The sequence below is a fragment of the Teredinibacter waterburyi genome, assembly GCF_001922985.1.
In the GTDB taxonomy this organism is placed as follows: domain Bacteria; phylum Pseudomonadota; class Gammaproteobacteria; order Pseudomonadales; family Cellvibrionaceae; genus Teredinibacter; species Teredinibacter waterburyi.
In genome coordinates this window covers 1-91,458 of sequence record NZ_MRUH01000086.1, presented here as the reverse complement: position 1 = coordinate 91,458, position 91,458 = coordinate 1, and the positions used below count along the sequence as shown (strand labels likewise).

79 protein-coding genes, 1 tRNA gene and 1 pseudogene are annotated in these 91,458 nt (G+C 47.2%); 52 read left to right on the top strand and 29 right to left on the bottom strand.

Annotated features, from left to right (window positions below; translation table 11 throughout):
• Window positions 1-117: 117 nt before the first annotated feature.
• From IDZ20_RS06600 to IDZ20_RS06590, 3 genes are all read left to right on the top strand, one after another.
• Window positions 118-921 (top strand): transposase, encoded by an 804-nt coding sequence (locus IDZ20_RS06600; RefSeq protein ID WP_188150634.1) that lies wholly within the window; start codon window positions 118-120, stop codon window positions 919-921.
• A 255-nt stretch (window positions 922-1,176) separates the two neighbouring features.
• Complete coding sequence (locus IDZ20_RS06595; protein WP_245792163.1) at window positions 1,177-1,971, top strand: SH3 domain-containing protein; 795 nt, start codon at window positions 1,177-1,179, stop codon at window positions 1,969-1,971.
• On the top strand, window positions 1,941-2,585 hold the full coding sequence (locus IDZ20_RS06590) for an outer membrane beta-barrel domain-containing protein (protein ID WP_188150632.1): 645 nt from the start codon (window positions 1,941-1,943) through the stop codon (window positions 2,583-2,585). The genes IDZ20_RS06595 and IDZ20_RS06590 overlap by 31 nt, the downstream gene beginning before the upstream one ends.
• Window positions 2,586-2,627: 42 nt before the next feature.
• Here the strand turns inward: IDZ20_RS06590 and IDZ20_RS06585 are convergent, their stop codons facing one another.
• Window positions 2,628-3,299, bottom strand: a complete 672-nt coding sequence (locus IDZ20_RS06585) for an outer membrane beta-barrel domain-containing protein (RefSeq protein ID WP_188150631.1) — start codon at window positions 3,297-3,299, stop codon at window positions 2,628-2,630.
• A gap of 374 nt (window positions 3,300-3,673) precedes the next feature.
• On the opposite strand from IDZ20_RS06585, the gene IDZ20_RS16340 reads away from it, so the two are divergent.
• The 10 genes from IDZ20_RS16340 to IDZ20_RS06535 all read left to right on the top strand — a co-directional run bounded on the left by IDZ20_RS16340 (window position 3,674) and on the right by IDZ20_RS06535 (window position 17,350).
• On the top strand, window positions 3,674-4,510 hold the full coding sequence (locus IDZ20_RS16340; RefSeq protein WP_245792162.1) for a hypothetical protein: 837 nt from the start codon (window positions 3,674-3,676) through the stop codon (window positions 4,508-4,510).
• A 56-nt stretch (window positions 4,511-4,566) separates the two neighbouring features.
• The gene (locus IDZ20_RS06575) at window positions 4,567-6,348 is read left to right on the top strand and encodes a tetratricopeptide repeat protein (protein ID WP_245792161.1); all 1,782 of its coding nucleotides are present in this window, start codon (window positions 4,567-4,569) and stop codon (window positions 6,346-6,348) included.
• A gap of 2 nt (window positions 6,349-6,350) precedes the next feature.
• Window positions 6,351-9,224 (top strand): tetratricopeptide repeat protein, encoded by a 2,874-nt coding sequence (locus tag IDZ20_RS06570; RefSeq protein WP_188150630.1) that lies wholly within the window; start codon window positions 6,351-6,353, stop codon window positions 9,222-9,224.
• Entirely contained in the window at window positions 9,211-10,008 is a 798-nt protein-coding gene (locus tag IDZ20_RS06565) for a tetratricopeptide repeat protein (protein ID WP_245792160.1), read from the top strand. Before IDZ20_RS06570 ends, IDZ20_RS06565 begins: the two co-directional genes overlap by 14 nt.
• Window positions 10,005-10,403 (top strand): hypothetical protein, encoded by a 399-nt coding sequence (locus IDZ20_RS06560; protein ID WP_188150629.1) that lies wholly within the window; start codon window positions 10,005-10,007, stop codon window positions 10,401-10,403. Before IDZ20_RS06565 ends, IDZ20_RS06560 begins: the two co-directional genes overlap by 4 nt.
• Before the next feature lie 24 nt (window positions 10,404-10,427).
• Window positions 10,428-11,243: a MotA/TolQ/ExbB proton channel family protein gene (locus IDZ20_RS06555; protein WP_188150628.1), complete on the top strand. Its 816-nt coding sequence runs from the start codon at window positions 10,428-10,430 to the stop codon at window positions 11,241-11,243.
• Window positions 11,244-11,267: 24 nt separating this feature from the next.
• Window positions 11,268-11,819 carry an ExbD/TolR family protein gene (locus IDZ20_RS06550; protein WP_188150627.1) on the top strand — a complete coding sequence of 184 codons (552 nt, stop codon included), beginning with the start codon at window positions 11,268-11,270 and terminating at the stop codon, window positions 11,817-11,819.
• Between the two features lie 5 nt (window positions 11,820-11,824).
• A complete protein-coding gene (locus IDZ20_RS06545) occupies window positions 11,825-12,403 on the top strand; it encodes an ExbD/TolR family protein (RefSeq protein WP_188150626.1) in 579 nt (192 codons plus the stop codon).
• A gap of 3 nt (window positions 12,404-12,406) precedes the next feature.
• A complete protein-coding gene (locus IDZ20_RS06540; RefSeq protein WP_188150625.1) occupies window positions 12,407-13,381 on the top strand; it encodes an AgmX/PglI C-terminal domain-containing protein in 975 nt (324 codons plus the stop codon).
• 360 nt (window positions 13,382-13,741) lie between these two features.
• A complete protein-coding gene (locus tag IDZ20_RS06535; RefSeq protein WP_188150624.1) occupies window positions 13,742-17,350 on the top strand; it encodes a fibro-slime domain-containing protein in 3,609 nt (1,202 codons plus the stop codon).
• Between the two features lie 123 nt (window positions 17,351-17,473).
• On the opposite strand, the gene IDZ20_RS06530 is transcribed toward IDZ20_RS06535, so the two are convergent.
• The 7 genes from IDZ20_RS06530 to IDZ20_RS06500 form a co-directional block, all read right to left on the bottom strand.
• The gene (locus IDZ20_RS06530; protein WP_188150623.1) at window positions 17,474-18,676 is read right to left on the bottom strand and encodes a PilT/PilU family type 4a pilus ATPase; all 1,203 of its coding nucleotides are present in this window, start codon (window positions 18,674-18,676) and stop codon (window positions 17,474-17,476) included.
• A gap of 371 nt (window positions 18,677-19,047) precedes the next feature.
• Window positions 19,048-19,626, bottom strand: a complete 579-nt coding sequence (locus tag IDZ20_RS06525; RefSeq protein WP_188150622.1) for a DUF4252 domain-containing protein — start codon at window positions 19,624-19,626, stop codon at window positions 19,048-19,050.
• 97 nt (window positions 19,627-19,723) lie between these two features.
• Window positions 19,724-20,290 (bottom strand): DUF4252 domain-containing protein, encoded by a 567-nt coding sequence (locus IDZ20_RS06520; protein WP_188150621.1) that lies wholly within the window; start codon window positions 20,288-20,290, stop codon window positions 19,724-19,726.
• Window positions 20,291-20,300: 10 nt separating this feature from the next.
• Window positions 20,301-20,825: a hypothetical protein gene (locus IDZ20_RS06515; protein ID WP_188150620.1), complete on the bottom strand. Its 525-nt coding sequence runs from the start codon at window positions 20,823-20,825 to the stop codon at window positions 20,301-20,303.
• Complete coding sequence (locus IDZ20_RS06510; protein WP_188150619.1) at window positions 20,822-21,310, bottom strand: RNA polymerase sigma factor; 489 nt, start codon at window positions 21,308-21,310, stop codon at window positions 20,822-20,824. Before IDZ20_RS06510 ends, IDZ20_RS06515 begins: the two co-directional genes overlap by 4 nt.
• A gap of 69 nt (window positions 21,311-21,379) precedes the next feature.
• Window positions 21,380-22,294, bottom strand: coding sequence for an alpha/beta hydrolase (locus tag IDZ20_RS06505; RefSeq protein ID WP_188150618.1), 915 nt, complete (start codon window positions 22,292-22,294; stop codon window positions 21,380-21,382).
• 153 nt (window positions 22,295-22,447) lie between these two features.
• Window positions 22,448-23,347, bottom strand: a complete 900-nt coding sequence (locus tag IDZ20_RS06500; RefSeq protein ID WP_188150617.1) for a hydrogen peroxide-inducible genes activator — start codon at window positions 23,345-23,347, stop codon at window positions 22,448-22,450.
• 187 nt (window positions 23,348-23,534) lie between these two features.
• Between IDZ20_RS06500 and ahpC the strand changes: the two genes are divergently transcribed.
• The 3 genes from ahpC (at window position 23,535) to IDZ20_RS06485 (ending at window position 28,453) form a co-directional block, all read left to right on the top strand.
• The gene (gene ahpC, locus IDZ20_RS06495; RefSeq protein ID WP_188150616.1) at window positions 23,535-24,098 is read left to right on the top strand and encodes an alkyl hydroperoxide reductase subunit C; all 564 of its coding nucleotides are present in this window, start codon (window positions 23,535-23,537) and stop codon (window positions 24,096-24,098) included.
• A 136-nt stretch (window positions 24,099-24,234) separates the two neighbouring features.
• Entirely contained in the window at window positions 24,235-25,866 is a 1,632-nt protein-coding gene (gene ahpF, locus IDZ20_RS06490; RefSeq protein WP_245792159.1) for an alkyl hydroperoxide reductase subunit F, read from the top strand.
• A 361-nt stretch (window positions 25,867-26,227) separates the two neighbouring features.
• The gene (locus tag IDZ20_RS06485; protein WP_188150615.1) at window positions 26,228-28,453 is read left to right on the top strand and encodes a TonB-dependent receptor plug domain-containing protein; all 2,226 of its coding nucleotides are present in this window, start codon (window positions 26,228-26,230) and stop codon (window positions 28,451-28,453) included.
• Between the two features lie 50 nt (window positions 28,454-28,503).
• Here IDZ20_RS06485 and IDZ20_RS06480 read toward each other — a convergent pair whose 3' ends face one another.
• The 4 genes from IDZ20_RS06480 to IDZ20_RS06465 all read right to left on the bottom strand — a co-directional run bounded on the left by IDZ20_RS06480 (window position 28,504) and on the right by IDZ20_RS06465 (window position 34,224).
• Window positions 28,504-31,272 (bottom strand): valine--tRNA ligase, encoded by a 2,769-nt coding sequence (locus IDZ20_RS06480; protein ID WP_188150614.1) that lies wholly within the window; start codon window positions 31,270-31,272, stop codon window positions 28,504-28,506.
• A gap of 217 nt (window positions 31,273-31,489) precedes the next feature.
• Window positions 31,490-32,146, bottom strand: a complete 657-nt coding sequence (locus IDZ20_RS06475) for a hypothetical protein (RefSeq protein WP_188150613.1) — start codon at window positions 32,144-32,146, stop codon at window positions 31,490-31,492.
• Window positions 32,147-32,205: 59 nt separating this feature from the next.
• A complete protein-coding gene (locus IDZ20_RS06470) occupies window positions 32,206-32,634 on the bottom strand; it encodes a DNA polymerase III subunit chi (protein WP_188150612.1) in 429 nt (142 codons plus the stop codon).
• A gap of 30 nt (window positions 32,635-32,664) precedes the next feature.
• A complete protein-coding gene (locus IDZ20_RS06465; RefSeq protein ID WP_188150611.1) occupies window positions 32,665-34,224 on the bottom strand; it encodes a leucyl aminopeptidase in 1,560 nt (519 codons plus the stop codon).
• Between the two features lie 248 nt (window positions 34,225-34,472).
• On the opposite strand from IDZ20_RS06465, the gene lptF reads away from it, so the two are divergent.
• Together lptF and lptG are read left to right on the top strand one after the other, a co-directional pair.
• Window positions 34,473-35,612: an LPS export ABC transporter permease LptF gene (gene lptF, locus IDZ20_RS06460; RefSeq protein ID WP_188150610.1), complete on the top strand. Its 1,140-nt coding sequence runs from the start codon at window positions 34,473-34,475 to the stop codon at window positions 35,610-35,612.
• A complete protein-coding gene (lptG, locus tag IDZ20_RS06455) occupies window positions 35,609-36,670 on the top strand; it encodes an LPS export ABC transporter permease LptG (protein WP_188150609.1) in 1,062 nt (353 codons plus the stop codon). Before lptF ends, lptG begins: the two co-directional genes overlap by 4 nt.
• A 24-nt stretch (window positions 36,671-36,694) precedes the next feature.
• Here lptG and IDZ20_RS06450 read toward each other — a convergent pair whose 3' ends face one another.
• The 4 genes from IDZ20_RS06450 to IDZ20_RS06435 all read right to left on the bottom strand — a co-directional run bounded on the left by IDZ20_RS06450 (window position 36,695) and on the right by IDZ20_RS06435 (window position 39,829).
• A complete protein-coding gene (locus IDZ20_RS06450) occupies window positions 36,695-37,189 on the bottom strand; it encodes an RDD family protein (protein WP_188150608.1) in 495 nt (164 codons plus the stop codon).
• 256 nt (window positions 37,190-37,445) lie between these two features.
• Entirely contained in the window at window positions 37,446-37,940 is a 495-nt protein-coding gene (locus tag IDZ20_RS06445) for a hypothetical protein (RefSeq protein ID WP_188150607.1), read from the bottom strand.
• 333 nt (window positions 37,941-38,273) lie between these two features.
• Window positions 38,274-39,173 carry an adenylate/guanylate cyclase domain-containing protein gene (locus IDZ20_RS06440; protein WP_188150606.1) on the bottom strand — a complete coding sequence of 300 codons (900 nt, stop codon included), beginning with the start codon at window positions 39,171-39,173 and terminating at the stop codon, window positions 38,274-38,276.
• A 26-nt stretch (window positions 39,174-39,199) separates the two neighbouring features.
• Window positions 39,200-39,829, bottom strand: coding sequence for a DUF3108 domain-containing protein (locus IDZ20_RS06435; protein WP_483887637.1), 630 nt, complete (start codon window positions 39,827-39,829; stop codon window positions 39,200-39,202).
• Between the two features lie 523 nt (window positions 39,830-40,352).
• Here IDZ20_RS06435 and zwf point away from each other — a divergent pair.
• The 3 genes from zwf to gap all read left to right on the top strand — a co-directional run bounded on the left by zwf (window position 40,353) and on the right by gap (window position 44,019).
• Window positions 40,353-41,843, top strand: coding sequence for a glucose-6-phosphate dehydrogenase (zwf, locus tag IDZ20_RS06430; protein WP_188150604.1), 1,491 nt, complete (start codon window positions 40,353-40,355; stop codon window positions 41,841-41,843).
• Window positions 41,844-41,974: 131 nt separating this feature from the next.
• A complete protein-coding gene (gene eda / locus IDZ20_RS06425; RefSeq protein WP_188150603.1) occupies window positions 41,975-42,604 on the top strand; it encodes a bifunctional 4-hydroxy-2-oxoglutarate aldolase/2-dehydro-3-deoxy-phosphogluconate aldolase in 630 nt (209 codons plus the stop codon).
• Between the two features lie 407 nt (window positions 42,605-43,011).
• Entirely contained in the window at window positions 43,012-44,019 is a 1,008-nt protein-coding gene (gap, locus tag IDZ20_RS06420; RefSeq protein ID WP_188150602.1) for a type I glyceraldehyde-3-phosphate dehydrogenase, read from the top strand.
• Between the two features lie 242 nt (window positions 44,020-44,261).
• Here the strand turns inward: gap and IDZ20_RS06415 are convergent, their stop codons facing one another.
• A complete protein-coding gene (locus IDZ20_RS06415) occupies window positions 44,262-45,377 on the bottom strand; it encodes a hypothetical protein (protein WP_188150601.1) in 1,116 nt (371 codons plus the stop codon).
• A gap of 126 nt (window positions 45,378-45,503) precedes the next feature.
• Window positions 45,504-46,001 carry a TIGR00645 family protein gene (locus IDZ20_RS06410; RefSeq protein ID WP_188150600.1) on the bottom strand — a complete coding sequence of 166 codons (498 nt, stop codon included), beginning with the start codon at window positions 45,999-46,001 and terminating at the stop codon, window positions 45,504-45,506.
• A 347-nt stretch (window positions 46,002-46,348) separates the two neighbouring features.
• On the opposite strand from IDZ20_RS06410, the gene IDZ20_RS06405 reads away from it, so the two are divergent.
• From IDZ20_RS06405 to IDZ20_RS06385, 5 genes are all read left to right on the top strand, one after another.
• Window positions 46,349-47,179 carry a HupE/UreJ family protein gene (locus tag IDZ20_RS06405; protein ID WP_188150599.1) on the top strand — a complete coding sequence of 277 codons (831 nt, stop codon included), beginning with the start codon at window positions 46,349-46,351 and terminating at the stop codon, window positions 47,177-47,179.
• Between the two features lie 78 nt (window positions 47,180-47,257).
• The gene (locus IDZ20_RS06400) at window positions 47,258-47,605 is read left to right on the top strand and encodes a DUF6488 family protein (RefSeq protein WP_188150598.1); all 348 of its coding nucleotides are present in this window, start codon (window positions 47,258-47,260) and stop codon (window positions 47,603-47,605) included.
• A gap of 327 nt (window positions 47,606-47,932) precedes the next feature.
• Window positions 47,933-48,490, top strand: a complete 558-nt coding sequence (locus tag IDZ20_RS06395; RefSeq protein ID WP_188150597.1) for a hypothetical protein — start codon at window positions 47,933-47,935, stop codon at window positions 48,488-48,490.
• Window positions 48,490-48,711 carry a hypothetical protein gene (locus IDZ20_RS06390; RefSeq protein ID WP_245792156.1) on the top strand — a complete coding sequence of 74 codons (222 nt, stop codon included), beginning with the start codon at window positions 48,490-48,492 and terminating at the stop codon, window positions 48,709-48,711. Before IDZ20_RS06395 ends, IDZ20_RS06390 begins: the two co-directional genes overlap by 1 nt.
• Window positions 48,689-48,841, top strand: a complete 153-nt coding sequence (locus IDZ20_RS06385; protein WP_188150595.1) for a hypothetical protein — start codon at window positions 48,689-48,691, stop codon at window positions 48,839-48,841. Before IDZ20_RS06390 ends, IDZ20_RS06385 begins: the two co-directional genes overlap by 23 nt.
• A gap of 176 nt (window positions 48,842-49,017) precedes the next feature.
• Here IDZ20_RS06385 and IDZ20_RS16335 read toward each other — a convergent pair.
• The 6 genes and pseudogenes from IDZ20_RS16335 to IDZ20_RS06355 form a co-directional block, all read right to left on the bottom strand.
• A pseudogene (locus tag IDZ20_RS16335) lies at window positions 49,018-49,634 on the bottom strand (helix-turn-helix domain-containing protein); the annotation flags it as partial.
• Between the two features lie 80 nt (window positions 49,635-49,714).
• The gene (locus tag IDZ20_RS06375) at window positions 49,715-51,925 is read right to left on the bottom strand and encodes a DEAD/DEAH box helicase (protein WP_188150594.1); all 2,211 of its coding nucleotides are present in this window, start codon (window positions 51,923-51,925) and stop codon (window positions 49,715-49,717) included.
• Window positions 51,922-53,244, bottom strand: coding sequence for an ATP-binding protein (locus IDZ20_RS06370; protein ID WP_188150593.1), 1,323 nt, complete (start codon window positions 53,242-53,244; stop codon window positions 51,922-51,924). Before IDZ20_RS06370 ends, IDZ20_RS06375 begins: the two co-directional genes overlap by 4 nt.
• A 5-nt stretch (window positions 53,245-53,249) precedes the next feature.
• Window positions 53,250-55,502 carry a tellurite resistance TerB family protein gene (locus IDZ20_RS06365; protein WP_188150592.1) on the bottom strand — a complete coding sequence of 751 codons (2,253 nt, stop codon included), beginning with the start codon at window positions 55,500-55,502 and terminating at the stop codon, window positions 53,250-53,252.
• A gap of 98 nt (window positions 55,503-55,600) precedes the next feature.
• Window positions 55,601-55,729, bottom strand: coding sequence for a MerR family transcriptional regulator (locus IDZ20_RS06360; protein ID WP_245792154.1), 129 nt, complete (start codon window positions 55,727-55,729; stop codon window positions 55,601-55,603).
• Between the two features lie 475 nt (window positions 55,730-56,204).
• Window positions 56,205-56,291 (bottom strand) — tRNA-Leu (locus tag IDZ20_RS06355).
• 205 nt (window positions 56,292-56,496) lie between these two features.
• Here IDZ20_RS06355 and queA point away from each other — a divergent pair.
• The 4 genes from queA (at window position 56,497) to secF (ending at window position 61,717) form a co-directional block, all read left to right on the top strand.
• Window positions 56,497-57,576: a tRNA preQ1(34) S-adenosylmethionine ribosyltransferase-isomerase QueA gene (queA, locus tag IDZ20_RS06350; protein ID WP_188150591.1), complete on the top strand. Its 1,080-nt coding sequence runs from the start codon at window positions 56,497-56,499 to the stop codon at window positions 57,574-57,576.
• Between the two features lie 32 nt (window positions 57,577-57,608).
• The gene (tgt, locus tag IDZ20_RS06345) at window positions 57,609-58,718 is read left to right on the top strand and encodes a tRNA guanosine(34) transglycosylase Tgt (protein WP_188150637.1); all 1,110 of its coding nucleotides are present in this window, start codon (window positions 57,609-57,611) and stop codon (window positions 58,716-58,718) included.
• A 179-nt stretch (window positions 58,719-58,897) separates the two neighbouring features.
• On the top strand, window positions 58,898-60,763 hold the full coding sequence (secD, locus tag IDZ20_RS06340; protein WP_188150590.1) for a protein translocase subunit SecD: 1,866 nt from the start codon (window positions 58,898-58,900) through the stop codon (window positions 60,761-60,763).
• Between the two features lie 27 nt (window positions 60,764-60,790).
• Window positions 60,791-61,717 carry a protein translocase subunit SecF gene (gene secF, locus IDZ20_RS06335; protein WP_188150589.1) on the top strand — a complete coding sequence of 309 codons (927 nt, stop codon included), beginning with the start codon at window positions 60,791-60,793 and terminating at the stop codon, window positions 61,715-61,717.
• A 56-nt stretch (window positions 61,718-61,773) separates the two neighbouring features.
• On the opposite strand, the gene IDZ20_RS06330 is transcribed toward secF, so the two are convergent.
• Window positions 61,774-61,986: a hypothetical protein gene (locus IDZ20_RS06330; protein WP_188150588.1), complete on the bottom strand. Its 213-nt coding sequence runs from the start codon at window positions 61,984-61,986 to the stop codon at window positions 61,774-61,776.
• 127 nt (window positions 61,987-62,113) lie between these two features.
• On the opposite strand from IDZ20_RS06330, the gene IDZ20_RS06325 reads away from it, so the two are divergent.
• Window positions 62,114-64,165 carry a hybrid sensor histidine kinase/response regulator gene (locus tag IDZ20_RS06325; protein WP_188150587.1) on the top strand — a complete coding sequence of 684 codons (2,052 nt, stop codon included), beginning with the start codon at window positions 62,114-62,116 and terminating at the stop codon, window positions 64,163-64,165.
• Between the two features lie 23 nt (window positions 64,166-64,188).
• Here the strand turns inward: IDZ20_RS06325 and IDZ20_RS06320 are convergent, their stop codons facing one another.
• Entirely contained in the window at window positions 64,189-64,995 is an 807-nt protein-coding gene (locus tag IDZ20_RS06320) for an inositol monophosphatase family protein (RefSeq protein WP_188150586.1), read from the bottom strand.
• 242 nt (window positions 64,996-65,237) lie between these two features.
• Here IDZ20_RS06320 and trmJ point away from each other — a divergent pair, with 242 nt between their 5' ends.
• The 10 genes from trmJ (at window position 65,238) to IDZ20_RS06270 (ending at window position 74,539) form a co-directional block, all read left to right on the top strand.
• Window positions 65,238-66,035 carry a tRNA (cytosine(32)/uridine(32)-2'-O)-methyltransferase TrmJ gene (trmJ, locus tag IDZ20_RS06315; protein WP_245792152.1) on the top strand — a complete coding sequence of 266 codons (798 nt, stop codon included), beginning with the start codon at window positions 65,238-65,240 and terminating at the stop codon, window positions 66,033-66,035.
• Window positions 66,036-66,199: 164 nt separating this feature from the next.
• On the top strand, window positions 66,200-66,688 hold the full coding sequence (iscR, locus tag IDZ20_RS06310) for a Fe-S cluster assembly transcriptional regulator IscR (protein ID WP_188150584.1): 489 nt from the start codon (window positions 66,200-66,202) through the stop codon (window positions 66,686-66,688).
• A 111-nt stretch (window positions 66,689-66,799) separates the two neighbouring features.
• Window positions 66,800-67,990 carry an IscS subfamily cysteine desulfurase gene (locus IDZ20_RS06305; RefSeq protein WP_188150583.1) on the top strand — a complete coding sequence of 397 codons (1,191 nt, stop codon included), beginning with the start codon at window positions 66,800-66,802 and terminating at the stop codon, window positions 67,988-67,990.
• Between the two features lie 81 nt (window positions 67,991-68,071).
• Window positions 68,072-69,511: a Fe-S cluster assembly protein SufB gene (gene sufB / locus IDZ20_RS06300; RefSeq protein ID WP_188150582.1), complete on the top strand. Its 1,440-nt coding sequence runs from the start codon at window positions 68,072-68,074 to the stop codon at window positions 69,509-69,511.
• 106 nt (window positions 69,512-69,617) lie between these two features.
• Complete coding sequence (sufC, locus tag IDZ20_RS06295; RefSeq protein ID WP_188150581.1) at window positions 69,618-70,379, top strand: Fe-S cluster assembly ATPase SufC; 762 nt, start codon at window positions 69,618-69,620, stop codon at window positions 70,377-70,379.
• Entirely contained in the window at window positions 70,379-71,719 is a 1,341-nt protein-coding gene (gene sufD / locus IDZ20_RS06290) for a Fe-S cluster assembly protein SufD (protein WP_188150580.1), read from the top strand. The genes sufC and sufD overlap by 1 nt, the downstream gene beginning before the upstream one ends.
• Window positions 71,716-72,996 (top strand): aminotransferase class V-fold PLP-dependent enzyme, encoded by a 1,281-nt coding sequence (locus IDZ20_RS06285; protein ID WP_188150579.1) that lies wholly within the window; start codon window positions 71,716-71,718, stop codon window positions 72,994-72,996. Before sufD ends, IDZ20_RS06285 begins: the two co-directional genes overlap by 4 nt.
• Window positions 72,997-73,041: 45 nt before the next feature.
• Window positions 73,042-73,392: a HesB/IscA family protein gene (locus IDZ20_RS06280; RefSeq protein WP_188150578.1), complete on the top strand. Its 351-nt coding sequence runs from the start codon at window positions 73,042-73,044 to the stop codon at window positions 73,390-73,392.
• A 120-nt stretch (window positions 73,393-73,512) separates the two neighbouring features.
• Window positions 73,513-74,049 (top strand): putative Fe-S cluster assembly protein SufT, encoded by a 537-nt coding sequence (sufT, locus tag IDZ20_RS06275; RefSeq protein ID WP_188150577.1) that lies wholly within the window; start codon window positions 73,513-73,515, stop codon window positions 74,047-74,049.
• A gap of 55 nt (window positions 74,050-74,104) precedes the next feature.
• A complete protein-coding gene (locus tag IDZ20_RS06270) occupies window positions 74,105-74,539 on the top strand; it encodes a SufE family protein (protein WP_188150576.1) in 435 nt (144 codons plus the stop codon).
• An 18-nt stretch (window positions 74,540-74,557) separates the two neighbouring features.
• Here IDZ20_RS06270 and IDZ20_RS06265 read toward each other — a convergent pair whose 3' ends face one another.
• Together IDZ20_RS06265 and IDZ20_RS06260 are read right to left on the bottom strand one after the other, a co-directional pair.
• Window positions 74,558-75,142 (bottom strand): glutathione peroxidase, encoded by a 585-nt coding sequence (locus IDZ20_RS06265; protein WP_188150575.1) that lies wholly within the window; start codon window positions 75,140-75,142, stop codon window positions 74,558-74,560.
• 112 nt (window positions 75,143-75,254) lie between these two features.
• Window positions 75,255-77,555: an AsmA family protein gene (locus IDZ20_RS06260; protein ID WP_188150574.1), complete on the bottom strand. Its 2,301-nt coding sequence runs from the start codon at window positions 77,553-77,555 to the stop codon at window positions 75,255-75,257.
• 326 nt (window positions 77,556-77,881) lie between these two features.
• Here IDZ20_RS06260 and ndk point away from each other — a divergent pair, with 326 nt between their 5' ends.
• The 9 genes from ndk to der all read left to right on the top strand — a co-directional run bounded on the left by ndk (window position 77,882) and on the right by der (window position 87,475).
• On the top strand, window positions 77,882-78,307 hold the full coding sequence (ndk, locus tag IDZ20_RS06255; RefSeq protein ID WP_188150573.1) for a nucleoside-diphosphate kinase: 426 nt from the start codon (window positions 77,882-77,884) through the stop codon (window positions 78,305-78,307).
• Window positions 78,308-78,359: 52 nt separating this feature from the next.
• Window positions 78,360-79,550, top strand: a complete 1,191-nt coding sequence (gene rlmN / locus IDZ20_RS06250; RefSeq protein WP_223144916.1) for a dual-specificity RNA methyltransferase RlmN — start codon at window positions 78,360-78,362, stop codon at window positions 79,548-79,550.
• A 235-nt stretch (window positions 79,551-79,785) separates the two neighbouring features.
• Window positions 79,786-80,574 carry a type IV pilus biogenesis/stability protein PilW gene (gene pilW, locus IDZ20_RS06245; RefSeq protein ID WP_188150572.1) on the top strand — a complete coding sequence of 263 codons (789 nt, stop codon included), beginning with the start codon at window positions 79,786-79,788 and terminating at the stop codon, window positions 80,572-80,574.
• Window positions 80,575-80,668: 94 nt separating this feature from the next.
• The gene (locus tag IDZ20_RS06240) at window positions 80,669-81,628 is read left to right on the top strand and encodes a RodZ domain-containing protein (protein WP_188150571.1); all 960 of its coding nucleotides are present in this window, start codon (window positions 80,669-80,671) and stop codon (window positions 81,626-81,628) included.
• Window positions 81,629-81,707: 79 nt separating this feature from the next.
• On the top strand, window positions 81,708-82,820 hold the full coding sequence (gene ispG, locus IDZ20_RS06235; RefSeq protein WP_188150570.1) for a flavodoxin-dependent (E)-4-hydroxy-3-methylbut-2-enyl-diphosphate synthase: 1,113 nt from the start codon (window positions 81,708-81,710) through the stop codon (window positions 82,818-82,820).
• Between the two features lie 43 nt (window positions 82,821-82,863).
• Complete coding sequence (gene hisS / locus IDZ20_RS06230; RefSeq protein WP_281250547.1) at window positions 82,864-84,147, top strand: histidine--tRNA ligase; 1,284 nt, start codon at window positions 82,864-82,866, stop codon at window positions 84,145-84,147.
• Window positions 84,148-84,170: 23 nt separating this feature from the next.
• Window positions 84,171-84,854 (top strand): YfgM family protein, encoded by a 684-nt coding sequence (locus tag IDZ20_RS06225; protein WP_188150569.1) that lies wholly within the window; start codon window positions 84,171-84,173, stop codon window positions 84,852-84,854.
• Window positions 84,854-86,005 (top strand): outer membrane protein assembly factor BamB, encoded by a 1,152-nt coding sequence (gene bamB, locus IDZ20_RS06220; protein WP_188150568.1) that lies wholly within the window; start codon window positions 84,854-84,856, stop codon window positions 86,003-86,005. Before IDZ20_RS06225 ends, bamB begins: the two co-directional genes overlap by 1 nt.
• 75 nt (window positions 86,006-86,080) lie before the next feature.
• Complete coding sequence (gene der, locus IDZ20_RS06215) at window positions 86,081-87,475, top strand: ribosome biogenesis GTPase Der (RefSeq protein ID WP_188150567.1); 1,395 nt, start codon at window positions 86,081-86,083, stop codon at window positions 87,473-87,475.
• A 26-nt stretch (window positions 87,476-87,501) separates the two neighbouring features.
• Here der and IDZ20_RS06210 read toward each other — a convergent pair whose 3' ends face one another.
• Window positions 87,502-88,485 (bottom strand): acetylating acetaldehyde dehydrogenase, encoded by a 984-nt coding sequence (locus tag IDZ20_RS06210; protein WP_188150566.1) that lies wholly within the window; start codon window positions 88,483-88,485, stop codon window positions 87,502-87,504.
• 640 nt (window positions 88,486-89,125) lie between these two features.
• On the opposite strand from IDZ20_RS06210, the gene IDZ20_RS06205 reads away from it, so the two are divergent.
• Together IDZ20_RS06205 and IDZ20_RS06200 are read left to right on the top strand one after the other, a co-directional pair.
• The gene (locus IDZ20_RS06205) at window positions 89,126-90,367 is read left to right on the top strand and encodes a hypothetical protein (RefSeq protein WP_188150565.1); all 1,242 of its coding nucleotides are present in this window, start codon (window positions 89,126-89,128) and stop codon (window positions 90,365-90,367) included.
• Between the two features lie 77 nt (window positions 90,368-90,444).
• On the top strand, window positions 90,445-91,458 hold a 1,014-nt coding region (locus tag IDZ20_RS06200; RefSeq protein ID WP_188150564.1), incomplete at its 3' end, for a DUF6976 family protein.

Below are 91,458 nucleotides of genomic sequence, written 5' to 3'. Positions count from 1 at the left end.
TGGTTGCTGCTAATGCTGGGCCTACTCGCTAGCAGACGAAAACAAACCGCGTAAATAGCAAGCCGCGCAAACAAAAAACCCGCTTCATTGAAGCGGGTTTTTTTATAGCTGTAGTCGGTGCGGATTACGCGCATCGAGAACAGTGTGTTGTATAGCGGCAGTATTTTTGTGGATCGCTGGCTAGAAAATCCGCAGAGCCTGGATGCGGCTACACTCGATAAGGTGAATGAAATTATTGACGACTGGCGTACCAGGTTGAGCTGTATTAGTTGGTTTATGCGCGGCGTTAACGAAACGATTGCCCGCATGGCAAATGACGAAGATAACTGCAAGGGCCGTTTTTGGGAGGGTCGATTCAAAAGTCAGGCGTTGCTAGATGAGGGTGCGCTACTTAGTTGCATGGCCTACGTTGATTTAAATCCAGTGCGCGCGGCGATGGAGCCAGATTTAGCGCGTAGCGATTTCACCTCAATCCAGCAGCGCATATTCGACTATTCAAAACATAAGCCCAATAAATCCAATTCCGAACGGCAAGTCGCGAGTCGCGTTAAGCAGCAGCGACAATTAAAAGTTGAGCTTGGATTGTCTAAACAGTCCGAGGTGCCACTTATGCCATTTAGCGGTACTAATCGTCTTTCAATTCACGTGGCTTTGCCGTTTACACGAGAAGATTATTTCGACTTGGTTGATAGGACGGGGCGAATTATTCGTGAGGGTAAGCGTGGGTTTATTTTTTCGGAAATTCCGCCACTTATTTCGCAATTGGGCATTAATCCTGACAAATGGATAGAGCATGTTCGATTCTTTGGTGAGCGGTATGCCTGCAGCGCAGGAAGTGGCGAACGTTTAAGGGTGTATGCTAATTTACTGGGTAGGGCTTGGGGCAAGGGCGTTTGCCTCTCCGAGTCTGTTTATACTTAATACAATCGAATTTTCCGCATTACCTGCCGATTGTTGAACTGCAGGTAATGCGTCACAAATTGCACTATTGCTCGGTGAAGCCGAATGGGCCTGTGGTTAGAATGGCCTATTCGGCTTTTTTGTGTCTTGGAGAAAGTGTTGCCAAAATTCACTTGTCACTTTTTATCGTTTCGATCGTTTTTACTGTTACCGCTGAAGAGCGCTTTATGGTTTGGCGTACGGCCGTTTAGGTTGCTAGGGCTTAGGTGTGTTCTTTTGGCTCGATCGCGCAAGAGTTGTGTTACCGTTTGCGCACTTATCGTATCGATAAGCCTATTCAGTACAGCGACCCTTGCTGAATCTTTTGCTGTCGATCGAACTGCAGATGCGCCGGTTTCGTTGCGGGTGATAGACGCCTATGCCGATGTGCACTCCGGCCCCGGCCGTGGCTACCCAGTGTTGTACGCGATAGAAGAGGGCGAGTTAATCGAGATTCTTGCGCGTCAGCCTGGTTGGTATGAGGTTCGGTTGCGTAATGGTCATACCGGCTGGGTAGGCGCTGCGCAAATTTCTCGTACCATTCAAACAACCGGCGAACCCGCCGATTTACCTACTGTGAGTTACGGCGATTATTTGAAAAATAGTTTTCGGGTTGGTTTTTCGTCCGGCGCATTTACTCGAGGCGAGTTAAAAAGCGCCGATTTTTGGACGCTTAACGGCGGCTATCGCGCAATCAGCTGGTTAGGTGTCGAGGCTGAGTACGGTAAATTTTATGGCGATGAACTACGCGGTAGTTTTTACGGCTTTAACCTATTGGTAGAACCCTTTAGTCAGTGGCAGGTTTCACCCTATATTTTGGTTGGCGCTGGCAATATGGATGTGGGTACTCAGCCGAAGCTGGTGCCAGTAGAAATTAAAAAGTCAGATTTCATTCAATATGCCGTCGGTGCAAGCTATTACCTTGGGCGAAACTTTGTCGTTAAGTTGGAATACCGAAGTTACGACGTTTCAACAGATTCAGATAATATAGGTTTAGGTGCATGGAAAATCGGTTTCAATACTTTCTTCTAAGGGTTCTCCGCCATATAAAATCAGGCGGTATCAGCTTGCTTTTATTGGGCGTGTTGATAACGCTTTTGCCGGTTTCTGCTAGCGCGCAAAATAATACTCAGGCAAATTTGTCGACAATCGATAATGAGTTGTTCGATATTGGTATGCAGGTTGGCTTAATCAATATTGAAGACTTTGGCAGCGAGATAGTGCTGGGCACCAGTGCTACGTTTAAAGCCAGCGAAGATTTCTTTTTGCAGTTTAATTTTTTGCGTACAGATGCCGACTATTCATCCTATGAGCGTAGTCAAGGCGCTTACTTTGATGGCGCCGACCGCAATTTTGAACATTATGATTTGCTGTTGGGTTACAACTTGTTTCAAGCGGAGTTTTTAGCTGATTCTGGCGCTGCAAATTTAGCCGCGCTTTATGTGGTTGGTGGCGTTGGTAATACCAGCTTTGGTGGTGAGGCGAGCTTTACCTATACGGCGGGTGTCGGATATCAGGTGGTTTTTGCGCGTACCTTTGTGTTGCGTTTAGACTATCGCGATCTTATTTATACCTCAAATCTTATAAACGAAAATAAGACCACCCATAACGGCGTGATTACCGCCGGTGTTAGTTTTCTGTTCTAGTTCGATAGTTGGTCTAAGTGATTAGAAATGATTTAACGCCCGCTAAAATAAAATATTCAAGCCAATCGTTAACTCGGTATTGTGTGTTGTTTTACCGTCACCAATAAATTCTCGATTAAAAATATGGTCTTTAAAGTCGATATTAACGGTAATGGTATCGGTTAGCACTGTTCTGTAGCTGGCGCCGAAGCTGTAGCCAATTTTGCTGTTGTCGGCGAAGCTGTTCTGGCTTAGGCCGGCGAGAAGATAGATATCCGAGTCTAATTTTACATTCTTGCCCATAAATGAGCGGCCACGTAACACTCTATAGCCGGCCAATAATTCTGTATAGGTGAAATCGTAATCGCTACTGGCCAAAAAATTGAGCCCAGAGTTTTCTTCGAATGAGGCGTGGCTTGCGGTCGAGCGGCCGTGATTAATTTGCGCAAGGATATTGGGCTTGTAGTGGTAGCTAAATGAAATGCCTAATACTGGGTTGGTGTTGAAGTCCTCGATATTCAGCAAGCCAATAAACGCCCCCAATTCAAATTTCTCCGTATCAATTTTGGCGACCTTAACGGGCTTGGGCTGGTTGGTCGGTTCGATGATTGGGGGGCGTTTATCCGAATTGATCCCGCCTATTGTGTCGCCAGCTTCCTGAGCGTAAGCCAAATTCGTAACAGCAAAAAGCGCGGTAAATCCCAATAGGGCGGTATTTTTTATCGGTGTAGGCATTGCTTCAGGTCCATTCTTCTTACCTCCTGCGGAGGTGAAAATCATATTTAAGAAATATCGCGTTGGCGTCTAGCGCTATTTAAACATAAACCTATTGAACCAAAGCGCAGGCATCACAGCAATAGCACAGGGATACTTAGCGCCTTAATAGGCGTGACGCTCTCAGCAGATTCGCAAGTTGCTTAGGTTTTACGCTAGATATTACGAATGTTGTCTAAAAAGCTAGTATCGCTCGCGGTTAGAAACGAATAAAACAGGGCATATTGTCACCTTTGCCATCGCATATAACGAGATAGTGTGGCCAGTAACTTGGTAATAAAAATTTAGTCGCATATTCGCTGTTATCTGGTTCTCAGAATCAAGACTCTAGGTTTATGTTATATAGGAAATTGGTACCAATTCGCGTATGTTTTACCGACCGTAAAAGTTCGGTAATAGATGATCTCAATAGTTGTTGTGATCAAATTAACAATGATGGTGTGAAGTCGGTGCATATTTTAAGTCGTAAAAGGTCGCAACAGTCGGCTAACACTGGGCGTTCGAGAACTCGGAGTCTTTTGTTTTCCTTCGGGTTTATTTGCGTTTCGAGTTTTTTAGGCTTGTTTGTTACGCATACTTTAGCTGCCGACAATACGGCTGAAAAAACTAATAGCTCGCAAGGCGAAACTGCTGTCCCTAGCGAGGCCCAGAGCGATTGGACGAAAAATGTCGACGCGCAACACTTTCAGGAGGTTGAGCCTGAGCAGGGTGCGAAGAATATAAGTGACTTACGCGGCATTGCAACCAATGTTCAGTCGTTAAAGCAGGAGGTTATTGAGCTAAATAAAGACCTTCGCAATATGGAAGAAAAGTTACTCTTCCCATCAAATACCCGTTATACGGTGTTCTTATCGCTAACAACGGGGCAATTTTTTACCCTCGAAAGTGTCAAGTTAAAAATAGATGGCAAGTTGGTTGCCACGCAAATTTATTCGAAGAAGCAGCGTACGGCGTTAAGCCGAGGCGGTATTCATCGCTTGTATGTGACGAATTTAAATCAGGGGATGCACAGCGCCACCGCATTTTTCACGGGCTTAGGAAAAGATGGCCGCCCTTATAAGCGTGCAGCGACACTAGACTTTGAGAAAAGTGCAGGCAGTGAGTTTCTTGAACTGGCGATTATGGATGAGGGATCGACTCAAGAGCCAAGGTTCGAATTAAAGCGCTGGTGATAGAAGCAATGTTGTATAGCATAGGGCCCCACTTTTTTTCGGCGTGCAGTCAGTTGTTGACTAGAGGCTTAGTTCGAACTCGCATTGGATTTAGTTGCTCTATCTTATTACGCTGGCCGCTACTATTATTTCCCGCGCTATTTACCCTAACGTTTTTTTGGTCGGCCGCTAGTAGCTCGGCCACTCAAGCCTCGTCCCATATTCAGTCTGAGCAAGCCCTCGATTACGGAACCGTACTCTACCAGTTTTTTCAAAAAGACTATTTCAACGCTTTAATTGAGCAGCGTGTTGTGGAGCGTAGTGGCAATAACCTTGCCTCCCGTGGCCGTGCACAAATACTTAAGGGCGGTATGTTGCTCAGCTATGGTTTGCCCGATCAAGCCGAGGCGTTATTTTCCCAACTTCTCGATGTGAAAACCGATATCGAGGTTCGCAATCGCGCTTGGTATCATCTGGCAAAACTTTTTTACAGTAAATCTGATCGAGTGAGCGCCAATCGTGCACTCGACAAAATTGACGGAAAAATTCCTGCCGATCTTCATATCGAATATCACTATTTAGCTTCACTGCTGAAAAATGACGGGAGTCATGGTGATGCCGTTAGCGATGCAATTTCAAAGTTATCTGGTGAGCAGCCACACTATTCATATTTGATCTTTAATATCGCGGTGTCGCAATTGCGTGCTGGTAATGTAGCTTCTGCAATCACAGGGCTAGAGGAGGTGGCGGGTTATCAAGGGCAGAATCGCGAACTACTCGCGCTCGCGGATCGCGCTAAGCATGGTTTGTCGCAGTTGGCGACTCAGGCCGGCAACTTACCTCAGGCGTGGCTGTATTTACGCGGTATCCGCACTACAGGCCTTTACTCTAATCGCGCCTTGCTCAGTTATGCTTGGGCAGCGATTAATATGAAACTCTACAGTGAAGCCGTACCGGCGTTGCAACTGTTAGACGACCGCTCTATAGCAATTCCAGAAGTGCAAGAGTCTAAGGTGTTACTCGCGCATCTCTACGAACAGGAAGGCTCACCACGAAAAGCGTTGCGCAGTAATGTCATGGCCGAAAAAGCCTTTAAAGAAGGTATAGAGATGCTAGCCGAGGCGCGCCGTATTATTGGTCAGCAAGATGTGCCTCGTGAGTTTATCGAAAACCTTGATGCGATAATGGACGAAAGTGATTGGTACAGTGCGCACGCGTCTGTGGACTATAAAAAGCTTACCCCGTTTCTTATCGATTTAATGGCTAGCCATCCCTTTAATGAAACCTTAAAAGATTTGGCTGCGCTCTACACACTTGACGACAATCTTTCTTATTGGCTTGCGCAAACCGAACAGCATCAATTAATTTTGGCGAGTGCAGGTCGTCGCGCCGCGGTGGATGAATTGTCTGATTTGATTGCCCGCAGTGAAATATTAAATGAGCGTCTACGCGACCAAAAAGCCGAAATTAGGTTGACGACCTTAACGCTTGAGGAAGAGCAAACGGAGCGCTTTGATGTAGTGCTAGCAAACGTGTCGCGTGAGATGACGCTGCTGGATGACAAAATACGCCAACTTAAAAAAATTGAGAAGCCCTACCAGCAGCCGGCGTCTTACCCGACTATGGTCAAAGAGCACCATCAGCGTGCGGCGTTAAAGTTACGCCAAACTCGGGCCTTAATTGCACAGCTAGAGCCGGTGATGCGTAAGCTAGTAAACGATGAGCTAACCAAACATGAAGAACGCATGCGTTACTATTGGGCGCAATCGCGGCTTGCCAAAGCGCGTCTTTTCGACTCGACATTGTTAGAGTTGGAAAATGCTAAACCACAGAATGATGCTGCCGCGGGAGACAAATAGTCATGAAATCAACCTATTGGGCTTTAACCTTTGTGTCCAGCTTGATCCTTGCGGGTTGCAGTTCAAGCGGCAATCAAGCGACCTTGGGCCAGCTGCGTTATAAACCGGAGCGTGAAAAGCCTGTCGAAGTTAAGGCGATGGATCACCAAGAGGTTCGCGCCGAATATGAAGAGCTACTGCATCTGTTTGAAGATGAGCAACTAAAAGAACAGATTCAACGCCGCATTGCCGACGTGTATATGATGGAAGGGGTGCAAAACCAGAATAAAAATAGTGGCGCGCCGAAAAGCAACTATTTAGATGCGATAAAATCCTATCGCGACATCCTCGAGAAGTATCCCGACTCGCCAGACAATGCTGAAGTGCTTTATCAGTTAGCGAAAGCCTACGATATGGAAGGCGATCAAGACGAAGCTTTGAAAATGATGGAGCAGCTTACTCAGCGCCATCCTTACTACCCTAATATTGCCGAAGCGTGGTTTCGTATGGGCGATATCTATTTCGGCTACCAGCGCTATGCAAAAGCCGAGCAGGCCTACAGTGCGGTTACCAAGTTAACTAACGAAAAACTCTGGGTGAACGCGCACTACATGTTGGCCTGGACACAGTACAAGCAGTATCGCTACCGCCAGAGTATCGAGTCATTTGCATTTGTGCTGAATTCCCTGATTAAGCAAGATGAGAATTTGGACGGGCTCGCGAAAGCGGAACAGTCCATGGCGAGTGATACCTTGCATTCGGTTATCTTATCGTTTGATAAAATTGGCGGTGCAGGCGCAATTGAGTCTATTCCGAGTTTGGCAAACCGCGCTTATATATGGCTGTTGTATAGCGAGATGGGCGATTACTATCTGGGTAAGGAATTGTATGAAGAGTCGGCAGAATCTTATCGCGCATTTGTACTTCGCTTTGCTGACTCTACACGCGCGCCGAGCCTCCACGAGAAACTCGTAGCGACTTATTTGAAAGGCGGTTTTCCAAAGCAGGCACTTGATGAGAAAACGCGTTATGTGTCTTCTTATGGTATTCATTCCAATTATTCGGGTAATAAGCAGGCTTCAACCGCAAGCGGTTTACGGGCGGATATTGAACCGGTAATTAAACTGTATCTAGAAGAGTTAGCTCAGCATAATCATGCAACCGGGCAGGATTTTTTAGAAGCGATTGCGGATGTCGAACAAACCAGCGCGAATGATAGCCAGCAAAAGAAGAAGCGCGCTCAGCTTGAAATGGATGGTGTGGCAGCGCTGGATGTCGCGGCAGGTTTTTATCAAGAGTTTATCGATACCTTTGCGGCGGATAGCAAACTAGACCAAATGCGCTTTCTAAAAGCCGAGGCCTTATTTCTCGCAAAACGGTATCAATTAGCCGCGCAGGAATACGAGCTTGTTGCCTATCATCCTCTCGGCTCAAGTGCCGAGAAGCAGGCGGCTAATGCCGGTTATGCGGCGATCGTGTGTTACGAAAATATTATTGATGGTCTGACCGATGGTAGTAAAGCGGCAAAGCAATGGCAGGCGCTCGCCGTTGAGTCGATGCTGCGCTTTAGTCAAACCTACGACAGCGATAGCCGTTCGCCAACGGTATTGACCACAGCTGCCGAAACCATGTTTAGCTTGGATCAATATCAGCGTGCAATTGACACCAGCACTGCACTGATCGCTAACGACACCGAGCTTGATTTGGAGTTAAAGAAAACGGCGTTTGGCATTATGGCCCATTCGCATTTCAAACTGCAGCAGTACACGCAAGCCGAAGACGCCTATTTACAGCAGCGTAATCTCAGTAAGCCGGGAAGCGAAGAATTTATTGCCATTTCCGAACGTTTGGCTAGCTCGATCTACCGGCATGCGCAAGATCTTGAAACTGGTGCCAATATTCAAGGCGCTGCAGACTACTTCTTAAAAATTAAGGCGCTTGTGCCAAACTCAAAAATTCGTGCCACGGCGCAATATGAGGCGGTAGCGCTATTGTTGTCGTTAAAGCAATGGAACCCCGTCATCACTGAGTTGAAGGACTTGATTACGCGCTCTGCCGATCATGAAATGGCGGTTGAGTTTCCCCGTCAGTTGGCCTACGCCTATGAGCAAAGTGAGCAATGGGCATTGGCCGCGGAAGAGTATCTTGCCCTTAGTAAGCGCGATCCAGACGCGGAAGTTAAGCGCGAGGCGCTGTTTGCCGCAGCATTAATGTATGAGAAAAATACGAACCATAGCACAGCAGTTACCCTGTTTAAGCGCTACGCTAACGCCTACGAACAGCCCTTCGAGACACGTATGGAAGCTCGCTATCACATGGCGACAAACTATCAAGCGTTAGACGAAGAAGGCAAAAAACTCTATTGGTTACGTCGAATTATTGACGGCGATAGTCAGGGTGGTGCACAACGCACTGAGCGCAGTCGCTGGCTGGCCGCTTGGGCGAATCGCGAATACGGCGAGTACTTTTATCGCGAATTCAAAAAGACGCGGTTGCGTTTACCTTTGGTGAAAAGTTTGCCACGTAAGAAAGAGATGTTAGAGAGCGCTCAGCAACGCTATCAAGCAGCCGCTGATTATGGCTTTCTCGAGTTCGTTACGGAATCTTCGTTCAAAATTGGCGATTTGTATCAAATGTTCGCTAACCAGTTGATGGCTGCACCGGTACCTGCGGGAATGTCATCGTCCGATACGCAGACTTATCAGTCGATTATTGCGCAACAGGCACAGCCGTTGACCCAACTTGCCGCCCAGCTGCACACCGCTAACTTGGAACGTGCTTGGTCTGGGGAGTTTAACGAGTGGATCGAAAAAAGTTTTGCCGCAATGCGCGAGTTGAATCCGGCTCGATTTGCGAAAGATGAATTAATTGTGAGCTATGGCGATGAAATACGTTAATTCAAATATTAATTACAGCCGCTTTGCTGTTATAGCGGGATTAGCTCTATCTGTGCTGTTATTTTTGAACGGCTGTGCTGGTAGCTCTTCCAAACAGAATGTAAGCACCGCCGTGGATGTTGCGCCAGAGCTGATCGAGACCACTGGATTTTTACCTCGTGACCAGTTTGATAAAGAGGGGCAAAAGCTACCCTATCAAATTGCACCGAACCAATATGCAGAGCAAACAGGGCGTGTTAGTAAGCAGGCTGTTGCCAGTTATATCGACGCTAGGCGAGCCTATAAATCGGGCGATTTCGATAAAGCGGTAACTCTGTTGACGGCCTTAACCGCAGAAGAGAAAAATCTATCCGGGCCATTGGTTATGCTGGGTGATATCGCAAACGAGCGCGCGAATTCAGCGGAAGCGTTAGATTTTTATCGTCGGGCTATTCAGGTTAATAAACAAAATATTAACGCGCACCTTCGTTTGGGAGCGCTTTATCGCAAGCAAGGCGAATTTGTTCTTGCACAAAACAGTTATGCCACGGCATTGAACTACTGGCCAGATTTCCCCGAGGCGCATCTAAACCTCGGCATACTTTACGATGTGTATTTAAATCTGCCGCTTAAAGCGCAGCAGCATATGGAAGCCTACCAGTTTTTAACCCAAGGCAAAGACAGCCAGATAGACGCTTGGCTGGTCGAGCTGCGCGAACGCACCGGCGTTAATTACAGTATAAAAGCGGGGGTAGCTAGTGCAGCTCCGCTAACGCAAGTTGGCGCGGCTGGAGGAACCCCATGAGCAATTTAAAAAAGCGTATTGCAAGCCATCTATGGCGTTGTACTTTTTGTGTTATTAGTGGGTTTCTATTGGCGGCTGTGGCGAGTGCCGACGAAGAAAAGAAGTCGAAAAGCAAAAATGAAGAAGTGCCGAACGCCGCCTACTATAAATTGGAGTCGACCTTTGTTGGCGACAAAGAGCAGCCTGCGGTGAGCTATTTTATTCCTTGGAAGGGCACGTCGACGCCAGACAAATTGCAGTGGAATTTGGACGTTAAGTACGATCAGACCCTAGACCTTGTCGATCGCGATGTTGTGTTGCGATCCATGAATATTTACGACGAGATGAATTTAGAAAATATTGATACCCAGAGTGTTGGCGCGGAAAACCTAGCGCCCGCTGCTGCAACAGAATAACCGCACCTAAATAGAGTATTTGTTATGACAGATGTATACAGCATTATTGTTAAATTTTTCCAAGAGGGCGGTTTCTTTATCGCACCGATTGCGATTGTGTTTTTTATAGGTCTGGCGATTGCTATTGAACGCTGGGTTTACCTGAAGTACGAAAAGATTCGCAATGCAAAAGCGTTTTCGGATTTCTTGCCGCTATTGCGTACAACTGAAATTGAAAAAATGCAAATGTATACCCGCGAGAACCAAGCGCCAGTGGTGCGGATTATTGGTTGTGGCTTGGACATGATGAAGGTGTCGCGGCAGCGTGCCGATGTCGAGAACGCAATGAGTGAGGGTATGTTAGAAACCATGCCTCGTATAGAGCAGCGTACCGGTTACTTACCCGTGCTTGCGAACGTTGCAACACTGCTGGGTTTGTTGGGTACGATTGTTGGTTTGATTGGCGCGTTTACGGCGGTCGCGAATGCCGACCCCGCGGAAAAGTCTCAATTGTTGTCTTCGTCTATCTCGGTAGCGATGAACACCACCGCACTCGGTTTGATCGCCGCCATCCCGTTGTTGATCTTGAACGCGATCTTACAGAACAAAACCAAAGCGATTATTACCAGCATCGAAATGTCGGCGGTTAAGTTTTTGAATATTATGACTTTGCACCGATTTATCGAAGCGGGCTCGCCACGTACCGGTGACAACGGTGTTAATCCCTACGCTGCCAGTCAAGTAGCCGCTGCACCAACTGCGCCAAATGTCGCTGCACCATCTTCGCCGGTTAGCGCGCCGAATCAAACCGATATGGCGAGTAACTCGCCGCCAGAAAATGACGATTTGGTTACGGTTTAAGATTGTCGCTCTGAGATAGCTAAAATGAATTTCAAATTTAAATATTCCGGAACCGATGAAGCGGAGCTTGACGTTACATCGTTTATGAACCTGATGATTGTCTTGGTTCCGGTGTTGTTGTTGAGTATGACTTTCACTCAGGTAACGGTATTGGATGTAAAACTTCCCGATCTAACCGGTGGTGCGGTGAGCAGTGACGATTCTCAGTCACAGCTCGAGGTGGTGGTCGATCCCAGTGGTTTTAAAGTTATCTATCCCACCGACGTGGTGATTAAGGAAATTCCAAGGCTAGTCTCTGCGTCGCCGTCTGATTCTGGCGAACAACCCGTAAACGAAACTGACGGAGACGGCAGCGCGGGCGGATACGATTATTTAATGTTGTCGCAAGTACTACAGGAAGTTAAGCGGCAGTTGCCGGAAAAACGCGATGCAGTGGTACTAGCCATGCCTAATACGCATTACCAGGATTTAATATCGACAATGCAAGCCGTTAAATCCTACAAAACAGTTGTCGCTGCAAGTGTGGTGGAGATTGAGCTGTTTCCTGAAATTTCACTTGGGGACTCTGCGAAGTAGCTAACATGATTAGTCAAACTCTGTTTTATCGCCGTGACGACAAGAGCAATCAAGGTAAATTGAGCCTGATTGCATTAATGGATATTTTTACGATTCTCGTATTTTTTTTACTGCTTAATTCTGGTGATAGCAAAAATATTGAGCATGCTAAATTTGTGCAGTTGCCGAATTCTAGTGCGGGAAAAGCGCCCTATGCCGAAATTTCTATCATGGTGGGCAGCGATAAGTTGTGGGTCGATGAAAAAGCTATAGCCAGCGTGGATAATTTATTAGCAGATCCGGATCAAGTTATCGTACCGCTACAAGTGTTATTGCAATCCTATCGCGAACGTATGGGAGAATTGCAAGGCTACGAAAAACAAAACGGCTTGGCGTTAACCATTATGGGTCAGCACGATGTCCCGTATAGCTTGATAAAAACAGTCATGGCAACCTGCCAGCTGGAAGGCTTTAGAAATATTTCGCTCGCGGTGAATCGTATTGCCGCTCAGGTTCAAACCACGTCCCAATCTATAGGTTCTGATGGGGCAGGTGTTCCTAGCTCAGCTGCGCCTGCGGCTCTAACTTTACCGGCGGGAGGTTAGGCGATGAATGCGGTCTTAACAAATGTCCCGCTGCAGCCACTTGCCCTGGATCTTGAATTACCTTGGTCTAGCAATAGTGACCAAGATGAAAAGTTTGTACGTACATTAAAACGGTTTTTATTTCCGCTGTTGTTTTTTTTGGTGTTGATTCCTTGGTTGCCCGTATTTGAGTTGAGTTACAACGAACGAGAAACCGATCAAGTGGTTACCACTGTAGTTTTGAAACCGATCGAGGTTTCGCCGCCGTTGCCAGAGGAGCCGCTAGTACAAACTAAAACCGTGCCGGTTGCCAAAGAAGTTCTCGACCAGCCGCGCCCCAGCCCAAAACTTGCGCAAACAAAAGAACAAAAAGTAAAGCCAAAGCAAGATAGTGAAAACGCAATGGCGCAGTCGCAAGGGTTAAATGAGCTATCGAGTCAGTTGTCGGCGCTTACCGGTAGCGTTGATGTTGCGCGGTTACAAAAGCGTAATGTTACGTCGAGTACTCAGGGAAGCGTGCAGAATAATTCCCGCGAGTTTTTAGGCAAAGACGGCGCGGTGCGACGCAGTGACGGCATAGAGGTAGACGAAAATTTAGTAGTGAGTTCAAGCGCTGGGCTGGCCGAATATACGTCGACCTCTGTCGATGGCCTAGGGTTAGGTAACGCCCCTGAGAGCACGCTGGCAAGCTACGGCTCGTCTCAGCAGGGCACTCGCGATATGGAAAGTATTCGACGCACCATGGAGCGCACTAAAAGTAATGTCTATGCCCTTTATCAACAGGCGTTGCTTCAGCATCCAGATCTAGCTGGTAAATTTTCGTTTCGTTTAGTAATCGAGCCCGACGGATCAATCTCCAAGTTATCACTCACTGCCAGTGAACTCGGGTTAAAAGATTTAGAAAATAAAATTCTCGAACGAATTCGCAGCGTTAATTTTGGTGCGAAAGATGTGTCCGCCACGTTTATTGATTACACCTTCGTATTCCTGCCTAGTTAGTACGCCGTTACTCCATTCATCGGGCTAATCGTCCGCTCATTCTTTCCTGCTAATGGGAGCCTTGCGCTCTCGTTGCGGTTCGTTCTCCTAGTGGTTTGTGATCTAGATTTCCTTATTACATTCGTTGCTTCTATAGCGGCGGCTAAAGGGTGAACCTGTTCGACACTTACTATGCAACTCATTCCACAGTTTGGGTAAAAAGCGACAGGTGGCGCCGAAATAAACTAAGGATTGCGAGTTAATTCCATCGGAATATCTTAAAAATTGGCATCCTGTTATGGCGTTCCCCCGTTCGGGAGCAATGTATACATTGGTTAGCTGGTGTATAGCTCAGACACAGACAGACTTTGGAGTAGCGTTATGTTCCATACAATCAGATTGCAAGCAAGCCGTATTGCTCTGGTTTCCTCGTTGGCCGTTTTTCAGGCCTGCTCCGGTAGTGGTGAACCTTCGGCCACTGCCGAAACAACCACTTCCGCAGCGATAATTAGCGCGGATACTCCCTTTATGTTTATTGAGCGCAATACTCAAGTGTCTGTTGCTAGTACTAGCACCAAGCTATCGAAAAGCTTAAACGCTACCGATAGCTCGCCCCTCGATCTATTTTCACCTTATGACTTCAATCCCGGAGCCAAGTTGGTTCGCCGCTCGGGTCTCGACGTTAATGGCGTGAGCAGCGAAGTACTCAGCAAGTATTTTGGTACCGAGAGCTACGATGTAAAAGATCTGAGTGTTTCTGAAGACGGCAAAACCTTGTTGTTTGCCGCGCACGGTCCTAGCGACAGCCTTAGTGACTGGAGCTGGAATATTTATGAGTACAGTTTTGACACGGGCAGAGTAACGCGAATTATCGCGGATGATAGTTTGGCGAACAGTGGCGAAGATACTAACCCAGCTTATTCCGCCGACAACCGCATTATATTTTCTTCAGACCGCGCCGCCGGCAATCCCAACCATGCCGTTGACAATGTTATCAATGAAGATCAAACCGCGTGTTACAAAGTGGGAGCAAACGAAAAACCATCGCTATTGCATAGTATGCAGAGCGATGGCGATAACATTGTTCAGCTTACCTATGGCTCTCACCACGATACTCAGCCAACAACGTTAAAAGATGGTCGCGTCGCTTTTGTTCGTTGGTCGCGCAGCTATGAGTTGTTGCGTCAGTGCCAAACACAAAGTGCTACGCTGAATAAAGTTGGCTTCGATCAAATGTTTTCCAGTGACTATCCCAGTGGGATAACCGCGCCGGCAGCATGGGGTTCTGAAGAACTCTGTGCGTTTGCAATAGAAACTCCTTTCGGTCCTGCTTTAGCTAGTAATCACTACACGCTTTTACGTATTAATTCCGACGGTTCTGAACTCGCTCAGCTTTACAACACGGTTACCACCAATGCATCCGACGAAAGTCTGTTGCAACTTAGCGACATGGTGCAGGCCGAGTCTGGACGTTTACTGGTTCTATTAAAGCACCGCTACAACCAGTTTCTAGGTGGTAACGTGATGGAGCTAATGGAGCCGGCTGAAACACAGTCCGGTGTGGTGTTTGCCAATTTGGCAATGAAGCCAATGATTAGCGCCGAGGTTACACTGTTTCCAAATCAGCCTTCGCTTGCGGGTTGGTACAGTGCCGTTGCTCCTTACCGAGATGGCACTTCGCGCGTTTTAGTTAGCTGGTCGCAGTGTACATCTGTTGATGACGGGGTAAGCTCCTTCTGCAGCTCAGACGACGCGACAGAATCGCTGGAAAACGCCTACGGTATTTGGATGTTTGATCCTGCCAGCGATAGCCGTTTGCCAATTTTAAAAGCGCGCAAAGGTGTGGAATATACCGAGTTGGCTTTGAGTCAGCCGCACACCGGTGTCGACTTTCCCTATGAGCCTTATAATCCGAATTACACACCAGACCTAGATGATTCACGCATTATTTGTGATGACCCCAGTGTTGTCATTACCCCCGAGCCTACTTTAGAGCCCACAGCTGTACCTAGTGTATCTCCTTCGGTTGCGCCAACGGCTATGCCAACGCCAGTACCAAGCCTTGCGCCAACGCTTATACCAACGGTTCTGCCTAGTATCACTCCTACGGTAATGCCGACTAGCGAGCCAACAGCGTTGCCAAGTGTAATGCCTACGGTTGCTCCTACTGTTAGCCCTACCGTGGCTCCGACAATAGCTCCTACTGTGGCGCCAACTGCTGTGCCTTCAATAACCCCGACGCTTGCGCCAACGCCGACTGCGTCTCCATTGCCAACAGCTAGCCCAGAGCCAACCGCGACACCTGTTCCAACGGTAGAGCCAACGCCTGTTCCTACGTCTATGCCAAGTGCAGAGCCAACACCTACACCGGTTCCAACATCGACACCAGAGCCAACTCCGGTACCAACTGTTGAGCCTACGCCCGAAGTAACACCAGAACCAACTCTAGAGCCAACGCCAGTTCCAACACTGGAACCCACCGCCACACCAGAGCCCGCGAACACGGCTCCGGTAGCGAATGCAGGCGAAAATATGAGTGCTCGCCCAGGTGTTGCGGTGAGCTTCGACGGCTCGGGTAGTTACGATACCGATGGCGATACGCTCACCTATAGCTGGGTAACCATCTCGGCACCGGCAGAAAGCAGTGCTGCGCTCGTTGCTTCAACATCGGTCTACCCGCAATTTACGCCAGATGTTGTTGGTCACTACGAGTTTGCATTGGTGGTGAATGACGGTTTGCTGAGTAGTGAAGCGGATAGTGTCGTGGTCGATACTGTAAACACAGCTCCTGTAGCTCTAGCTGGCGCCGATCAAGCCGCAGCGGTAAACGATACGATTCTGCTCGATGGCACGGCGAGTTACGATCCTGATGGTGATTCGATTCAATACCAATGGTCGCTCGTCAGTCAGCCTGAAGGGGTTGATAGCATGCTGAGCAATAGCAGCGCGGCAACACCGAGCTTAACGATCGACGCCTCCGGTACTTATATAGTGCAGCTGGTTGTTAACGATGGTTTGCTCGATAGTGATGTGGATACCGTGACCATAACCACCGCTAATACCCGTCCCGTTGCGGAAGCTGGCGATAACCAGACGTTGGATATGAGTAGCGGCACTGTGGCTTTGGACGGACGCGGTAGCTACGATGCTGACGGCGATGACTTAAGCTATCGTTGGAGTATTGTTGCGCAGCCTTCAGATGCACTTGCCGTTCTTGATTACAGCGAGTCCTCGACGCCCACCATTACCGTGAGCGGGGCCGGAACCTACGTGGCGCAATTAATTGTTAACGATGGTGAGATAGATAGCTCGCCGGATACCATGAGCATTGAGTTCGCCGCTCCCGCGACTTGTGATATGTCGGGCGTTAGCAGCCGCAGCTTCCCTGTTGTGTTACGCGATTTCCAGTCCAGCCATCCAGACTTTGAATATGTGATCGGTGAAGACAAGGGAATCGTAATGTCTACACTGGGTGGCGACGGTAAGCCACAGTACGCGCATGGCGATAGCGGTAGCCTTACTACGACCAATGCCGCGAATTTCAATCAATGGTACAACGACGTTGAGGGTGTGAATCAGCGTATTCCGATGTCGTTAGAGTTGACGCGAGTTGGTGATACCAATACTTGGAGCTATAGCAACGGCAGCTTCTTCCCGCTCGATCGTAAGGGTTGGGGAAATACGCCTCGCTACTGGCACAATTACCACTTTACTCTAGAGTCGCATTTAGTCTTTGATTACGAAGGCGGGGAAGTCTTTACCTTCCGCGGCGATGACGATCTTTGGTTGTACATCAACGGTGTCTTAGCCATTGATATCGGTGGTGTTCATGAAGTGGAAGAGGTGTCGGTAAGCTTGGATGAGGTAGCCTCACAGTTAGGCATACAGCAGGGCGAGCGTTATAGTTTCGATCTGTTCTTTGCTGAGCGACATACTGTTGAATCTAACTTTATGTTCCAGACTAATATTAAGCTGGCCTGCGACAATTAAATTTAAGGGAGAATTACAGATCGTTAATAGCTAGGTGGCCGCTTGGTGCTACCTAGAGTATTACAGGAATTTTATTTCAGCACCGCCCCATAAAAAACGCGACCTAAGGTCGCGTTTTTTATGTTAGTAGCTTTTGCCTCCAAATGGATTGTTGGGGTCGTCCTCGTCAGGTTGTTCAATTGCCTCTAGGGATAGCTCCATGCTGCCGCTCGTCGCACTACTGGCAGCCTTGTCTTCATTCTTGGCACTGGGTTGTGCACTGCCTTCAGCGAGTTTGATTCGCAAGCGCAAGTTATTGGGCGAGTCGGCATTGGCAACGGCTTCGTCGAAGCTAATTCTTTTCGCTTTGTACAGTTTGAATAAGGCCGCATCAAAGGTTTGCATCCCTAGGTTCTCCGACTTCTCCATAATTTCTTTAATGTCGGGTAGCCGATTCTTAAGAATCAATTCTTGAATGGTCTTAGTGCCGAGCAATACTTCAACCGCCGCACAGCGTTTGCCGTCGATGGTTGGAATCAGACGCTGGGAAACAAACGCGCGAATATTTTGTGACAAGCCTAAAAGTAGTTGCGGGCGCCGCTCCTCTGGGAACATGTTGATGATACGTTCCAGCGCTTGGTTTGCATTATTGGCGTGCAGAGTAGAAATGGCTAAGTGTCCGGTTTCCGCAAACTCTAGCGCGTGCTCCATTGTTTCTCGGTCGCGAATCTCACCAATCAAAATGACGTCTGGAGCTTGCCGTAGTGTGTTTTTTAAGGCGTTGCGAAAACTACGCGTATCAACACCCACTTCACGCTGATTGATAACGCTTTTCTTGTGTTTGTGCACATACTCAACCGGGTCTTCGATGGTAATAATATGGCCGCCGGAGTTGCTGTTGCGGTAGTCAATTAACGCCGCAAGTGACGTGGATTTACCCGAACCGGTTCCTCCCACAAACAACACCAAGCCGCGCTTTGTCATAATCACGTCTTTTAAAACATCGGGCAGGCCGAGATCTTCGAATTTGGGGATTTCGGTGTTGATATTGCGGGCGACAATCGATACCTCGTTGCGTTGTTTGAAAATGTTCACACGAAAGCGCCCTACAGACGGTATCGAAATTGCCAAATTCATTTCCAACTCGTCCTCGAATACTTGACGTTGCTGGTTGTCCATAATGTTGTTGGCGATGGCTTCCACCTCACCTGGTTTTAATGGCGTTTGAGAAAGCGGTTTGAGCGTGCCTTGGAATTTTGCGCAAACTGGCGCGCCAGTACTCAAGTACAAATCAGAACCGTCTTTTGATGCCAGGATCTTAAGGTAGTTATCTATGGGTGTACCCATGCTGCAGTTGTCCTTTAGCTAATCTTAAACTGATAGAAATCAGTATAGACAGCTAACTGCAAGGCTGCGCGGTGGCGGGGCTTTCGCCCTGAATTTAAACGTTTAGAAGCACCAGCCACGCTGATATCAGTCCAACGTCCCCACCTAGGCCCACACAAAAATCTATGCTGATCAATAGCATTTGAGGCTAGGTTGCTTTGGTAAACTTAACGGTGCGTCTTCAGTTGCCGCTAGCAGCGACACTAGTAGAGCTGCGAGGAATATTTCAAAAGAGGATGACAGGAATTCTACAGATGTATGACAGTTTGAGGGCGATTGTTTAACCTAATCAGAGGGTTGTAAAAGTACAACCCTCTGATTGTTTGTTGGCTTTAAATGTTGCTTTTCATATCGATGTCCATGGCGTTGGTGAGTGTCGCCAGATCAGCGGTGTTGATGCTGCCGACAATATCGATAAAAACGATTTCTTTATCTTCGCTGTTAACGACGAACACCAGTAGGCCATCCATTCGATCGTCTTTTAGTCTCGAAAATATCCGTACTTTTTGTTGTGGTTCATTTACGCTAACCAGCGCGAGCCAGTTTTGTTTGGTGGCAATTTTGGTGGCGCGGTCGATCTCTTTGAATGCGGTATCAGGGTCGGCATTTAGATTGTATATTTTTATGTTTAAGGCGCGAATATCTCGCAGAATTTCAGCGGTTTCTGGGTCGTCTTGTTTAATAAAAAAGCGCGCAATACCCAGTAGGTTGTCGCCGAGGTTGATATTGATTTTAGGTGCGCCGTAGACTTTTGATAGGCGGTCTGAGTTGAGGCTGTTAAAACTGGATTGCTCTCCGGCGAAGCTGTTGGTACTCACGGCTAAAGTGGCGATTATCATGCCGGTGATTACAGATCGAACAAAACTTCGTTGTAAAACAGCGTCTAATATAGTGTTGAATATATTTTTCATGGCGTTCTCCAGTGGTTTGTTGTTTTTTCGAGATCGTTTCTGTTCGATCGTAGTTATAGATAAAACGCTCTATCTCAAAAAAGGTTACAAACCATCGTTATCTATTTTGTTTCGCTGCATCGAGCGTTTTGCTATCTGTGCCGTTAATATTGATATTGAGTGATTGCGTAACGGCCGATATTTTCGCTGGATCTATTTCGCCAACAATGTTTATAAATACCGCTTCGCCGCCTTTTTTGGCATCCACCACCATCACTACTAGACCGTCCATTTTTTCGTTGGTGGAACGGGAGAAAATCCTTACTTTTTGCTCGTCATTATTAACGCTGACGAGCGGCAGCCAGTTCTCTTTGCGGATTTTTTTTGCAACTTGCTCCACCGCTTGGTAGGCCGTATCGACGGAGTTGTTCATCTGGTATACGCGTACAGTTATTTGCTGAAGCCCATTCAGAATTGCGGCTACCTCTGGGTCTTCGTTGCGGCTAAAGCTACTAACCAAGCCAATAAGTTGCCGGTTTAAGTTTATTTCGACCTTTGCTTCGCCATAGGTTTTTGATAAGTCATCAAAGGTAATCTCCCCTGGCTGTAGCGCGTAGCAATGCCAGCTAAGGCTTATCATCGCAGCGAATATAATCTGTTTAGTGATCTTTAGTTCTAATCTCATGGTCGTCGTCCTAGCTGGAGGAATCTCGGGTAAGCGTTACGTTAAGAAGAGGGTCTAGGGTAGATTTTTTTAAATTATCACGTAGCGTCTCGGTCACGCTTTGACTTGCGGTGTGATTGGCCTGTTCGAGATAGCTAAATGCCAGTGCCATTTGCGCCATGGCTTGCTCGGCCGTATGGCGTTGCTGATTAATATGTTGCTGCATAATTAATACACCCGCTAATAGCAGGCTCGCCGCTAAGGGAATGGCGGTTTTACCGTGGCGATGAATAGCCTGCGCAATTGTCGATGTGAACCTTGTTTTGTGTTGAGCAGGCTGCGAATGTTGCTTGACGGTTTTTATTGTGTGATCAGTTGTTTCGCTATCGGTAATTTTGTATAGCCGAGACAAGAGTGCGGTACTCGGGGCACTATCCGAATGATCGTGATCGATGTCCGGCAGGCTCGCGGTTGGCTCGAGGTCATCGCTGAAAACACGGTTTAAAAAATCAGTATCAACTGAGTCGTGGTTAGTGTTGTTGTTTGAATGGGTCATAATTCAATACCCTGTAAGATCGCGCGTAGTTGTTTTCGTGCTCGGTGAATCGAAACTTTCACATGGTTTTCTTGCATGCTCATGCTCTCGGCCACTTCGCGAACAGATTTTTGTTGTAGGTCGAACAATACAATCAGTGTTTTGTAGGGTTCTTTTAATTGCGCGATGGCTTTATTGAGCCAGCTGCTGAGTTGCTGTTGTTGGCTGGCGCTATCCGGCGTTTGCGCAGCGCTATCGACCAAGGTATCGGCAAGTTCTTCGCTGGGTTTGCGTTTGCGTAGCTGATCGATGCAGTAGTTATGGGTAACACGGTGCAACCAAGGCCCTGTATCTTGTTCCGTCAGCGGGGCTATATTCGCCCAAAGCCGCTCGAATACTTCTTGCGTGGCATCTTCCGCTTCGGCTTTATTGGCCAACATCCGCAGTGCCAGCGCATAAACTTGGCGATGGTGGCGATTGACCAGCGTGCGGAATTTGAATTTCATTTACTTAGAAACGTATCCGGCGGGAAAAGGTTACAGAGGTCGCAAAAAAAAGCTGATAAACCGGCTCAATTACGGTTTGACGGTAATCTCGCTATCGATAAGCCAGTCAACTAATCTTTCCGTCCATTGCTGAATACTGCGGTCGGTCGCTCGCTGGCCGAGATTAAACGCGTGCCCGCCCTTGGCATAGATATGTGCTTCTGCCGAAAGGTTGGCATTTTTGTAGGCCTGCAGCAGGGTAATTGCCGATTGTGAACAACAGGGATCGTCGATTGCTGCTACCAAGAAAGCCGGTGGCGCGTCGCTCGGGACATTTGTTGGAATACCAAGTGGCCCGGGATATACCAAAATCTGGAAATCGGGCTTGTTGCTATAGCGCTCGATGCTGTCGGTGGCATTGGCTTGGCCTTCGTCACCGTCATAGGCGATAAAAGAGGCTACTTCGCCGCCTGCCGAAAACCCCATTACACCTACGCGGTTGCGATCAAGCCCCCATTCCTGCGCGCGGCTGCGAATATAACGCAACGCTCGTTGGGCGTCCTGCTTGGCGTGTAAGGGTAGGGTGTAGGGCGAATTCTCGGCTCGGGCTAGGCGATATTTCAGTACAAAAACAGCAACGCCGATGGGGTTAAGTATCTTTGCGGTATCGGTTCCCTCAGCATTGAACACCAGCTCGCGGTGGCCGCCACCGGGGATGACTAAAATAGCGGCACCTGTGGCGACACTGGGGTCGGGCAAAAATGCTGTGATCGAGGGGTTGTGAATGTTTTTTACCCACCAATCTTTGGCTTGTTCTGGCTCATTGCGCAAATGCTCAAAACCCGGCGCACCCGATTTCCAAATATGGAACGACTCCTGACTATTGGCGTTGCAGGCTGAAAACAAGCTGACCAAGGGGGCTAGAACCAGCAGTGCGAAGAGCGGTAAGCGTTTAGCATGTAAAGCTAGAGCGGATGAAACGGCGGTAAGATGCAATCGAGGCATTGGCGGAGGCCTTTATTCTTATTATGTTAACGATTCCTAATGGAATTCTGACGAGCTCACAGGGATTAACGGTAATTCTGTGGAATATTGGTAATACTACTGTTTGGATGCCTTTCGCGCCAGCTCGACCGCATGGCTAGAGCCAATGCTAGCTCACAATTTTTGCTTAAGCCCCTCCTTAAATATGACTTTCAATCGCTCAATGTCGTTTACCCCTATGTAGTTGGGGCGAATCACAAAGGCAATACGCCTATGTGGGCCTGGCTCATTTAAGTGTATTGCGCAAAGCTCTGAGTTTTCGGTTACCAGCTGGTCTAGTGCCATTTCCGGTAGCAGTGTCGTACCCATTCGCCCCGCAACCATTTGTACTATGGTGTGCAAGCTAGTTGCTCCTAGGCTGTGAATAGTGTCTTGCTGGCTGAGCTTACACGCGGCTAAGGCGTGCTCTTTTAAGCAGTGGCCATCTTTTAGCAGTAATAGCTCTGTTTGCCTTAGCTGTTGGCTACTGATTTCCGTGCAGTCAGCGAACTCTGCATCTTTAGGGGCGACCCAATAAAAATCTTCCTGCCAAAATTCAAATGCCAATAGCTCATCGAGCGGATAGGGCAGTGCCAAGATGGCTGTGTCCAGCTCACCCGTTTTTACCATTTCGATCAGCTCGTGGGACTGCCCTTCGGTAATACTCAGGCGAAAATCGGGGTGTTGTTGACGTAAATTTGGCAATACTTTGGGGAGCAGGTAGGGGCTGATGGTGGGAATCACTCCAAGCTTCATGGGCACACTTAAGGGCGATTTTTGCACCTGTGACAAGCGATACAAGTCGTCGACCTGCAGCAAAATTGAATGGGCCTTCTCCAGTAGCTGCTCACCCGCAGGGGTAATAAGCACTCGCTTGTTGTCCCTTTCGAACAACTGCACGCCCAACTGCTTCTCCAGCTCGGTTATCGCGGTGCTTAGCGCTGATTGCGATACGGAGCAAAGCTCAGCCGCATTTTTAAAATGAAGTGTCTTGCCTACGGCGAGTGCGTAATTCAACTGTTTTATGGAAATCATGTAGCTATCTTCAGTTTTTTAGAATGACAGTATCTGTTTTATTGGATTTTAGATTTCGATAGTTTTAATTAATATAGCCCCATATCTGAGGCCAAGCAGCTGATTGTAGGGCCTCGACTAGGTTATCCCAAACCTTTAACCCAATTACTAACCAAAACGATTAACTTAATTAAAAGGATCTACAGCAATGTCACAGATAAACAAGGTCATCCCAGAATTTAGCGCTCAGGCTTTTCACAACAACGAATTTAAGACGGTTACTAGCGAAGATACCAAAGGACGGTGGTCGATCTTTTTGTTCTACCCGGCCGATTTTACCTTCGTTTGCCCGACTGAGCTGGAAGACATGGCCAAGTACTACGACCAATTGCAGGGCTTGGGCGTAGAGGTTTACTCGGTGTCTACTGATACTCATTTTGCCCACAAAGCGTGGCACGAAACCAGCGATGCGATCGGCAAAATTCGCTACCCAATGATCGGCGATCCAACTGGCGTTATCTCACGTGGTTTCGACGTGATGATTGAAGAAGATGGTTTGGCGATGCGCGGAACATTTTTGGTAAACCCAGAGGGCGTAATCAAGGTTGCAGAGCTTCACGATGGCGGCATCGGCCGTTCAGCGAAGGATATGTTGCGCAAAGTGAAAGCTGCGCAATACGTTGCAACACACGACGGCGAAGTTTGCCCGGCGGCTTGGGAAGAAGGTGAAAAAACCTTAACACCTAGCCTTGACTTAGTTGGCAAAATCTAACTTTAGCTACTCTGTGTGGCAACGGGGCTCTCTCGCTGCCACACATTTAACACCTCAAACACTTAAAACATTAAATTTAACGTCAACGATAGCTAGTGATAACAATCGATAGCTGCCAACAAAAACAGGTGCGACCATGAGTATGTTAACCACTGAATTGCTAACGGCTTTAAAAAGCTACACCGCAAATATGAAAAACACCGTCAGCCTGGTTTTGCAAACGACTGGCGCTAATGAGGTTGAGCATCGTTCTAGAAAAGAGTTAGTCGAATTTCTTACCGATTTTAGTTCTGCCTCAGACAAAATAGCGCTAGTAGAGCGCGATACTGGCGGTGAACTTATGAGCCCCATTAGTTTTTCGTTGGAAGTTGAAGGGAAGCCATCCGGCATTCAATTTTCAGGTATTCCGGGTGGTCATGAATTCAATTCGCTGGTACTGGCAGTACTGCGCGCAGCCGGTACTCCCATCAAATTAGATGAGAGTATTGCCAATATGGTTAGCGCTGTGAATAAACCGCTTCAGTTCGAAGTGTTTGTTAGTCTCAGCTGTCATAACTGCCCGGATGTGGTACAGGCGTTGAATGAATTTGCGCAACTTAATCCAATGATTAGTTGCAATATGATTGACGGTGGATTGTTCCCCGAGATAATCGAAAAACGCAATATTCAAGGTGTTCCATCGGTATATTTGAATGGCGAGCCCTTCGCTAACGGCAAAATTGATACCGCACAGTTGTTAGATAAATTAGTGGAACGCCACCCGGAGATTAAGCAATCTTCCCAGCAGAAAAGTTTGCCACTGCAAGATGTAACCGTGATTGGCGGCGGTCCAGCCGGTGTCAGTGCCGCTATCTACAGTGCGCGTAAAGGCTTAAAGGTGACGTTAATCGCCGATCGAATGGGTGGCCAAGTAAAAGATACGGTTGGCATCGAAAACTTAATTTCTGTATCTAAAACAACCGGTAGTGAATTAACGGCGGCCTTGCAAACGCACATGCGCGACTATGATATTACCTTGCGTGAGCATCTACGTGTTGAAGAAGTTGTGGCGGACAATATAAAAACCTTGAAGTTGTCTTCCGGAGAATTGGTCAATACAAAATCCTTAATTGTCGCGAGTGGTGCGCGCTGGCGTGAGCTAAATGTTCCGGGGGAAAAAGAAAATGTCGGCAAGGGCGTTGCTTACTGTCCGCACTGTGACGGCCCTTTCTTTAAGGGTAAGGACGTCGCCGTTGTTGGTGGTGGAAATTCAGGAATAGAAGCAGCGCTCGACTTGGCTGGTATCGTAAAATCTGTAACGGTATTTGAATTTATGCCCGAGCTTAAAGCCGACCAGGTACTCGTTAGTAAAGCCGAGGCACGCGACAATATTACTATACTTCGAAATGTTGCGGTTAAAGAGGTGCTTGCTAGCGGTGCCAAGGTTAGCGCGATTGCCTATCAAGACCGCACTACTGGTGAAGTAAAAGAATTAGCCTTGTCCGGTATATTTGTGCAGATAGGTTTGGTACCGAATAGTCAGTTCGTCAAAGGTGTAGTGGATCAAACTGCTCATGGTGAAATCAAAATTGATGAGCGCGGTAGAACGAGCCAGCCGGGAATATTTGCCTGTGGCGATGTCACCACTGTCCCTTATAAGCAGATTGTTATAGCGATGGGAGAGGGAGCCAAGGCGTCATTGGCCGCGTTTGATTACTTACTCAAAGATTACACCGAGACCTTAGCTGAAGCGTCTACTGAAAATAAGGCCGATAAGGTAACCGCATAGTTTTCAGTTGTTTAGCATGGGGTTCGGTTGCAAGAGCTTCGACGCTAGGTTTTTCGACCTAAGTGGCTCACTGTAGTCTCGCTAGCTAGTTTTTACTCGGTATGTGCGGTTCACCTCAAACGCCATTGCGGTTGAGGTGATGAACGGTTTCAGATCCGTTAGCGACAAGCGCTTAGGAATAAAAAGTGATGAAGACGTAATTGGATATCACCAAAATCCGTTTCTAACTCGCTGTGTATAGAAAATTTCTATGGGTAGCGGTCGTTACCACTTTTGCTAGGCAAAAGTTCGCTGCAGATATTATACTCGGAGCAAGCTGGGCAATCTTCTCCAGTTGCGTGACTAAATATCTGAGTGGCTTATGTTATTGTTTAAATCGAACAGATCTTTGCGGTTTTGGTTGCTGTTGTTGCAGGGGTGGACAACGCTAGCAGCCGTATCAGTTAAAGCACAGGATCTGGACGAATTGCTCAGCCTCGACCTCACCGAGCTTGTTCAAGTTAAGGTCACTACCGCAACTTTGTATGAGCAGTCGCGCGCCGACTCCCCCTCGCGGATTGTGGTGATTACCAAGCGGCAGATTCGAGAACGTGGTTACAATAACCTTTTCGACGCCTTGGTGGATCTATCTGCCGTCGACACTCAAGCGGCATCCCATGAAACTAGTTACAACAACATTACTATTCGCGGTATCTCGGGTAGTAAGTTTCTGGTGTTACGCAATGGCACTTCGATAAGCTCACCTGCGCGCGACCCAATTGCTTATGCGGATAATATGCCGCTGTTTGATGTGGAGCGCATCGAGATAGTATTAAGCCCAGGCTCGTCAATATACGGGGCGGATGCCTACAGCGGCACCATTAACTTAATAACGAAAAGAAGCTATTCCAAGCCGCGCAATCTAGGCGTTGGTTATGCTGCTGGCAGCTATGACTACCGTTATGGTTACGCCTATCTCGACCAAGCCGTTGGCGATCAATTCAGGTTTAGCGTGGATGGTCACCGCCATGCTTCTGACAATGAAAACCTCCTTAGCGAATATCCGCAAAGCTTTCCTATTACAGATCTCACAAGCTTTAGCGGCGAGCTGGTGTTGCCGGCTGAGCGGCGCACAGGATTTTATGGCCGCACCGAAAGTTCTAGTTTGAGCGTTGGGCTTGATTACAGCGATATGCTTTCAATTGGTTATCATGCCACATCATTTAGCTCACCAACCGCAACTGGGTTGCTGCCGTTTTCGGTAGACTACGGTTTGCCTGCGTTTTGGAAATCGGAGTTAAAAACGGCTTTTGTAAAGTTTCGTCGGCCGCTGCGAGAAAACCTCAACCTGTCTATCGATTTAGATAGCACCGAGTACGAGGTGAACCCTAAATCGCGCTTTAATAATATTTTTAGTAATTTTAAAGACGGTTTTAAATACGCCAAGACCGACAGAACAATGCTCACTGCGACGCTGGAATGGCAGGCGAGTGATGAAGATGTGTGGATGTTGGGTGTTCAGCAGGGGCGTTTTCAAACGATACCGAAAAGCGCTGATTTATCTCATCCTTATCAAACCAGCCAAAGTACGGCCGAGCAAGCACTCTATTATGACGGTACGGATGATACGCTTGCCATTGCGTTGTACGATATTCGCTATAACAACCGGGCGGCGTTTGTTCATTACCAAGCTAAAGTATCTGACAAGATTTTGTTGAGCGCTGGGGTTCGTGTAGACGACAGTAGTCGTTACGGAAAATCTACCAACCCAAGGTTGGGTCTTGTTTATAACGCCAGTGAGAAATGGAATTTTAAATTAATTTACGCACAGGCTTATCTCTCGCCTGCGCCAGAGCTTACCTACGAACACTTTGGTAGTTTTACTGGTGAGAAGAACGATAGTGGCGAGTATATTAGTAACTTTATGTTTGTACCCAATCCCGATTTGCAGCCGGAAAAAATAAAAACCTTAGAGTTTAATGCCAGCTATAACCCGCACCAGAATATCTTGGCGGAGCTGACACTTTATCGCTCCGAGGCGACTGATCATATTTTGAATACGGCCATGCGCGATCCGGTAACGGATTTCGTTCCCGGTGGCTATATCTATAACACTTCCCATAATGACAATATCGGCGATATGGACATTACCGGTTTGACCTTGGATGTCAGTTACCAAACGCGTATGGCGACCACTCAGTTCGAAACCTGGGGTAACTATAGTTATACGGAAGGTGAGTATTGCAACACGCTTACAGGCCAACGCACCGAGGTTCCATTTGTGGCAACTCACAAGCTTAAAATGGGCGTTACGGCACGTAGAGAGCGCGGCTACTTAACGTTATCGCTGCGGAATATTGGAACGACCAATGCGGATGTGGCGGCGCTGATTGGTGACGAGGTTGAGCAAACAGAAGCGCGTAACTACTGGGTTGTGGGAGCGGTTGCGGGGATTAATGACGTGTTGCCGAATTTAGATGTTAGCGTGAATATACATAACCTATTAAATAAGCATTATTACAACACGGGTACTAACGCTGCCATTACGTTTGTAGAAACGCCGCAAAACCTACGTGAAATTCGCGTGCTGCTCGACTATCGACTTTAATTTCGATCCTGCTGAGCTGAGCATTTCCCATCCTTGGGAAGATTGTTTCCCTATAGATTGCGAATCTTATTTTGTTGCTCGGCAAGTTTGCCAAGGGCGTTATTAACGTCGGCTAGGCGATTCTTTTCCTTGTCGACAACTTCCGCAGGGGCCTTATCAACAAACTTAGGGTTGTTCAGCTTCGCTTCTAAACGTTCAACTTCTTTAGTGAGCTTGTCGCTTTCCTTTTGGAGTCGAGCGAGTTCGGCTTCCTTATCGATTAATCCTGCCATAGGCACCAAAATTTCGAGTTTGCCAACAAGGGCGGTTGCCGAAAGTGGTGCTTCATCGGCATCGGTAAGCCATTCAACGGATTCTAACGACGCTAACTTTTTCAAAAATTGCAAATTGTCTGCGAGGCAGCGTTTGTCGTCGTCACTACCATTTTTTATGTAAATTGGAATATGTTTCGATGGTGCAATGTTCATCTCGCCACGAATATTGCGAACACCTAAAATAATACCCTTGGCCCATTCAATATCGGTAATCGCTTGCTGGTCTATTTTGGTGGCATCCGGCACTGGGTAGCGGGCTAGCATAATGGTGTCACCTTCGGCTCCTGCCAAGGGTTTTACACGCTGCCAAATTTCTTCGGTAATAAAGGGCATTAACGGGTGCGCCAAACGCAAGATGGTTTCCAGCACGCGAATTAATGTGCGGCGAGTTCCTTTCTTAACCGCTTCGTCGGCGTTGTCATCCCATAGTACTGGTTTGGTGAGTTCTAAATACCAGTCACAATAGTCCTTCCAAATAAAGTCGTAGAGCGCTTGGCTGGCCAGATCTAGACGGTAGCTTTCTATGCCTTCTATTACGGCTTTTTCGGCTTGCTGTAAGCGCGACACAATCCAGCGGTCGGCCAAGGTTAATTCGTAATCGCTACTGCCATCCTGTGCGCAATCGTGTTCTTCGGTGTTCATTAGTACGTAGTTAGAGGCGTTCCATAATTTGTTGCAGAAATTTCTGAAACCTTCAATTCGACCGACATCGAAATTGATATCGCGCCCAGTAGACGCGAGCGAGTAGTAGGTGTAGCGCAAGGCATCAGTACCGTAGGGCGCGATACCCTCGGGGAATTCCTTGCGTGTCATTTTTTCGATTTTTTGTTTTAGCTGTGGCACTTGCATACCGGCGGTACGCTTTTGCACGAGCGTTTCTAAATCGATGCCGTCGATTAGGTCGATGGGGTCGAGTACGTTACCTTTTGACTTGCTCATTTTCTGGCCGTGGCTGTCGCGCACTAGGCCGTGTACATAGACGGTATTAAATGGAATCTCTTTTTTGAAGTAGAGCGTGAGCATAATCATCCGCGCTACCCAGAAAAAGATAATATCAAAACCGGTCACGAGTACAGACGATGGGTGGAAGGTTTTTAGGAAGTCGGTATCTTCCGGCCAGCCGAGTGTGCCAAAGGTCCATAGCCCTGAGCTAAACCACGTATCGAGCACGTCTTCGTCTTGTTTTAATGCGAGGCTGTCGGCGAGCGAATATTTAGTGCGAACTTCGGCTTCATCACGACCAACATAAACATTGCCGGCGTCGTCGTACCAGGCCGGTATGCGATGTCCCCACCACAGCTGGCGAGAAATACACCAATCTTGAATATCGCGCATCCAGCTGAAATACATGTTCTCGTACTGTTTAGGCACGAAGTTTATATCGCCATCTTCAACCGCTTTAATAGCTTCGTCGGCGAGTGGTTGGGTTTTCACATACCATTGGTTAGTTAGGTAGGGCTCAATAACCACACCGCTGCGATCGCCGTAGGGGACTTTTAAATTGTGATCGTCGATTTTCTCGAGCAGGCCGAGCGCTTCTAAATCTTCTACGATTTTCTTGCGGGCAACAAAGCGATCTAGGCCCACGTATTTTTCGGGAGCGTTGCTATTGATATGGGCGTCGTCGTTAAAGATGTTGATCATCTCTAGGTTGTGACGCTGGCCCATTTCATAGTCGTTAAAGTCGTGTGCTGGGGTGATTTTTACACAGCCAGTTCCGAATGCCATATCGACATAATCGTCGGCAATAATCGGAATTTCGCGATCGGTCAGTGGCAGTTTGATGGTTTTGCCGATCAGGGCTTTGTAGCGTTCATCGTCTGGGTTGACGGCAACCGCGGTATCGCCCAGCATAGTTTCGGGGCGGGTGGTGGCTACGGTTAAATGGCCAGAGCCATCGCTAAGCGGGTAGTTAAAATGCCAGAGATGACCCTTTTTCTCTTCGTTGATCACCTCAAGGTCGGAAATTGCAGTGTGCAGTTTCGGGTCCCAGTTAACCAGACGTTTACCACGATAGATGAGCTTGTCGTCGTAAAGTCGTACGAACACTTCTTGTACGGCTTTATAAAAACCGTCATCCATGGTGAAACGTTCACGACTCCAGTCGGGAGATGCACCCAAACGGCGCAATTGACGGGTGATATTACCGCCGGATTCTTCCTTCCATTCCCATACTTTTTCGATAAATTTTTCGCGGCCTAGATCGTGACGGGTTTTACCTTCGGCGTCGAGCAGACGCTCGACCACCATTTGTGTGGCAATGCCCGCATGGTCGGTACCTACCTGCCAAAGGGTGTTTTTCCCCTTCATGCGGTTGTAGCGAATTAACGCGTCCATAATACTTTCTTGAAAGCCGTGGCCCATGTGCAGGCTGCCGGTAACATTCGGCGGCGGAATCATGATGCTATAGGGGTCGCCTTCGCCGCTTGGGGCAAAATAGCCGTTGGATTCCCAGGTTTCGTACCACTGTTTTTCGATTGTTGAAGGCTGATATGTCTTATCCATGGGGATTTACGCAGGCACCTGTGTTGTGAATTCAAAGAAGTCTATAAACGGGGGCGCGATTATACCTTGATGCGTGTGAATATGCAGCGGCTAGGGACGGGTGATCTTCGGCGCGAAGGCAATATACATTAGGTAAAGATTATTTCGCGGGCAGGGCAGCGACATAATGGTGAGCTTAAACCATGAGATTGTGTGCAACTAGGCGAGGCCTTGGGTGTTACTCAAACCGTTCTTTCAGTTTTTTACGTAAGGCGGCTTCAATTTTGGGCAGAAATTCGGCTACAAGTTCATCGATAAGCGCGTCGTTTGGTGCGGCTTTAGTGGTTCGTTCGGCGTTAGTACTTTGACTGCTGCTCGCCGTGTTGGGTTCGGCGGAGATATTGCCCTCTGTAGCTGCAGCATCCGCTAGCTTGGTTTTAACGCTGGAGTATTGGTTGGAGCTGCGCGCGAGTGTTTCGCCTATATTGGCGAGTTCTTCGAGTACTGTATTTTTGTTTTTATTAAGGCGCTCTCTAATGTGAGCGGGCAAAAACGGGTTTTCACCATTTGCGGCAGGTAGGTCGGACGGCGCTGGCTCCATGATTAAGATACGCTCATCGAAGAGAGATTGCTGACCAGGTAAAGCCGCCGCGGCGCTGGATTCAAGTTCGGCCTCCAACTGTGCGATTAATTCTTGCTCATCAAGTTCCAGTTGTGAATAACCCTCACTCGGAATACCGACGCTAGTCGCTAATGTTTCGGTCAATACCGGGATGTCGAGATCTTCATCCGAGTCTCCGTCTTCGCTAAATTGAAGAGACTGTTTGATTTGCTCGAGCTCGCTTAGCAGCGTTTCGCGGGTAGAAGGGTAGCTTGGCTTGTTTTCAGAGCTCATAGGTAAAACGGCCTTGTCATTATTGTTTTGTCATATCTTAGCGGCTTCGGCCCGAGCTGTTAACCTAATTTCAGGTAATTAACGGGGTAGCCGCGAGATTTGTAAAAACTGTAGTTCTCGCGGCAGATGTTGAGCACTGACTCGTGTTGAACCACGATTTCAGCCAGTCGTTGAAAGCGGCTGAAAAACGGTGGGACCTGTAGAGAAAGATTTACCAGCACGTCGTGGTGCCCATTATCATCAAGCTCGTGACTAATAAGTACCGGCGCAAGGCTGGCGCCATCGCTACCCGCAATGGCGTGTGGCACGAACGATTCCGGGCGGAACTCCCACAATAATTGATCGAACTGCTCCGATTGTTGTGCATCGTCAGTCGCGACCATTACCCTATGCCCGAGTTTTGTCACCTTGTCTATTAGGCGGCAGGCGTAGAGGGAACGGTCTGCTAAGTCTTCCTTTTTCAGCACATAAAAGTCGATTTTGGTCATCGGTGTTGTATCGTCATTTGTGAGCTGTTGTTAGGTATTCAATAGGTAGGTAACTAGCAAGCTGACCGGCCGCCCAGTTGCACCTTTTGCCGCGCCGGATTTCCACGCTACACCGGCAATATCGAGGTGTGCCCAGTGGTACTTTTTAGCAAACCTTGATAGGAAGCAGGCTGCGGTAATACTCCCTCCGGGCATACCGCCAATATTTGCCATATCGGCAAAATTACTGTGGAGTTGTTTTTGATAATCGTCCCACAGCGGCATCTGCCACGCGCGGTCGCCACTGTTATTACCTGCACTTAGTAGCGCGTCGGCGAGAGGTTGGTGGTTACTGTAGAGGGCGCTAGCGTGATTGCCTAGGGCCACGACGCAAGCACCGGTAAGGGTGGCGATATCAACAACCGTTTTTGGTTTGTAGCGTTCAGCGTAGGTCAGTGTGTCGCAGAGGACCAAGCGGCCCTCGGCATCGGTATTTAATATTTCGATGGTTTGGCCGGACATAGAGGTAACCACATCGCCGGGTTTAGATGCATTGCCATTCGGCATATTTTCGGCCGCGGCGACCAAGCCCACTACGTGCAGGTTGGCATCCATCTCGATTAGTGCCTTGATAGTACCGAATACGCTGGCGGCACCGCACATATCGTATTTCATTTCATCCATATTCGCGCCCGGTTTCAGGCTAATACCGCCGGTATCAAAGGTGATGCCTTTGCCCACTAATACGTGAGGCTTGCTGTTCGCAGCTTTGTTGCCTTTGTATTCCATTATGATCAGTTTGGCTTCTTCTGAGCTTCCTTTGGCGACTGAAATTAGCGCGCCCATTCCCATTTTTTCCATCTGTTTCTGACTTAGGCTGCGAGCGTTAAGCTTAGGGCTGGTGGCACCTAACTGCACGGCGAGCTTGGCAAGATAGGTGGGTGTGCAAATGTTTGGCGGTAAGTCTCCAAGTTCTCGCGCGAGATTAATACCGGCGCCTATTGCGGAGCCGAGATTAAGTGCTTGGCGCAAGGCGTTGGTACCAGCGCTGGCTTCAGTCGCCCAGACAAGTGTCGTTAACGCGACAGGGTCTGGTTTCTTGGATTTTGTTTCGCAGTAGTGATAAAGCTCTTTTACTAAGGTGGTGGCAAACTCTTGGCCTGCCCACACTTGGTCGTCTATTTCTAAGTTGGTAGCGCCATGAGTGATACTTACGTCATTTTCGCTAAATAATTCGTTGAGGTAGATAGTAGCGGTTTTGGCGGGCGATTTGCTCAAGGCTTTGGCGACACTATGGAATGCGGCGCGAAGGTTACCACTACTAATATGGCGTTTGCTCTTGTCTTCAAAGTTTCCGAGGTGGACCAAAAGTACACGTTTACAGGGCAAGGCTGCAGAAGCGGGTGTTGGGAACCAGCGCATCATACCGGCTTTTGGTTTTAGGTCGCCGCTGTCTATTGCTGCGGCTAAGACACCTTCCAAGCGTTGATCCAGCGCTGTTGCACTGTTGAAAAGTTGGTCGTTGGCTGCGAAGACCACTGCGCACTGTGTTGCATGAGTTAAGACATTTGCCTGTTTGGCTAGTAGCTTTTGGGCGCTGGTTTTTGGCATTGACGCTTCCTCGTATCTATGGGCGATGAAAAACAACACATAACGATTTATTGTTAAATTGCTTTAGCTTGTAGAGCGCTGCAACCACACGTTGGTCTAAGAGCAGCACAAAAAAATCTAGGGATGATTTTATAGCGGCCTATAGTGTATGTCAGGGCGTTCTTTTAATACAGGTTTGCTGCAGAGTGATCAACAAATGTCAGTGGAGCTGTTAGAATCGCGGCTTAGCTACTTTAGGTAACCTTTCCTTGATTATTTTTCGATATCTCGCACGTGAAGTTCTCTCCAGTATGTTGGCGGTTAGCCTTGTACTATTGATGATTATTTTAAGCGCGCGCTTTGTAAACTATTTAGCCGAAGCGGCTACGGGCAAGCTGGACGCTGGTGTGCTCGTGACCCTTTTGGTTTTGCGTTTACCTGCCTACTTAGAACTGATCTTACCGCTCGGTTTGTTTATCGGCATTTTGTTTGCCTATGGTCGTCTTTACTTAGATAGTGAGATGACGGTGCTGTCTGCCTGCGGCATGAGCGATGGCCGTTTGGTGAGTTACACCATGGCGTCGTCTTTTGTCGTTGCGCTTTTGGTTGGTGTGTTCAGCCTTTATTTGGGCCCAGAGGGCGTTAGGGCGTCTGAGTCTTTGTTGGCTGAACAGCGTAATCGAACCGACTTTGAAACCCTAAAGCCGGCTCGTTTCCACAGCTTGGAGAAGGGCGCAGGAACTACCTATGCGGCCTCTATTAGCGACGACAAAAAGCAGTTGCGCGATGTGTTTATGGCCCGAGTGGCCCCCTATATTGATGATGAGGCGGGCGCGCCTAACAATGATGTGGCAGTCTTGACGGCAAAATCTGGCGAGACGGTTATCGAGGCGAGTACCGGTCGTAAGTTTTTGTTGCTGAAAGATGGGCGCCGCTATATTGGCAACCCAGGAGAACAGAATTATCGGGTGGTCGAGTTTGAAAGCTACTCACAAATATTGCCGCAACCGGATTACTCGATAAAACAGAAGCGGCTTACCGATGGTTTAACTACGCAAAAACTTTTTCAAGCTAAGTCGCCAGAAGCGAAAGCGGCATTGCAGTGGCGTTTTTCTATGCCCGTATTGGTTCTGGTCGTTGGCTTTTTGGCCGTGCCCTTAAGCCGAACACAACCGCGTCAGGGGCGTTACGCTAAAATGTTGCCGGCGATTATTTTGTACATGCTGTACTTGGTGTGTATTAACGCTGCGCGCGGCACCATAGAAGAGGGCACTGCGCCAGTGCCGGGGATTTTATGGCTGGTGCACTTGGCCTTTTTTACGCTGGGCTGCGTGCTTTTGGTTGAAAAACGCTTGATTTTCAAGCGCCAGCGACGCGATCTGTCTAAGTTAGTTGGGCCGAATTCATGAGCAGGTTAAGGCGTTATATCGGTCAGCAAGTTCTTGTGGCTGTACTGGGGGTGTTGTTGGTTATTGTGTCGCTCGATGCAATCGCGGCCTTGGTAGACCAACTTAGCACCTTGCGCGGTAACTACGATATCTTTGCGGCGCTTACTTATGTCGCTCTCTATATCCCCTCAACGATTTATGACTATTTACCCTTGGCCGCACTCGTCGGCTGTTTAATTGGCCTAGGTGTATTAGCCAATAGCAGTGAGCTAGTGGTTATGCGAGCGGCAGGTGTTTCGATTGCTCAGGTGGTTGGTGCGGTGATGCGGCCGGTGCTGGTATTTATTGCCATTGGGTTTGTGTTGGGCGAGTACATTGCCCCCTATACCGATCAATATGCCGATACTCGCCGCGATTTAGCACTGGGCCATGAGCGTGCGCTGCAGAGTGAAAGTGGTCTATGGTTTCGCGAAGGTGATGAATATATGCACTTTAACGCGGTATTACCGAACGGCAAGTTGTATGGTATTACCCGCTATGCTTTTGACAGAGCCGGTGAGCTGGAACAGGCTAGTTTTATAGGTTCGGCCATTTACCAAGGTGAGTACTGGACGGAGCAGGAGGGGCGAATCACCCACTTTAAGGGGGATCGTATCGAGAAGGAAACCTTCGCTGTACGCAAATGGTACACCGAAATATCACCCGACTTACTCAATGTTTTGGTGTTAAACCCCGACGAATTACCGATGCAGCGCTTACACACTTACGCTGAATATCAAGATAAGCAGGGTTTAGATTCCAGCGAATATCGCCTCGCATTTTGGCAAAAAGCCTTACAGCCTCTGGCAACGCTGAGTTTGGTGGTGATTGCTATTTCGTTTATTTTTGGCCCGCTACGACAAACCACTATGGGGTTTCGGGTTTTTATTGGCGTGTTGGTCGGCCTCATTTTTCAAACCGCACAAAAACTACTCGGGCCGATGTCAATCATTATGGGGTTTAGCCCAATGTATGCGGTATTGGTGCCAATAGTGCTGTGTTTTTGCTACGGCTGGCTGTTGATTTATCGCGCCCGTTGACGCTGCAGTGGCTCTGTTTTCGTTCTATTCATCTTTAGCCGTTACCACGACTCGTGTGCCACTAAAGCGGTCGTGCCAACAGTCATTGTTACTGTCGATAAACTTCCACCAATAGCCCGCGCCAGCAAGCGTCAGTGCGAATGGCGCTAAAAACGCGCGCGTTATGCTCTGCTTTAATGTGGGGAGTTTTACCTCAGGTAATGCATCCGCCTGCACCACTTTTAACCGCCAAGCTCGCATCCCAGTAGATTGTCCTGCCCTGTACCAGAAGTAGCTGTAGAAGCTGGCAATAACGGCTATCCAGCCGATAAAAACCAAGCTATTTGCAACTGCACCATTCACCATCGGTGTGTAATTCCCTTGGTTGGCTGCGCCAGTCGTTTGACTCGCAATAAATGTAATCAGAGCTCCATAGGCCATGCTTAGGGCGAGGACTAAAAAACTATCGTAGACCATCGAGGCGAAACGACGCCAAAGTGGTGCGCTAATGAAGCGTTGTTGGGTGGTTGTATCTGTCATGGTAGGGATGTGGTCTCTAAGCGCAGTGCTTGGGGCAATTTGGATGGCCGCATTCTAAAGCGAATGCGGGGCGTCGACCAGTGCCAGATGTTTGGGTGCAAACACCAAATGCTTACTAAGGGGGGGAACGAACCTTTTTCAAGCGATTATCTAAATAAAAAAAGCCCCTCCAGGGGTGGGAGAGGCTAGGAAAAACAGACGACAATTGGGGGCGCGTCTGTATCAGGGGTTACTATATCTGCCCTTAGAGTTTCGGCTAAAACCGACGTTGTAGGGCCAAACTTAATTTACTTCCAGAAACCTGCAGCTTGTATTCGGTACGAAGATCTTCGCTAAAACCGAGCGTGTCGTAATCGCTGGTAAAGATTTCTTGTTCAATGTCAGATTTGGTAAAGCTATTGGTTTGGGCTAAATATTGAGGTTGATTGAATAATCCACTTAAGCTCGAGCGGAGGAACATTCTAATCGCGGCAATTCCCGAGTAGGTATTGCCATCTAGTTCGCGCAGCCAGGCATTGTTGAGTAGTTGGTTGGCTCTGGTTTGTGTGCTGTTTATGCGGATGTCCGCGGCCATAAACAGCGCCTCGTTGTGCATTAAATTAACCGGCAAGTACACGGGGATATGGTGTTCACTGGGCAGGAATGTAGGGTTGATGTAGTTTGCCGGTTCGCAGTGCCCGTGATTGCAGAGATAAAAAATAAAGGTGCCGATCACAGCCGCCAGCCGCTGCTGCAGGTTTTTTACGGTCATCTGGGGCCTCCTTTAAATTCGATTTAACCTAAGAGTAAACTCTTGGGCAGAATAAAAAAGGTGCTCTCTTATATCAATTCACGATACCAGATGACGGTTTTTTAGTCGTTTGGGGATGATTTGGATGACTGTTGGCTTTAGCCCTTGAACGCAAGTAGCTTCGCAGTAAGTACTGGCTAACACATGGCACTTCTCGATTGCGTCTATTTTGGTTCTTTATTATGGGTTTTGTCTTGTTTCTATGGTTGCATAGCCAAAAGATCTAAATCAAAAGTGCTAGTTTTTGGGTTTTGGCGGCGAATAAAGCGTGAAGGAAGGGGGGCTATTAACAGGTTAGCTGAGTTTATAGTGGATGGTGATATGTTCCGGCATATCGAGTTCGCCGAGGGTGATGCGACCGTGTTCACCTAAGGGGGCCGATTCGCGACGCAAATAAATTGGCGCACGACTCGGGTCTATCATGTATGAGCCGTTGGTGCTGTTGTCTTCGAATATGAATTTGCCACGCCTAAAATAAATGGTAGCGTGATTGCGCGACACCCGCGCATCGTCTACGAGCAGTCGCACTGAGTCACGGTCGCGACCGATATGCAGCGGTGGGTCGCTAGCGTGGTAAACCAGCGGCGAGCCATCGAGTCCTAAACGTAACTCGACACTACTATGATCTGATGTTGCCGCTATTGCGCCAACCAATGTGGCTTCGAGCTGTGGGCCGGGGGCATCAGCACTCCAGTTTAGGCGGTATACCAAGGCCATGCTGTCGGTGCCTTTGTACTTAAACCGATCAAACAGTTCGCAGTGGCTCAACAGCCAAGGGGGGAGCGATTCGAAAAGGGTTTCGTTAACTAAGATTTGCTGTTGCTTGGCAATTCGTACGAGACTAGCGGCGGCATTTACCGTGTCGCCGTAGACATCTTGGCGATGAAAAATTAATGGCCCCATCGCCATACCTGTGCGCAACTGGCGGTTTTCGTCTTCCATCCGCAGGTTCATGGCAATCCCAGCTTGGCAAGCCTCTTCCAAACCTAGGAAATAGACCATAATTTCATCGCCAATCGTTTTTACCAGCTCTCCGTCGTGTTCTTCGGCAATATCAATTAGCAGTGCCAAAATACGGGCGATTTCATGCTGCGCGCGCGAGTTTCCGAGTTGCTGGTAGATACGGGAGCTGCCAACGATATCAGCGAACAGCACGATATAGTGCCGATCTTTTCCATTTGGTGTCGCTGTCATAGTCGGTTGCTTAATATACCCAAGCGTTAGTTGTTGAGGGTTTTCCGGTAGAACTCATGGAGCAGTGCTTCCTGTTGGTCAAAGCCGGTCAAGCGGATGGTGAATGCGTCGCCATTTTCTTCTACATGCTCAATTTTAGCAATTTGGTAGCTTAAGCTGGGTATTACCCAGATTGTTGTATTTTTATCGGTATCAGGATCAATAAGTGCAATTTTCAGCGTATTGTGCGCTGTTTCCCCGAGTGTGAACACGTCTTTGCCCACAATTTCAAAGGCTAGCAGTTTAATTTTGTTGGTTTTTGCGACGCGATAGTGCAGTTCTGTTTTGCCGTTATATAGGTCGGCCTGCAACTGTAGCTGGTATAGTGCGGGGTCAAGTTCGTTCCCGTCCAGCGCTAATCGCCTCGCTCTCTCGGGCTTGTCTTTGCGTTGTGTGTCGGCCTGCTGCTGTTGCCAGTCGAAGTCGATGCTGTCGTAGGCCTTGTAGCCGAGTACTTTACGCGCGTATTCATAACGCTGGGGTTGTAGCTGTGCAGTCGTCGATAGCTTGAACTCGCTGGACTCTCGAATAGAGGCGATAAAGTTCTTTACCTCGGAGTTGAGCCGGTAGCTGTTATCGGCGTTGCGGCTTAACTTGCGCTCAGATTTAATTGTCATACCCGAATATTTCCCTTCGTAATGGGCCTGAAATAGCACCTGAGGGTTCGTTTCGGGGGTAGCCGTGCTGTTGGCGCTAAGTATTAATAGGCTGCACAGGAGGGCGCAAATTCGCCTCAATGCTGGTCGACTATAGCCGAGTGGCTTCCGGACATAAAAAAATCTACGAGGGTGCGGAGTGGGTATAAACACAAGTCTCATCCATTTAAGTTGCAGTTGTAGGCTGGGTCTGATCGAGTCGATTGTCGAGCCTTCATATAGACAGGTTGCCGTTAGTGCCCTGAACCTACGCTGAATTGCGCCATTATAGGCATTTATACTGTCTCGTTGCGCGAGACTATTAGATCTATAGCCACTGTTGGAGCCAAGGCTACTGGGGTTATTAGTGGTAGGGTGGTTGAAATGAGTTCCACTCACAGTCTAAAATGGCCGCGCTTTTCCCCTCGCTGCGCATATTTTGAACAGTTAGTAAGCGCCCAAAAACTACTCAATGAAGTAATCGTAAAACAAGGTACCCACTGGAATGAATACAGACCTGTTAATTGTCGGGGGTGATGGTGATCTCGCACTGCGTAAACTTTACCCATCGCTGTATTTTCTCGAGCTCAACAATTGTATGCCGGATGATGTACGTATTATCGGCATGGCGCGTACAGGCCAAACTCGTGAAGAGTTTCACCAAAAAATTCATACTTGGTTGAAAAAAAGTATTCGTGATGACCTTTTCTCCGAAGAAAAATGGCAGCGATTTGCAGACAAAATATGGTTTGGTCGCGGTGATGCCACGAACCCTGATGAGTTAGCTGCCGTTAAGCAAGAGTTTTTTACCGAAGACCATCAGCTAGTTATTTATTTGGCGATACCGCCGAAAATTTTTGGCACTGTTTGTAACTCGCTAAACGTGTGTGGGTTAAATCACGCTAATGCTCGTCTAGTCGTAGAAAAACCCTTAGGTGATAGCCGCGAATCATTTTTGGAAATTAACAACGAATTATCGCGTACCTTTACCGAACAGCAATTATTCCGTATCGACCATTACTTAGGTAAAGAGTCGGTGCAAAACTTGTTGGCGTTACGCTTTGCTAACGATATTTTTGAGCCGTTATGGAACTCAAAGTACATCGATCATATACAAATTACCGTCACCGAATCTGTTGGTGTTGGTAACCGCTGGGCATTCTATGACCAAACGGGTGCTACTCGCGACATGGTGCAAAATCACTTGCTACAAGTCTTGTGTTTGGTCGCCATGGAACCGCCGGCATGTTTGAATGCCGATTCAGTTCGAGCAGAAAAATTAAAAGTGCTGAATGCACTGCGTTTAATTCCTCACGATGAAGTTGAGACATTAACTGTCCGTGGGCAGTACAGCTCAGGTAATGCCGATGGCGAAATCGTGCCAGGCTACTTAGAAGAAAAGTCCGACAAATACGAGATCGACCCCAACAGCAAAACTGAGACATTTGTCGCCATTAAAGCTGAGATTGAAAATTGGCGTTGGTCGGGTGTGCCGATTTACTTGCGGACCGGCAAGCGCTTGAATAAGCGCCATTCGGAAATTGTGATTCAGTTTAAGCAAAATCGTCATCAGATATTTTCGGTTAACCACTCCGAGCACAAGGCTAACCAGTTGATTATTCAATTGCAGCCGGATGAAGGTATTAGTATTCGCGTTATGAATAAAGTGCCGGGCTTGGATGCCGGTATTCCACTGAAGGATGACGTGCTTAATCTCTCTTTTGCAGAGCAAGCCAAAAAGGTCACCCATGACGCCTACTCGCGTTTGTTCTTCGATGTATTGCGCAACGATCAAACCTTGTTTGTTAGTGCCGCAGAAGTAGAAGCTGCTTGGACTTGGGTCGACCAAATCTTTGCGGGCTGGGATGCTAAAAATGTTGTGCCCGAAGAATATGCCGCTGGAAGTTTGGGTCCGCGCTCTGCAGATCTGCTGATGGAAAATGACGGCCGCCGTTGGCTCAACGAAGGGTTTGAGCTTTGGTGCAGTCTCACCTAGCTTTTGCCTCTCGACTAAAATAATCGCTCGCGGTTTGTTCTGTACTCGCCTCTTAAATTGGCGCTACAGCGCAAACCGCCAGCATTCCCTTATCTCAGATGCCCGCATGTGTAATCGCTAGAGACCAAATCATGGCAATCCCCAAAGCATATTTAGAGCCGCTCGGTGTAATGCCAGTTGTGGTTATTGATCGCGTTGAAGATGCAGTTCCCTTAGCTAATGCGCTAAAAGCGGGCGGTATCAAAGCAATTGAAGTTACTTTGCGCACCGATGCTGCAGTTGAAGCGCTGCGCATGATCAAAGCCGAATGCTCTGGGATTGAGGTTGGTGTGGGCACGGTCGTGTCGATTAACCAGCTCCACACGGTTGCCGAACTCGGTGTGGATTTTGCTGTATCCCCCGGTTACACCCCAAGCTTGGTTGATGCTGCAAACGAGTTAAATGTGCAGCTGTTGCCTGGCGTTTCGACTCTGTCGGAAGTGATGATGGGGATGGAGCAGGGGTTAAGCTGTTTTAAACTTTTTCCAGCCGCAGCAGTCGGCGGCTTAGCGTTGCTAAAATCATTCGCTGGCCCGTTACCGCAGATCAGCTTTTGCCCTACCGGTGGCTTGACCTTTGAGAGCTTCTCCGATTATCTGGCATTGCCAAATGTTGCCTGTGTTGGCGGTACTTGGTTAGCGCCGAAGGCCTTGGTTGATGCTGGTGATTGGGCGGCTATTACCGAGATCGCACGAGCGACGGTAGCAAAAATCTCGAATTAATTTTGTCGATTACCGAGGGGCGATCAGAGCGTCACGGGAAATGTTGTAAATTCGTCGTCTTTTTGATCTATTTCGGCTAAATGTGTCCGATAGTCAGTGCAATAAGTGGAGCTTTCGGTACGAAAACGCTAGAATAGCGCCCGATTTCAGTTGTCTGGCGTCGACCGTAAATACGCTGCTAGCAATAGCTTAAATCACTTCGGAGCCACTAAAGAGCGCTCGACTTCAGCCAGTTAGCAAACCGCTAGTGCAGGGATCGACGATTTCCATTCGTGGTCTGGCAATACAGAATTACGTAAATAGCTGTGGCCTTGCTTTAAAGTCGGGCTAACAGCGATATATCAACTTTCATTGCAACATAAAGCCGACTTTCGTCCGGCTTAATTTTCACACTCTAGGAGAAAACTATGAGCACCATTAAAGTCGGAATCAATGGTTTCGGACGTATCGGCCGTTTGGTATTTCGCGCCGCTTGCGAACGCGACAATGTTGAAGTAGTAGGTATTAACGACCTGCTTGACGTTGATTACATTGCCTACATGCTGAAATACGATTCCACTCATGGTCAGTTCAAAGGTACCGTTGAGGTAGTAGATGGCAAGTTGATCGTGAACGGGAAGAATGTTCGTGTAACCTCAGAGCGCAACCCAGCAGATTTGAAGTGGGGCGAAATTGGTGCAGACTTCGTTGCTGAAGCGACTGGAATTTTCTTAACTAAAGAAACTGCCGAAGCTCACTTGAAAGCCGGCGCTAAAAAAGTCGTAATGACTGGCCCGTCTAAAGATGACACGCCAATGTTTGTTATGGGTGTTAACAACGATAAGTACACTTCAGACATCAACATCGTGTCTAACGCGTCTTGTACTACCAACTGTCTTGCTCCGCTAGCTAAAGTGTTGAATGACAACTGGGGTATCGAAGAAGGCTTGATGACTACTGTTCACGCTACTACAGCGACTCAGAAAACTGTTGACGGTCCATCTGCTAAAGATTGGCGTGGTGGCCGTGGCGCTGGCCAGAACATCATCCCATCATCAACTGGCGCAGCTAAGGCCGTTGGTAAGGTTATTCCTGAGCTGAATGGCAAGGTAACCGGTATGGCGTTCCGTGTACCAACTCCTGATGTATCTGTAGTTGACTTCACTGTTCGTTTACAGAAGCCTGCAACCTACGAAGAAATTAAAGCGGCGATGAAAGCTGCTTCTGAAGGTCCTTTGAAAGGTGTAATGGGCTATACCGAAGACGCCGTTGTATCTAACGATTTTATCGGTGATCCTCGCACTTCTATCTTCGATGCTGATGCTGGCATCCAGATGAGCGAGAAGTTCGTTAAAGTTGTTTCTTGGTACGATAACGAGTGGGGCTACTCAAACAAGGTTGTAGACCTAATGGCGTTTATGGCTTCTAAAGCTTAATTTAGAATCCGAGTAGGATCGAAAACGGCGAGGCTTTCCTCGCCGTTTTTTTTTTGCTTTTTGTTCGCTGAACAAAGGTATGAGCAGGTGAGAATGGTTTGATTGTCGCTAGTAAAGCGTGGTTGTTGGATCATTAAATTGTGGCTCGACCGAAGATGTGGCAAACGTGAGCTGAGAGAGCAACAAAAGAGCAATAAAAAAGCCCCTACATGAGGGGCTTTTTTAATTTTACAGCGGCCAGTTTAGTCGAGTAAGTTCTTATTGAAGAATATAAACTTGGGTTCGCTCAGGTCTGTCGTATCATAAATCACCACAAACGTATCACCGTCCGCAGCTTTCGGGATATTCACAACGTAACGGCTTAAATTAATCGTTAATTTGTGTCGACCTTTTGTCATCTTCACTTCGCCGTAGAACTGCTCGTTGCCGAGATATTCCAGTTCAATTTCATCATCGCGGTCAACTCTCATAAGGAGTTCATCGTAGCGCCGGTGTTCGCCTTTGTCGGCATCCTTTGTCAGATCGTTTAAGCGCTTCATTTGCCGGCGGGCATAACGCTCGCGAGGAGTTAATACGCGCTCGATCTCGTCAGCGAGAGGGGCGGCTGTTGGTGCAATCGGCGCTACCAGTTTGGGGCGTTTCGCAATTGCTTCGTCAACTTCTTGCTCTATTGTTTCTATTTCGTCTTCTACTGCAACTGGGCGCGGTGTTGGCTTCAGTGCGGGTTTCGGAGTGGTTGTTGGTTTTATTGTTGGTGCTGGAGCAGTAACTGGATTCGTCTTTGCTACTGTAGGTATAAGCGTAGGTGCCAGCGTGGGTGCCAAAGTAGGCTTTGGCGCAGCGACGGCGGCAGGGCGTGGCGTTGGTCTGGGGGTGGGTTTTGATTTGGGTTTAGGTGCTGCAGCTACTTTTTTGCCACCAAGCTGGCCCTCAGCCCATGCAATTTCAGCTTGAAGATCCGCTGCTTCTGCTTCTAGCTCTGCCGTTTTACGATTGATCCTATCGAGGCGCTTGCCGCGATTGAGCACTCCGCGCTCATCTAATTCTAAACGCTTTTCAGCCAGTGACAGTTGACGTAAGCCAGCCTCTGAGGCGTCGCCTTTTGCGGCTTCCAGCGTGGCTCTCGATTCAGCGAGCTCCTGCTCAGCCTTGGCCAGTTTGGTCGTAGCATCTTCCTGCTTGGCAACGTAGGAGAGTAGTCGGTTTTCCAGAGTCGCCAAAGCTTCTTGTTTTGCTGCGAGAGAGGTTTTGATGCGCTCTAAACGTGCTGCGTCACCAGTTTGCGCTTGCGCCTGAAAAGGAACCGCAAGGGTAAAGCAGAGGGTAATAAAGATAATCGCCGCACGAAAATAGGGCATTCTCGGGGTCTCCTGAAAGTGAATGGTCAATTGGCGTGTATTCTACCGTAGCGCCGAAGGCACTGCAAAACGGTTACATTCGGCGCCACCGGTTATAGTTTAGACTTTCTTTTCGGATTGCGCTGCTTAGTGCTTCCCATGTTTAGTAAGCGCATCTAAATATCCCATCGCAAACGCCGAACCAACAAAGGTGAGATGGATGATGACATACCACTTTAAGTTTTCACCGCTGATATTCTCGACACCCATAAAGACCTTGAGCAGGTGTATCGAGGATATCGCTACAATTGCCGCAGCGATTTTTGCTTTTAGCGATGATGAATCCATTTTGCCCAGCCAGCTTAGCTTTTCTTCATCTTCATCAATATCGAGTTGACTTACAAAGTTTTCGTAGCCGCTCATCATCACCATGATGAGTAGACCGCCAACCATGGCTAAATCGATTAGGGTCAATACAATCAAGATCATATCGACTTCCTTGATCGTCCAAATCTCAAGCATCAGGTGGGCGAGTTCGATAAAGAACTTAATGGCAAGTGCGAGCACTGCGACACTCAGCCCGAGATAGATAGGTGCGAGTATCCAGCGAGAGCGATACATTAGGGTTTCAAACATCTTTTCCATGGGGTCTCCGAAGTTAATGCAATATAGGCCGTTACGGTGTTTGGTATTAACGGTGTCAGGATATTAAACCAGCCCAGTATATGGGGGTGGCGCGGGAATATTAAAAGCTCACTCGTTAACTAAGGCCTTATCGGGATGGAAAATTTGGCGGTTGACTTGATGTGTAGCTTCGCATTCTACGTGGGATTAAAGCGGCTATACAAGCGACCAGCAGAGAGTAGAGTTCGGGAATGGGAGCATATGCAACAATTTGTTGTCTAGGTTAGATAATTGTTACTTCGGTTGTTGTAACTCGTTAGTGTAGTAATGGATAATTTTCAGTACGACTATTATAAAAAGAGCACAAAATGCACAGGTTTTTCTTATTTCTGACAGCACTTCTTATTTGCTTGGTTGCAAGCGCAACGGTATTGGCTCATGGCATGTCCGCAGAAGATCAAGCGCGTATCGTTAACGCCGGCTTATTTGAGTATATGCGACTGGGTGCAACCCACATGCTATCCGGTTACGATCATCTGCTGTTCTTATTCGGTGTTATGTTCTTTCTCACGCGGTTCGGCGATATTGTTAAGCTTATTACCGCATTTACGCTGGGCCATTCGCTCACCTTGGTATTGGCGACTCTATTTGCGGTTCGCGCAGACTATTATTTGATCGATGCGGTTATCGCACTAACCGTTTGCTACAAGGCGTTCGATAACCTCGATGGCTTCCGAAAGTATTTTGATATGGCGTCGCCAAATATCTTTTGGGCGGTGTTTATATTTGGCTTGATCCATGGTTTTGGGTTGTCTACACGGCTGCAGTTATTGCCGCTAGGTGACGAAGGCTTGGTTCTCAAGATTTTGGCGTTTAATGCTGGAGTGGAAATCGGCCAAATTATTGCGTTAAGTGTAATGTTTGTCGTGCTGCTTGGCTGGCGCAGGAGTGCTTCGTTTAGGCGTTTGAGTAATGCCGTGAACCTATTGTTAATGCTGCTCGGTGGCTTGTTATTATTAATGCAGTTACACGGTTACCAGCATGCGCATTATGCGGATGAGTTCCCGCTAAATACCGATGACCATTACCACATACATGAAGATATGGAGCAGCAGGCCTCGCCGCTACTTAACTATAAAAAGAAGATGAATCTAAACTCCCAGCCGCTAGGCGCGGAACTACCGGTTAAAAACGACTAGTGCTCATTGCGTTAGGGGATTAGCGTTTTTATTAATCAATTGTTACTTGAATATAATTTAAGGCTTAAAGGTATTGCTATGAAGATTATTGTTTCGGTTTTATTTGTTTTATCGGCGCTGTTTACTCAGTTGGCTGCAGCCCATGGCGATCATGCCGCAACTATTGCTCCGCAGCAGGCGGTCGGTGTTGCCGCAAGTTTAGTAAAAGACTTGGTCGCTCGTGATGTTGGCTTGGGCTTTGGTAAGTTGGCAGAGAGCTGGAGTGCCATCTCGCAGGGCGACATGGGAATCCACAAGGCGGGAAAGGGGTACTACGTGGTTTCGGTTCCCAATAAGAGCCTAAAGAAGACGCTTTATATCCTTATGTCGACGACTGGCGAAGCTTATGACGCGAACTTTACGGGTGCGTTCGAAGGCTTGGAGTAGCGGTTTGAGTATGGGATTGCAGTAGGCGAGATATCTGCTGCGTTTTTATCCCTAAGCGCGGCCAGTCTTAATACTCCTAAACCAAGTATTTGGTACCAGAGGCCGGAACCGAACTTATCAACCCAATCAATGACTTATGCGCGTTCATTCGCACAAAAATCGCAGCTTTACGAGCCTGTTCCGAAAATCACTTCGACAAGTGATTGTGCGCCTGTCTGGAATAGGCTAGCAAATCATGGGCGAGATTGGCATGTCCTATCGCAGAATGCCAACACCTTTATCGCTACAACAGACGCTTTTACATTTGCCACGATTGGGGGAATACACATGGACGCAGAGCAATATGGCTCACTCACCTATAAACAAACCGTTAGCTACCATGAGAAGCTACGGGCGCAGGTGTTTCGTAATGTCGAGAAGGATTTCGGTGGTCTAGGGATCACTCTCTCTGAAATCGCCTTCAAAGATGCCAATGAAGCAAGCTCATGGAAGACTATGTGGTCTAAACCTGAGAAGGCAGCAACGTGGGATTGGGTAAGGCTTTACAATGAATATCGCAGTCGCGGTGGGTCAAGACGGTTTGATATGGCTATCAGGCGGGGCGGAACACTACACGGCCTATGTTACGGCATGATGGAAGGTAACAGGCTTGTGCTTAGACTTCATGCCCTTGAACGCTCCCCCGTTAATAACGAGCTGGCAGGCAAGGTTCTTGATATTACGTTGTATGCGGCAGACCTTTACGCCTCGATCAATGGAGCGCAGGAAATCTGGCTATGTGATCCTGTTTCCCCTGCTCACACGCGCCTTTATCAAAGCAAAGGGTACAGCCCTGTAAACAACTGGCGGGATGATGTAACCCATTTGATGCTGAGGTTAAAATGATGACTGACGACGAATTAGATAACGAGATTCAGAAGAAGATCGACCAAGCTAAGAAAGAGATGGCTGAGAAAGGGCGTAACTATGACGGTCTTGGTGATGCTATTGAGGAGGAAGGGCATGAAGGGCCATATTTGGGGCCACGCAATGATATTGAGTACAGAAAATTAATTAAGGAAATCCGCAAATCAGGTGAAGATGATGACGACGAACAACAAAAATAATAGCGCAGAGGCAGAAATCCAAAAGAAACTCGATGCAATTAAAGGAAAATCAAAGCATGATGCCAAACTCATGGCAACGAAGCTCAAGGCGCAGCGTAACAAAGAATATCCGCAAGCCAAGATAAAATAGTTTCAAAAACAGCTTCCCAAATCTGATGGTGGTCTAATCTGTAGTAGCTCAGGTGTGATCTGACAGTTATCCGTTTCAATCCGGTATATGTCAGTTTAGATTTAAGCTAAATTTTTCTCAGCCCAAATCGATTTGCCATCACTTAATTTTTCCATTGGTGTTATACCGCAATACATCATTCCTTGAGCCTCAAAGAAAGGTAAAAATTTATCATTGGGCAGCGTCTGCTGCGGAGATGGGGGCTTCGTTGTGTAGAACGTTACAAAACGCCACGTTACTGTATGTATCGACAAAGGTTTGCTGGTGATACGTTCCACACCTTGCAAGTTGCCGACGTAGAATGTGTCCTTAGTCCCCCCGGATAGCCTAGGTGTACCGTCTCAATCTCACCGAAAGGTTCATGATCATGTTTCTTTTTCTCTAGTGCTGCGACCTGTGCAACAGTGAGTATAATGCCATAACTAGCGACCTTTTCTCCAAGTTCTTTTAGGCGTATTTTTTTGTTTTCTAGATTGTGACGAACCCAGGTTGAGCGGAGACCACTGCCAGATACAAATATGCCAGCCTTGCGTAATTCATCGCTGGTACGGTGTTGAACGTGAGCGGCTTGATCAACGGCGTAGGCAACCACCGCCTTTTCTGTTGCGTTATCCACTCGGCTCTTTGGGGTAGGTGCTCGTCGATTTTTGTTAATCAGCTAATCGACTCTGCTTTTCTCAACGAGTTCTTGGTAGTGATAGAATGTATCTAGATATATTCCCATCGCCTTACTTATTTCTTTTGTCTCCTGCAGTAGAAATAAAAATTAATATCTTATTGCTATTAAGTAACAATTAACGATTGAATATAATAGTTTTTTAGTCGTGTGGAGACCTAAAATATCGCTTTGTTCTGCTCGATCCAGTTTTTTGTACTACGTATGTCAAATGTTCGTCTTCCAAACCCTTCGGATAGGAGTGCTTCTGGTAAATGCTTGTCATACTTCTCTATATGCTTTTGCTCTGTCTTTAGTGCTTTTGCCAATTCCAATTCCGTTGGCATTACATCTTCAGTAAGATCGACTAAAAAGTTAGTTATCTCATCTTTGGATGCATTTTGTATTTCAATTGCACCTCCAAAAGAAGTTACGGTAAATTTATTTTTTATAAGTGCGATAGCCAACGTGTTTACCACTTTATCCCCTAACCACGGGAACAGAAAACAGTGCTTTCTATGTTGGATTATAGGATTATTACTCATTTTCGATTTTCTAAAAAAGTCTGCTCCCTCTTGGAATAGCTGTTTCGCGGTGTCATCGAGAAAGTCAACTTTCTGAGATCCAACATCGATCCGATAGTCACCTGATGCGTAGATTTTAAACATTTCTTGTCGAACAACGTCATGAACTGACATTCCATTGCCACCAAATTTGGGTGGCTTGCCACCTTTGGTGGCAGTAACGTAGATAACCTTTTTGTTGTCATCAATATCTATTACTTTCCATCGCTTCCCTCCAAAGACGATGTTTTGATCTTTAGTAATCAGCGTATCAACGGGCAGCGTACCAAGTGTTTTATTTCCCGCGACTATTCTGTATTCTTCAGGAGTTTTAAACACGGCATAGAAGGTATAGGAGTTTGTAAGGCGTTCTCCTTCAAGCCCAAGCACCAGCTCACCACTATCTATTTGTTGTATGAGTTGTGTCGCTCCCATATGCGTAAGCAACTGTTTGAAATGATCGGGTGTGATTTGTTTGAATGGCCCTTGTCCACACAACAATGTAAATAGCTGATCGACTCGAATACTTCCCCATTGTGCAATAACCGCCAAAATTTGATGAAGTAATGTAGATAGGTGCATTTGTGCTGTGTCTGCTGGCTCAAACCAATTGCCAACGATGAGCAGTCGAATCATGGCCAAAGATTGAACTAGCTCAAGTCTTAATTGATCAATGAAATTTGGTGATTTACCTAATTCATTTTCAGCAATTAGCATTCTAAGAATGGCGGGGGAATTTCTTCGTCCAGAACGCCCTAATCGCTGACGTAAGCTTGATACAGAATGGGGTGCAGTGACTTGTACAACTGAATTTACTTTGCCTATATCGATCCCCAATTCCAGCGTCATGGTACATATTGCTGTAGTGGGCAACGTTTCCTTTTGTAATCTGGATTCTAGATCTTCTCGTAACTCTTTTGCTAATGATCCGTGATGCGGAAAGAATTCATTTGGTACAACATTCTCTTCACTGAAGTCTGCAAGCTGGGCAGCAATACTCTCTGTCCGACGACGGCTATTGGCAAAAACAAGGTGAGATCCGCCTCGGCAGCGTTGGTAAATTTCCTCACAAATTTGATACTCCGCGGGCAAACGTGTGTCTTCTTGCATCAAATCTGAGGGTTCAAGATAACCCTTCACTTGGACTTTAATCGTACTTTGGCTCTTGCTGCTGGTAATGGTTTCGCAGGGAAGGCTTTTATTGGGTCTAAGTGATAATGGAACGGACTCCAGATCACCTAATGTTGCACTTAATGCAACTCTGGGAATAGGGTTGTTATAGCGATCTAAAAGATGTTCAAGTCTATTGAGCAACGATAATAAATGTTGTCCGCGTTCCGTGCCAATAAACGCATGGAACTCATCAATGCAAATATATTTTAATCCTGAAAACGCTTGTTTGAGCCAACCTGCTTCTCGTATAAGCAATGATTCCAAAGATTCTGGCGTAATGAGTAATATTCCAGAAGGATCTTTTTTGGCTTCTTTCTTTTTGGATTGGAGGCTATCACCATGCCAAGGCGTGACCTGCATTTCCAGCATATCACTCAGCTCTTCCAGTCTTCGATATTGATCATTAATGAGCGCTTTCAAAGGGCTTATATACAGAATACCAAAGCCATTTTCTTGGTCGGCAATCATTGTACATGCGGGAAGGAAAAATGCTTCTGTCTTACCTGCGGCGGTAGAGGCGCTAATCAATACATCCCTGTCGCCAGCTAGAATAGGTTTCACCGCCTTGGACTGGATTTCGCGAAGGTTAGGCCAGCCCTGCTTAAAAATCCATTTCTGGACGCGTATATCCAGTTCTTTGTACGCTTCAATCATAGTTTGAAGCTAGCTAGATCATCGGAATCAATAGCGTCATCATTTTCACTGGGTTTGATTTCATCAAAATTGCTAGGTCGTTCTTCTTCAATAGCAATTTTATTGATTAAATCTGACCACAGCATTGATGGGTTTTGCTCCAGTACGGCGAGCATATCGAGAAATGCTTTGATGGTATTCCTAGGTGTTCTAAAATAGGCATCACCCACTGTTTGATTGCAATGTATAAGAAATGCTTTTAGCGCTTTATCTGGGACAAGATAATGCGCTGTATCCCCAGCCGCGAATACATGACGTAAATTTTTAAGCAAAATATATAATTCTTCTGGTGTGAGGTTGGCAAGATGTAGAGCTGGAGAGGAATAATCAATTACACCAGCTCGCTGCGCAAAACTATTCTCCGCCAATCGAGATTGTAGGGCTTCATAGCTATATAAACCTCTTCTTGGATCTAACAAAAATTCTGGCGTTCCCCCCAAGAGAAAGCCTATATGTTCAGCTGACCCCTGAAGACAATCATTTAATATCCGAAGAATTTGCTCATAGTTGGATGTTCTAGCTTGTGTATTGCCAAGTTTATACAAGTTTACCAGTTCATCCAGATTGACGAGTAAGCCTTCATAGCCTGCTTGCCGAACAAATAGACTCATTAGTTTTAATGAGTCGTAAAAACTATTATCAGAAATAATCGTCCTGACATCGAGATCTCTTCTAGCATCGGTTTTGGTTGTATATTCAGCACGTAGCCATCGAATAGCATTTGTTTTTAATGCATCGTCATCTCTCTCATGCCCCTGCCAATAGGCATCAATCACTTTCGCAAAGTCATAGCCACCAACCAATTCAGTAAGGTCGCTTAGTTTTTCATGGATGACGCTAGAAACATCTGCTTGCTTTTGGTCTGCTTCTTTGCGCGCAACTGTAATAAATTTCTCTACTACGCTTGGCAAACCATTTCCATCGGGTTTGTTTCGCGTGGACAAGTTACGCATCAGTTCTGAGTATAAGTTTCTGGCCTGTCCGGAAGTAGCATGAATCCTTCGGTCTGGTGACAAGTCAGCATTCACCGTCACCAATTTCTTCTCTAAGGCAATAGAGCGAATGACGCTGAGAAAGAAGGTTTTTCCTGAGCCATAGTCTCCAATTATTAATCGAAATGCAGAACCACCTTCAGATATTCGTTCAATATCTTTATATAATGCCTGTACTTCATTGATGCGACCAACTTGTATATGTTGTATGCCGATCTTTGGAGTAACGCCTGACTTCAATGACTGAATGATGGCATCTTTTTCTTTTGTACGTATTCTTTTTTCCATTGCGTTTAACCTTCTAATTCTTCAACTATCTCTTGATCGACATATACGGCGTCAGCTTCTTCTTCAAGTACTGGTGCATCTACTTTTTCAAATGCCCAGTCATTAATTGTCTCAATTGCCCCGCTTGTCATGAGTCCTAGCTTTTTACATAGTGCATCTATTTCATTCCGTGACCATCTGTCTCGATTGATGAGATTTTCATACAGTGCGTAATGTTGAGCATCAATGCCGATATTTTCTTTATCTGTGTCATATTCTTCAGAAGCGGGTGTTTCTTCAATAGGCTCTTCACCCACAAATATCGCACTAAGCATACTTTGGACATCTTTGGTTTGCGATTCATGGATGGCCAATGCACTTTCATCCAGTTCAAATTTTTTGGATGTGGGTTGATCTGACACAGTAACTTTACGTGTTGTGACGTTATGGATATCACCGGTGACTAATGATTTGTCCAGTCCCAGTAAGGTATAAAGTTTTTCAAGTTGTTTAACTTCGTCAGGATTAATTTTTCCATCTGCAAGAGCCACGCCTATCAAAATTTTGCTTACCGCTGCTTTTTCCTTCGCCCCTAGTTTTTCGAGTCTAGCTTTCAAACCTGTTACATTTGACGCTGTGTTAAGCCTCCAAATAAGATAAGAATGTAATGAGCGTTTCTCGGTAGGGGAAAGATTAGTGTTGTGATCGATAAGTTGCTTGAGCAACGTAAATTCAGCCTCGTCAACATGTGAATCGATTGTTGCTACCATTGCGCCAAGGCGTAATGTCATACCTGTTTCATTAAAGGCTTGTGAAGGCTCAAAATACTTTCCATGACCTTCGCTAAACAAAACCAGCTTACCGTCAACACTAGCTTTAGCGTGGTGATACCGTGTGTCAGGTACAAGGCCAAGTCCTGCTTTCTCTGCCAATGATTGTATGAGTTCAGATTCTTTTTTATTAATTTTTTCGGGAAGGGGTGTTTTAGTGAATTTCCAAAATTCACTAAAATCAACGATACCATTTTTACTTACTATTGAATCTTCTGCCCATTGTTTGAATTTACTCAAACCAAGAGTTGCGCCTATATCATTCAGCTCTTCAGGTAGTAGTAATACAGCGGCAATGTCTGTTCTAGATGTATCGGATTTTCCAAGGTATCGACTATAAGCATCTAATGCTTCGGTACATTCATCTGCTATAGCCGTAAGTTTGTTTGTTGGGCCTTTAAGGCTGCTAGGATCTGGTAGGTCTTCATGAGGAATCTTGATGCCACGTAAAGTGGAGCTGGCAGGCCAGTATTTGATCTTTAGGCGGGTTTTATTTGGTTTTACATTAATGCCTTCATTATATTTTTTTGCGTAAAGACGGGTAAACATCTGGCTAAATTCATAAGCGCATCGTCTTGCGGGTTTTCTGAGGTTATAGTCAGGAATAAATTTTAGCCACGCTAAAGCCAATTCAGCTTTTATCGGATACCCTTGATCAACTGCTTTTGCCAGTTTGTGCTTTAATAAGACAGAATCTTGCTTAGGGTTTCTTTCTAAACCTGCATGTGACACTACATTTGGGCGTAGCAGACACATAATTTCTAGCAAGCGTGTTGCATAATTCAGGAAGGAACGTGAAGTACCGTATATATCTTTGAGGCGAAGAATCTCTTCAAAAATAGCTTTGAATTCTGTGTCATCGACGCCACTTTGTATGGAATCAACAACAACTCTACGTTCTAATCCATAAAAATATATAAAAATATAACCAAGTGGGGCTGCTGGATCATTTCGTTCGCTGGCTAACCAGCTTAATAGCGCGCCTCTACATTCATCTGAAATTGAATTATATTTTGGCCAATATCCTAGGCTGTCATCTTCATAGGTTAAGGGTTGATTGTTTGCTTTTAAGGCGCTGTCAATAAGAGAAGCTTCCGTGCCATAACCATCAAGAGAAGTAAGTTGACCACCAAAGTAAAAATTACCGCCTGTCATTGTATGCTCTTTGACGCTAATTGATTCACCGGATCGCACCCACCTTCCAGTTATCTTATTTTTACTTTTAGCTTCTTCATGCCCGTAGGATATAGTAAATGTGGCAAAGTCTTCTTCGTCTTCATCATCGTCTAAATGAGCAGATACCCGATTGGATGAAGATGTTCTACTCCATGTATCTTTTTTAGGGGGAGGCATTTGAGTGTTCCGATTTTGTACGGTGGATGACTTTTTTATTGATTTAATGAAAAGGTACAGTACAAATCCACCCCCCAATAACAGCCAGAATTCCATACCTGCCTCATTTTCGATTTTGTTATTTTTCGAAGGAAGAGAATTATTTCTTTCCTCGTGATTGTCCTTCTTTTATCCGGCGCTCAGTATCTTCACGTTTAAAACAGCCAGCTGCCGCCGACCTTTAAGCCTGGAAGTCTGTCATCAGCTGCAAGTGTATAAGCAGCTTTATCTACGAGTTTTAAATGCTCGCAAATTTCTTTTAAGGCTAATATTTGATTGGTCATTTTATTTACATTTTTAATCATCGAGTAGAGGATAGGGGGAAATAAGGAAATCGACAATGAAAAATATATTTAAAGGACGCAATTATTTTTTGTGGCGCACACATCTACGTAGTGGGTTTTTGGGAGTACCGGGTGCGCAAAGTGTTATATGAATGACGCTTATATTTACACAAAAGAAATGTGAGGGGGGAGATAAAAAAGCCCAAGCTATCGCCTGAATCTTATTGGGGAGGATCTCGGAGTAATACTGACCGTGCTTCTTGAACTGAACTAAATAGGTTTTGTTTTTAAGTTTACGAAGGCTGGACATAACCAAGTCCTGTCTCGTAAATTCATTCGTAATTTTTTCGCAAATCAAATGAATTTATGGGCGGATCTGGCTGTATATATACAATCAACACCTAGCGTAGTGCAACGCTAAGTCATTGATTGGCAAGGTATAATAAGATTTAGCTGGATTCAGCTAAAAGTAAGATGGTACCAGAGGCCGGACTCGAACCGGCACGCTTTTAAGGGCGGGGGATTTTGAATCCCCTGTGTCTACCAATTTCACCACTCTGGCATTTCGAGCAGCGGGTATTAACTCAGCGCTGCGTCGAGGCGCGAGATTATAACAGCGCTTTTCGCTGGGTCAACAGTTTCTTGATGTCTTTTCTGGTGTGACCGCCGTCTGGATAGGCGGCATTCAACTGCTATTCGGCGTGGTATTGGGGGCGCTTTTGTTTTAACCTTGCGGCCCTCCAAATTTAGAATAGTATCCCCTCGTTATGCGCCGTCAGGATTTCACCTTCGATCTACCCGATCAACTCATTGCCCGTTACCCCGCGGCGGAGCGGCGTCTTAGCCGACTTCTGGTTTTAGACGGCGTCTCCGGTGATATGCAGCACCAAGGCTTTGAGCAGGTGTTGGATCATGTCGAGGCGGGCGATCTTATGGTTTTCAACGATACTCGCGTTATTCCTGCGCGGGTGTTTGGCCGTAAAGAAAGCGGCGGTAAGCTGGAGATTTTGGTCGAGCGAGTACTGGACACCCAGCGAGTGTTGGCGCATGTGCGGTCCAGTAAGTCGCCCAAGCCCGGTTCGACTATTTTCTTGGAAGACGATACAGCGGTGCAGGTGTTGGGCCGTCACGACGCCTTATTCGAGCTGGAATTTTCCTCATCAACGTCCGCCTTGGATGTTTTGGAGGCAATTGGGCATATGCCATTGCCTCCTTATATAGACCGCTCCGATGCCGACAGCGATCGTGAACGCTATCAAACCGTTTACGGTAAAAACAAAGGTGCGGTGGCAGCCCCAACCGCTGGCCTGCACTTTGACGAGCGTATGCTCGCGCAATTGCAGGAGAAGGGCGTACAGCTGGCTTACGTTACCTTGCATGTTGGTGCCGGAACCTTTCAGCCGGTGCGGGTTGACGATATTCACGCTCACCAAATGCATTCAGAGGTTATGGCTGTTTCTGAGAGTGTTTGTAATTTGGTGCGCGCCACGAAAGCTGCGGGCAAGCGTGTCATTGCTGTGGGTACTACCAGCGTGCGTTGTTTAGAGTCTGCAGCGGCAAGTGGCGAGATTGCTCCCTATCAGGGCGACACTAATATTTTTATCTATCCGAGTTATCAGTTTCGGGTAGTTGATGCGTTGATTACCAATTTCCACCTGCCTGAATCGACCTTGTTGATGTTGGTGTCGGCATTTGCCGGGTATCGCAATACCATTACGGCGTACCGTACGGCGGTCGCTCAGGAATATCGATTCTTTAGTTATGGCGACGCGATGTTTATTCGCCGTAATCCAGAGGCCGTGCACGAGGTTGTTACGCCTTTTCCATCCGATCTTGAAAGCGAATAAAACGAGGTACGCTTGCTGTGACTGAGCCATTTATGAAATTTGAACTCGATACCTCCGATGGTTTGGCGCGGCGCGGCCGTTTGATCTTTGCGCGCGGTACGGTCGAAACCCCAGCGTTTATGCCGGTTGGTACCTACGGTACGGTAAAGGGAATGTTGCCGCGCGACATCGAGGCAACGGGCGCGCAAATTATTTTAGGTAACACCTTTCACTTGATGTTGCGTCCTGGGACCGAGGTGATAAAAGCACACGGCGACCTTCACGATTTTACCCAGTGGCAGGGGCCAATTCTTACTGATTCGGGCGGTTTTCAGGTGTTTAGTTTGGGAGACTTGCGTAAAATTTCGGAAGCGGGCGTTAAATTTCGCTCGCCGATTGACGGAAGTGAAGTTTTTCTCGACCCCGAAAAAGCGATGCAAGTACAGCGTGATTTGGGCTCGGACATCGTAATGATTTTCGATGAGTGTACGCCGTATCCAGCAACTGAAACGGAAGCGCGCGAGTCGATGGAGCTGTCGTTACGTTGGGCAAAGCGTAGTAAAGATGCTCACGCCGGAAACCCATCTGCACTGTTCGGCATTATTCAGGGCGGTATGCATGAAAACTTACGTGGGGAATCTCTGCAGGGTTTGGATGCTATTGGATTTGATGGCTACGCGATTGGTGGTTTATCAGTGGGAGAGCCAAAAGCCGACATGATTCGCGTGTTGAACTATCTTGCGCCGAAAATGCCGAACCACAAGCCACGCTACCTGATGGGTGTTGGCAAGCCGGAAGATATTGTCGAAGCGGTGTGTCGCGGTGTTGATATGTTTGATTGTGTGATGCCCACGCGCAACGCTCGCAATGGTCACCTATTTACCCGTAGCGGCGTTATTAAAATTCGGAATGCTGTTCATCGTCACGATGTTAGCCCGCTAGATTCAACCTGTAGTTGTTATACCTGTGCAAATTTTAGTCGTGCGTATCTGCATCACTTGGATAAGTGCGGTGAAATTTTGGGTTCGCAACTGAATACCATCCACAACTTGCAGCACTACCAAGACATTATGCAGGAATTGCGCGATGCGATCGCGGAGAGCCGGCTGGATGCATACGTTAACGAGTTTTATCAGCGTCAGGGCAAAACTCGGCCGGAATAATTGGCTTACACCTTGATTGACGGCTGCGTGACCACATCTAAAGGACTGCTTCAGGCAAGACAGGGGAATAAAGGGTATAATCCAGCCCTTTTTTGGGGCTTGATTAAGTTGAGCCCACTACTATAACGATTACGATAATTATCACCCGCCGCACTAGAGTGGGTAATTTGGACTGAAACATGAATCGCTACCCACTTTGGAAATACCTGCTCATCCTCGCTGTGATTACAGTGGGGGTTATATATGCACTGCCGAACATCTATCCGCCGGATCCTGCAATCCAGATCTCTGGCTCATCAGCAGCGTTAGATATTGACGATCGAACCATGACGAAGGCTGAGCAAGCAATAAAAGAGCTTGGAGTCGACTACTTCGGAGCTGAAAACAGCGGTACTAGTGGTTTGATTCGCTTGTACGATCGCTCAATGCAGTTGTCTGTGCAGCGCAAGGTTCAAGAAGCCCTGGGCAGCGACTATGTGGTAGCTGTAAACCTTGCACCAACAACACCTCAGTGGTTGTTAGATCTGGGCGCTGGGCCGATGAAGTTGGGTTTGGATCTCGCCGGTGGTGTGCACTTTCTTTTAGAGGTTGATACCGCGCGGGTATTAACGGAAGAACTGGAAAGTATTGAAGATACAGTTGAAAAGCATATTCGTTCCGAGCGCCTACACGGTGTAGATGCACGCGTACACGATGGCATTATGACAATTACCACGGATACCGATGAGCAGCGCATGAAGCTCACCGATTTCTTGCGTAAAGAGGTACCGGAACTGCAGTACGAACGTGTAGAGCAAGGTGGTAAATTTTTGCTAAATGCGACCATGAGCGACGCTTATATTCGCCAGAAAGAAGACTATGCGGTTAGCCAGAACTTAACTACCTTGCGTAATCGTGTAAACGAGATTGGTGTTGCCGAGCCGATGGTTCAGCGTCAGGGTCGTAATCGAATCGTGGTTGAATTGCCTGGTATTCAAGATACCGCCCGTGCTAAATCCATCATCGGTAAAACTGCAAACCTAGAGTTTCGTTTAGAAGCCAACGAAACCACCTTTACCTCGCAGCGCGAAGAATTTCCTTGGCGGGATGAGTTGAAGCAGAGTCGTTCCGGTAACAACGTAGTTGAAAAGCGCCCAGTGATTACCGGCAGTATGGTAACCAATGCACAAATTGGTTACGACCCCGATACCAGCTTGCCGCAAGTGAATATCACCTTGGATAGCCAAGGCGGTACCGCCATGCACCGTCGCACCCGCGATAATGTTGGTCGTCGTATGGCAGTGGTGTTTATCGAGTATAAAACCGAGATCAAGCGTCAGCGTAGTGGCGATGGTGAAGAGGAGATTGTTTACGAACAGATTCCGCAGGCCAGTATTATTAGTTTCCCGGTTATTCAGGGTGCTTTGGGTAGAAGCTTCCGTATAACCGGTATTGATAATCCAGCTGAGGCATCTGAGCTTGCATTATTGTTGCGTGCCGGTGCTTTGGCGGCTCCTATGGGGTTTGTTGAAGAACGCACTATTGGCCCATCACTTGGTGCAGAGAATATTGCCTTGGGTGTTAAGTCTGTACAGATAGGTTTGGCGTTAGTACTTGTATTTATGCTGTTTTATTACAAAGTATTTGGTTTTGCTGCGAATATCGCTTTGGCGGTTAACCTTACGCTTTTGATCGCCATTATGTCGATGTTTGGTGCCACGCTAACCTTGCCGGGTATCGCAGGTATCGTTTTAACGGTAGGTATGGCGGTAGATGCTAACGTGTTGATTTTCTCGCGTATTCGCGAAGAGCTTGCCAATGGTGTGCCGCCTCAGACGGCGATAAAGTCGGGTTTTGAGCGAGCGTTAGAAACCATTTTGGATGCGAATATAACCACTTTTATCGTGGCAATTATTTTGTACGGTATTGGTACTGGTTCGGTAAAAGGTTTTGCCGTAACTCTAGCGATAGGTATTGTGACTTCCGTGTTTACTGCTACTACATGCACGCGGGCGATTGTGAATTTGATTTACGGCGGTCGCCGCGTAAACAAGTTGTGGATATAACTCGGCGAAGCACAGGAATTAAATATTATGAACAGTGAAAAAATTATTAATTTTATGGGGCGGCGTTATCTCGCGGTGGTTTTTTCCGCAGTGATGCTAGCTGTTTCAGTCGGTGCCTTGGCCGTAAAGGGCTTGAATTTCGGTTTGGATTTCACCGGCGGCACCTTAATTGAAATGCATTATCCCGAAACAGCTGATCTCGAAGCGATTCGCACACAGCTAAGAGATCAGGGGTATCCGAGTGCCATCGTGGCAAACTTTGGTAGTGATCAGGATGTGGTGATCCGCATTCAAGCCGATGGCGAAAAAGTCGGCGACCAAGTTGCAGCCGTGTTGGTAGAGTCTTATGCGAGTGAAGGCGAGGTTATTCGCAAGCGCACGGAATATGTCGGCTCTCAAATCGGTGATGAATTTGCCAACGACGGCGGTTTGGGAATGTTATTTGCCTTAGCCGTGGTGATGGTTTACGTGGCGTTACGCTTTCAGTTTAAGTTCTCTGTGGGCGCAGTTGTAGCCTTGGTTCACGACGTTACTATTGTGTTGGGTATGTTCGCGTTGTTCCAATTAGATTTCGATCTTACGGTATTGGCCGCAGTGCTAGCGGTAATTGGTTACTCGCTTAACGATACGATTGTGGTATTCGACCGTGTGCGTGAAAACTTCCGGGTTATTCGTAAGGCCGAGCCGATTGAAGTGATTAATATTTCGCTTACGCAAACATTAGAGCGAACTTTAATGACATCGTTTACAACATTATTAGTGTTGTCGGCACTATTTTTTGTTGGCGGCGAGTTGATCCACAATTTCGCTTTGTCGCTGTTGGTCGGCATTGTTGTGGGTACCTATTCATCGATCTATGTGGCGGCAAATATTCTTCTAACGATGAATATTACCAAAGAAGATCTAATGCAAATTGAAAAGGAAGGCGAAGATCAAGAGTCGTTGATGCCTTAGGTGCTAAGTTAGAGTTGTACTGAGTATCACTGAAGTGATGAAAAAAACGGAGCACGTTACGGGCTCCGTTTTTTTATGGGCGTCTTTTGGGTGCATGTATCGGGAGTAAGTTTTAATTCTGTTTTATCGGTGGTCGGCGTTTGCGTAACTTTTTGCAGCGTTGGATAGGGCAGCAGGTGGCTGCGCTCGTTACTGCCATAGTCTCCGAAAAGTATGAATAGCTGGGTGATATTCGTTTTGGCACTATCGGTTAGTTGATGTAACGTCATTGCTATAGCCCATCCTCGCTTGTATGCCGACAATCAAAGTATAGTGCGAAGACTCTGATACAGAGAGGTATAGTCAAAACTAATCTAAACTACACCACAACAATAACTATTGCGAAAAAGAGCGAACATGTTTTGGTTTAAACGACAGAAAACCGCCAAACCATTGGCATCCGAGAAGCTCGGCATTGGCGGCGATGGCACAATCGCGTCGAGCAAGATGCTGCAGTCGGTAGAGCGTCATGAGCGAATCTTTAAGGGCGGCCACGGTTATGGCTTCCTTGATTGGGAACTCGATACCTCGGTTATGGTTTGGAATGGGGGCTTTTGGGCGTACCTTGGCTACGGCGATAGCGATATGGTGTTTATTTCCGATTCGGGGCGATTTCTGGAATACGTCCATCAAGACGATCGCGAGCGTGTTTCCGAAGACATTCGAGCACTGCTTCGCAGTGGCGGCCCGCAAAGCTTTAGCTTCCGAATTCGAAAAAAGCGTGGCGGCTACATCTGGACGGAGGTCCGTGTCGATGCGGTGCGCAACGATCAGGGCTGGGTTAAATACATTTCTGGCATCTTATTCGATGTTACCAAGCTGAAACAAACCGAGCAGGCATTGTTGGTGAGCGAGGCTCGTCACGCGCGGATTTTACAGTCGTCGAACGACGGTATTTGGGAGTGGAGCGCGGAGCACGGTAGCTTTCACTTTTCGAACCGTTGCTGGGAACATCTCGGTTATAGCGATGATGATGACCTTGTGAATCAGGGTATTGATCGGGTCCAGGCGTGGCGCGAACGCATTCATCCCGATGATCTGATTTTATTTGATCAGTGTTTGCGTGACCATATTCACGGCAAGTGTCCGTTTGATGTGGAATATCGAATTCGCGGTAAAGACGAAAAATGGCGTTGGATTAGGGCACGGGGGCAGACATCCTTTAACGACAAGGGTAAGCCGGTGCGCATGTCGGGCACCAATATGAATATTACCGAGCTAAAGAGTGCCGAGGCGCGTGTTGTCAAAGCTAAAGAGGCTGCGGAAAAAGCCAATCAGGCGAAGTCGGAATTTCTTTCTAATATGAGCCACGAGCTGCGCACCCCCCTCAACGCCATTCTTGGCTTTGCGCAGCTGTTCGATTTGGATCGTAGCTTAAACGAAACTCAGCATCTCAATATTCTGGAAATTAAACGCGCTGGCGAGCATTTGCTACAGCTGGTGGGTGATGTGCTGGACTTAGCAAAGATCGAAGCGGGGCGAATGGGGTTGTCAATGGAGCCGGTTGCGCCTTCGCGCTTACTGCGGGAAGTGGACTCGTTACTGCGTTCGCAGGCTGACTTTCGGCATATTCAGCTGCGTTTAAATCTAAATGGGCTAGACGATGTTACCGTGGTCGCCGATGCGGTGCGGCTTAAGCAGGTATTGTTGAATTTGGTGAGCAATGCGGTTAAATATAATCGTGATGGTGGCAAGGTGGAGATTGATTGCCGAAAAACCGATGCTGGGTTATTCCAAATTGCGGTACGAGATACCGGTGTTGGAATTTCTCAAGAATTACAGCAGCATTTGTTCCAGCCCTTTAATCGTTTGGGGGCCGAGGGTAGCGCTATTGAAGGCAGTGGCGTAGGTCTAGTGATTACCAAGCAGCTAGTGAAGAAAATGGGTGGCGTGCTGGGGTTTCGTAGTGAAGAAGGCTATGGCAGTACATTTTGGGTTGAGTTTCCCGAGTACACCGGCCAGTCTATTGATGAGGTCGCCAACAGCTATCTTCGTCCGGCATCGTCAATTAGCCAAGAGATACCAGAGCTTGAGGTAAGCGGCAATAAGCGCATTCTTTACGTTGAAGATAACCCGCCAAATCAGCGCCTAATGGAGCAGTTGCTAGCGCGTTACCCCAATTTAGAGTTAACCGTGGCGGATGAACCTTTGCGGGGGATCTTTTTGGCGCGAACCACTCAGCCAGACTTGGTGATTATGGATATCAACTTGCCGGGTATGGATGGTTTTGAAGCGGTTTCTATTTTAAAGCAGGATGAAGCCACAAGCGCTATCCCCGTTATCGCTTTAACGGCTAATGCTATGGCGCAAGATGTAGAAAAGGGGAAGGCTTTCGGGTTTGTTTATTACTTGACCAAGCCGGTCAACCTTGCTGCGCTGATTGATGTGTTTAACGAGCTGCTGGGTTAAAGCCGCTCGTTAAACATGGGGCATTACTTGTAAATATGACCCATGTGCTTTTGCACAATTTGTAAAAGTGGTTTAAAGACCTTCGGGCCGGCACAAACAACGTGGCCGTTTTCTAAATAATTGGTGTCGCCCTTAAAGCCGCTAAGTAATCCACCGGCTTCTCTTACTAGTAAAACACCGGCGGCCATGTCCCAAGGTTTTAGGTTCATTTCCCAAAAACCATCGAAGCGACCTGCAGCAACATAGGCTAGATCAAGAGCGGCAGAGCCAGCGCGACGAATACCGGCGGTTTGACTGGCGACTTCACGCATGCAGCTCAAGTAACTGTCGATATGCTCTAAAGCGAAACCGTTGAAGGGAATACCTGTGCCAATTAATGCGCCGTCCATACTCTTGCGTGGGGTTACTCGAATGCGACGACCGTTTAGCATTGCACCCTTACCGCGACTGGCGGTGAACTCTTCACGTCGAGTAACATCCAGAACCACACCGTGCTCCAGCTGCCCTTTGTAGCGGCAGGCAATTGAGACTGAAACGTGGGGAATTCCGTGAATGAAGTTGGTAGTACCGTCGAGAGGATCGATTATCCACTCGTAATCACTATTGGCGGCACCTGTTTCACCGGTTTCTTCACCGATAAATTTATGATCTGGGTAGGATTTGCTCAGGTGGTAGATGATTTCTTGCTCGGCTTTCCTGTCAACCTCGCTAACGTAGTCGTTGCGACCCTTTTCTTCGATATTGATAAGGTCTAGGCGATCGAACGATCGTTCGATGACCTCACCCGCTTTGCGCGCAGCTTTTAGCGCAATTGTGAGCATGGGTTCCATAGTTAAATCTCTTTGGGGACGGCGACGGAAGTTTAATGAGCGACCACCATTCTGCTCGCGGCGAGTCTTACCTATGGGCGGCGAGTTGCGCGAGCGGGTGGAAAGGGCGGCGATTATAACAGTAGCGGCGGCTTTTTATCCATTGTTTGACTCGTGTCATCGACGCTGTTTTGGTAGACTGCGCGGCTTTTCGCGGGCTAATTCGAGCCCGTAGACGAATCTCAGCGACGAATGTTATGCCCATGAATGAATTGCAGGTCAAAAATATCCGTATGGTGATGGTGAACACTACCCATCCCGGTAACATCGGTGCCGCGGCGCGCGCCATAAAAAATATGGCATTGACGGAGCTGGTGCTTGTTGATCCTAAGGATTTTCCCGCAGAAAAAGCGGTTTGGCGCGCGGCTGGCGCCGCCGATATTCTCGAGAATGCTCGTATTGTTTCGACCTTAGATGAGGCCATCGCCGATTGCGGTTTAGTTATTGGTACCAGTGCACGTGAGCGTCGAATCCCGTGGCCGCTGTTAACTCCGCGCGAGTGCGGAGAGCGCACTTGGGTAGAATCTGCGACTCATCCCGTGGCGATCGTGTTTGGTCGCGAAGACCGAGGTCTGACCAACGAAGAGCTGCAAAAGTGTCATTTTCACGTACATATACCGGCAAACCCCGAGTATTCGTCGCTCAATATTTCTGCTGCGTTACAAGTCATTTGCTACGAGATTCGAACCGCAGCCCTGACGGAGGCGGCCGGGAAAGAGCTACATTTCGATGACTGGGATATGCCACCGGCCAAAAGCGATGATCTCGAACGTTATTACGAGCATCTTCAGGAGACCTTGGTAAAACTGAGTTTTATCAACCAAGACAACCCCCGCCAAACTATCACTCGCCTGCGACGTATGTTTAATCGTATTCGGCTTGATCAGATGGAGCTCAGTATTTTGCGCGGCTTGCTGACCTCGATTCAGAACTATATCTTCCACTCGGATAACAAAATCCAAGAGCTTAGCGATAACCATTTAAAGAGTAAGGATAAATAACCTAGTCCGGAGCTTGGTTAAATACTTGATTGATTTAGTTGGTTATTCGATAATGGCTGTCTAGCGTTTGTGGTTACTCGCTGCTCAACACTTCGGTGGTTAGCGGTGAGGTGGCTGGCAAGCATGCAACGATTCTGGTATCAATCAACAAGCGACTAAATAAGATGCGATTAACAACTAAAGGCCGCTACGCGGTAACAGCGATGCTGGACCTTGCGCTTCACGCACAGCGCGGCCCGGTGAGTTTGGCGGACATATCCAAACGACAGGAAATATCGTTGTCCTATTTGGAACAGCTCTTTGCGCGTTTGCGCCAAAATACCTTGGTCACCAGTGTTCGCGGGCCTGGAGGTGGTTATCGCCTTAGTCGAGAAGCCGCGGATATTTTTGTCGCGCAAATTATTGATGCGGTGAATGAATCGGTCGATGTCACCAGTTGTGCGGGTGCCGGCAATTGTCAGAGTGGCGAAGTGTGTCTAACCCACTATTTGTGGTGTGACTTGAGCGAACAGATCCATGCGTTCTTAAGTGATATTAGTCTGCAGTCGCTGGTCGACCGTAAAGATGTGCAAAAGGTATCACTGCGCCAGCAAGAGAAAGAGATCGCGAATAGCGAGGCTGCCGATATGATTAGCACCATTCAGAGCCTGTAGCCCCCTGTAATCCTCTGCCAGTCGCAACTCATTTTGAGTCTTGGTCATAAGCCCAGATTAGTTTTGACAGACAGCAATCTTATTAACTGCTTAGTAATTTGAAGTAACTCTATGCAAATGCCCGTATATCTAGATTATGCAGCTACCACGCCCGTCGACCCTAGGGTTGCCGACGTGATGCATGCCTGTCTGACGATGGATGGCAATTTTGGAAACCCAGCTTCGCGTTCACATATTTATGGCTGGAAGGCAGAAGAGGCGGTCGAAAATGCCCGTGCTCAAGTAGCGGAACTGCTGAATGCCGATACGCGCGAGATTGTTTGGACCAGCGGCGCAACAGAATCCAATAACCTCGCTATCAAAGGCGTGGCTCACGCTTGCAGCGGGAAAGGCAAACATCTAGTTACCTCGGTGCTCGAACATAAAGCTGTTATCGATTGTTTTAAGCAATTGCAGGGGCAGGGTTTTGAGGTTACGTGGTTAGAGCCTGATGAGGATGGTCGAATTTCGGCAGCGAGTGTTGCTGAGGCTATTACTGACACCACGACGCTAGTATCGATAATGCACGCTAATAATGAAATTGGTGTAATAAATGACATTCGCGCTATAGGTAATGTCTGTGCGGAACGCGGTGTGTTTTTTCATGTTGACGCGGCGCAGAGCGCGGGCAAATTAAAAATTGACACGGCAGCGCTGGCAGTCGACTTATTGTCTTTATCTGCACACAAGTTTTACGGCCCCAAAGGTATTGGTGCCCTCTATGTTAAACGTTCGTCGCAGGTTCCTATAGAGCCGCAAATTCACGGCGGTGGCCACGAGCGAGGTTTGCGCTCTGGTACTTTACCCACCCATCAAATCGTTGGGTTAGGTATGGCCGCACAAATTGCAGCCGAACAATTGGGAACCGATAACGCGCGTATATTGTCGTTGCGCAATCAGTTTCTGCAAGGCTTTTGCAATCTATCTGATTGGCGTGTGAACGGCTCGTTAGATCATCGCTTACCGGGTAATGCGAATGTAAGTTTCGCTTACGTGGAGGGCGAAAGTTTGTTGATGGCGCTGCGCGAGCTTGCAGTGTCCACGGGTTCGGCCTGTACATCAATGACTGTCGAACCTTCCTATGTGTTGAAAGCAATAGGGTTGAGCGATGCGCTTGCTCATAGCTCGATAAGGTTTAGTTTTGGCCGCTACACGACAGCTGAAGAAGTTGAATTTGCGGTAGAAAAAGTTAAGCACGCGGTTAACCACTTGCGTGCACAATCGCCCGAATGGGTTGCAAAAATGGCTGCTGTTGAATCCTAAACGGTTGAATCGCGGCGAGCACTATTGAAATCGTTCGCACTAGTCGAACTCCTTATGTATTTTTAATCATCTGGCAATGTTATGTCCCAAGAACAGATTGACCAACTAATTCAAAAAGAATACGCCGCAGGGTTTGTTACCAATATTGAGTCAGATACTCTTGCTCCAGGCCTTAATGAAGACGTGATCGCCTTTATTTCCGCAAAAAAGAACGAGCCGGAGTGGATGTTGGAGTGGCGTTTAAAAGCCTACAAAGTTTGGAAAGAAATGGTTGAGCCTGAATGGGCTCATGTTCATTATCCAAAAATCGATTTTAACGAGGTGTCGTACTATTCGGCCCCCAAGAGCATGGCCGATCGCCCGCAAAGTTTGGACGATGTAGATCCCGAGCTACTGGAAACCTACAAAAAGTTGGGGATTCCGCTGCACGAGCAGGAGGCCTTGGCTGGCGTTGCAGTTGATGCCGTATTTGATTCGGTATCGGTTGGTACAACCTTCCGCTCTAAGCTAAAAGAAGTCGGTGTTATTTTTTGTTCCATCTCGGAAGCGGTACACGAGTATCCCGAGCTGGTAAAAAAATATTTGGGCAGTGTGGTTCCGCAAAAAGATAATTTCTACGCAGCACTGAACTGTGCGGTATTTAGTGATGGTTCTTTTGTGTATATCCCCAAGGGGGTGCGCTGCCCAATGGAGCTATCGACCTATTTTCGAATCAATGAATCGAAAACAGGCCAGTTTGAACGCACGCTGATTATTGCCGACGAAGGTAGCCATGTAAGTTACCTCGAAGGTTGTACTGCGCCGATGCGCGACGAAAACCAATTGCATGCTGCCGTGGTTGAACTGGTAGCTTTGGATAATGCCAAAATAAAGTACTCTACCGTGCAAAACTGGTATCCCGGCAATGCGCAGGGCATGGGTGGAATTTACAACTTCGTTACCAAGCGCGGTATTGCTCATACCAATGCGCATATTTCGTGGACGCAAGTTGAAACTGGCTCTGCCGTTACATGGAAATACCCAAGCTGTATTTTGAAAGGTGATAACAGTGTTGGCGAGTTTTATTCAGTCGCCTTAACCAATAATTATCAGCAGGCCGACACCGGCACAAAAATGATCCACTTGGGTAAAAATACCCGCTCTACAATTATTTCGAAAGGTATTTCCGCCGGTAAAAGTTCCAATGCTTATCGCGGTTTAGTTCGAATGAACCCCGGTGCTGAGGGCGCGCGTAACTTTACTCAGTGCGACTCATTGTTAATTGGCGATCAGTGCGCGGCTCATACCTTCCCCTATATCGAAAGTAAAAATCCTTCCGCAATTATCGAGCACGAAGCAACAACCTCGCGGGTAAGTGACGATCAAATGTACCTTTGTCAGCAGCGTGGTATTAATCCAGAAAAAGCCGTGTCGATGATCGTTAACGGGTTTTGTAAAGAGGTATTCAAAGAATTGCCGATGGAGTTTGCGGTCGAAGCGGGCAAGTTGTTAGAAGTGTCGCTTGAAGGATCGGTTGGCTAAAAGCGCAGCTTATAGCGGGTGCCGAGTTTTAAAAATACAGACATAGAACAAACTTAATTTAGTCATTCCCCAAAGTATTGGGTAAGAAATACGGAGCAATTACCGAATGTTGTCAATAAAAGATCTTCACGCGAGTGTCGAAGATAAGCAGATACTGAAAGGTTTAAATTTAGAAATTAAGCCAGGTGAAGTTCACGCGATTATGGGGCCAAATGGTTCCGGTAAAAGCACTACCGGACATGTGTTGTCTGGGCGTGAAGGTTATAACGTGGACAGCGGAAGTATCGTTTTTAACGGCAAAGACCTGCTTGAGATGGATACCGAAGAGCGCGCCCGCGAAGGCTTGTTTCTGGCTTTTCAGTACCCCGTAGAGATTCCTGGCGTGAGCAATATGGAATTTATGAAGGCCGCGGTAGATGCCGTTCGTGAACATCGTGGTGAAGAGCCATTGGATTCTGTGAGCTTTATGAAAAAAGCGCGCGAACGTTGTAAGGCGGTGAATCTGCCGATCGACTTCTTAAAGCGCGGTGTGAACGAAGGCTTTTCGGGCGGCGAAAAAAAGCGCAACGAAATCATGCAAATGATGTTGCTCGAACCCAAACTTTGTATTCTTGACGAAACCGACTCCGGTTTGGATATTGATGCGTTGCAGGTTGTCGCAGATGGCGTAAACGCGCTGCGAGATTCTGGCCGGTCTTTTATTGTGGTAACCCACTATCAGCGTCTACTTAACTATATTGAGCCAGACTACGTTCACGTTTTATCCGATGGCCGGATCATTAAGTCTGGCGATAAATCACTTGCTCTTGAGCTGGAAGAAAAGGGTTACGGTTGGTTAGTTACCGCCGACGAGGAAGGTGTAGCCTAATGGCCGAATTTGTAAAGCAAGCAGCGCAGCTCACCGCATTAGGCCCGCTCACATGGCTTTCAGAGTTTTGTTCGGAAGCGCAGCAGCAGTGGCTCGGTGCGACCTTACCCAATCGCAAAGTGGAAAATTGGAAGTACACCAATATCCGCGCTTTGGAGCAGGGCGATTATCTTAACTTGGCCACCAAGGCTGGAGACGCCGCGGTTTCGACTGAGAGTGATTGTCAGAAAACGGTAGCGATTTGCGATATCGCAGGCTTAGATAGCGTGCGGATGGTGTTCGTTAACGGTGAGTTGTGTGAGCGACTTTCCGAAGGTTTCGATCGATTGCCAGCAGGTGTACAGCTGGTTAATTTCGCTAAAACGAATAGCGCCCAGCAAGATTTAATTAAACGGCATCTTGGTAGCGCTCTGGACACCACTAAGCATCCCTTTACTGCATTAAATGCGAGCCAGTTGGTCGATGGCGTTTTTTTACATGTTGGCAAAAATACGGTTTGTGAAACACCTATTCAGATTGTGCACCTACAGGCTACGACTGATCAGGCGATAACTATTCAGCAGCGTTTGTTAGTTGTGTTAGAGCCTAATAGTCAAGCCACTGTGGTTGAACATTTTCCAGATAGCGCCAATGTGAAGGCCTTTACGAATGGTGTTACTGAACTATTGTTGGCGGAAAATGCTCAACTTAATCATTACCGTCTTAACCTTGAAGGTGACCAAACCTTTCACCTTGGTGGTGTGCACGCACGTCTTGCCGCAGGGGCGAATCTGAATAGTTTTTATTTGGCATTAGGTTCGGTATTAAAACGTAATGATGTCGTGGTCTATCATGCGGGTAGCGGTGCTCATTGCGATATTAACGGCCTGTATTTGCCGCGCGGTAACGAACAAGTTGATTATCACACCTGTATTGAGCATGCGGTTCCGCATTGCACCTCCGATGAGAGTTTCCGCGGTATTATTGCCGACTCTGCTAAAGCGATTTTTAATGGCCGTATTCATATACATCGGCAGGCACAGAAAACCCTCGCGCAAATGAGCAATAAGAATTTGCTAACCAGTAATAAAGCCGAAATTGATACAAAACCAGAGCTCGAAATTTATGCTGATGATGTGCAGTGCGCACACGGAGCAACTATCGCGCAGCTCGATGATACGGCCATGCACTATTTGCGTACGCGCGGCGTTTCAGCGGCTGAGGCAAGTGTGATTTTGAGTTTTGGCTTTATCAACGAACTGGTTAACGATGTTAAGCACGAAGCAATTGCGCGCTATTTGCGGCCGTTTCTGGCGAAGAGTTTTGTTAAGGACGAAACGCTAACGAGGCATATATTGTGAGTGAAAATGCCGAGCTAAGCGCTGAGGTAAATCCTTGCGATGCAAACTCTGCGGTAACGCGAGGATTTGATGTCGCTCGCGTGCGTGCGGACTTTCCTATCTTGGCTCAGCAAGTAAATGGCAATCCGTTAGTCTATCTCGACAACGCCGCAACGACACAAAAGCCCAACGCCGTAATCGATGCAATTAGCAACTATTACCGCTTTGACAACTCTAATGTTCATCGCGGTGCGCATGCGCTTAGTGATCGCGCCACAGAAAAATTCGAAGGCGCTCGTGATACGCTCGCTCGATTCATTAATAGCCCCAGGCGCGAGCAAATTATTTGGACGCGCGGCACCACCGAAGCCATTAACCTAGTTGCCTTTAGTTGGGGGCGTGTAAACCTAAAGTCGGGCGATACGATACTGGTGTCTTCATTAGAGCATCATTCCAATATTGTTCCTTGGCAAATGGTTGCTGCCGAAGTTGGGGCTAAAGTAGTGCCAATACCGATTTCTACCCAGGGTGAAATTGACATGGTGGCGCTAGCTAACATGCTCGATGAGTCTGTGAAAATTGTTTCCGTTGGCCATGTCTCTAATGCTCTGGGGACGGTAAACCCTGTTGCCGACATTGTTCGTTTGGCTCATGGAGTTGGTGCCAAGGTGCTTGTAGATGGAGCGCAGGCGATTGCGCATTTCGAAGTGGATGTACAATCACTTGATTGTGATTTCTATGTGTTTTCGGGCCATAAAGTCTTTGGGCCGACGGGGATAGGTGTATTGTGGGGTCGAGAGTCACTTTTAAATGAAATGCCTCCATGGCAGGGCGGCGGTGAAATGATCGAAACCGTCAGCTTTAGCGGCACCACTTATAATGTTTTACCCTACAAGTTTGAAGCGGGTACACCGGATATCGCCGGTGCAATTGGGCTTGCCGCAGCGGTGGATTATTTGACTGGCTTAGATCGCGTTGCATTGGCTGCGCACGAAGCCGATTTGCTGAGCTACGCCTACGCGAGCGCGAAAAATTGTGCCGGGTTAACCAGAGTTGGTGAAGCCGCTAATATTGCCGGTGTGTTTAGTTTTCTTTTAAACGGCGCTCACCCCTCAGATGTTGGAACGTTGTTGGATCACCAAGGGGTGGCGGTACGTACCGGACATCACTGCGCTCAACCGCTGATGGCTAACCTAGGTATCAGCGGTACGGTAAGAGCATCTTTTTCAATTTATAACACCCGCGAAGATGTCGACCGATTGTTCGCGGCGCTTGAAAAAGTTAAACAGTTTTTGTAACTCAACCCTATTTACGACGGTCAGTTTTAAGTGAGGCAATGTGCCATGACAGTTGAAACCTTTAGTGCGGCAGACGCGATTACAATCACGCCTACAGCCGCAGAACATTTTTATCAGCAACTGCAAAAAAGCAAAGCCGCTGCTTTGCGTATCAGTTTAAAGGAGAGTGGTTGTACAGGTTTTATGTACGTTATTGATGAGGTCGAATCGGCGCAGAGTAACGATATAGAGTTTACCTTGGACAACGGTGTGCAGATCTATATGGATACAACCCATATGGCAGCGATTCACGGTACCGTAGTTGATTATGTGCGCGACGGTTTGAATCAAAATTTAGTGTTAAATAATCCCAACGTAAAAGAATCCTGTGGCTGTGGCGAAAGTTTTAGTGTGTGAAGGCTGTTTAGTACGAGTCTTTTTAGGCTCAATTGTTTAAACCGTGTTGTTATTGATACGCTCTTCCAAATTTTCGACAGCTTAGACTTTGTGGAAATCCCCCCAAATTAGGAAAACAATATGTCTGAACAACGTATGGTAACGACGCTCCGAGATTGTCCTGCGCGCTTAGTGCCGGTAGGCGATGCCGTTACCATTCCTGCGCATAATTTTATTACCATAACCCAATCGCTAGGCGGTAATTATACTGTTGTCTACCAGGGCAATATGTTGCGCGTCGATGGCACCGATGCCGATGCACTGGGTTTAGCTAAATATGAACTCAGTTTTACTCAGCCAGAAGATAAAGATATTCATATCGAACAAGTTTGGCAGGCGCTGGAGACTATTTACGACCCAGAGATACCCGTCAATTTACGTAGTCTAGGATTGATCTATGACGTGAAGCTTGATCAAGCGGCTAAAAAAGTTAACATTGAGATGACTCTTACTGCTCCTGCTTGTGGCATGGGGCCAGTGCTTGTCGGCGATGTGAAATACCGAGTTGCTATGGTGCCGAATGTCGACGAGGTTGAGGTTAATCTCGTGTTCGATCCACCTTGGCATCGAGATATGATGTCGGAAGAAGCGCAGTTAGAAACCGGAATGTTTTTTTAGTGCTGAATTGCAGAAGTGTTGCAAGATTGAAAATTAATGACTTTGTAGGCAGTGCATGACAGATACAACCAAGAATGCTTTTGGCACCAGGATAACGGCGGAAGATATCGTCGAGACACTCGAGTTTTTCGATTCATGGGAAGATAGGTATAAGTACATTATCGATCTTGGTAAAGAGTTGCCTGCAATGGATGCAGACAAAAAAAACGATGCTCATATCGTTCGTGGTTGTCAGAGCCAGGTATGGATAGATGCGCAACTCGTCGATGGCCGCTATTGGTTTGAGGCCGATAGCGATGCTTTTATTGTGAAGGGCTTGCTTGGTGTTGTGCTGGCGGCCTATAACGGGAAAGCCGCCGCGGATATTCAATCGTTTGATATTGAGGCGTATTTCGACACCATTGGTTTACTTAAACATCTCAGCCTTACGCGCGGCAATGGTTTGCGCGCAATGGTCGAACGCATTAAAGCCACGACCGCGCCGGCTTAGTACACAAGTGCTCTAGAATTAGAGCGCTTGTTTTAAAGCTGCTTCCAGCTTTGATTCTGTTGGCTCTACGTTACTGCCAAAATGTTCCACCTTGCCTGCACTCGTTATTAAATACTTATTAAAATTCCAGCTCGGCTTCGAGGTTTCGCTATTGAGATGGCTGAACACAGGGTTGGCGTCGCTGCCGCGTACGTGAGTCGGCGATAGCATGGTAAAGGTTACGCCGTAATTTTTGTAACAAATGGTCGCGGCTTCCAGTTCACTGCCAGCTTCTTGCTTAAAATCGTCGGATGCGAAACCGACAAGCTCTACGCCGTCGGCTTTGTATTTTTGATAGAGCGCTTCTAACCCCTTAAATTGGCGTGTGTAGCCGCAGTGGCTGGCGGTATTTACGAGCACCATGGGTTTACCCTTGTAAAGTGAACATAGGTTTACCGACTCGCTACTGTGTAGCTTTTTAAACTCTTGGTTTAAAAAGGCTGGGCAACTGGGTGCCGTAGCATCTGCGCTATCTGCATTGGTTGCTGCGCTAATCGTTACAAGGCTAATAGTCGCCGCGCCAATAAAAGTGCTTAGTAATACAGAAATATTTTTATGAAACATGCTCGTTGTCCTCTATTTAATCGCGAGTGGGTTTGTTCGGATCATCCTGTAATTCGTCTCGAATAGCGGTAGCGATTGACGCTATGTGTTATCCGAAAAATGCGCTAATTGTCTAATCTTTACCCATAAGGCTTTTGAATTTATCTTCGAGTTTATCGGTCTTTTCCTTCAGTTTTGCTTTGCTATCTTTGAGTTCTTCAGCCGCTTTTTCTTGTAGCTTCTGTCGCTCGTCGGCAACTTCACTTTCGGCTTTGTCTTTTAGCTTGTCGCGTTCTTCACGATATTCGGCCTCCGCTTTGTTGCTGATTTTATCGGCTTCTAGCTTTGCCCTCAGCTTAAGTTTGTCGCCAATACGGGCGCGGTCCGGTAGGCAGGTGTCGTAGTTAATCGTGTCGATATTACCTTTACACAGTAAGGGTAAGGTTTTATTTCTCCAACTATCGTTAAGCGCTGGGCAGCGTTTGTCGCTAGCAAATGTGGCGAGGCTAATGTCGATGGGGAAATTAAAGTCGCCTGAACTAAGCACTATTTTACCGCTAGCCTTGGTACTCAGTTTTTGGATGCTCGCTAAAAGCTCGGTTACCTGTACGCCGTTGTCGGCGTAGATTAGTTTTGCTGTAACGGCCTCGAGTTCAGTGTATTCCTCCCACTTATGTTCGGTACTGGATGTACCAAGTGTGCTTAACGAGGTGATCAGTTCACAATATTCTTGAGTAAGGTTTAGCGAGCTAATACGCATGTTGTTCGCGTTGACCTTAGCGTCGGCGATAAAATTATTAATTAGAGCTTTGTCTGTGTCGCCTTTACTGGAGCCTTCGGCAAGAACATCAACACGTCCTTGTAATTTATCGAAATCGGCAAGCTGGGTTAGTGCTGCGCCAGCATCTATGTTTTTCGTTTGAACTTTATAGTTTAGCGACGAAGGTTTGGCATTGGCGTTAAGTTTTACATTGGCGGTCGCACTGCCACCGAGTAGTTCGAGCTTGTTTAGTTGAAGGCTCATGTAGCCTTTCTGCGCTTTTATGTCCAATTCAAGGTTCTTGAATGACTGCTCGTACAGTGTGATGTTGCCGGCGCTGAAGCTGAGGCTCAAATCTAGACTACGCATGAGTTCAAGTGGTAATTCTGTTGCTGTATCGCTGTTTTCATCCTCAGCTTGCGGTGCTGTCTCTGCGATATAATCGTCGAGATTGATCGAGTCTAGTCGCCAGATTCCTTGAATCTTTCCAATAGTAGAGGACGATCCAGTTGTGCTGTCGCTGGTAAGACTGTATTCAAGGTTGCCGGTGATTTGACTGTCGTCCATTGAAACCTGAGTTTTGTTCAACTGGATCTTGTCTTGATTGATCGAGAAAGCGGTGGCTAGGCCCAGTTTGCTGAAGTTAAGCTTTGTACGTGTTGCTGGTGCTTCTAGATCAAAAACCTCTAGCCAGGGGCGCGGGTTAACCATGCTAGTCGCGAGCTTGCCGATGACATCTACCCCATCAGTCCAATCGACTAAGGCGGAAAGGGTAAGCTTTGCTTGTGCGGTGGAGAGCTTGTTTGTGCTTATGTCGAACTCTGCAGAGACGATTTCTAGGCGCGGCTGAGCCGATTCAAATTTTAGACGGGTGTCGATAATGACGCGAAGATCTGGAGTGTCGGCCTGTTTGATCGTCATATCCAAGTCGAGTGGAAATTCATTACCCTTGAGATTGACGTCGCGACCGCGCAAATAAGCTAGGTGTATATCCGCAATGGCGCTTGAGGAGGCATCTCGATAGCTAATGTTAAGGTTGTGGGTGTCGATTGAGCTGATTCTGATCTCTGTAGCGGAATGGGTTTTCGTTGCCACGTCGGTTCTGGGTTCAGTTCCAGCCACAGGTGGGGAACCGTTAGGAGCACTGGGTGGAGCGCTTGCAGCCTGGTTCTGCGGAGCAGTCTCGGTTTTGGCGGTTAACTTGTCCCAGTTTGAACTGCCATCTTTGCCAATATGGTAGTTCAGGGTGACGTCGTTTAGCACAACTGAGACCACTTCGATTTTGCGTTTAAATAAGGGGAGCATTGCGACGCCTAGCTCCGCCCGGCCGATATCGAGTAGGGGTGTTTTAATTGGCGGTGGTTCTAAATGCGTTTGCTGGGGCGCGAGGGGTGTTTTGTGTGCTTCATTGATGCGCACGTCCTCGACTTTAACTCCAACGATAGGGTAAAAGCTCCAGCTGAGGTCTCCGCCTAGTGTTGCACTAAACCCTTGTTCTGCCAGTGCTTTTTCTAGCTGTGGCTTGAGTATGTTAGGGTCCAGCGTCAAAAAGGCGATGGCTAGAGCCATAAATGGAGCTATGACCAAGGCTGCAAGAATGGCGATGCCTTTCCATAGTGTGGAGGTCTTTATCAGTTTTGGCGACTCGCCATTTAGTCCCTTTGGTGCGGTCATTTTCTTTTGGCCTCAGTGTTAGTTACCCTTCAGAGGGCGTTACTGGTCGCAGGTTCCCTCTATCTCTTAATATTCCTTCTGACTTTTCGTGACATATCTAGCTTCATATGGTGCTATCTTGGTAGCCTCGTATTTTTGCGGAAAGGGGTGGAAACCTTTACCGGCAGGGCTATTTCGCTGGGTTTTGGGTAGCTTGCATATAAATTTACACTAGATCCACGTATAATCCCTCGGTTTAGTGGATGTAGTATGCAGTGCCAAAGCGGTTGAAACCCGTTGTTTTGGGTTACGACCTTCCTCACTTGAGTTCAAGGAGATAAATCTAGATGGCTACCGAGCAAACCTTGTCAATTATTAAACCGAATGCCGTACGGAAAAATGTAATTGGCGATATTCTACGCCGCTTTGAGGAGGCAGGACTGAAAATTGTTGCCTCTCGTATGATGTATCTGAACGCGAGTAAAGCCGGTGGTTTTTACGCCGAGCATGAAGGTAAGCCATTTTACGATGATCTAGTCGATTTCATGACCTCGGGACCCATTGTAGTGCAGGTTCTAGAGGGCGAGAATGCGATTTTGTTGAACCGTGAGCTTATGGGGGCGACAAATCCCGCCAATGCAGACGACGGCACTATTCGTAAGCTTTATGCAGATTCGCTGAGTTTTAACGCGGTTCACGGCTCCGACAGCCCGACATCTGCCGCTCGCGAAATTGCTTATTTTTTCAATGAAAATGAGATTTTTTCACGCTGAGCGTGAATGAGGTATCGAACACGTGAGTTGTAATAGCGCCGACAAGCCCCCCATGTCTAATAGTTCTGCCGATAGTGGCATTACTACGCCCGCCACCAAAGTAAACCTTATGGGGATGGGGCAGGCGCGTATGGAAGCATTTTTTGAAGAGCTGGGCGAAAAAAAGTTTCGCGCCACCCAGATGTTAAAGTGGATACATCAACTGGGTGTCACCGATTTTCAGCAAATGTCGAACGTCAGTAAAGATTTGCGTAACAAACTTTCGGAGCTTGCCGAAGTGCGCGCGCCAGAGGTGATTCAGCAGCTCGATTCTGCCGACGGTACCCGCAAGTTTTTGATTCGGGTTAGCGGCGACAACGCGGTCGAAGCGGTGTTTATTCCCGAAGGTGAGCGCGGCACTTTGTGCGTGTCTTCTCAGGTTGGTTGTTCACTCGATTGTAGTTTTTGCGCAACCGGTAAACAGGGTTTTAATCGCGATCTAACAACAGCGGAAATTATCGGTCAAGTTTGGATTGCAGCACGTTCGTTTGGGCAGTTACAGGAGACGCCAGTTCGCGGCGCTCGTCGTGTGACTAATGTCGTTATGATGGGAATGGGTGAACCCTTGTTGAATTTTGACAATGTGGTTGAGTCTATGAATCTGATGATGCATGACAACTGTTACGGTATTAGCAAGCGTCGGGTTACGCTCAGTACATCTGGTGTAGTACCAGCGCTGGATCGCTTGGGTGAACACACCGATGCCTGCTTGGCTATTTCGTTGCATGCGCCGAACGATGAACTGCGCAACCAGCTTGTGCCAATTAATAAAAAGTATCCTATTGCGCAACTATTGGCGTCGGCTAAACGTTATATCGACGGGCTGCCAGATCAGCGCCGTAAGATTACCATTGAATATACGCTAATCGATCATTTGAACGACCGACCTGAGCATGCGTTTGAATTAGCAGAACTGCTCAAGGATGTACCGGTAAAAATTAACTTAATTCCGTTTAATCCATTTTCATTATCAAATTACAAGCGGGTTAGCAACAACGCGATGCGGCGTTTTCAAACCATCTTAATTGAAGCTGGTTATACCACTACTATTCGCACTACTCGCGGTGATGATATCGATGCTGCTTGTGGCCAGTTGGCAGGGCAGGTCGAAGATAGAACCAAGCGCAGTGCACGCTACAAACTTGATCACCAAGCTTTTCTTGATGCGTCGAACGATGTTATTCCCGTGAAGATGGTCAATTAAGCGGTATTAATTCAGCACAGCAAACTAGGCCGCAAAAAAAGCGTTTAAATACGAATAAAATACAGGCCGAATACCTGAGTTACACGGACAAAATTTAAAAACGTACACTTAGAAGGCTATGGCGCTAAGTGCAACGCATTTTACATATAAAGTCATACTAACTCGCTCGCATGCTTACATAGTATAAGTATGCGATTACTGTCAAATGCACTCACTGGGGGAGGTGATATTGGAAATGCTTAATACCACTGCTGCTATAAGTTTGAAGCGTATGGCGATACTGCTACTGGCCATTAGTTTGTGTGCTTGCGTCACGTCGTTTGAAACACCACAGCAAAAGAAAATAGATACGCAGCAAGCACTGGAAGCGAATATTAAGTTAGGTATGACCTATCTCCAGCAAAATAATCGCGAGGGCGCTTTGCGTTCGTTCAGTAAAGCGCTTGAGTTGAATAAGAAGTCTGCCGAAGCACATCAGGGGATGGCTCTTATCCATCAAATGAACGGTGAATTTACCCAAGCGGAAGCAAGTTACAAAAAGGCGTTGAAAGGGCAGTCGGACTTTTCCCGAGCGGGTGTTGAATTTAGTTACGGCAGAATGTTGTATGAGCAGGGGCGTTTCAAAGAGGCGAATCCATTATTTGAAGATGCAAGTACGGATATGTCTTATCCGCGCCGCCCGGAAGCTTTACTTTATGTTGGTCGAACTGCGCTTATGCTTGAAAACGTCGAGCGAGCGAAAGGTGCATTTCAGCACAGTTTAAATTTAGATCCGCGCCAGGCTCAGTCTGCATTAGAGCTTGCCGATATGGCATTTGCCGATCGCGACTATAGTGCAGCGAAAAATTACCTTGATCAATTCAGTAAAAATTCACGTCATTCGCCGCGTAGCCTGTGGCTGGGAATCCGTATAGAGCGGGTTTTTGGTAACAAAGATAAAGAGTCCAGCTATGTTTTGGCTCTCAAGAATCTATACCCCTACTCGAAGGAGTATCTCGAGTACAAACGTTTTAGTGAATTGTAGAGAGCGAATACCAGTAAGTGAGTGTCACTCACGTGTTCGGGCAAGTGTTCGACGTCGTGCGAACTTTACCCCTCACCCAAGATAATAAAGCCACATGATGAATGTAAATTTAACAACGGTTAATGAAGAAGAGTTACAGCAATTGCTTGATAGTGGCAGGCCCGGTGCTGTTTTACGCTTGGTGCGTGAAGGTAAGCAGTTGGTACTTGACGATATCGCCAAAGAAACTTTGATTCCCGTGAGGAAGTTGGCAGCTCTAGAGGACGACGATTACGCTCAGCTTGGCGCAGAAACTTTTGTTATTGCCTATCTGCGAAAGTATGGTCGTATATTGGAGCTGAATGCAGATGAGTTGGTCGATGCTTTAGTTGGTAAGTTACATCCTACCCAAAATGTTATTGGCTCGGCGACGGTAGTACCGGACAAAGCCTTGGCGGTAAAGGGGGAGAGAAGGTATAAGAAGTTTCCTTTGCATTGGTATGTGGCTGGTTTGGCCGTCGTTTGGATTGGCGTTGTAATGGTTTTTGGCGGCGATGATTCTGAGCAGGCGTCCGATGCGGTAGGCGCATTATTGGGGCCGGAGTCTTCGCTAGTAGTAGATTCGGTTGGCGTAGAAGTGGCTGTTGCCGAGGATACTGAGCTTTCGGGCGAGCTGGAGCAGTCCAATGCGCTAATGCCAGCGAATGACGCTTCGGCGGCAGAAACGGTATCCACATTGGCGGCCAGTGCCGGAAGAGATCTTGTCGAATCAGTCGAAGCACCTGTCGATGAGACTCCTGTAGCTGTGACCGACATAGCTGCGACCGAACATTTGGGCGACATATTGATTTTTAACTTCTCTGATGATTGCTGGGTGCAAGTAACTGATGCCACGGGCGAGGTATTAATTGCGAAGAGCAAGCATGCAGGGGATAATCTCCAGCTTTTTGGTAAGGCCCCCTTTAATGTGATGCTGGGCAATGCTCGTGCCGCGGATATATCGATTAATGGCGAGCCTTATAGCATTGTACCTGTAGCGGGGCACAATTCGCTTCGCTTTAAAGTGTCGCCCTAGCCGAGTTGCTAGTGCTTGATGTTACGAAATTGCCAGATTCAGCCCGAAACACAATCGATTTAGATAGGTAGTTAAACAGATGTTCTACGAATCGCCGATCAAGCGACGCAAGTCACGTCAAATTATGGTGGGTAACGTACCGGTAGGTGGCGATGCTCCGATTAGTGTGCAGAGCATGACTAATACGGAAACCACTGATGTTGCGGCCACAGTTGCCCAGATCCAGCGAATTCAGAATGCCGGTGCCGATATTGTGCGTGTGTCTGTCCCTAGTATGGAAGCGGCAGAAGCGTTTGGTAAGATCCGCAAGCTCGTTACAGTGCCGCTGGTAGCCGATATCCATTTTGACTATCGCATTGCGCTGCGAGTTGCTGACCTTGGAGTCGATTGCCTGCGTATCAACCCAGGGAATATCGGTCGGGAAAAACGTATCGAGGCGGTAGTTAACAAGGCTCGAGACCTCAATATTCCAATTCGAATTGGCGTTAATGCTGGTTCGTTAGAGAAAGATTTACAGCAAAAATACGGTGAGCCAACGCCAGACGCGCTGGTGGAATCCGCGCTGCGGCACGTTGATATTTTGGATCGTTTAGACTTCCAGAATTTCAAAGTCAGTGTTAAAGCGTCCGATATTTTTATGGCGGTAGCCGCCTATCGTAAGTTGGCACAGCAAATTGATCAGCCTTTGCATCTTGGTATCACTGAAGCTGGCGGCTTGCGCTCTGGGACAGTCAAGTCATCCGTTGGTCTCGGTATTTTGCTGATGGATGGAATTGGCGACACGGTAAGGGTTTCGTTGGCCGCCGATCCAGTAGAAGAAGTTAAAGTTGCTTGGGATATGCTGAAAAGCCTAAAACTGCGCAACAAAGGTATTAATTTTATCGCTTGTCCAAGTTGTTCGCGTCAGAACTTTGATGTGATCAAAACCATGAACGAGTTAGAGATGCGCTTGGAAGATATCACTACGCCGTTGGACGTGGCAGTCATCGGTTGTGTCGTGAATGGGCCTGGCGAAGCGAAAGAAGCCGATATTGGTTTGGCCGGCGGTACACCTAAGAATCTTATTTATGTGGGTGGTGTGCCAGATCAAAAGTTGGAGCAGGGCAACTTAGTCGAGAATCTTGAGCGGTTGATTCGCAAGCGAGCCGCAGAAAAAGAAGCACAAGAGAAAGACATCATAGCGAAAGCCTAGCGGGCTATTTTAGTATTCAAAACAAAAGATTTAGGGCAACACATTGAGTCAGCAGTTAAAAAAATTACAGGCTGTTAAGGGTATGAACGACCTCCTGCCGGAGGAGTCTCCTTATTGGCAATATCTAGAAGCTCAAATTGCAGAAACCGTGCAGGGCTATGGTTATCAAGAAATACGCTTCCCTATTTTGGAAGCTACCGAATTGTTTAAACGCTCTATTGGTGAAGTAACCGATATTGTTGAAAAAGAAATGTACACGTTTGACGATCGCAACGGTGATAGCCTAACGCTGCGGCCTGAAGGTACGGCATCTTGTGTGCGTGCCTGTGAAGAGCATCAGATGCTTTACAATCGGGCCACGCTCACGCAAAAGCTTTGGTATACCGGTCCGATGTTCCGCTATGAAAAGCCTCAAAAAGGGCGCTTGCGCCAATTCCATCAGTTTGGAGTAGAGGCGTACGGCTATCTTGGGCCGGATGTCGACGCTGAATTGTTAATGATGACTGCTCGTTTATGGCGAGTGTTGGGGATTGATCAGGCGGTGACTTTGCAGATCAATAGTCTCGGTAGCAATGAATCGCGTCGAGCTTATCGCGATGCATTAGTAGCTTATTTAGAGGCGCGTAAAGATCAGCTGGATGAAGATAGCCAGCGTCGCTTAACGACTAATCCACTACGTATACTCGATAGCAAAAGTGCCAAAACTCAGTCGTTACTTGATGGCGCACCAGATTTGGCGGACTATCTCGACGAGGAATCGCGGCAGCATTTTGCACAATTGCAAGAATTGCTGAAGGGTGCCGGCGTTGACTTTACGGTAAATACTCGTCTTGTTCGCGGCTTAGATTACTACGGGAAAACGGTATTTGAATGGGTTACCGATCGTCTTGGTGCGCAGGGAACTGTGTGTGCGGGTGGTCGTTATGACAAACTTGTAGAGCAATTAGGTGGTAAACCAACCCCGGCGGTCGGTTTTGCCATGGGCTTGGAGCGTTTAATTTTACTGTTACAGGAATTAAACGCTTTTCCCGAGGAAATTTCTCGCGCGACTGATGTCTATGTCGTGGCAGTTGGCGAGGTAATGCCGCAAGCCTTCGCTTTAGCCGAAGTTTTGCGGGCGAATTCACCTTATCTGCGGGTACAGGTGAATTGTGGTGGTGGTAATTTCAAGACCCAGTTGAAAAAAGCAGACCGCAGTGGTGCGGAAATCGCCCTGATACTAGGGGAGACAGAAGCCGCTGCTGGTGAAGTAGGTGTTAAATACCTGCGTACAGAAGATCCACAAACAACAATAAAACAAGAAGACGTATCAACCCTAATTTTTTAGGCATTATCGTTTAGGAGCGACAAGTGGCAGATCATATTACAGAAGAAGAACAAATCGAAGCATTGAAAACCTGGTGGAACGATAACTGGGTATCTATTGTGCTCCCTATCTTAATTGTCATCATTGGCTACGCAGGTTGGAACCTTTGGGGTGGCTATAAAGAGTCGAAAGCGGCCGAGGCATCCAAGCAGTTCGAAACGCTGATGAACACTTATCAAGACACATCTGCACCGTTAACCGGCGAACAAAAAACCGAGCTGGGTGTTATCGCGAACGATGTGGCAGCGGAACGCAGCGGCACTTTGTATGCCGATATGGCCAACCTAATTTTGGCGCGCTTAAGTGTTGAAGACAACCAGCTAGATGCCGCCGAGTCGCGGTTACAGTCAGTTGTTGACGGCGGTTCAAATTTGGCTATGCAAGAGCTTGCTAAGGCTCGATTAGCACGCGTTCTTTCTGCAAAGGGTGAATACGATGCGGCATTAGCGGCGGTAGCTAACCCTACCTCAGACAGTTACAAATCGCTTTACGCTGAAATTCGCGGCGATATTTATCTTGCGCAAAGCAAGATGGCTGAGGCAAATACGGCGTACAGCATGGCGCTGGATACTTTGCCGCCAAGCGAGTTTAACCGGCGCGGCCTGATTCAACTTAAATTGGATGCAGTTTCGTTACCTCAAACTGTAAGCGCAGGGGGAGATGCTTAATGCTGCGTTTGTTAGCAGTTGTTTGCTTGTTGGCATTGTTGTCGGCTTGTGAGTCTAACGACCCGAAAGTGTTAGCCATGAAGCCCGCCGACTTGGTGGAGTTTACCCCCACTGCTAAATTGCAGAAGATATGGAGCTCAAGTGCAGGTGCCGGGCAAGATACTCGCTACTCTCGTTTTGAGCTTTCCCTGAGTGATAATCGGTTATTCGCGGCGGATACAAAAGGTAGAGTCTATGCCTTCGATGCCGAAAGCGGTAAGAAGCTATGGAGTGTGGACCTAGATATATCTGTATCGGCTGCTATTGGGAGTGATGGCGATCGGCTATTGCTTGGCACCTACAACGGTACGCTCCATGCGTTGGATATCAATACCGGTGAGCAGTTGTGGCAAGTTAAAGTGTCCAGCGAGGTCGCTGCTACGCCTGCAGGTAACGGTGATATCGTAGTTGCAACAACAGTTGACGGCGTTGTTTATGCGCTCGAAGCAAGTACTGGTGCCGTGCGCTGGAGTTACGATCACACAGTGCCAATTCTCAGTTTGCGCGGTAGTGGTTCGCCAGCACTGACGGCAAGCCAAGTTATAGTGCCCTTTGATAACGGCCAGTTGGTCAGTATGTCTTCCAGTGACGGCTCTACCCAGTGGGAAGCTCGTATTGGTCGTCCTCAGGGACGCACGGAGTTGGAGCGCATCGTTGATATCGATGGCACTCCTATTGTTGACGGTAGCTTTATTTATGCCGCTACCTATCAAGGTAGTATTATGGCGTTGACTCGCGGTGCTGGTCGTACCCAGTGGTCGAAAGACATGTCGACGACTCAGAATATAGCGCTCGCATCCGGCAAGTTGTTCGTCAGTGGTGATGACTCAACGGTAACGGCCTTTAGCGCTATGGGCGGTGAAACTTTGTGGGAAAACTCCGCATTAAAACGTCGGAATATCGGTGCTCCGGCCGGCATAGACGATTATGTCGCGGTTATAGATGCCGATGGATACCTACATCTACTGCAACAGAGTGATGGCGCTTTTGCCTATCGCTTTAAGCCTCGTGGTGATACGTTTCGATCGCCGATGTTGAGTGCCAATGGATCCTTGTACATTTTGGCCGACAACGGCAAACTCACAGCCTATAAAGTAGCCAGCAAACCATAGCGGTTATTATTAGCCTATATTAAGGTTGTACCCTTCGGGTACAACCTGTTGTTTTAAGACTCATTGAGTAACCCCATGATACCTACCATTGCCCTGGTCGGCAGACCAAATGTCGGCAAATCCACGCTATTTAACCGTCTTACTAAGACTCGTGACGCTATTGTTGCTAATTTTTCGGGGCTCACTCGAGACCGAAAGTATGGCGAGGGAGAGTTTGAGGGGAAACGTTTTGTCGTTGTCGATACCGGTGGTATTAGTGGCGACGAAGAAGAGGGCATTGATACCCTTATGGCTGGACAATCTTTGCTGGCGATGGAAGAGGCCGATATCGTACTGTTTATAGTGGACTGTCGAGAAGGTATAAGTGTTGCTGATCAACAGATAGCTGACCACCTTCGTATGACCCATAAAAGTGTGGTTGTGGTTGCCAACAAAACGGATGGATTAAACCCCGATGTAGCAATAGCCCCATTCTTTGAGCTGGGTTTGGGCGATGTTGTCCCGATCGCGGCTGCTCATGGCCGTGGCGTGAAGGCGATGATGGAATCGGTATTGGCGGATGTCCCACTTTACGAGCCGCCAGAGGAAGACGCCAAACGAGGCATAAAAATGGCTATCATTGGCCGGCCAAATGTGGGGAAGTCGACCCTTGTAAATCGTATGCTCGGTGAAGAACGTGTCGTTGTGTTCGATATGCCAGGTACCACTCGAGATAGTATTTACATCGATTATGAACGTGATGGTAGTACCTATACGATTATTGATACCGCTGGAGTTCGACGTCGCAAGAACGTAACCCTTGGCGTCGAAAAGTTTTCGATTATCAAAACGCTGCAAGCCATGGATGATTCCAATGTGGTGATTTTGGTGCTTGATGCTCAAGAGGGGATAGTCGATCAGGACTTACATCTTATGGGTCACGCAATTGAAAGTGGTCGAGCGCTGGTTGTCGCATTGAATAAATGGGATGGTTTAGAGAACGATAGTAAAAGCTATATTAAACGGGAGCTAGAGCGACGCCTGCGGTTTGTCGATTTTGCCGATATCCATTTTATCTCTGCACTACATGGAACCGGTGTTGGCAATCTGTACAAGTCTGTACATAGAGCCTATAAGTCGGCAACTGAAAAATATTCTACCAACTTCTTAACACGAATTTTGGAGGATGCGGTTGTTAGTCATCCGCCGCCGATGATTAGAGGGCGACGTATCAAGCTGCGTTATGCCCACGCAGGTGGACACAATCCTCCGATTATTGTTGTGCACGGTAATCAGACAGACGAAGTGCCAAGCCACTATGCGCGTTACCTTGAAAAGACATTTCGCAAGGCTCTAGATTTACACGGTACACCTATTCGCATGGAGTTTCGCTCTAGCGACAATCCTTTTGCTGGACGTAAAAACAAGCTTACCGAACGCCAAGTATCGAAAAAACGTCGCTTGATGCAGCACGTCAAAAAGAAAAAATAACCCTAGCAGGAAGCCGCTAGTCGTTATTATATGCCGTTCGAAACTCTCGCGCGGCTTCGACCAAATCCAATCTTCGAAAAGATAGACGAAATCTCCTCACTGGGCAGTTCTGTCGTGTCGCCGACAAATCCTGTTTTCCCTAAGCTTGCCGCGTAGCGCTCAGCCACTGCGATGGCAGCGCAGTTAATAATATCTAAATTACCTGCGTAGCTGGGTATCCAATCTCCTAAGCCTCTAATGCTAACCACAATCTCAATTTCTCCATTGTGGTATTTAGGCGTGCCGACAATTTGGTAGCCTGGTACATAGCTTCGTATGGCGTTGAGTCTTTCCATTAATGGTGCGTAAAGGTGTTCCATATCGGCGCAGTTGGTTTGCGCGCGAATAACCGTAACCATATCGGGCTTCCAACTACTGCGCTCGACTTGTAAATCTACAGAAACGTTTTGAATGCCAGAAAAATGCGTAATAGCGTGCGCCGTACTGGCGTAGTATTCATCTATATTGGCAAGTGTGCCTGGTCCGACAGAATCTTCGGCGAGGTGTGAGTGTATTTGTACCGCAGAGATGTTTGGGAAAACTGAGCTAAGTACATGAATTACCGGAATAGACGCCTGACCACCACAGGTAACTAGGTTCACATTATCGGCGGTGATAATAGTGTCCGGATTAATAGATGGAATACAGAATTCACCCACCTTTGCGGGGGTTAGATCTATTGCCTTGATGTTGGCTTCACACAAAACTTGTGCGTGGTAGGGGTGGTGCGCCGCTGTGGTCACATCGAATACGAGATCGAGTGACTCAGAGAATGTCGCAATCGCATCAATACTACGATGTGAGACATTGACGCCGAGGCTGGCGGCCTTGCGAATGCCTGGTGACTCGGCATTTCTTCCTGCAAATAAAATACAATTTAAAAGTGGTGACCTAAGTAACTTCAGTAATAGATCAGTCCCTAGCTTTCCGGTACCGATAATACCCACATTTAATCTTGAATGTGCTTCCATGGAACATTGCTCCTATTTTACGACTAATAGAAATATAAACGCCCTGAGGAAAAGTCTATTTGAAATATGTGGGGCTATGTGTAGATTAGTGCGTCAATTGATATGTATGCACGCCAACACCTGAGAATAAGAACTGCTAGGCATTTACTTACGCTACTGGGTCACACAAAAAAAATCGATTGATACTGTTACTGTGGAGTATGGTGCTTTCAAAAAAACATAAGCGTTTTGTTATGCGCTTAATGTATGCGTAGCTTGAATTTATTTTAACGGTTAAGAGATGTGTAAAATAATTTGATATACACGAAGAATATAAAAAAACTTTTATTTCAATTGTTTTACAATACATTAGAATGAATAGTTCTATACTATGCTGCTTGCGCTGGGAATTTTTACGCATAATCAGAATTGGTTTGCTTTCGGTGTTTCGTGATCTGTGTCAGTTTTTAAACGATACTGATAGAGTGTTTTAAATCGTCACGAATTAAACGTCGTTGGATTATAAAAGCATATGTTCGCCCGAATTTTATTTTCTCGATAGCGTTAGGGGAAATAAAATGTGGTGAATGTTGAGCTTTAGCTTAAGTTTGTCCTACAGTAATTGCGTGGGAGCGGCTTTGACAATAAATAGAGGTCATGAATGGAACGGATTGAACTGAGTGTCTTACAAGATGCGTTGGGTATAGGTGCGCCTTGGGCAATTAAATCTGTGGTAGTTGATGCTGAAAATCAGCGTTTTAACATTCATTTGGATCTCCATGACCGTAAAAAAGTACTAGGATTTTTTGATGGCGGTCGTAAAGATTCGCAGTCGTTAGCGGTGGGAGCTTGGCAGTATCAGACTGTTGGAAATTTCCGCTGTATTATTCATGCCGCGATTCCTGTTGCTAGTGACTCGGGTGTAACCAGTCCGGCGGTTATGTCCTTGGCTGCATTTTTGGGACACCCTTCACGTAGCTATTCGAACTTAATTCGACAGCAGGTGGCGCTTGCCGAATTAAAGGGAATGGACGTCAATGTGATGTCTTCAGTTTTTGGCTTGGAGCCTTCATTAATTACGACAATACTCGATGACCTACAAAAGTCATCTGTTCAGTCACGCTCTTTAGCCTTTTTGCCGACCGAAGTTGATCCGAGTTGGAATAAAATATTACGCGATCAAATGCTAATAAAAACAACATCTTTACCGTTAAAGTTGTTGTTGAGCAAGATGAAGCTAACTGCTAATAAAGTATCTTCAGAGCAGCAGCGCCAGGAGTTGGTGCAAGAATTACGACAATTTTTTGTAGCTAATACGGCTGTTTTAGATTCTGAAATAGATCAGATATGCGGGATTAGTGGGAATACAATGCAGCAGCGGGTAAAGGTTGCAAAAACCCAGCAGAAGTTGGTTCTGCCCGCGTTAAAAAATCCATTATGGCTAGACTTATTGAGTGGCAAGTTAAAGCTTAATTCGCAGAGCGTACCGCTAAACTTGTTGATCAGTCGACAGCGCATGGCCTTTCTACAAGGGCATAATGTGCGCGAGAAGGTTCAGGCCATTGAGACAATTCGAGAATACTTTCGCAAGAATTATCGTTCATTAAAACCCGAATTAGTATTGCTGAATCGAGCGATGGATATTCGTAGTAAAACCTTATTGCGTTTGCCTGAGGCTGATAATGAAATATGGCAAAAGGTGCTAACTGACGACAGTTTTGTGCCTAGCGATAATGTAGCTTATAAATTATTGCTAGCAAAGTTGCGTAGTCAGTTGGCGCGTGATGACGATGGCGGTATTAAAATTGAAGCTGCTACGCGTGTCCGAGAGTTTATTAAGCAGAATCAGAAATCTATGCGCAGAGAGTTGGATACACTAATCGCTAAAGTTGGTGCTGTTTAAGTAGTGTTTAATTTAAGTGTCGTTTGGTAGTAATCCTAAATTAACTAGTGTCATCCAAAGTAGTCGTGGAGTGAATCATGTCAGGAGAAGGAATTATCAAGTTTTCAAATTCGTCGGTCGATAGAGCTGCTGTTGAAGAAATGATCACTCGGGGTGATTATCTGGTAATAGCCGGTGACGAAAAAGTTTTAGCGTCCTTGCCGTCGGGAAACTGGATCGCAGGAACCATTCCCTATTTTATGACTAGCGAAGGCGGTAAGGTTGAGCAGGACCGTTTATACGTGAATCAAATTAGTGGCTTTGCTCCAGGGCAAGTGCCGCGTATGTCGTTGTATGATGTTAATTCTATATCGCGTATCGCGCAGGAAGCTCCAGAGCAAGGCTTCACGATTTTGATTTTACCGTCCGGTTCACAAGTTCATCTGGATTATGCTCAGAATGCCCCAGATTATAAGAATATGTATTTTTCTCCCATTGTCGGCTGGATCTCAGGTGTCCATTTAGATGAGCTAAGTGAGCGCAGCGCTAAGGTTGGCTTCGGCCCCGCATCGGGTATGTTGAGTGATACTCAAGCTGCCGCTATGCATATTCCTTTAACGGATCAGCAAGTCGCGAAAATCAAGATCATTAATTTGTTTCAGCAGGGCGCGGGTAGTGTTATTAGGTTCGCTGAGAAAGGCTTTTCAGTGACTACGGCTAATATTGGTGGTGTTGATCTTAGTTTCGCCGACTATATTCGAGAAAATAAAATCGATACACGTTTGCCGTTGGTTGCGAATTATTCTGGCGTGATGATTAACGTCAGTATTCAAGAGGTGCTAGATGACAAGGTTAATCTTTATGCGCCGGTTTTTTCTGATGTGGACTATTACTTTGCGAAGCCTGTTGATAATTACGTTGAAGAATTTAATACAGCGTTGCCCGCTGAGGATACAGACAATGTCGCGTTTTGCTGTAACTGTATTTTGAACTTTCTTTACTCTGAGCTGGAAGGCAAAAAAACTGGGAAGCTTACGGGGCCGATTACCTTCGGCGAGGTGGGTTACCAACTGTTGAACCAAACAATGGTGTATTTGACGTTAGAGTCGGTG

Excerpts from the sequence above, each read along its gene's own strand:
- IDZ20_RS06585 (WP_188150631.1), bottom strand. The coding sequence starts at position 3,299 with ATGCCTACACCGATAAAAAATACCGCCCTATTGGGATTTACCGCGCTT.
- IDZ20_RS06305 (WP_188150583.1), top strand. The coding sequence starts at position 66,800 with ATGCAAATGCCCGTATATCTAGATTATGCAGCTACCACGCCCGTCGAC.
- ahpF (WP_245792159.1), top strand. The coding sequence starts at position 24,235 with ATGAGTATGTTAACCACTGAATTGCTAACGGCTTTAAAAAGCTACACC.
- tgt (WP_188150637.1), top strand. The coding sequence starts at position 57,609 with ATGAAATTTGAACTCGATACCTCCGATGGTTTGGCGCGGCGCGGCCGT.
- IDZ20_RS06385 (WP_188150595.1), top strand. The coding sequence starts at position 48,689 with ATGACGACGAACAACAAAAATAATAGCGCAGAGGCAGAAATCCAAAAG.
- IDZ20_RS16340 (WP_245792162.1), top strand. The coding sequence starts at position 3,674 with ATGTTATATAGGAAATTGGTACCAATTCGCGTATGTTTTACCGACCGT.
- IDZ20_RS06440 (WP_188150606.1), bottom strand. The coding sequence starts at position 39,173 with ATGACAGCGACACCAAATGGAAAAGATCGGCACTATATCGTGCTGTTC.
- IDZ20_RS06475 (WP_188150613.1), bottom strand. The coding sequence starts at position 32,146 with ATGAGCTCTGAAAACAAGCCAAGCTACCCTTCTACCCGCGAAACGCTG.
- IDZ20_RS06550 (WP_188150627.1), top strand. The coding sequence starts at position 11,268 with ATGAATTTCAAATTTAAATATTCCGGAACCGATGAAGCGGAGCTTGAC.
- IDZ20_RS06400 (WP_188150598.1), top strand. The coding sequence starts at position 47,258 with ATGAAGATTATTGTTTCGGTTTTATTTGTTTTATCGGCGCTGTTTACT.
- IDZ20_RS06410 (WP_188150600.1), bottom strand. The coding sequence starts at position 46,001 with ATGGAAAAGATGTTTGAAACCCTAATGTATCGCTCTCGCTGGATACTC.
- IDZ20_RS06560 (WP_188150629.1), top strand. The coding sequence starts at position 10,005 with ATGAGCAATTTAAAAAAGCGTATTGCAAGCCATCTATGGCGTTGTACT.
- secF (WP_188150589.1), top strand. The coding sequence starts at position 60,791 with ATGAACAGTGAAAAAATTATTAATTTTATGGGGCGGCGTTATCTCGCG.
- IDZ20_RS06480 (WP_188150614.1), bottom strand. The coding sequence starts at position 31,272 with ATGGATAAGACATATCAGCCTTCAACAATCGAAAAACAGTGGTACGAA.
- IDZ20_RS06405 (WP_188150599.1), top strand. The coding sequence starts at position 46,349 with ATGCACAGGTTTTTCTTATTTCTGACAGCACTTCTTATTTGCTTGGTT.
- sufB (WP_188150582.1), top strand. The coding sequence starts at position 68,072 with ATGTCCCAAGAACAGATTGACCAACTAATTCAAAAAGAATACGCCGCA.
- IDZ20_RS06205 (WP_188150565.1), top strand. The coding sequence starts at position 89,126 with ATGGAACGGATTGAACTGAGTGTCTTACAAGATGCGTTGGGTATAGGT.
- sufT (WP_188150577.1), top strand. The coding sequence starts at position 73,513 with ATGTCTGAACAACGTATGGTAACGACGCTCCGAGATTGTCCTGCGCGC.
- IDZ20_RS06265 (WP_188150575.1), bottom strand. The coding sequence starts at position 75,142 with ATGTTTCATAAAAATATTTCTGTATTACTAAGCACTTTTATTGGCGCG.
- IDZ20_RS06515 (WP_188150620.1), bottom strand. The coding sequence starts at position 20,825 with ATGACCCATTCAAACAACAACACTAACCACGACTCAGTTGATACTGAT.
- IDZ20_RS06240 (WP_188150571.1), top strand. The coding sequence starts at position 80,669 with ATGATGAATGTAAATTTAACAACGGTTAATGAAGAAGAGTTACAGCAA.
- IDZ20_RS06570 (WP_188150630.1), top strand. The coding sequence starts at position 6,351 with ATGAAATCAACCTATTGGGCTTTAACCTTTGTGTCCAGCTTGATCCTT.
- pilW (WP_188150572.1), top strand. The coding sequence starts at position 79,786 with ATGCTTAATACCACTGCTGCTATAAGTTTGAAGCGTATGGCGATACTG.
- IDZ20_RS06330 (WP_188150588.1), bottom strand. The coding sequence starts at position 61,986 with ATGACGTTACATCAACTAACCGATAGTGCCAAAACGAATATCACCCAG.
- zwf (WP_188150604.1), top strand. The coding sequence starts at position 40,353 with ATGAATACAGACCTGTTAATTGTCGGGGGTGATGGTGATCTCGCACTG.
- IDZ20_RS06535 (WP_188150624.1), top strand. The coding sequence starts at position 13,742 with ATGTTCCATACAATCAGATTGCAAGCAAGCCGTATTGCTCTGGTTTCC.
- IDZ20_RS06280 (WP_188150578.1), top strand. The coding sequence starts at position 73,042 with ATGACAGTTGAAACCTTTAGTGCGGCAGACGCGATTACAATCACGCCT.
- eda (WP_188150603.1), top strand. The coding sequence starts at position 41,975 with ATGGCAATCCCCAAAGCATATTTAGAGCCGCTCGGTGTAATGCCAGTT.
- ispG (WP_188150570.1), top strand. The coding sequence starts at position 81,708 with ATGTTCTACGAATCGCCGATCAAGCGACGCAAGTCACGTCAAATTATG.
- IDZ20_RS06555 (WP_188150628.1), top strand. The coding sequence starts at position 10,428 with ATGACAGATGTATACAGCATTATTGTTAAATTTTTCCAAGAGGGCGGT.
- IDZ20_RS06370 (WP_188150593.1), bottom strand. The coding sequence starts at position 53,244 with ATGGAAAAAAGAATACGTACAAAAGAAAAAGATGCCATCATTCAGTCA.
- ahpC (WP_188150616.1), top strand. The coding sequence starts at position 23,535 with ATGTCACAGATAAACAAGGTCATCCCAGAATTTAGCGCTCAGGCTTTT.
- IDZ20_RS06435 (WP_483887637.1), bottom strand. The coding sequence starts at position 39,829 with ATGACAATTAAATCTGAGCGCAAGTTAAGCCGCAACGCCGATAACAGC.
- IDZ20_RS06270 (WP_188150576.1), top strand. The coding sequence starts at position 74,105 with ATGACAGATACAACCAAGAATGCTTTTGGCACCAGGATAACGGCGGAA.
- gap (WP_188150602.1), top strand. The coding sequence starts at position 43,012 with ATGAGCACCATTAAAGTCGGAATCAATGGTTTCGGACGTATCGGCCGT.
- IDZ20_RS06525 (WP_188150622.1), bottom strand. The coding sequence starts at position 19,626 with ATGAAAAATATATTCAACACTATATTAGACGCTGTTTTACAACGAAGT.
- IDZ20_RS06545 (WP_188150626.1), top strand. The coding sequence starts at position 11,825 with ATGATTAGTCAAACTCTGTTTTATCGCCGTGACGACAAGAGCAATCAA.
- IDZ20_RS06540 (WP_188150625.1), top strand. The coding sequence starts at position 12,407 with ATGAATGCGGTCTTAACAAATGTCCCGCTGCAGCCACTTGCCCTGGAT.
- iscR (WP_188150584.1), top strand. The coding sequence starts at position 66,200 with ATGCGATTAACAACTAAAGGCCGCTACGCGGTAACAGCGATGCTGGAC.
- ndk (WP_188150573.1), top strand. The coding sequence starts at position 77,882 with ATGGCTACCGAGCAAACCTTGTCAATTATTAAACCGAATGCCGTACGG.
- IDZ20_RS06590 (WP_188150632.1), top strand. The coding sequence starts at position 1,941 with ATGGAAAATCGGTTTCAATACTTTCTTCTAAGGGTTCTCCGCCATATA.
- IDZ20_RS06320 (WP_188150586.1), bottom strand. The coding sequence starts at position 64,995 with ATGGAACCCATGCTCACAATTGCGCTAAAAGCTGCGCGCAAAGCGGGT.
- der (WP_188150567.1), top strand. The coding sequence starts at position 86,081 with ATGATACCTACCATTGCCCTGGTCGGCAGACCAAATGTCGGCAAATCC.
- IDZ20_RS06390 (WP_245792156.1), top strand. The coding sequence starts at position 48,490 with ATGACTGACGACGAATTAGATAACGAGATTCAGAAGAAGATCGACCAA.
- secD (WP_188150590.1), top strand. The coding sequence starts at position 58,898 with ATGAATCGCTACCCACTTTGGAAATACCTGCTCATCCTCGCTGTGATT.
- IDZ20_RS06500 (WP_188150617.1), bottom strand. The coding sequence starts at position 23,347 with ATGATTTCCATAAAACAGTTGAATTACGCACTCGCCGTAGGCAAGACA.
- lptG (WP_188150609.1), top strand. The coding sequence starts at position 35,609 with ATGAGCAGGTTAAGGCGTTATATCGGTCAGCAAGTTCTTGTGGCTGTA.
- IDZ20_RS06375 (WP_188150594.1), bottom strand. The coding sequence starts at position 51,925 with ATGATTGAAGCGTACAAAGAACTGGATATACGCGTCCAGAAATGGATT.
- IDZ20_RS06395 (WP_188150597.1), top strand. The coding sequence starts at position 47,933 with ATGGACGCAGAGCAATATGGCTCACTCACCTATAAACAAACCGTTAGC.
- IDZ20_RS06415 (WP_188150601.1), bottom strand. The coding sequence starts at position 45,377 with ATGCCCTATTTTCGTGCGGCGATTATCTTTATTACCCTCTGCTTTACC.
- sufD (WP_188150580.1), top strand. The coding sequence starts at position 70,379 with ATGGCCGAATTTGTAAAGCAAGCAGCGCAGCTCACCGCATTAGGCCCG.
- sufC (WP_188150581.1), top strand. The coding sequence starts at position 69,618 with ATGTTGTCAATAAAAGATCTTCACGCGAGTGTCGAAGATAAGCAGATA.
- IDZ20_RS06520 (WP_188150621.1), bottom strand. The coding sequence starts at position 20,290 with ATGAGATTAGAACTAAAGATCACTAAACAGATTATATTCGCTGCGATG.
- bamB (WP_188150568.1), top strand. The coding sequence starts at position 84,854 with ATGCTGCGTTTGTTAGCAGTTGTTTGCTTGTTGGCATTGTTGTCGGCT.
- IDZ20_RS06360 (WP_245792154.1), bottom strand. The coding sequence starts at position 55,729 with ATGACCAATCAAATATTAGCCTTAAAAGAAATTTGCGAGCATTTAAAA.
- queA (WP_188150591.1), top strand. The coding sequence starts at position 56,497 with ATGCGCCGTCAGGATTTCACCTTCGATCTACCCGATCAACTCATTGCC.
- IDZ20_RS06565 (WP_245792160.1), top strand. The coding sequence starts at position 9,211 with ATGAAATACGTTAATTCAAATATTAATTACAGCCGCTTTGCTGTTATA.
- IDZ20_RS06445 (WP_188150607.1), bottom strand. The coding sequence starts at position 37,940 with ATGACCGTAAAAAACCTGCAGCAGCGGCTGGCGGCTGTGATCGGCACC.
- IDZ20_RS06505 (WP_188150618.1), bottom strand. The coding sequence starts at position 22,294 with ATGCCTCGATTGCATCTTACCGCCGTTTCATCCGCTCTAGCTTTACAT.
- IDZ20_RS06210 (WP_188150566.1), bottom strand. The coding sequence starts at position 88,485 with ATGGAAGCACATTCAAGATTAAATGTGGGTATTATCGGTACCGGAAAG.
- IDZ20_RS06365 (WP_188150592.1), bottom strand. The coding sequence starts at position 55,502 with ATGGAATTCTGGCTGTTATTGGGGGGTGGATTTGTACTGTACCTTTTC.
- IDZ20_RS06485 (WP_188150615.1), top strand. The coding sequence starts at position 26,228 with ATGTTATTGTTTAAATCGAACAGATCTTTGCGGTTTTGGTTGCTGTTG.
- IDZ20_RS06325 (WP_188150587.1), top strand. The coding sequence starts at position 62,114 with ATGTTTTGGTTTAAACGACAGAAAACCGCCAAACCATTGGCATCCGAG.
- IDZ20_RS06470 (WP_188150612.1), bottom strand. The coding sequence starts at position 32,634 with ATGACCAAAATCGACTTTTATGTGCTGAAAAAGGAAGACTTAGCAGAC.
- IDZ20_RS06260 (WP_188150574.1), bottom strand. The coding sequence starts at position 77,555 with ATGACCGCACCAAAGGGACTAAATGGCGAGTCGCCAAAACTGATAAAG.
- IDZ20_RS06530 (WP_188150623.1), bottom strand. The coding sequence starts at position 18,676 with ATGGGTACACCCATAGATAACTACCTTAAGATCCTGGCATCAAAAGAC.
- IDZ20_RS06465 (WP_188150611.1), bottom strand. The coding sequence starts at position 34,224 with ATGCCAAAAACCAGCGCCCAAAAGCTACTAGCCAAACAGGCAAATGTC.
- trmJ (WP_245792152.1), top strand. The coding sequence starts at position 65,238 with ATGAATGAATTGCAGGTCAAAAATATCCGTATGGTGATGGTGAACACT.
- rlmN (WP_223144916.1), top strand. The coding sequence starts at position 78,360 with ATGTCTAATAGTTCTGCCGATAGTGGCATTACTACGCCCGCCACCAAA.
- IDZ20_RS06450 (WP_188150608.1), bottom strand. The coding sequence starts at position 37,189 with ATGACAGATACAACCACCCAACAACGCTTCATTAGCGCACCACTTTGG.
- IDZ20_RS06510 (WP_188150619.1), bottom strand. The coding sequence starts at position 21,310 with ATGAAATTCAAATTCCGCACGCTGGTCAATCGCCACCATCGCCAAGTT.